This is a genomic window from Sphingobacterium sp. UBA7855, assembly GCA_002500745.1.
Lineage (GTDB): Bacteria > Bacteroidota > Bacteroidia > Sphingobacteriales > Sphingobacteriaceae > Sphingobacterium.
Genome location: DLST01000020.1, coordinates 57,672 through 173,014 on the forward strand (window position 1 = coordinate 57,672; position 115,343 = coordinate 173,014).

Below are 115,343 nucleotides of genomic sequence, written 5' to 3' on the forward strand. Positions count from 1 at the left end.
TGTTTAATTTTTCAGCTTTTTGGATACCTAATAAATTGCGTCCACCTTTTGGTCGATGTTGTTAAATACAAAACTATCTCCTATCTTCTTTCCGATAAGTAGCTGTCCGATGGGCGCTAGCGGCGAGATGACGAAAATATTACTATCTCCTATTTTCACTGCTCCAATACTTGTAGCAATAAAATAAAGGGCAACATTGGTTTGAACGAGAGTCCCTACTCGAGCAACGTCGGTCTCACTATTCAATACAGATTCTATATGGAGGAGTTGCTGTAAATCTTTATTCGCTTCGAGAAGTTGCTTTTGGTAGCGATTAATATCCTGTTGAATCATTTCACGTGATGTTTCATATTTGTCTCCAGCGCTACTTTTGGTGTCGTCGGTACTCGAATCCCTGGCTGTCTCCAAAGCAGATGCTATCATTGAAATACGATCGTTGGTGCGTTTTAGGGCTATATCAAGAAGTTCACGTTTGATGTCGAAATAATTATTTGTCATCCCGAAAAATAAGCAATAAGTTTTATTCCAAAAAAAAATAAAAACAATACGCTTAGTGTCAATAGCATATAATAAATCCGTCGGTAAATAGTACGAATAATATTGCAATAACTTAAAAATTTGCTACATTTGTGCACTGAAACACGGAAAGGTGTCAGAGTGGTCGAATGAGCAGTCCTGGAAAGACTGTATACGGGATGACTGTATCGAGGGTTCGAATCCCTCCCTTTCCGCCAAATGATACAAATGCCACGAATAATCGCTATTCGTGGCATTTTTGTTTTTAGCACTATAAAATACGCACTGAAAGCGGCTTTGACCTATAAGGTTCGAATCTCTTACTTTCCGCAAAGCGAAAAAAGCCACCGTATTGCTGGCTTTTTTTATTTAAAATGGACAACGTGTCTCATTTACGGAGGCTAAACGACCAAAAGTTTAAAATAGTAAAATATATTACTTTTCCATTTCTTTAAGTGCCCATTTTGCCATCGCATCAATAACAGGTATTAAAGCTTCACCCGATTCGCTAAGGATATATGAAACGTGTGGCGGCACTATAGGTTTAGCCCTGCGGATTACCAGACCATCATGCTCCATTTGCTTTAAATGTTGAATTAGCATCTTCTCGGTTATTGCCGGTATTGCCCGCTTCAACTCGCTATAACGTTTTTCCCCATTTGAAAGATGATATAATATAATCGGTTTCCAATATCCTCCGATTTTTTCCATGACATAACTTACGGGACAGTTATCAAGCGCATATTGCTTATTCTGCTGAATGGTGGATGTTGTCTTAATAGCTGTCATGATACACACTTTAGGGTAAGTACTTGTATATAAGTAAGCGCAAATATACCTTTGTTTCGATAAATAAAAAATGTTTTGTTATGAAAATTATAATAACAGGGTCTTTAGGAAATGTTGGTCGCCCCCTTAGTCAGCAATTAGCAGCGGCGGGACAAGATATTACAGTCATTAGCAGCAGCGCATCCAAAAAAGCCGATATTAAAAAGTTAGGCGCTAACGCAGCAATTGGTTCAATGACGGATCTGGATTTTTTGGTTGAAACTTTCGAGGGTGCTGATGCAGTCTTCTTAATGACACCCCCCAAAATGGGCGGTATAAATATTGTAGAAAACACAGTGAGTGTGGCTAAGAATTATGCTGAAGCGGTTAAAAAAACAGGCGTGAAGAAAATTGTTATGCTAAGCAGCATAGGAGTCGAATCCGCGGTGGATAATGGGCCGATTAAAGGTCTCCATCTTATTGAAAAGCTTTATAACGATTTAGAAAATACGGAGGTAACCTTCTTAAGAGCAGGCTATTTTTACGCCAACTTCTTTAATGATATTGCTTTAATCAAAAATGCAGGAATAATTGGAGCAAATTTTCCTGAAACGACATTGTTGCCTGTGGTACATCACTTTGATATAGCGAAAGCTGCAGCTGAGGAATTAGTTGTCAGCTCGCCAGGCAAAAAAGTAAGATATATTGTCAGCGATGTTCGTAATGGGGCCGATTTCGCTAGAATTTTAGGTAGTGCAATCGGAATGCCTGCCCTGCCCTGGGTCCAATTTCAGGATGAAGAATCATTAAATGGAATGCTGCAGGGGGGACTTCCACAGGAGGTAGCCGAACTCTATACAGAAATGGGATTGGGTATAAGAAAAGGAGTTTTGCAGCAAGATTTTATCGAGCATGGTTCGGTTGTAAGCGGAGTGATAAAACTGGAGGAATTTGCAAAAGAATTTGCGGTAAATTTTAGTTTTTGATCTCATTTTACCTTGCCTGTTTTCAACTTTGGAGGCAAATGAGAAAATTTAAGAAAAAAAATCCGATTGTACTCTCCTTAAAAAGTTTGACTAATTTAAGCAGTGTATTAAATACCGGCCTTGGCTCACCGACTTTACCTTAGATCTTGCTTCCTTTTACCGATCCATTTATTGCTTGTATGGTTTCTGCAAACAGGCGATACGAATTTAACCTGGCATCGTGCGCAAAGATTGGGGAAGTCGCCATGATCTCATTGACACCTGCCTCCTGCAGAAACGACGAAAGGGACGACTGCAGCGTTTTAGGACTGCCGACGAACGAATAAGTGAGCATCTGTTGGGCAGAGAGTTTTTCGGAATTGCTCCACACCTCATTCATGTCATCAAGGGGCGGCTGAAGTGGTTTATGGTTCCCGGAAACGATTCCCAGAAACAATTGTTGTAGGGAAGTAAACAATCGGTGGGCCTCTGCGTCGGAATCAGCAGCTATCACATTTACACATGCCAAAGCATAAGGTTCACTCAGAAAAAATAGGCGCTTTGTAAATGATTGATATCATTGCTTGTTTTTGTTCATTATAAAGTTGTGATGTAATTTCCTGATATGCGCTAGGATCGATTTTTTGCCATACCCATACTTTTCATGGATTTGCTGTTGCGTGCCTTGCGTGGCAAAGGTATCTGGCAGACCAAGGCGCTTTATGACAGATGAATAACCGTGCTCGACCATAAACTCCATTACGCCGCTCCCTACACCTCCGACAATACAGCCGTCTTCTATTGTAACGACAACTGAAAACTTTTGGAATACTTGATGTAATATATCTTCATCCAGCGGTTTGAAGAACCTTAGATCATAATGTGCTATTTCTATATGGTCAAGGGCAAGCTCCTCGCATACCGCTATTGCATATTGTCCGATAGGACCAAGAGAAAGTATTGCGATGTCATCACCATCTCTCATCTTCTGTCCTTTTCCTATTTCCAATTTCCTAAAGGAAGAATCAGTATCAGTACTTATACCATTTCCCTTAGGGTAACGGATAGCAAAAGGGCCTTCTTCCTCTTTTTCTTGAGCAGTGTACAGAATATTTCTGAAATCTTCCAGATTAATTGGCGAAGCGCCTATAATATTTGGTACACACCGAAGAAAAGATATATCAAAAGCACCATGATGAGTTGGCCCGTCGGGACCAACAACTCCTGCCCTGTCGATGCAGAAAATAATATTCAACTTTTGGAGTGCAGCGTCATGGATAACTTGATCGTAGGCTCGCTGTAAAAAAGTAGAATATATCGTGCAGAACGGTATTAATCCGTCTGCGGCCAGACCAGCGGAAAAAGTAACGGCATGTTGCTCTGCGATCCCTACGTCAAAAACGCGATCAGGCATTTCCTTCTTCATTGTGGTAAGCGCACTTCCGGACATCATAGCGGGGGTTATGGCAATAATACGTTTGTTTTTTCGGGCGAGCTTGACTAATGTTTCACAGAATACCGCCTGAAAAGTTTTCATATTATGCTGCTTTATGTCCTGTAATCTTTCCCCTGTCTGCTTATCGAACTTACCCGTCGCGTGCCAGTTCGCCTGATCTGTCAATGCCGGCAGATATCCTTTGCCTTTGACAGTGACACAATGCAATATTTTGGGACCACGTATATACTTCAGCTTTTCTAATAGGCTAGTCAGCTTTTGAATATCGTGTCCATTTACAGGTCCAAAATACCTAATATTTAAAGCTTCAAAAAGATTGCTATAATCTAAAATACCGGATTTGATTATTTTTTCAAGCTTCCTGATCTTCGTAAGCGGCCAATCATAATTTTGACTAATGAGTAACAACAATTTTTTAATATGTGATTTCAGCATATTATACTGTTTTCCTGCGGTTAAGCCCGTAAGATAATGTTGTAATGCCCCCGTATTGGCATCGATTGACATATTATTGTCGTTTAATATGATCAGCATATTGGCTTTTTCAAATCCGACATTGTTCAATCCTTCAAAGGCCAATCCCGCTGTCATAGCTCCATCCCCTATTACAGCGATATGTTGACGGTCATTTTCATTGCGATACCTAGCGGCGCAGGCCATACCCAAAATCGCAGAAATAGATGTTGAGGAATGTCCAGTCCCAAAAGCGTCAAATTCGCTTTCTTCTCTCGATTGAAAACCGCTGATCCCTCCCTCCATTCTATTGGTATGGAAAATGCCTCTTCTTCCCGTGATCAGCTTATGTGGGTAGGCCTGATGCCCTACGTCCCAAACAATTTTATCCGTCGGCGTATTAAATACATAATGCAGCGCCACGGTAAGCTCTACAACGCCAAGGCTTGAACTAAAATGACCTCCATTTAATGAAATATGGTCGATGAGGAAAGACCGTAGATCTTCACAGAAGTCAGTTAATGAAGTCGTGGGTAGATTTCGTAAGTCCTGGGGTATATTGATATTATAGTTTAATGCCATTTTGTTAGTTTTCTCAAAATTAAAAGTATTAAAGTTGTAATACAGATACAGTTTCAATAAAAACTACCAATACAGATGAAGTCGTATAAATTCGAGGTATTCACTACCATTATAGAAAAAAACATCAAGGAAGGGCTTTTCAAGCCGGACCATAAATTGCCTTCCGTGCGAGAGATTAAAGAACAATATCATATTAGTATCAGTACTGTACAGGATGGTTACGAACATCTTATCATAAGCGGTTTAGTAGAAAGTATACCAAAATCGGGATATTATGTCAGTAACAGACCAGAAACAAAACACGAGTCTGTAAAAACCAGACACCTTCCTGTGGTTAGAGACGCTATCTTTAAAAATAATCTTGCGCTCACGACTTCGCTGCGAATGGGAAGGAAAATATCTGAGTTCAACGTGGCGGCTCCCGGTGATTTATTGATTCCTCAAAAATCGTTGCTTCGTACGATGCAGCAGGTGATTCGGGATCAGGGAGCTGGGATACTACGCTATTATCCCTCGAATGGCTCGCCTGCGCTAAAAGAGGCTATCATTGAGCGTGCTGCCGGTTACCAAACAATCTTTAATCCTCACGAACTGATCATTACTGATGGCGCGTTGCAGGCATTGTATATCGCTCTGGCTTCTACTTGTGATACAGGGGACGTAATCGCGGTAGAAAGCCCTTGTGTGTTTTCGGTATTGGAAGTTATCAGGGTTCTAAAACTGAGGGTAATCGAAATTCCTGTTGACCGAAAAAATGGTTTTGACACAGATCTGTTTAAAAAGGCTTGCGAAAAAAATACTGTTAAAGCGGTCATCGTCACACCCAACTTCCATAATCCTACTGGAGTATTACTGAGTGATGAACAAAAATTAATGCTGCTGACAATTGCCAGGTTCCACAATGTGGCAGTTATCGAGAACGATATATATGGTGACCTGCATTTTCAGGGACATAGACCCACCACAATTAAAAGCTTTGATGATAGTGGATTGGTTTTAACTTATGCATCATACGCAAAAACACTTGCTCCGGGAATAAGGCTTGGATGGCTAAGCGCTGGAAAATTTGTTGAGCGCGCCGAGCAGGTAAAATTTACTTTGGGAAGTACAGTATCTCCATTGTATCAAGAAACGGTCAGTCGATTGCTTAGTGGTAGTAGCTATGACCGGCATGTTAGGGCTTTCAGAATGCAATTGGCCAAGAATGCACATTTAGCAATCAATCTGATTTCCAAATATTTTCCCGAAAACACATATATCGCAACACCTACGGGTGGGTATAATCTATGGGTAAAAATGCCGGAGGAAATCGATATGAGTTACTTTTATGATCAATGTGAAAAAATTGGAGTGAGATTTACACCAGGATACACCTTTTCTTTTTCGGATACTTTTAACAAGTATTTCAGGGTAGTTATTGCTGACACTTTCTCTCCAAAACGGATTGAAGCAATTAGGATTGTTGGACAGCTGTTATTATAGTATCTGTACTGTATATTTTTTAGCCCTCTAGCACTAATGAATTACCACTCGGTACGTCTTATGCGGTTTGGGCAGGCATTGGAGTTATAGAGACAGGCATACTTTGGTGGGAGGAACGCCCACTGACAAAAAAGAAAGGCCGCTGATAGACTTATAGCTACAGCGACTTCCCTTTCTGCGATTCTTCAAAAAGTCTCTGAATTGATCAACAGATCGTCCATGTCAACGATTACTGCCGCTATCATCAGCAGTTTTTTCCTTCCTTGTGCCCGTTAATGTGGATCAGACAGACCGATGGCAGAGCGATTTCGTCGTGTTCCCATGGACCATCCTCTTTTTGAAACCCCTTGCTTTCAAAGAATTCGATCATGGGATTTCCAACATATTCATTGATCCAGATAGCATCTACATAGTTACATAATGATTGACATTTATGAAATAGTGATTCAAGAACTTCCGGATGCGTGAATTTTTTGAGCACCGAAAAATCGCCGATCCGTATCGCACGCATGTCTTTAAGTGATTGTGGCACATTGCCTCTGGAAGTAACTTTTGCGTAACCCACTGCTTTCTCATCGACATATACGATTAGCCACTGGTTGGACATACTGTTCATTTCACTGATAAAGTACTTTCTGTCGTAATATTTCTCCATGTAAAGCTTTACAGACATCTGATCGACCATGGAACTGAATTTTTCCGAGGCCAGTTCATGTATTAAGTCCAGTAGCATATCTACGGTTTCGTCTGTTGCAAGTGCAAATTTGGTAAGTATATCCATTGTATTCCTAAAATTTTTAAACAAATCTAGGGAAGTTTGGATCATTTGACACGGTACAACTTCCGTAAATACAGGCAGTACAGATCAATCCATGACGCCGATCCTTAAAGCAATGTTTGAATAACTTCCTACTCAGCTACTCAGCTACTCAGCTGTACCAGCATTGTACTAATATACTTTCGAATAATCTTGAGTTTCTTAATGCATATCTTTATCTTTATTCAATGTTTAAAAAGCGGGAAGGCTTCAGGAAGTTTAGATTTTTTATATAAACAATGAAAGAAAAGGTAATTACGGTTTCAAGTTATGGTATAGCATTATTTTCCGAGAATGCTGTTAGCACATTTTTAAAGGAAAATAAAATTAGGAGCAAAAAGCTCTTAAAAATTTTTCAAGAAAATCAATCTTTATATCTCGATTCACTAGCCAAAGGAGTTTGGATTCCAATTCTACCTGTTGATTCAATCAAATACCAAATTAAGACTTCAAACCTTGGCGAAGTTTTTGGGGATGAATGGGAAAAGACTTTAGAAGAAGATGGTTTCAACCTAAATGTATATGATAGCTTTTGGATTGCCAGTATAGGTCTTCTCTCCGATCTTGCTAAGGAGAGTTTCGAAGCGGAAAGCATTTCCTATGAAACTTTGGATGGCAACAAGCTTTATCAGGGTTTCAAGTTTGGGTACCCTTCCGGAAAATACACTGTTAAGATCGAGGGCTATAGACGCAACATTGAAAAGGCATTTCCTGAGCCGAATTTTGGCTATTTATTTAGCTTAGATAAGGTCGATGTATTTTGTGGATATAAAGATCCCAGGGAGGATGATAACTATTTTTTTAACGTTGCGCAGATTAAATAAACTCCTTTATTAATGATTAATCGTATTGCTTAGAATCGCAGGAAAAAATGTGATTTATCAAAGACTGTTTTCAACTTCAAATTGCTTCTTCATACGATTCCTTTTATCATCCGCTTCGTAAACGAATTGATATAAACGCTGTTTATCCAAAGCGAGTTTGTATCTTTCATCAATGGCAATGCTAAATTTATTTTCGTTTTTTTCCTGCTCTATTTTTTTTTGCTGCTCAACTTCTTTTTTCGAGAAGAGATATAGATTTCTAAGCGCCGTATAGTAATGTATCTCAGCCTGCTGGAACTCTTTACCTTTTTTTATACCCTCAACATTTACATTTTTCAAATCTTTAAGAATAACGTTGAAGGCTGTTTCCTGTTGATCGATTATTAATAAGGCGCTGTCATACTCACGTTTGATCAAATAATTCAGTTTAGCAGATTCCATACCTTTTTCGCCAATCAACATAGAAGTTATCTGATCCTCCTTGTCGTCCATAGTTTTTTTCAATTGAATGGCCTGTTTATTCTTCGTACATCCACAAAGCAATACAAACGATAGAACTGCAAACGAAACTATGCTGATTTTTTTTAAAGCCATACAAACGAAAATGGTTTTTAAAGATACTTACAAATTGTTTTCTAACAATTACCATACCTAAGCGCTTAGTTGATTACTTATATAGCCTAAAGTTTCCTAATTTCTTCATTACGAAGCATCCAAATTGAACAAGCATGATGTCCAGAATTCCCTAATGGCTTTTGAAGTAATCTGAAGCCCATGTTTTGATACATTTTTATCGCATTTGAAAACTCCGGAAAGCTCTCAAGATAGATTTTATCGTAGCCTAGACGCTTTGCGCTTTCGATACTTTTATTCATTAATGCTTTACCAAGCCCAATCCCCCTGAACGCTGGATTGAGGTAAAACTTAACGAGCTCTGCGCAGTACGGCGGCAATCCAGCAGTGGGATAAATCCCGCAACAGCCCGCTACTATGCCATCTACCTCAGCTACCCAGAGCACAGCGCTTTCTTTGCTAAAAAGTGCATATAAATCTGAAGTGGTAGGATCGGAATAAACAGTCCCTTCTTTTGGTGCGTTGTGCTCTTCAAAAACAGCTTTGATGAGATTTGAAAGCGCATCGTTGTCCGATTTTTTTATTTTCCTGATGATTGTATTCTCCATACGCCGATAGTAAATTTATAAAATTGAAATTTTGCTATTGTCCGAAAAACTTTCTAAAAAAACCGGGCTCTTTGGCGTTTGCCCGTGCGATTTTTAAGTTATCTTCTGCGATACGATTATAGCAAAGTCCAAGTGAAATTTCAAGATTTTTCACTGCCTCTGTATAATGTCCCATATCAATCAGCGAAGTACCGATATGTTCATATAGTTCTGCCGCGATGTCATCCGTAATTTCTTGCTGTTCCGGCAGCATCGAGATTGCCCGTGTACCGTAATGCACAGTTTTTTCATTTTCTGTCAGGTGGTATGCACTGTGTACGGCCCAATAAAAACACCAAAAATCTGTGTTGCCATGCCCAATGCTCTGTTCAAAACTTTCAAGAGCTGACTCACTATCTTTCATATGCACCTCTAAAACATATCCCCGGTTGTACAATGCGACCTGAACAGATCTTGCCATTCCTTTTTCTAGCCCGAAATGTACTGCTTGATTGTAACATTCCAAAGCCTTTACCCATTGTTTATCCCTTAAAAACGTTTCTCCTCTGCTTATCATCAAACTCGGATTGTCAGGCATATTTTCCAGTAAGGAGTCAGCCTGTTTGGAATCCACCGAATTATCAACATCTAAGCCAAGCATTGACGCGGCTTTGGATTTCGATATGTAAAAATTCGTCACACAGCGTACAATTTCCTCGTCTTGAAGAATCTGATCACCTGGATTTACCGATTGATAGTATTCAACACCTTGGTCGGCCCAGTACAGCATTTCTTTATATTGACCCATATCTGAGTGGCTGAGACATATTCCATCAATAGTGCTAATTAAGGTGATAAAGTCCATTTCTTCAACATATTCTTGCAAAAGCTCTTCACCATCCATAATGGCATTTTTGGGCATACCAGCGCACATATAAATGTACATTCTATTGAGAAGAATCACCATAAATTTACTTTGTGTTATGCCCTCGTTGACAATGGTGACAGCATCTTGATATGCCTCTTTGAAATTGAACTCCCGCGCAAGATTATTACAGCACATGGCGAAGGTATGCGGGGCGTAATTAAGACTGTTTGTCTGCTCGGTCAAAACTACGTCTCTAAAAAGTTGATAGGCTTGGGTGTAGAACTCTATTTTTAGTTCGGTGAGCCGTGGGTGCTCGACTTCCGACATTCCCGCATATTGCTTGAGAACATAATCGATTTCAACCCCAGCATTGTATAATTCCATAGCCGATTGCGAATCCACAGAAGGACGAAGTTGTGAAAAATCTGGATAGTCACTGTGTCTATTGATTATTCGGAAGATGCGGATCTCTAATACCGGAGACGACCGTAATTGACAGGATCTTTGGTAATATTGCAAAGCACCGTCCCAGTCTTCAAGCCAGTACAACGCAGAACCAGCATTCCGGCAACAGTGGTAATGGTGAGGATCAATTTTAAGCCCACCATTAGCCCAGTCCAAGCATTTTTCTAAAGCTTTTTCTCTGTTGGATTCAAATATTTCATTATAGTCGAGTGCTATAAGACCCAATATGGCACATAAATTAGGGTCAACGCTTGCCTCATTTAGGTTATCGATATGGTAAAATAATTCATGAAGTTCATCCAAATCATGAGGAAGAGCATATCCGTCCAGCCAAAATTTCGCTGCCAGAGCATAATTGCCTTCGGCAAGTGCTTTTAATGCGTGCTGATGAAGTGTATCTTTCATTATTTTGTCTAATTGTTGTTAAATTCATAGAAACTGACCACCGTATGATTCGATCTCAACCTACGGGCAACTGTCGCATTTCATAGAGCTTTGCTAAAATAGCAATCTCGTATGCTGATTCATTTGCGGATTTTTTTCTTCCCTCCTTAAAGTCTTCACTGATCCTGTAACTTTTTACCAGATGGTTGTTTTTTGCCCCAATGGCATAGTGCCAGTAGCTTCCGGTGGCGCTGGTGAAAATGACCATTTCTTCAAACGCCATAATCTTTTTTGTAGGAAATAACGGCTTTTTCCTATATACAATTCGGTCTTCTTGGTCAAAAATGTAGCAGATTTCGGCGCGTATGAAAATATCATAAAAGCTGTGTAGAATGAGATATGGACCGAGCACAACAAGCAGAAGGGCCATTCCCCGGTTGATATCATGAAAAAAGATAATGGATAGTAAAACCAGTGATAAAACAACAACAAGTGTCCAAACGGATAGTTTAACGCTTTGGCGATTGGGCGTAAAACTAAATAATTTACCACTGTCAACGATTTTATACATGCTAATTTCTGACATAAGGACGTGTTATTTCTTCAATATCATTTAAAATATCCTGCATACCACGTTTTGACAGTCCCTGTGCAACAATGGCGAATTTCTCTTCACCTTTTGAAAAATAGCATACATTGAGTGATGTGTTGACGGGTATAAAAATGTAGATCAACCTACTCATCTGATAATGGGCAATATCTGAAAAGGGAATGCATGTCTCTGCTTTTAAACCTCTTTTGATATACAAAGCTTTCGCATCTAAGTCAATCACCATGCGCTCTGTATAAATGGATAAAAAACATAGTGCCGCGAAGATTCCAAAAATCCACATCATTGCTCCATTATTAGATGTGTATCCGAACCAGGCCAAAACTGTTAGACCAGCGACAATCAATATACCGAATCCATACTGCCGTTTAAGTATATAACGGTTACCCTCTTTCTTAAAATTTTTAATTGTATTTTCCATGTTAATCAAGTTTTACGCCGATTACGTTTATTTCGCTGATGTGTTTTTGTCAATTAAGTAGATCAATATTACTACTTTAAAGCGATCGATTCCAAGGGGTAATTTGTATCTGGACGCTTTTACTTGTTGTTTGGTGGATTTGAGCCCCTATACGAAAAACTAATCCAATGATTTAATAGCTATATTTGCAAAAAGAATATTGCAGCATTTTATGGATCACCTAAATTTCACCAAACGCTATTTTTTACATGCAATATTGTTTTCATTGATGGTATTCGCCGCTTCACTGAAAGCGCAGGACGTAAAAATAGAATCATTGGCACGCCAGGGATATTCGTACAGATTTACGGATAGTACGAAAGCGAAACAAATGCTCAATAACGCGCTCTTACTGGCCAGGAAATCAAATTCTAAAAAAGATGAAGCAATCTGCCTTGCCTTTTTGGCATTAACTTATCGAAGACTGAATAGCCCAAAGGAATTTAATAACTATGCCGAGCAAGCCTACAAAATTTCCTCACAAACCAATGATGAGCGCGCAAAAGCTTACGCGTATATGGTTATGGGAAACCTTAAGTCCTATTTCGATGAAAATACAGCCGCGCTGAATTACCAGCTTCAAGCCAATACACTTTTTGAAAAGCATAAAAATTATGCATTATGCGCTCAGATATGCGCCGATATATCTTATAGCTTTTCCTTAAGTTCGGATGATCGGGTGGAAAAATATGTGCGCGAAGCGATGAAACATGCGCAACAATCTTCAGATCCCGAAAGCATACTACATGCCCGATTGGCAATGGGCTCTTATCTGACAGGTTTGACAGATAAAGACGCAGATAACATTTCCTTATGGGAGAATTCTGTGAAATTTTTAAAGCAGACTGCAGACTTCGCCGCAGTGAACGATCATAGGTTACCGAGTAAGAGTAACATTGCTATTTCTCATCTTAATCTTGCGGCACTGTTGATACGACGGCCAATGTTGATGGATGTCATGTTATTTACACGGCAATTGGATACGGCCATTGCCATAAGCAAAAAATACAATGTGAAGGTTACTTACCGAAACAGTCTCGGATTACGTGGAAAATATTTATTGTATCAGGGCGAATATAGCAGAGCAAAGAAAATGTTTCTGGACGGAATTGCTTACCAGCTTCGGCTACCGTATAAAGACCATGAAATATTAGCCCAGTTTTATGCCAGCCTTAAGGAAGTCGCCGCTAGCGAAAAAGATTATTCTTCTTATTATCGATATGACCAGTCCTTTAGCAAATATAATCGTCTTACCTACGACGAAACCATGCAGCGGAATTTGCAACTTGCGGAAATAAAATTTGAATCGGCTGAAAAAATTCGTAAAATAAAGCAGTTAGAGAATGAAAAATTGCTTCAGGAAAAAAATAAGAATCTGGGCTATGTAATTTCCCTGATCTTACTGGTTATTGTGGTTTTTATCTTCATTTCTTTTTACTACAGAAAGCGATTTTACCAGAAGCAAGCGGATAATTTGAAGCAGCAGCAAATAAATGACCAACTCAAGCTCAACCTGCTCGAAAAGGACAGCCTTGAGAACCTATTGGCAAAGCTTTCGCTGGAACGGCGGTTTCTTCAGTCTCAGATGGACCCTCATTTTATTTTTAATTGCCTGGCGAATATTCAGAGCATCATCCTGAAAGATGACCGAACAAAAGCGCTCACCTATCTCAATAAATTTGCACGGCTAACCAGAGAGACCTTGTATCATTCCAGAAAAGAATCCGTAACCTTGCAAGAAGAGACAGCAAACTTGAAAAGTTACGTTGAACTGCAACAACTGAGGCTTAACCATTCGTTTGATTATAGCTTCGAATTTGCAGAAGACCTCAATATGGATGAAAAAATACCACCCCTGCTTATACAACCTTTGGTGGAAAATGCGATCGAACACGGGCTAAAACCTTTGATACATCGAAAAGGAAATCTAGTTATAACATTTACAAAAAAATCATCGGAGCAAGTATTGATTTGTGTTATCAAAGATAATGGAATTGGAATGGAGGCTTCCCAAACAGGAAAACAAAAAAACAAGCATGAACCACTGGCAATAAAAATAATAGATGAAAGACTGGCACTCTATGCTAAGAATGGCTCAGGCGAGCGTATACCTCATTTTACATCTCAAAGCTCTGATGAGGGATGCACAATCACTATCAATATTCCAATCGTATAAAAATGTATAAAGCAGTTATTATAGAAGATGAATATCATCTGAGAGAGGCCCTTTCTATCCTTCTTGAAATGGTGGCGCCCGACCAAATCCAGGTTATCGGTTACGCCGAAGGGCTGCCGGAAGCCGTCAAAATTATTGATCGTTTAAGGCCAGATCTGGTTTTTATGGATATCATGCTAAAAAACGGGACCGGTTTTGATGTTCTCGAACAGATTAGCCATAAAAACTTCCATCTTGTATTTACTACGGCCTATGAGGAGCATGCGATAAGGGCATTCAAATTTAATGCTATCGACTATCTCCTGAAACCAATAGACCATGATGAGTTAAGAGACACGCTCAATCGCGTAGCAGGCAAAAAAACTGAATACATGGATTTTCAACATGTTGTTGCTCCTTCTTCTAGCATCGCAAAAAAGTACGATAAGATAGTGCTTCCCACCATAGAGGCTATGCATGTTGTGAAGCTAAAAAACATCATTAGGTGTGAAACCTCGGGCTCCTATACAACATTTATTCTCAAGAACGGACAGCATATTATTGTTTCCAAACCATTGAAATATTACGAAGATATCCTTATTCCACCCCATTTTATACGCGTACATCAGTCGCATTTAATAAATACAGATTTCGTCAATAGCTTTTCTAAGGATGGGATTATCGTGATGCTAAACAATGATACCATCCCCATATCGCGAGCGAACAGAGAGCATTTCTTTAGAATAATGAAAAACGAAGAGGATTAGACATGAGCCCAGATAAAGATCCAAAATGCATAACCGCAAAGTGATCCATGCTGCAGGTGAAGTCAATATAGCTCTTTATCGATCAAATTGATAAATACCAATATGTTGCCCCATCTGGGGCGGCATAATCCTCTCGTTCCTTCACCTGAATAGTCTTTTTTAGGATTATATACTCCATTAAACAGGACAACTCGCCACCTGTCTGGATCCTCATACGTGACACTTTTATCTTTCCAGTACGGATTTTCAGGTTCGACGCCATCAATTCCAGCATTCTTTAAACGCTCATTTGCGCGTTTATAATCGTCTTCATTGTCGTAGTAAAAAACAAGTAGGTTTTCCTTCGTCGGCTCCGGTAAAGGAACCTTTTCCGCTTGCTGGGTAAACTCCAGATGATAGGTTTTGTCAGGCATACCCAACATCACGCCATCGTAACCCAAATGATCTTCAAATTTGCCGATTATTTGCATACCCAGCATTTCGTTATAGAATTTAACTACTTCATTCAAATTGTTGGTAGGCCGCGCTATTCTAAATTGCACCGCTTTCATCTTGTTATTTCCATTTGAAATCTTTTTATCCAGTTGCTTAGTGCAGGATGCAGCAAAAGTTAACGCAGCAGCAGATGCCATCGTTATCACTAATTTCTTCATAAAGTTTGCTTTAATTTACTTGAACAAATTTCTAAACGAAAACAGATTAAAACAATTACGGAAGTTCCGATTATGTTGTCAATTTTTCGGTTTTTCACGGTAGTGTATAGGAGACACACCTTTTACGGATTTGAAAAAACGGGAAAAAGAGGACGTGGAAGTAAAGCCCAGTTTCGAGCTGCCAGGAATAACCTACCCATGGCCCTGCAACCAATGTTGTTTGTTTGGCATCCATCGTAATCTGCTCTTTGTATTCCAAGAGCAGATTATCAACCCTGACCTTCTTGTCTTTTAAATCGAAAACTAGATATTTTATATAGTCGCCGAAATCTTAATTATAAAAGCAATATCATGGAGGTTTTCGACCGATTATTGGAACTTAATGCAAATTTTCTAAAGAAATATTATTCCATTTTTCTCAGTCAAAATATGAAGTATATTTAGGAAAAAAGATATGACGAGATTTTCTCGTATAAGTCTGTAGAAGATCTAAAGCTCATTTCTTATCTTTTACAACATGCGGTAAACGCTGGTGAGATTTCTTTGCATGAATAGTTAAAGCTCGCTGGTGCTAATTATCTACTTATTTTAAGGGCATTGAGCTTAGCGAGCTGTATTTCAGATATTATAACTGGGGTGCCAAAAATTGAAAACATTGATTCGATGCTGGCAAGCCAAAAGTTAGCGACAAAAGCTCTATTTTTGCCTAAGATTAAGAATGTCTAAAAAACAACTATAGCTTATTTATCATAATAATGAGCAATCATCACTCCCACGGGCTTTTCATACAAAATAGAATGCAGCTCGGTAGCCATGTAGACCTGCCTCACCACCTTCTAATCGTCGATTGCTCCTCGATTCTGTTCTATTCAAGATTAGCTGGATAGTATTGGATGTCATCCTCTCTAATGGAAAACTGTCGTAGGGTCGCCAAAGCTCGTCCCTTTTTTAGCATAGGCGAATGACGTAGAACATACTCCTTAAACATTTGAGGATGATATTATATGATGAGGTCATCGCCTTTACATACGGTGTTAAATTCACAAAATTCAAAGATCATTTTGGAATACAGGTATATTATTTATATTTGTTCTAAATAAATATTAAATACAACCTTGTAGTCATAATCATCTATTTCATTGACATGAAACCACAAATCAATTTTAACTTTTTTAATCCAATAGGGATCTTTTTCTTTCTACTTATGATATTATCGTCCCATAAGGCATTCTGCCAAACAGCAGCAGTACGTGGAACAATAAAATTGCAAACTGGGGAACGGATGCCATTTGTAACGGTGTTGCTTTCGGAAGGCAATAAATCAGTCCAAACCGATAATAATGGAAATTATAACTTTACCGCATTACAAGCTGGAAATTATACAATCTCTGCCAAATATTTGGGCACAAATATGGAATCAAAACAAATCACATTACTTAATGGTCAGGAAATGGTGTTAGACTTTGTATTAAGTGTAAACGAAAGGGTACTCGACGGCATCGAAATCTCGGGATACCGCAGGTTTGGAAAGAAAGAATCCGAACAGGTAGCAAAGTTACCTTTGAAAAATTTGGAGAATCCCCAAGTATACAATGTTGTGCCTAAGGAAATTTTGCAGGAACAGGTCATCGTAACGTACAATGATGTGTTAAAAAATGTAACCGGTGTGAGCCAGGGTCTTGTCAATGGAAGCAACTCCTTTTATATGCGCGGTTTTGAGAATAACAGTTTCATCAGGAACGGTATCCAGGATCGAAAAGATAATAGTTTGGAAGTCGCTAATATTGAACACATCGAAGTATTGAAAGGCCCATCAGCGACCTTATTTGGAAATAGTTTGACCTCGTTTGGTGGATTGATCAATCGGGTGACAAAGAAACCTTTTGACATAGCTAAGGGTGAGATTTCATATACATTGGGCGGATTTGACCTGAATAGAATTACGGCAGACATTAATACTCCCCTGGCAAAAGGTGCTGGACTTCTGATGCGTACAAATATTGCTTACCACGATGAAGGCAACTACATGGATGCAGGTTTTACGAAACGTCTTTTTATTGCACCATCTCTCTTGTATAAAGTAAATGATCGTTTAACAATTTCGATCGATGCGGAGATCTATCAACAGAAAGCAAATGACTTCCATCGCCTATTTCCCGAAATGTCATTCACAAAAAAGAGCACAGAAAGCTTGGGAATTAACTGGAAGAGATATTATCATGGGAACGATCTGACGGAGTCTAAACCATCCGTTAGCATTTATGCTGAAGCCGCTTATCAATTGTCAGCTAAGTGGAAGTCACAAACGCTGATCTCACAAACAAAACACTCCAGTATTGGTTATCGCGTATGGAATGAAATTATGCAGGACAGTTTGAATAGAAATATCCGATATAGCAACTCGAATTATAATAGTATTGAAATTCAACAAAATTTTACTGGAGACTTTGAGCTTGCTGGCCACCGTAACCGTTTAGTAGTGGGGCTGGATTATTATAATGCCCGATCGAATGAAAACTTCATTATCGCCTACCCGTTCGACCGTATTGCTCTAAAAGGAAAAGATCCAGCTTATACTCATATTTCGAAAGCTGCGGTAGATGCTTTTTTAGCCACACTAAATCCTATACGTACAATCAGTGAACAAAGCACTTATAGCGCCTACTTTTCTGATGTTTTTAATATTTCTCACAATTTTTTGGCCATGGCAAGCCTTCGCATTGACCACTTTGCATCTGGAGGCTCACACGATCTGGCGGCTGATACAGTTACCGGAAAGTTTAGCCAAACAAATCTTTCGCCGAAATTGGGACTCGTGTACCAGCTTTTACCAGACAAAATATCTGTATTTGGAAATTACATGAACGGATTCGCAAACAATGGTCCTGCTATACAGCCCGATGGTGCACGAACGGTTTTTAAGCCAAGCAATGCTAATCAATGGGAAGCCGGCCTCAAATTTAATTTGCTTGATGGCAAATTAAACTCGACAATAAGTTATTATGATATTAAAGTGAACGATATCCTCAGACCTGATCCCACCCGCAATGGTTTCACCATACAGGACGGGGGCCAAATCAGTAGAGGACTCGAAACAGAATTAATTGTCAACATGGTCAAAGGTTTCAATATTATTGCTGGATATGCTTACAATAAAGCTTACTCCATAAATACTAACGCCGATATCGATGGATTACGTCAGTGGACGGGACCAGCGCAAACTGCCAATTTATGGCTAAACTATGCATTTCAGGCTAAAGCCTTACAGGGATTCTCAATTGGTGCAGGTGGTAATTATAATAGCAAAGCCTACATCAGTCAATCGCGTCAGTTTGGTGAATTTCATATTCCCGAATACGTGGTCATGAATGCTGTGGCGGGTTATGACACCAAAAGATTCCGGATAAGCTTTAAAGTGGATAACCTCACAAATAAGCTATACTGGGGTAGTTACATCAACCAAATGATGCCTAGGCGTTTTTCCGCTAATTTAGCCGTAAAAATTTAATCTATGTTTATAATAAAAATATGTTGTGATGTTTATTTTTACTAACATAAAGCTTGCAGAAAAATAAATTAAAAAGATAGCGGTTTGGATAGGTGACTATACCGCTATTTTTTTATTTATTAAAACTATAGCGGTTCTTACCTATCTATTCTGTTTTTACCGCTACAGACCTTGTCGCAATTTTAGGATTTATTCGTTCTCGTAAGATTCATTTTTCTATTTTTCATCTTTTCTTCAATATATAGATGTTGCTATCCCTTTTATTGAAACCAAGCTTTTCATATAATTCTATAGCCGATGTGCGGTGTTCTTCGGTAAATAGCAGAACTTCAATTAGCTGCTGTTCGATGGAAATAGCTAGCAGTTTTTCGATGAGTTTCCTGCCAATCCCCATTCCGCGATAGTCTTTGTCTACGACAACATCCTCAATCCAGCCTTTGCTGCCCGATATTACACGATAGACTGCCATTGAGGCAATGCCGACGATTCTGTCCCCTATAAAGCATGCAAGTACGCTAACCTTATTGTTTTCCGTTAAAACTTCATCCAATCTTGATTGTCGCTTATTAGGGCTCAATTGCTTAAATAGTTCAGAAACTTGATTTTGAATATTTGCATCGATATTGGTATTGTTTAAAACTACTATTTTAATCATGATATATCTACACTATTAGTTCACTGTGACTGTGTTTTATAGAAAATATTAGGGTTTCTGGATGACAAAGGCTTTAAGCTCCGCTATCTTTCCATCTTCAAATCTCCAAATGTCACAATAATCAAAATGTTCATATTTTCCGATCTTACTTTTCAATCGGATTTCTCCAGTCACTGTAACAAAATCGCCCTCCTCAATGGTCTTTTCAACGTTGAAAACTGGCGGTTCTTTATAATACTCTTGCATGTAAGCACGAACTTCATCTTTTCCATTTAAAATCCGATCTCCAACGAAAACCCATTTTGTTTGCGGCGTACAGTATGCTAAGAAGCTTTCATTATCTCCTTTGGATACAAATTCATTGGCGGTGTGTAAAATTGTTGTATTTTTCATTTTCAAATATTTTTTATTGCTATTCTATGAAATTAAACCTAGGTCAAATGACCTATTTCAAATATAGGTCATTTGACCTAAATAATCGAAATTTTTAAGATTTATTTTTAAATTTGAAGGATGGATAAAAAAGAAGAGCGGTTACAACACATTTTATCAACAACGATAGCGATCCTTACTGAACAAGGAGCGGAAAAGCTATCGATGAGAATGGTTGCTAAACGTGCTGATATATCGCTAAGTAATCTCCAATATTATTATAGGGATAAGAATCTCCTCTTCATTGCCACAGTTGAGTTTTACTTTGAAAGCTGTAAAAAGGAGCTTACAGAGGCTATAAAACTTTTAACAGCGGATAGTCTTCCCGATAAAAATACTTTTTTGAAAAAGGTGTTGAGCATGTTATTAATCGATAGCAAATCCAGTCATCAAACACTAATGTTTCAGGAAATATGGACTTTGGCCGCTAGAAATAAAGAATTGGAGCATGCAGTAGAAGCATATTATAAAATATATTGTATTTGGATGATCGATCTGGTTGCCAAATTTTGCAGTAAACCTGAGGAGATTGTCAGCTTTCTTATCCCTTTTGTTGAAGGTTATACAATTGTTCATAATGTAATTCCTTCGACCAAAGAAAACGTGATCGCAATGATGTTAAAAATAATTTCTATCGTGGATAAGTAATACCATTTTCTTTGTCGGTTGGTTTAATGGCGCTTTTTTCCCTTGCTAGGTAAACTCTGGGATAAGGTTTATGGATGTTATCCGTAGCATGAGACTTCGCATGTCCTGTTGGATCGATCGAATGGTTGCCTGCAATTCATTGTGCATATTTGCCAGATCATGAAGTTCTTCTGCGGCGAAAATACCCCCATTTTTAAAGTAAAGTTTCACCAGTGAGCTATCCTTGTTGTCGTCCAAGCCATATTGTAACCAACGCTGTCTCGTTGTTTCCACCAAGGAAAGATTTACGGAATTGCTGAAATTCTTCTCTGAAATAATCCCCCAGATGGAACTTGGATAAATTTGGGCATTATTGTTTTGATACCAGATACTTTCGAGCATATTGCGCTGTAGGGTCATTCGTACCTTTTTTCCTTTCGGGTTTAGCGTCATGAATCCCAATACTGCTGTTCCCAAACCACCAGCAATACTCAATCCGTTGTTCAGCTTTTTGTTATTTACAGTGGTAGCAGTCACCGTCGTCACAGCGCCTAAAAGAATTGATGCCACTGTAAGTCTAGTCTGTTTATTCGCATTAATATCGTCTATATATCCGGCGAGCTTATCAATGCGTTCACCATTACAATCTAATTCTGCAGCGATTGCGTTCAATTCAGATTCAAACAGCATAAACTGTTCAATCATCTTCTGTTTCGCAAGTAGTTTTAAAGTAATATCATTGGGATTATTTAAATACGTTATTAAGGGATTTGATAAATTCAGGTATTTAATCAGTACAAAATCATGAGCGGAAAAATGTTTTCGTAGCTGGATACTATCAGAAAGCGAAATTTGTTGCAGCGAAATGGACTGATAAATCACATTGGGCATACAATAATTCTTTGTCAGGGTCTGAACCTGAACAGTGTTAATCAAGGAAGAGCAGCTCATACATAGCAGCAATAAAAAGAAAACTGATGACTTAGTAGCAAAAAGTACTTTCATAATTAGGATATAAAGCTCGCTTGAATTAACAATACACTATCCAAAATGTTTTGGTAAGCCGACTACTTCCTTTTTTATAATCGATACATCAGCATATTGTGCTCAAGACATCAATGCAATTATTAACATGTGGACCCGCTTGTTGAGATCGGTCATACTTTCCTACATCTTGATTTGCTAACTTTGATACTCCTCTTTCTCCGTCTGATTTTAATAGTTCTGTATAGTAACCATTTTTTGCTGCTAGCTCCTCATGGGAACCGCGCTCTACTATTTTACCCCGGTGCATTACTACAATTTGGTCTGCATGGCGGACCGTTGACAATCGATGAGCAATTGTTATCGTCGTAGCGTGCTGCATAGAATCAATTAAGGCACTTGATAATTGACGTTCTGTAATTGTATCTAGCGCACCTGTCGCTTCATCCATAATAATAATAATAATAATAGCAGGTTTTCTCAATAATGTCCTGGTTAAGTAAAGCCGCTGTTTCTCACCGCCAGAAAAGCGATATCCATGTTCGCCAATAGGCGTATCGTACTGCATTGGAAGATTAACAATAAATTCATGCAACTTTGTAATTTTCGCAGTAGTAATTAACTCTTAATCAGTTGCACTGGGATTAGCAAACAAAAGATTCTCTTTGATAGTTCCATTAACTAGATAGGGATCCTGTGAAACAACGCCCAAAATATCGGTAAGTGAATCAGGACTTAATTTCCTAATGTCAACTCCATCGATATAAATCGCACCTTTATTCACTTCATAAAGTCCCGCAATAAGATATCCAATAGTTGTCTTTCCTGAACCTGTAGCTCCAACTATGGCGACCTGACTTCCACCTGATATATCAATTGTCACCTCGGAAAGGATCTGAACACCATCCTCGTATGAAAAACTGACATTTTCGTGTATCACCTCCCCTTTTGCTGTCTTCCTGTCCAAAACAACTGCCCCAGCTATTTCCTTAATCTGAGCAGGCATGTCAAGATACTCGAATATACGTGAAAACAAGACGCGTGCTTTTCGGACCTCAATACTTGTCCGTAGCAACTCTTGTAAAGGAAACGTTAGTTGTTCCTGTAATGCGATGATAGCCATGATTGTCCCTATTGAAACTTGGTTTTCACTTTGCATCCTGAACCCTCCAAGTAATAACGTCAGTGCTGGAAGAATAGTCAGCAACAAATAAATAATCTGCCACTGCCATTCATTGGATGTACGTGATTGAACTTCCAAATCTGCTACATCTTTCGATGTATTCGAAAATTTGCTAATTAGAAATGTCGATTTCCCCATTGTACGCTAAAGGATCATTCCCGGTACCGATAGGGATTCACTGATTTCTGAAGATAAGTCGGCCAGCTTTTGTCGCTGTTTTTCGGAAACTTTTTCTCTCAATGCACCGACCCAATTACTTAACACCAACGTAAACGGAACAACGGTTAGTGAAAACAGTGAAAGTTTCCAATCTAAGAGAAACATTGCAATAACAGTCATAATCGCAATACTTAAGTTCTTTGCGGCTTCCTGGGCAGTGTTGGAAACAAGTTCCTGAAGCGATCCAATATCCTGCGTAATACGGGACTGAATTTCGCCGCCACGCGTATTCGTAAAAAATCGCAATGAAAGTGTGTGCAAATGAGAATACAGCTTTATCCGCAGGCCATGCAATACAGATTGTCCAATTTTTGTTGAAAGTATCGCCTGAACCATGTTGATTACGGCAGAAATTAGCGTTACCAAAATCATCGCAATAACTAACGTAATTAACAAGTGTATGTCGCCATGCGGAAGGGCATCATCAATAATATTCCGCAGTAGAAATGGCATCGCCATGCTTGCTCCTGCTCCGATAAAAATCAGCATTAAGGAGCTGAGCAATTGCTACTTGTAAGGTTGAAAGAATCCATAAACACGATATATTGAAAAATGATTTGTGTTTTTAATTGTTTCTTTTCTTTGTTTGTGCAAAAAGAATTTCATCACTTTTTTCCAATTACTTTCTTCTCCTTCTTGGAGATTTATCATCCGTTTGATCATTAAAATGATTCTCTTTTTCATTTGAAGCATGTAGTCCGCCAAACTGCCAGCTAAATGTCAACGTAGCGGCTCTGTTGTAAAATCTGTTGATCTGGGTACTTTGGAATGTAGGGGCAAAAGCATAAACCGTCTCCTTAAAATTGTTCTGGAATGGATTGATGACGGCCAACGTAAGACTAGCTTTACTATTCATAAAATCCTTCTTCATTGCAAAGCGGTAAGAGTAGTTTGCGGTATTTTTACCCTGTAATGTGATAAAACCATTACCATAATCCCCTGAAGCACTCAATTGCAGACCTTTCATCGGATTAACTGTATTACTGATGCTTGAGTTAAAAAATGTTCCATCGTTTTTCATTCCCAAAGAGTTGCTCCGGAATTTTAAATGAAAGACCTCTATGCCGGCATTGACCGTCCAGATTTTTACAGGATTGAATACCGAATTGACGTTCACTCCCATTCGTTTACTTTCACCAATATTATCCGGCATGGTATAAGAGACTCCTTTTTCATTCACTCTAGCAATCTGCTCCACCGCATTCTTGTTTGAGCTATAATAGATACTGCTTGTCAATAAGGTGTTCTTACTTCCGGTATAGGTATGTGAAAATTCGAGTTTTTTGGTAAGCTCTGGTTTAAGATAGGGGTTACCTTGCATGATATTCAACGGGTCCGCTGCATTTGCATACGGATTCAGATCCATGATCCACGGACGGCGAATTCTTTCATTATAATCTAACTTTACTTCATGGCGTTCACTCAATTTTTTTACAACCAACAAATTGGACACCCAGTTTGAAAATTTCCGCTTATAGGGTGCATTATTCTGAAATGTGGCATTGATGTTTGTATTCTCAAAGCGAATTCCCGGACGTAATGTCCAATCGTTTCCAAGATCAAAATTTAAGGTAGCGTATGCAGAAAAAATCTGCTGTCTGTATTGCATGCTTCCGGAACGGCTCGGATCTACAGGCACTGCACTGCTTAGGACTTCATACACGCTTTTGGAATTATTTCCCAAATATTTAGCGCCTGTCTCTAGCGAAGTTTTGCCTTCTTTTCCAAAAGGATGTGAATAATCCGCTTGAAGACTCCACTCCTTTTCCTTACCTGTATTGGGGCCGCGTTCTGTAAACGCCAGTTGATCATCGGGTTTATACTGTTGGGTCAAGTAGTTGGACACATCAGATGCAGTAGAAGCCATCCCTATAAGTTGTAATTCCTGCCCTCGGCGATCAAATTTTTTCTGATAGTTCAATACCCATTCAGAGAAATTGAATTTACCACTTTGCTCCGTTTTTTGCCGATACACTTGATACCGGTCAGCATTTGTATATCGATTAAATAATCCACCCTTTTGGGGCCAAGAGCCGTTCCAATACGAATAACTCGCTTCAAGTGTCTGAAGGGAATCAATTTTATATTGTCCTGACAAAGAGGCAGAACCGCCCTTTGTGGTTTGAATCATATTAGATTCTTGAAACAGCGATCCAGTTTCCATTCCGTTATTCAGATTGGTTCTATCAAGAGAAGATATCATTTTTTCTTTTTCCCGACTGTAGTTACCCATCGCTGAAAAGTTAAATTTACCTGTGGTCATATTAAGGGAAAGATTTCCAGTTTGTTCCAGATTTCCACCTGTGATATCCAATGTTCCACTAGTTCCTTTTAGTTTCTTTTTTGTGATGATATTGACTACACCGGCGGCACCTTCTGCCTCATATTTGGAAGAAGGGTTAGTCATCACTTCTACGGAAACAATGGAACTTGCCGGAATCATTTTTAAGGCTTCCTTGAGGTTTTTCGCCATAATTCGGGATGGTATGCCGTTGATCAGCACTTTAATATTAGCGTTACCGCGCAACTTTAGATCACCAGTGGCACCTACAGTCAGCATCGGCGCTTTCCGTAATACATCCGCTGCATTTCCTGATTTGTTACTGATATCCGATGCGGCGTTGTATATGAGCTTGTCTTTCGTGCTTTGAACCAAAGGCTTTCTCCGGCTTGCCACTACGGTAACCCCCTCGAGCATGGTGCTTTTAATGTCCAGATATATACGTCCTAAATCTAGATCTTCTTGGTGTAGCGTTATAGCATCGGACTCATAGGTATTAAAACCAATATAATTGATAGAAACAATGATCGTGGTGGAGGGTTGTACTTTTAAGTTAAATGCTCCATCCTTGCGCGTGTTGGTCGAACTAACTATTTTACCGCCGGCATCTTTGACTACAACTGTGCTTCCGGCTAATACTTTATTTTCGGATGCGCTAACAACGGTCCCTTTGACCTCAATTTCATTTCCTGCTGTCTGAGCTACTACCCATGATGTACTTAGTACTAGCATAAACACTAGTATTTGCCTGCATACGTTCTTAATTAATTCTTTCATGTGCAAAAATTTAGTGCTGCAAAGCAAGTTGATAAACTTCAGCCCTAAAAATAAAACGGACAAACAGACTTTACTAAATGTCAAAACGCGTTGGTCATTTTAATTTTTCGAATTACCTTTATTTTCCGACTTTTGAGCAATGGAAGTGCTACAAGAATTCTTTCAAGATTGAACATCTTTGATCTGAACCCAAACTTATATTATGGACGCAACAAGGATTGGCATACGAAAAAGATGGAGACAGGAGATTATGATCTTTTGTGCGATGTATATTCTCACAATGCTGCATGAGTGGTTGTTTATAAATTCGCTCGAAAATTTCTTGAAGGGTCTTGTTTTTTTTGTAATTCTATATGTGCAGGCTCAGATCCATCGGTTTTTTATTTTTCGGTTCTATCTGCTCAAAAGATATTTAAGCTATATTAGTTATTCATTAACGACTATCCTTGCAGGTGCCTCTGTACTTTTTGTAGCAAATGCCTACTGGATACAGCCTGATTTTTTTGAACCCGATGAGCTGCTACTCGATTTTCTTTACCATTTCGTAATCTGTATCATCAGTACAGCAACCATCATGGCTCTTTCGTTGATGCAGAGTTACGCTTTGGAAGTACAGCGCAGAAGTATGGATCAAATCTTGCTCAATGAAATGAATTTAAAATTTCTACATGCTCAGCTGAATCCACATTTCTTCTTCAATATGCTCAATAACCTATATGGTGTAAGCTTAACAGAACCGGATCGAACTCCCGGACTTATTGTTAAACTATCTGAGCTGATGCGCTATCAGATAGAAAATGGCAACGTACCGAAAGTTTCCCTAGCTGACGAGGTCAATTTTATCCGGAATTATATTGACCTGGAAAGGGAAAGGGTCGGTAAAAGATGTGATATACGGTTTATATGCGATCACTCACCGGAGGAATTGAGTGTATGGCAGATATCACCCCTTCTTCTTATTATTCTGGTCGAAAACGGTTTTAAACATAGCCAGAATCTATCTTATTGGTTTGTTCATATGCACATTGAGTTAAAAGCCGATGAGTTACTCATGACCATTGAGAATTCGCTGGCAGATGAAAAACTAAAAAAAGCATCTACACAAGTTGGCCTGAACAATCTTAAACAACGATTATATTTTATTTATAATGGTAAGTTCAGCCTTGTTGAAAAGCAGTCAGAAACGAGCTATGAAACCACACTTTTAATCCCACTTCAAAAATAGCTTATATGAATCAATTAAATTGCATTGTTATTGATGACGAAGAAGGTGCGCACCGCGTACTGGAGCATTTTATCAGCCAGCTGAAACAACTTCAGCTCAACGGATCGTTCTACACTGCTGTAGAGGCCATCGAATATGTGTATAACCATCAGGTTGATGTTATGTTTCTTGATATCAACATGCCAGGATTAACAGGGATGGAAATGCTCGATGCTATGTCGAACAAGCCGTTTGTTATTCTCACCACTGCCTACAAAGAATATGCATTGGAATCTTATAAATATGATGTGGTGGATTATCTTGTAAAGCCTTTTGATTTCAAAACCTTTCTTTCGGCCATTGATAAAGTTATCAACCGACTTGGAAAAAATAAGCGAGCATTAGACCAAACCGTTAACAAGACCGATCAGTCAATACTAAAAGCGGACCACCTTGTTTTAAAAGTTGACAACGAAATTGTGAAATTGGATTTCAGCACGATATATTATACCCAGAGCTATGGAAATTATGTTAAATTTTTCACAGCTGAGAAAATGTATATGAGTCAAATTACGACACAGGAAGTTGAAAACAAGCTTGATCCGGAACTTTTTGTGAGGATTCATAAATCTTATTTGGTTGCGTTGAAGGAAATTTTAAAAATTGCTGGTGGTCAACTCTTTTTAAAGAACGGAACGCTTCTCCCGATTGGAAAGTTTTATAAAAAAAATGTCATCGAACGGATGAAGATTTAAGTCCATTCCTTTTTTAATAGTGCGAACTGTAGTGTATTCTCATATCTTGGTGTTTCATCATCATTGCTAGTAAAGGAAATATACTCAAGGAACAGTCCCTCTTGGCGCATGCCCAGCCTTTTACACAATTGCTGTGATCGGATGTTGTAATCCTCAACATAGCAGTAAATTCTTCTTGCGTTTTTGCGATGAAAGAGATAATCAAATAAGCCGTGTGCCGCCTCAGTTGCATATCCCCGACCTTCTATTTTGGTATTGAAATGCCAGCCAACATTGTAGGTATCTCCTTCTTCCATCGCAAAAAGGTGTCCGATCAAGATACCATCTTCTTTTCTACAGACAGCGAACTGGGAGCTATCTTTGCTCTTCTTTTTAATCTCAGCTAAGGCCTCCGGCATATTGGAGAGCTTTTCTTCTAAAAAACAATTCACGCGTGGATCGCTCATATAATCCAAGAATGCTGCCGCATCTCGCTCAATGAAGCGGCGAACAATTAATCTCTCTGTACGGTATAATGCCATAAAAATTGTTCCAATTGTTTTGACTATCGCTCTAAATTTACCCAATTCTGTTTTTTTGCGGGTCTTTAAATCTACAAATCGTGATGTAAAGAGAAATGCATAAGCATATAAACGAACCATAAAAAACGGGCAGCTGCTCCGCCACTATTTTTTGAAATAGGATACCACAACAAACCAAAAAAACGACGATCAATAAAGCAATATACTGTTTTTTGGATATCCATCGCCATAAATTGCATTTATGATTGATGATGATACCTCCTAGAGCCGCAATGTAACCAATAATACCCCCGATCGCAACATCTAAGGTATAATGAGCGCCTACGCCGACCATCAGTGACCCTAATAACAGCGGCCCAGAGATTCTCGGGATAAAGATCAGTAAAGACGAAAGAAAAGAAAGAATAACAAGCGCGTCTCCAAGCTGTGTTAGATTCTCCATCCATTTCGGATAGTGCGACAAAACAGAATTAACCCTAAAAAAGACATCTTTTTGAACAGCGATATAATTGTCGACCGTCCAGGCATGATTGATAGAAAAGAATACTGCTAAGGCCACCAAAAAAAATAATGGTATATAAAAGAACGAGAATTTTACCTTCTCAAAATTGTTATTGACTAGATTATTCATCATTTACTTCTTTACACGCATCACTTTATTGATGACTAACGGAGCTGTTAAAAGATCGATATCATGACTGTATACAATATACTTTTGTATCCACAAAGGATCATATTTCTCTTTAAACTCCCTCAATCCACGTGTATTTTTAAAATATTTATGTTTGTTATAGAGAAAATGTATCGCTGTTCCTATTAGCCCTTTTTTACGCTCAAAACCTGAAAGCGGAGCAAGCCCCATGTTCAACATCTCATAGCCCTCTTCCTTGCAGTATGATATAAAGCGGAGCAACAGCACGTCCATATTCCCGCCGGGCGCCGTATCAGTTTTCCTGATGAGGTCATAGGTGGCTTCTTTAGGCGTATAATCAGGGATAATATTTAAAAACGACAAGATTGTACCATGCTCATCTTCCAACGTGATGACATCACTATTTCTTACTTTTGACTCCTCGAACATACCCTGGGAAAATACACGCTCACTTCTTTTCATGTCGATGAGCCAACTGTCGGACACCAGGCGAAGTTTAGCAATCAACGCTTCAGATAAAGGAGCGCGATAACATTGCGTTTGATAACCTTTGCGCTCTATCGTGTTAACGGCGTTTCTTAAGGACTTACGCTTCTTTCCTTGTAAGTTGAAATTGGTAACATCGACAATGGCTTCTTCACCAATAAGGAAATGCTTTTTTCCCAATGCTTGGTATAATCCTAGCTGCATTATATCTACCCTATAATAGGTGACTTTCAGCCCTTGTGTTCTGCAATACCGTTCAAAAGACTGTATTAATTCAAGCATAATATCTCGATTATTTGCGCAGACTGGACCCTCCAACACCACCGCAAAGCCAAAGGTTATTTTATAAGCAATAAATCCGGTTTTATTTGCATTGAAATAGAAACTTTTGTCACCGTAGGTCTTAAAATAATCTACTGGTGACCGGCCATACTTTTCAAGCAGCATCTGTGCCAGTTCTACCTCCCTGCCTATCGGATCTTCCGCTTTGGTTACGGGTCTTAGTGCGAAATAAAACAGCATTGAAATACACACTGCTCCGAGCAAATTGAGTGAATATATGAAGCTGTGTCCTAAAAGCGTATATGGATTGCCCGCTTGTGCATCAAGCAAAGCAAAGGCCTGTAATGTGGTCTTTATTAAACTAACGACCGTGGCATCCATGACAAAATGTGTACGATTAAGAAAATAAAATCCAAGTAGTCCATACATCAACGGACTTAGAATTAAAGCAATTGAAGCGTTATTTTTTATTGATGTAAATCTGGTTATGTTTGACACAAAATAGTGCTTATATGAGTATAATAAGATAACGATTACAACAAAGGCAGCTATCCCCTCGGTATATACATCACCGTCCATAAAACTGCCTGTGCATAAAGCGACACAAATGATAAGTGAAAGATACCACGCTGCCCGCAGGCCACGAAACAAGAAGATAGCACAGACAATACAAACAATCCCGATCAATAGAAAACTGACCGTGGAACTGAAAAATCCGCTTTCCAAAAAAATCACCATGATAGGCTCCTTTGCTGGAAGAAAAGCTGGTAAGAAGGCGGAAGCAATATTCAATAGCCCGGATACAAAGAGGAAAATAGCCGGTAACAAACGGACGAGAATATTATCTTTCTGAGCGAAAAAGCTCACGCCGCCGACCAACAAGGGAATCCAAAATTCAAACAGTCGATAAAGCAGCGATATTGAGATAGCTTCCTGCTCTGTGTAACCAAAACGGCACAGTAAAACAACCATGGAAATTTCCACAATACCTACTCCTTTCATAAAGGGTGAAAAACAGTAAAATAATGTCGCAACTGTATAAACGACGAGACAGGCCTCAACGGACGGTTCAAGATTTAGCGCACGAATGGACACATACAAATGAAATATCCCGATAAGCTCCACAACCAGAGCCCAAACCAAACTCAGGATCAATGGCTTCATGGTTAACTTTTTACTGCTTATATCCTGATGAAAAGACTGAACCGAAGGGAAATACCTTGCAGTAAGCCTAAATACGGCCTTTTTTCTGTAAAAAGATACGATACCATATGTTATCGCGATACAAAGGCCCAAAGAACCCGCTAAAAAGAGCAGAAAAGACTCACTGGCATTGTGGATTCCCCAAAAAAATAATACAAATAAGCTCAGTAATAATAAGGAAAGTAGATTAACCAGGGTATAGATGACTGAAGCGAAATCCGTTGTTGAACGGGATATTTCCTCTTTTGCCGTATCATTCCTAAAAAGAGCAATCGAGGTGAATCCGCCTGCGGGAAGAAACACCCCCACAAAATTTCGCTTTAAAAATAGCTTTATGGCTATCGGTAGAGAAAGTTTATAGGATAGCGCTTTAAAACTGGCGGTATAAACCAAGCCATGAACAACGATATAACCCAACGATAGTGCGGCTCCAGTGGCTAACCAAAGCGGAGCGGAATCTTGGATCAACTGACCGGCAGCGATGACTTCAGACCGCTGGTCAATAAAGAAAAACACACACCCCATCAATAAAATCAGACCGAGGAGGACTTTAAAGAACACTTTCCAATTTTCCATGATTGATAGTTTCATAACTGAATGAGAATAGTTTAAAAATCAATTCCAATTTTTGCCCGGATGCCCCACTTAGAAACCATTGGATTGTCCAGGTAGGTAAAACGTTTCACGACATCAATACGCAGTATCTTAAAAATGTTACCCAGCCCTACACTTCCCTCCACATACGGTCCCCTGTTTAATTTAAATAACGAAGGCTTATAACCGGGGCTGGGATTGAAGGTCTCAAATTCCTCATTATTCATCCTATTTTCAGGATTTACATGTCCATATAGTACTTTTAAAGAAAACCACTCCCTTAAATCCAATTTTTTCAATAGGGGCACCTTGTTAAGGATAAAACCATTAAATCCATGCTGAAACTGCAGGGAGCTATAGCGGTCACTCATAAACTCCAATGTATTCATCAAGTTGAAGGAGTTGGCTTGGTAGGCATAAGTCTGATTGGCACGATGAATCATCATCAACGGATAAGGTACTTTTCCAAATTGAATGCCGCTTTCAAAAACGACGTCCGAAAATCCCAGCTGCGACATAAAGATTCTTTTATTGGCAGCAAAAATGAAGCGCTGATAATCATACTGTCCCCCGATCAATCCTTTGATCCCAACTTCTCCGGATAGAGACAAAATAGGTTTCCCTGTATTTATTATTCGACGATAACGCTTGCCTTGATAAATCTTCTCGCCCGGTGCCCAGCGGAATACTCCGGTGAGTGCCACCGTGCTGATGTTGTCCATACGGCTTTCATTAGTATTGAATGGAAAAATCAGTCTGCCCCCTGGAGTTAACGTTTCTTTTTTAAACCCGAGCTTAAACGATATGTGACTGTCAAATTCATGATGTAGCTCGACCTGGGTTTTGTTAAAATAGATCATCCGGTCATTATGACCGCGTCTAAAAGAGAGTAGAAAATTATCGTTGTCCAAAAAATTGAGCTCTTGTCCCGGCACACGGATATCGCGGGTAGTCCTGACAGCGATTGAACTCACGGGATATTTATATACCGACTCGCCATTGAGCGAGTAAATAGCTCCCAGATTATATTTGAATTTCTGATCTTTAGAGCCATATGCCCCATAGCCTTCAAGTACCAGCCGTTTACTGAACTCATCGGTCGTATTTCCCCCGAATTTGAAACGGCTTCCCTCAACAGGATTAAAACTATAAAACGAAGGTATGGGTCCTATTTCAAACAGACCTTTCCCAATATAACCAGAGGTAATAATAGCACCTACCGACATTAACTTGCGGAATGACCTTGAGTTCTTTAAACTGTCAATGTTGCGAAACGCATTGCTTTCAAGGGTGCTCAACTTTTCAGGGCGCATAAGGTCCCAGTTCATTTTCGAATCATTTTTTCCCGCGGTCGACTCACTATTGTCCGAAGGTGGTAATGCAAGCTGTGCTTGCTCGCCTAGCGTTCTGATCAATACTTTCTCTCCAAATAGGTTCATCCCTTTTTGAAATAAGCCGAGGTCAATCTTAGTCACGCTCCTATTCAGGAAATACTTGCTGTCCTCATTTTTACTGTAGTCAAAGTACATTTGCAGGCTTTTCACCCAGTTGATGTTGGTCTCATCACTCAGGCTAAGCTCTGCTTTGCGCAGTGCATAGCTGCCATCTAGATCAACATAGAGAAATCCTGAAAATAGTGCATCCTGAGGATTGCGTGGAACGAATCGGATTTTTAATTGCCTAGGCGATGTTTCGCTGATCGTATCCATTCTATAATATTTATAGAAAGAAGGTCCCAGGGTGGCGATCGGACTTAAGAAACGTCTGTTACCAATGGCCACATCATTCTCATATACATCGCTCAATCCGTAGATCTTATTTAAGTATTCGTCTATTCCGTCCTCATCGATAAACTGATCTACCCGCGATTGATTCTCAGCTCTTAACGTATACAACGAACCCTGACTATTGGATATCGTTCTAGCTCCAAGCTTTTCATTCATGTAAATCGGTATAAGCGACCGTCCCGGTAACTTTACTGTATCAAGCCCAGCTTTAAGAAAAGTGAACTTTCTCAGTAGACGGGAGTCGGCAGTTTTCTCATTGAGAATTCCCAATGACATTGAAAGTTTCTCATATTCTGAAAAAACTTGATCCGCACCTTTCAGCGCATTGTTTTCGTCACGTTTTTCGATTACTTTTCGGATAATGTCGACGGTTGGATTGTTCTTATTTCTATACCGCTTTTTCGGCGCGTTGATAACTATCTCGTCCAGATTTTGACTGTATTCTGAAAGTATGATCGTTATGGATTTCCCTGGAGTAAGCTGTGAAACAGGCATGATCCGACTTGTGTAACCAACAGAGCTAATGGATAATGTTCCTGTTAAGGCGGAAATCTGCAGATGAAAATTACCCGATTGATCGGTACTGCTTGCAATGCCACTTTGCATATGTTTCACGGTAACACCTCTTATTGCTAGACCGCTGCTGGCATCTACAACTTTTCCGGTTATGAGTTCCTGAGCAGACAAGGATGAAATAGCAAATAAAAAAAGGAAAACGAGGTAGTTGCGCATAAAATTCATTAAAATGTTTTTATTTTTTAATAATCTTTTGGTTTGCAAGCTTTATTTAGTGAGCTTGATTGCCTGGTAAATTGCTTGAAAATTTCTGTTGTAATTATGAGGTCCGTCTAACCGGGCTACGGATAATCCCGATTTTTGAAACAAGGATGCTAATTCCTCCTCCCCTTCTTTACAAAATATATAAGTGGAAGCAATAGATCTCAATTTGAGCGCTTCGGGAAGAACCTCATACTCATTTGGCTTCTGTTTGAAATTAAGCATGGTGGATAATGTCACTTCCAAACTTGCATATCTATCTGGAGAAAGAAAGGTGGCATGCCTGATTTTTTTCTGCAGAGCAGCCGAGAAGTGATGTATTATAAACGGAAGGATTGCCGCAGAAAAAGAGTGGCCGATGATATAGATATTATCACATTTAGACTTTTCTAGATACAGGTGAATATATCTTTCAAAATCTTGGCTTGCTTCTTTCGGTGTCTTCTTTTTCCAAAAATATTTTTTTGAATCGAGGATCAACCTATCGAAACCTTCTCGCTCAAAATAGCGCAATAAGCTCTTGCTAAAATTGTTATATCCACCATCGCCAGTGATAAAAACAACCAGCGTCTTTTCAATCGTGTTCCCTTTTATTTCAGGGATGACATAATTTGGAATCTGAGCATACACCAATTGAGGGCTTACAAAGCTGAAAAGCATGATTGCCAAAAGGAATTTAATATTTAAGAGCATTGTTGTTAGTCTGATATAACTTATTTGTATTTCCCTGTTATTTTCAGGTACAAATCAATTATAAAACCAATGGACTAAGAAAAATAAATGACAAACGGACAACTATAAATGATGAAGTGTTCTTGTCAGAAAATGCTCGGACAAATCCCAAATCGTTTAGGTAAAAGATTGATTCCCGATAATTAGTTAATTTATCTGATACGCAATATAAAACTGGAACCACGAGGGATGCTACAGTTAATTCTACAACAAAGAATTTCTAAAAATGAGAAAGGACGGTTTACCGCGGTAAATCGATCTCTGCAAAGGTGAGATTTTAATAAATAATCTTTATGAAACAAGCAATAAGAAAGCGAATTATAGTAGAATTCTAATCAGATAACTTGCCGTTTGGTAGAATAAACCAAAATGTACTACCCTCATTGAGAACACTCTCTGCTCCTATCAGTCCATCATGTTTTCTGATAATTTCGGAACAGATGTACAGACCAAGTCCCAATCCAGAATATTCTTTACCGGAATGACTGACCCTATAATATCTGTCAAATAATTTAGGCAGGGCTTCTTCCTCGATGCCAATGCCAAAATCGCGGACAGATACTTTTACCGATTGATTTTCTAATACCTCGACATTTAGATGAATTTCTTTCGACAATGGCGCATACTTTATAGCGTTATTGACAAAATTGATAACAACCTGATCGATCCTATGCTCATCAGCATATACAGTCGCAGTTTGATTTCCCGAAACAACAAGTTGATATTCTTTCTCAAAGCAAATATGGTCACATGTATGCTGAAGAAGATCAAACATATTAAACCAATCTTTCTTAATTTCAAGCTGTCCCTCAGTAAGGCGGCGTATTTGCAATAGTTCAGCAACCAAATCGTTCATCTTCTCCACGCTCCTTAAGGATTGATTGATCATTTTTGAATGAAGATTACTATTGGGCTTATCCTTTAAAAGTTCAAGATACTGTAGGGAAGCTTTTAAAACCGTTATTGGCGTTCTTAACTCGTGGCTCACAATACTTAAAAAATCATCTTTCTGCTGCTCAAAAAGTTTACGATCGGTAACATCTAATGTCATGCCTACCATCCGATCTGCAACGCCAAAATCATTGTAACGAGGACGTCCATGGGCCTGAATCCAATGTGTGGAGCCGTCGCGCCATCTGACAGGATACTCGGTGCTATAAATTCCATTGGTACGAATCGCCTCGTGCACCAGTTCTTTTACCTGCTCACGATATTCCGGATACATTGCCTCAAAAAGATCTGCATAACAAAAATCCTCTTCTGGCATAAATCCATAGTTCATCTTAAATCGATCCGTGCTCTCCATCTTTCCAGTTGCTAGCTCCACCTCGGTAGAACCTAATCTGCTAGCATCCATGGCGATTTCCAGTCGAGTATTTATTTCATTGATTGCTTTTCGACTATTTACCTGTTCTGTAACGTCTGTCGCCACAATAAGAATAAGCTTCTCCTCCTTTGATAGTCCATTCGTAGGCTGGTAAACGAAATTAAGATAGCGTTCTAGCGTTTCTCCATCGACGGTAAGTAGGGCCTTAAGCTCTTTTCCGTAAAAAGGTTCATCGGTTTCATACACATTTTTTAAAATATCAAGGAATTGCTGATCTCTCAGTTCAGGCAAGGCGTCAGCAAGCCGCATCCCCAATACAGAGCGATCTTTACCCCAAATGTCAAGAACATGCTGATTAACCACATCCACAACGAAATCAGGACCTTTTAAAGTAGCCATGGCAACAGGAGACTGCTCGATCATAATTCGGAAAAGCTGCTGCTGCTCATGCAACAAAGAAATTAGTTTATGAAGATTGTCTTCTGAAGTAATGAGTTCCTCGTTTTTAGATAGAAGATCTGCATTTATTACTTTAAACTCCTCATTTATGGCCAAAAGCTTTTCGTTAAGATTGTTTTCCACAAGTGACTTTTCCCCTGCAAGTCTTAACGCTTCCATACGTTCGGAAACTTCTGAAGCAGTATGAAGGATATACGCTATGCAGCCGTCTTCATCTAAAATAGCTTTGTATTCAAAATCAAAGAAAAACTCTTGGAGATCACCATCTTTTTGAAGAAACGCCGAACAGTTTTTTGCGATGTAAGTTTCACCAGAATACCATACTTCTTTGAGAATATCAACAAAAGGCTGTCCTTTAAGTTCAGGAACGGCATCCTGCAGGTTTTTACCAACAATGGATCTGTCTTTTCCCCAAAAATTAAGCATTGCTAAGTTGGCCGTTAATATTTTTATGTCTTCTCCCTGATAGACTGCCGTAGCATTTGGTGAGTGAAAAAGTATACTGAGCAATGACTCAGGATCAATGTTTTTGGGAGAATTCATGCGATAAGATCAATAAGACAAATGTAATCAATTTATTTGCTATAAACCGATAACACGTTAAATAGTTCTAGTCCTATTAACTTTGACCCATAAATAACTGATCTAATGGACCTAAATATTCAACATGAAAGTCAGCAACATTTATTGCTGCTGACTTTTACATTATTTTTGATTAAGCTTCGTACTGACCTATAAGAATTACTGGTTTAATGGCCTTTCCCGATTCGGAATCTTCTATAGCTTGATTAATATCTTCAAATCTATATTTCTTAATTAATTTATCAAACGGGAACTGCCCATTCAGATACATCTGCACCATCTCAGGGATAAATTCGGTTGGGACACTATCTCCCTCCACAATACCAATTAACTTAATTCCTTTAAGTACATATGCGTTCATTTCAACTTCAAGGGGCTTAGTAGCTACACCAACAATACCCATTTGTCCTAAGGACTTCAAACTCGATAGGGTATTATTAATAACATCATTACGACCCGTGGTGTCAAAACCAAAGTCAAATCCCTTTGGTGAAATTTTTTGTAAACTTTCTACTACATTCTCATTGCGGCTATTAATTGTATGGGTTGCACCTAGTTCCAACGCAAAATCTAGACGTTCTTGATTGATATCGACTAATACAATCTGCGCAGCCGAACATGCTTTTGCTGCCAACAAAGCAGCCAGTCCCACAGCACCGGCTCCAGAGATAACAATTGTTTTTCCTGGAGACACTTTCAACGAGTTGATGATTGCTCCTGCCCCAGTCTGAATACCACAACCTAACGGGCCCAATAACTCTAACGGCGCTTTTTCAGAAACTTTTATAGTGTTTCTTTTATTTGCTATCGCATAGGTGGCAAAGGATGACTGAGAAAAGAAATTATCGAAAACAGCTTGCTCTTTGCGATGGTGACTATGAGAGCCATCCATACGTGATCCCCCAAAATTCAAAGCTGGGAAATTTTCGCAGTAAGTGGGTTTACCATGCTGACAAGTGTAGCATTCCCCACAGAAACCGAAGGTTAACACGACATGATCTCCCACTTTAAGGTTTGTAACCCCATCTCCTACTTTCTCGATAACTCCAGCCCCCTCATGTCCCAATACGATAGGAAAAGGTGTATCGCCGGTCTGCTGGTCTCGGGCAGCCATATCAGTATGACAAGTTCCCGTTGCTACAATTCGTACTAATACCTCATCTTGTCGAGGTTCTTCTAAGGTTATTTTTTCCAATTCGAATTTTCCACCTTTTTCTTTTACTAATGCGGCTGTAATTTCCATTGTATTATCTTTTTGTTAGATTGAAATTAGCACTTTATAAGATTTTTTTTTTTGATGTAGATCAAGAAAAATGCGATCTGATCTATCGTTGTATTTAGGATGCAACTGGAAGCAATTAAAATTAACGTGATATTGTCCCTCTATTAGTCAATCAGTCGTCTTACGTGCAAATAATAAAAACTTTATACCTATGAAAGAATTTGCATTAATTTTTAGATTAAAGGAAATTGCAGACTTCAAACCTTCTCCTGAACAAATGCATGAGAAAACATATAGCGCATTTTAGTACAATTATTCATAAATATAAATTATCTTTTCCATACTTTTGCTGGTGTATGAACTCCCCGAACGAAGGCCCATTTGATAATTCCTTTAGTACTGAATTAATTATTCAGGCTTTAGCTTCCTCGCCTGCACCTACCGCTATATATTCCGGCGAAAATATGATTATCCGTTTTGCAAATGCTGGCATGTTAGCACTCTGGGGCAAAGAATCTTCTGTTATCGGCAAACCGTTAATGGAAGCGATTCCCGAACTTGAGGGCCAGCCGTTTCTAAAACTGCTACAAGAAGTGTGGCATACCGGAAAAACGTATGCTGTATCTGAGGCGCCCGCTGTACTGATCAAAAACGGAAAGGAAACCCTGAATTATTTTGATTACGAATATAGAGCGCTTGTTGACCAAGATCAAAAAACATGGTGTATCTTAAATACTGCTCTCGAAGTAACTTCGCGTAGGGAATTTCTGCGGCAGATAAAGCAGAAAGAAGAAATAGAGCAGGCACTCAATGAGGAAATGGCTGCTACACTTGAGGAACTTACTGCCACTAATGAAGAACTCAATAGCTATATAAAGCAGCTTGCAGATAGTCGGGAGTATATCCGAGCAATCATAGCGCAGGCACCTGTCGGTATTGCCATGTTGAACGGTCCCGAACATCTCATTGAAATTGCCAATCCTGCAATTCTCGAGATTTGGGGTCGCAAGGAGTCAGAATTAATCGGATTTCCTCATGAAAGTGCGCGGCCAGAGCTACAGGGACAGCCCGTTAACGAATGGATTAAACACGTATATAGAACCGGAGAGCCTAAAATTAATACAGAATTCTCGGTAAAACTGTTGCACAAAGATGGCTTGAGAGAAGCGATCGTAAATTCTATCTATCAGCCTATATTTTCAGGAGATGGCCATATTTCCGGTGTACTTATCATCCTAGAAGAAATTACCCAACAGTTTTTGGAAAAAAGGCGGAATGAGAATAATCAGCAGATGCTCGCACTAGCTATAGAAGCTGGTGAGCTCGCTACATTCTACTACCAAATTGCTACAAATAATTTTTCGGGGAACTCCATGCTCAAGACTTGGTTTGGCCTTTCAAGTTATGAAAATGCAGATCTTCAAGAAGCCTTATCAGTCATTTTACCAGAGGATATGGATCGTGTGATGGCAGCAATTCAATACGCAATTAGCCCTGAATCCAATGGTCATTATTTTGTGGAATATAGGATTAAAAATAAGATTGATAAAAAAATAAGGCTTCTTCAGGCAAATGGAAGAGTATTTTATGATCAAAATGGGAATCCATTAAGTTTAAATGGTACACTTAGGGATGTGACAGAGCAAAAGAAAGAGGAACAGCGTAAGGATGATTTTATGGGTATGGTCAGTCATGAGCTAAAGACACCACTAACATCGCTTAAAGCTTATCTGCAAATGTTACAGCAAATGGACTTTCATACAAAGGAAGCTGCACCTCAAAATATGCTTGGGAAATCTATAAAGCAAGTTGATTATATGACCAGTATGATTAATGGCTTTCTCAACGTATCGCGGTTGGAATCGGGTATGATGTATATGGATAAAAAAGTTTTTGATTTCAAGTTGTTGTTTTCAGAAATTGAAGAAGAGATTCGCTTCACTGTCAAAACTCATAATTTTATTTTTAAATCTTCTGGGCCTGTGAATTTATATGCTGACCGAGAAAAGATAGCACAGGTGATACATAACCTGATTGGCAATGCCATAAAATATTCTGCTGTGGGGTCAACGATAATTACCGATTATGTAGTGGATGATAAAAATATCAATATTAGTATTCGAGATCATGGAAAAGGAATCCCATTTGATGACCAGGAACGAATATTTGAACGTTATTATCGGGTGAAGGAAATTAGCAGTGGTGGAACAGCGGGGCTGGGTATCGGACTCTATCTATGTAAAGAAATAGTAGAACTCCATGATGGAACTATACGCGTAGAGAGTGTTCAAAATGAAGGTAGCGCCTTTTCCTTCTGCCTGCCACTCCCGTTAAGCGCAGTTGCATTATAATCTCCAGCCAGTCTTATGCCTGGACTGCGATCAATTGAGCAACCTTTGAAATAACATCGTTTATATCAAATGGTTTGCTCATAAAATCATCAGCGCTGTGTGGATCGTCAGTTTTTATAATTTTAGCGTGAGCACTCATCAATAATACTGGCACTTTAGATGTTATTGGGTCGCATTTAAGTTCTCGACACACCTCGGTTCCGAGTCCATCAGGCAACATCACGTCAAGCATAAATAAATCCGGCTGAACAGCCATTTCTCTACAATTGAACTCCTTTACACTTGAAAAGGTTACGACATTATAATTTTGTGATGATAAAAGAAGTTCAAGCACTTCCTGTATACCAACCTCATCTTCTAGAATAAAAACAGTTTTCATATTTTATTTTAATGAACCCTAAATTGACAGCACAAACTGTCTTAAATAACCAATCGAAGGCGGGTCAAATAGTTCATGATACCTAAACAAAAACTGTGCAAGTTATCGTGTATGATAAATTTCTTTTAAGAAATTACAATTGAAGGTCGCATCAGGTCTCCAAACTTTAAAATTTATCAGCTCGTAACTTGCACAGCTGGATATTATTCATGCTATCAATGAACCTACAATCCCGATCAGTCATTTAAGGTTACATCCTACTTAACTTGGAGAATAGATCGTTTATGACTAAAATTCTCCAGACTGAACTTACCATGATATTTACCCATTCCAGAATTGCCTACTCCACCGAAAGGGAGATAATGAGATCCCACGTGAATCAATGTACTGTTAATTTCGGCATCACCGCTTGTTGTTCGTGCAATCACATCGTCTGCAAATTTTTGATCTTCCGAAAACACATAAAGCGCCAAAGGTTTTGGTCTACTGTTAATTTCATTTAAAGCTTCGTCTATATTAGTATAAGTGAGGATAGGTAATATTGGGCCAAATATTTCCTGTTGCATCACATCATCCTCCCAACTTATATTCGTCATAAGTGTAGCTTCGAAATGACGTGTATCAAGATCGTATTTACCCCCATAGATCACTTTATCTGACGCTGCAGCTAAATAAGAAGCTAAGTTTTTGATCTGATGCTGACTGACAATCTTCCCTATTTTTCCTAATGATTTGTCTTCGTAAGTTACGCTCAAATACGACTTAAATCGGTCTATAAATTCGTCTTTGATAGATTCATGAACATAGACATAATCAGGGGCAACGCAGGTCTGTCCGCAATTAATCCACTTACCTGAAGAAATACGCTGAACAGCTTTTTCTAGGTCAGCATCGTGATGAACGATCGTTGGAGATTTCCCTCCTAATTCTAATGTTAGCGGTATAAGCTGCTCAGCGGCAGCTTTCATGACGATCTTACCAACCTTTGGACTTCCAGTGAAAAAGATGTAGTCAAACGGAAGAGTTAACAAAAAGCTATTTTCTTCGATAGAACCCTGAAATACAGCAACGTAATTTTCATCAAACGCTTCTTTTACGATATCTTCAATAACCTGTGCAACATGTGGTGTGTTTTCAGATGGTTTTATCACAGCCGTGTTACCCGACATCAGGGCGCCGATGAGCGGGCTGAAAGTCAACTGAACAGGATAGTTGAATGGACCGATAATGTAATTCACTCCATAGGGCTCGTAAATGTATTTACTAATGACATCAGCTCCTGAAGTATGTAATTTTGATTTAACAAAAGTTGGTTTTACCCATTCTTCCATATTCTGGATCATATCATCAAGTTCATTGAGTACAATTTGAACTTCGGCATATTCTGCTTCCTCCCTGCTTTTCCCGAGATCGATATTTAAAGCCTCACAGATTGCGTCAGTATAGCTCGCAAAGACCTTGCGGAAATTTTGCAATTGCATTTTGCGAAACATAATTTCCTTCGTAGTCTGCGTTCTGAAAAAGTCTTTTTGTTTTTCAAATACGTTTTTTATCTTATTTTGAATTTCAGTGCTCATTTTATTATTATTTTTCCCACCTTCAAAAATTTTGTCTAGCAACGGTAAGGTGGGTGCATTTGACTAATTTGATATTAAGTAGTGTTGCTGTGCCGTTAAATGACAAAAGGCAGTATAAACTGCCTTTTATAGTATATTATTATTTTTTTAGAAGTGTAATAAGCTTCTCCGCAACAGCTTCTGAAGATGCAGGATTCTGTCCAGTGATAAGAAGACCATCTTCTACCACATGCACACCCCAGTCTTCTGTTTTGGTATAATGACCGCCTAATTTTTTCAACTCATCCTCTACAAGAAATGGGACTACCTCAGTGAGTTTGACAGCAGCTTCTTCACTATTCGAAAAACCAGTTACGTTTTTATCTTTAACAAATGCTTTACCATTTTCGAATTTTACATTTTTAAAGACACCGGGTGCGTGACACACAGCGCCTACAGGTTTTTTGCCGTTATAAAAATCAAGAATCAACTGTTGGGAATCGCTATCATTTGCCAGATCCCAAAGCGGCCCATGACCTCCCGGATAAAATACGGCATCAAAATCGCTTGCTTTTTGATTACTCAATTTTTCGGTATTTGCAATAATACGCTGTACTTCCTCATCCTTATAGTATCTTTCAGTCGCCGCCGTCTGTGCATCTGGAACCTCGCTATTTGGATCGACTGGAGCCTGTCCGCCCTTTGGAGTGGCAACGGTTATTGCAAAGCCAGCATCCTTAAACGAATAATAGGGAGCAGCGAATTCTTCCACCCAAAATCCCGTCTTATGTCCTGTATTTCCCAAATCATCATGGGAAGTAACTACAAATAGTACTTTCATGTTTTTTATATTTAGTGATTTTAATTTGTATCAAATGTTAAAATATCTCTCGCAGAGCATTAAGAAATAACCATTAATTATAAAGCAACCTCGAAGATCAAATTAGATCAGCCCAGTTCCTGTCTTAATCATCTAGATCAAAGTTACAACTAAAACTATATTGTGCAAAATATACTATTGAAATACATATATCTTGACTTTAGTTTTACGATATGTTTCAATACCTGCTTGAAAAGTATAGTTTAATACGCTTTCCCTTTTAATAACACCAAATATTACAAAATGGTTGGAATCTATTGATCAAATTTAAAAACCGGTAAAATTATACAGGCACGAAAACAAAACTAATTCGCACGTTTTGTAAAATCTCAATAGCGTAGAGGATTGATATTTTTGCAGCATTACTTACAACATAAAAATAGAAGCCAATAAACAAAAACTATTAGTCATGCTAAAACAACCTTTTAAATCCTTTTTGATTTTTACACCCTTGCTATCACTTTTCTCTTGCTCCAAAGAAAAAGAAATAATAATAAATAACAGCTCATTAGAACTGACGTTCGACAATCGGGTTGGTAACGAGGATTTCAATATCAATAAGACCTATAACATCGATGGAGAAAATTACACATTTGATAGCTTTAGATATTGGATCAGCAATATAAAGCTGGAGACTCAGGACGGCTCTTGGTATGAAATTCCAAATGCGTATTACCTGATTGAAGAAACTGGCGAGGTAACAGTACAGGATGGCCAATATGTTTACCCCGCCAATAAACGGGAAACTATCGTATTGAATAACATTCCAAAAAACACCTATAAATCCATATCTTTTGCTGTAGGTGTAGACGAAAAACGGAACAACAATCTCAGCGATGCCATTGGTGAACTATCAACCATGAAAGGTATGACCAACGTATCCTGGATGTGGCATACGAGTTATATATTCAGTAGTATCAAAGGGATGGTAGTAGATAAAACATCAAAAGTACTCAAAATAGAGACCGGACTGAACGAAAACTACCGGACAATTACTGTGAAAAAAGATATCAACCTTACACAAGAGGACAAAGAAATAATAAAATTTGAGGGAGATGTAGTGACTATCCTTCAGGCAGTAGATAGCTGGAATAATCCTGCTGTGGCAGCATCAACTCCAAAGCTGATGGAAATAGTAGCAGACGCCTTCAAAAACAACTTCTTTAAATTAAAATAAAATGACTTTTACAATCAAACAGTTATTCGCTGTAACCCTTACAGGCTCTGCCCTATTTGTAGGCTGCTCAAAAGACGAAAAAACGACCGTAGTCCCCCATGAACGTGAGCCAATCTGTATACTTCAAGACTACTCGTCCAAATGGTTTATGGGTGATCGTGAAGGAAAACTGATAACAACCAAATTTAAGAACGATGCCGATAACAGGATAATCATTGGTTCAGTCGACAGCAATCCTATGTCATTCGAATACTATAATGATAAAATTATTATAAAATATTTTGTTTTTGAGGAGCCTTATGTATCTATCGATGAGTACAAACTTAATAATAAGGGTCATGCGATAAGCATGACCAGAAAAATGCACTCTTATAAGGATACTGAATTAAAAACCTATATGGAACTGACTTTTGACTATGATCAGAATGATCAACTCAAAGCAATCAAAGAAGGCGACAAGCAGGTGCTGCTCACATACCAAAATGGAAACTTGGTCAATGTGACTGACGGAATAGCCGGAGGAAGCTTTTCATTGACGTACAATACAGACAAACCATACAAAGCTACGCCCCTATTTACCTTATCACCGTTTTATCACATTCAAACATTAATCAATCGAATACCGCAACCTGTCAACCAGACTTTACCATGGGGAATTCTGTACGCTGGTGGATACCTTGGCAAACAGGTGAAAAATCAAATCACAAGTATTGGATCTTATCATTTTGAGTACACAACTGATCAGGACGATAAAATTTTGCATCTAAAGGAAATCAATACACAGGAAAGCATTGATTCAACCGTTTACAATTTCAATTACCTGTGCAAATAAGCCCTAAGTAGTAAGTTTTATTCATCGTTTGCCAATAGAAGTCCCATGACAGCAATGCCAATGGGACTTTTTTATTATACAAATACTTCTAATAGGCTTGAATAGTAAAACTAAATGCACGAAAACCGAAACGTAAAGGCGATAACGACTTGGTACTTTTGAAAAAACCATTTCAATAAAAAATGAAAAATTTTTCAATAATTTTACCTGATCCTTCCTTCTTCTATGGAATTTATTATGAACAATATGATCTAAAAGTAATCTACAATAGATTTGTAATAGCATTAGGAAATGCTTTTACCTCCGATGCTCCAATATTCAATCCAGAAAAGTACCGGCGAACATTCAAAATCAAGGAAATTCTAAAAGATAATGCATCTTTTACAGATAAAGACGCGCTTTTCTCCATCAATACCTAGACGGGAGTAATATCACTCAAGAAAAACGGTAGCCTTGATGCAGGAGAATACAAATTAAAAATTGAAACGACGGCTAATAATGGTCTAACTGCAAGTACGGATTTCACCCTGGTGATGTCGCCACAATAGCAAAAAATTGATTCGATCAGTAGGCGAATGAGCTAAATTCTGGCCTACTGTCGAATCGAGGTTACGTAAATCTTAATATAATCCTTTGATGAACTGATAGTTTTTCTCTAGTTCTTCACCTTTGGATCTGAGGGAATTATCTTTTATCATGTAGAGGTATAGGCTCGAAATATGGATACCCTGGAATACCACAACTAATGTTGAGAATAAGCCGGAGAGCACGCCCAGCCATAGCTGAGGTTGATTATTGAGATACCATGTCCATCCGAATGCAAACAATAGATATAAATCCATAAGATACAGCCATGATAAATGCGCTTTGGAAACTTTAAACTTGCTCATTGTTAATTTGTTTTTAAGAGTTCGATCAGAATATAAATTACCTGCCCCAAGACCACTGCTATCAGCAGCATATCGAGAAGCCTATTTTTTTTGCGGTTCAATTCCTTAGATTGCATCATTATATTTATTTGAAGGATAGTATATATTTGGCTATTTCGCTCAGATCTTCTTCTGAAAGCTGCGGAAATCCAGGCATTTGCGGAAAATCGGCTCTTTTCTTACCAGGTGCTTTAATCCACGCTTTCAAACCTCTCTCATTGGAACTATAAATCGTAGCCATTTCTGAAACAGGAGGCCCTACCAAACGTTGTTTCTCCTTGTGGCAGCTGGCACAGTTCTGCTTGAATAGTGCAGCACCTTTGGCTAAATCTCCTAAAGATGAATCTACTGCAAGCAAAGCATTATCATCAATCGGGTGTTCGCGGGCTTCTTTGCTGAGCTTTTCAAACGCGGCTGTTTTAGCGTGCATCAATTGTCGGTGCTTGTCTAGGGCCTGCTCCCGATACATCTGTCGGCTTCCGCCGTAAATCAATATGAAGATCAATATACTGGTCGCAATCTTCCAAAATTGCGCATCGGCAACCGATTCACTTTCCGCTGATAATGCTTTCCACGAAAACCATAAGGCAATCAACAAAGCGACCCCACCACAGACCATAAGTTCAATTACTTCGAAGTTGATTCCTTTGGAAGGGAGACTCAGCATCACGATCAAGCCAAATACCAACTGCAGTCCTAGACCAACCATTGTAATATAATAACCCAACCGTTTTAATCCACTGCGGTCCATATTCAGATAAATCCGCTCCACAGGATAAGAAATGCGGCCGTTATACCAGACAATAAATATGCCTGTTACCGTGAGGCAAGCTCCAATAAACTCCACATAACGCGGTAGCACATTGGGCAGCATGAGCGCGCTCAGAAAACCCTTTACATAAGCCCAACGCTCGGGGAACAACATTAAATTAACATTTGTCAAAAAGATTGTTGGAATAATCAGAAAGATCAAAACTGCCAAAGCTATAATACTTATATGCAGGTATTTATAATTGGCAAGCGCAAGCCAGGTATATTTATGCAGATAGGTCAACAGGAAAGCAATTGTAACTAATGGAATGATCATAAGCCATGCTAAGCCTGTCAGTGCATTGGCGGAATAAAAATAGACCGTATATAAGGTATTAATACTTAATAAAGGGGCTACCCCCAATACCACTGCCATACTCTTGTTGACAGTTACGGTCTTGGCTACTTCATAAGCAAATGTATCGTACTCTTTATTTTTTAGACCCTTTATTTCTGCCCAAAGGGTAAGTATACTTCCCCCAACCATCAACTTGACGAAGATGATATGGAGCAGAAACGATACGATCAACAAAGTAACGAGCAACCACTCAGGTAGAGGAAGGTCTAAGGGCAAATCTCTTGGTACAGGTGTAGTAGCTGCCTGTAATAGGTATGAATTCATGTTTAAAATCTCTCTTAAATTATTTTTTTGAAACTAATACGGTGTCACCATAGGTCTTAGAAGCTTGCTCCAGGCTCTGCTTAGGATTAACTACAACGCCTTCTGACTGTGCGCCCTGAAGCGGTTCACCGCTCGCCTGCAATTCTTTAATGTAGGCCACCAGAGCATCCAGTTCTTTTTTATTGCCCGGAAATGGAGGCATAAATGTTCTTCCCTGATGCATATTGGGAATATAGGAGGCCATAGATTCTTCGTCCAGCGGTTTGCCTTTGCCGTACATTTTTTCAAACACATCGACAATGGAATTGATTCCATTGCTCGTATGGCAGCGGCTGCAGGTTAGCATGAACACATTTTTGCCCGCTTCGATTTTGTTCGTTTCGGTCACTTCATTTACACTGGTGTAGGTAGCGTGCTGAAGTATACCATCTTTTTTATAAAGAGGATAGTCCTCTTCACAAAGTAGATTGGAATACATGTATCCGCCAATAACATAAGGCTTACGAATAAATTCGCGAACACGTTCGAAGATGCCTAGAAAGCCAAAGACGAATAGACAGGGAATAAGGACGACCGCAAAATTCACCTTTTTAGGCTTCAAGATCGCCCATACGGCAAGCAGTATTGATAAAGAAGTGGACCCCACAATGAAAAATTTGAGAATATCATAATACTCCGAGAAATCCATGGAGCCCACCGCTGTACTCATATTCGCTTTCATCGCATCGGGCATGGCATGCCAGTAATAAATTGCTCCTACCAACGCTAATGGCGTCCATCCAAGGATCCATTTTCCGCCTAAACGCACTACCTGTTCGCGAAGCTGGGAACCTTTTTGGGTGAATAGGGTTGTCAGCAACATGCCAAATACTCCACCCATCAGCATGGCAACAGGGGTCCTGAATAAAAGCTGTGGAATATAAATCGGATTGGTGAAACCATTAAATAGACTTTTGTGTGTATTCCAATTGCCCGGGTCCATCATAAAACTTAATATCGAAACGATGATAACCATCGTAATCCAAGAGGCTACACTCAAAAATGCACCAAACCGAACATGCTTGAGCTTGGCGCGTAAAGTCTTATTTGCATTCTCCCAGGTCAAATAGTAAATCGAAATAAGGATAACTTCAGTCACAAAAACCATCCATTCGGTAAACCAGGCCCAATAAAATACACGTATCAAACTGCCTATCGAACTTGGGCTTACCAGTGCTACGGTAAACCAGATACCCACCCCCGTCATTGCCCCTATTGTAGTGGTAATGATGAACCCTACCTTCATCTTATTGTGTATAAGCCTGTCCCACTGCCAGTCCGCAATCTGTTCTTTGCCCCCACGTTGTACTCCTTTAAATTCAAGCCAGGTTATATAGGGTATAAATCCTACAGCCAATCCGTGATTAATCATTACGTGTATTATCGCTACTGCAGCGATTAAAAATCGGTCATTCAACCAATCTAAATGAAACATTGGAAAATCCATCTCTTATCCTTTTTTACAAAGTTCCGAATGTAGCTGCATTATAAAGAGAAATAACAGTTCCGATGCATTTGATATTTACCGAAAGGACTTCAATAAACAGAAGAATAGTTTTAGTTTTTCGCCCTATCACCATAGAAACTAAAAAAAGCCTTTTCCATCAATCGGAAAAAGGCTTGGAACAGTTTAATTTATATACTACTGCTTGCGCCGAAACTCTTCGGGACTGACCCCTTTTTTAGCTTTAAAAAATGTAATAAAATACGGCACATTATCAAAACCGAGCTCAAAAGCGATTTCTTTTACTGTCTTAAAGGTGTGAAAAAGTAAGCGTTCTGCTTCAAGTAAAATCCGGTCCCGTATAATACTACCACAGCTTGCCGAGCGTTTTTCACGGCAGATACGATTGAGGTAGTTTACAGATATGTTAAGCCGGTCAGCATAAAATGATGGAAAGCGGCTCACTTTATAATTTTCATTCACTAATGATTCGAAAAGACTGATCTTTTCTTCTTTTTCATCCATCTGAGCGTAAACTGAATCATTTGCCATATTTCGCCCTAGTATCTGTAAAAGGATGCTCAAATAATTGCGCAGGACACCTTTTGATCCCATCCTTAAGGACTTAAACTCCTCTTGCATCAGTTTTACCAGATTTCGGCATCGATATATTTCATCTTCCGTAAGGACATAACCTTTGATTGCATTTACCTTCAGAAAATTGAAATGCTGAAGTGTGTCTGTATTATATCGCTGCATAAGAAACGCTTCTGTAAAAAGTATTACACAACCTTCAACGGATACGTTGTGCTGGAAACTACACACGCAATTGGAATTAAGACTAATCATTTCATTGGGTTCAACAGTATAGATAGTTTTGTCTGCTACCATTAACAGATTGCCCCGCGTCAACAAGAGCAAACTGAAAAATGAGCGTGAATGCAGTGTGTTTTGGTTACCTCTGGCATGTAAAAATTGCGCTATTGGCATAATCACGATTCCGCTTGAAGTGGAATCAATATCTTCTAATCTTAAAAAATCTAGTTTTTCTTTTCGTATAACCATTGTCTCATATTTAATTTAAAAAAATAAAATGGGCCAAAGGCTATACGATAGGAGGTTTAAATATGGAAGTGCTTACACCGGCACAAAGCGGAAAAGCATCCAGGTTGTAATAAGAAATAGGAAGAGCTTCCACAACAGGACAATAAAGGTAGAAATTTGCGATATGCTGCGCAAAGACGAGCGTTTCTATACTCTTCATTTTGGCGAGTACATCATTGGCCTGTTGCTCCTGAGCTGACCTTTCACTGAGGTAACAAAAACCCTTGCAGGTGGCTGCAGGATTATACCGATAGACACATAAATTTTGTTCAATATAACTTCGGTTAGTCTCAAAACCTATATATACCCACAGCAGATTTGTTGCCTGTAAGCAAATAGCCCAGGCCATCATGGTACAAAACAACAATCTGATTTTGCGGGTTTTCATCAGTAAACTTATTTTGAGGCGCTATTACGTTCTCTCAAATATTCCAAAATAGCTCTGGCTTCTTCTTGCTGAAGTCCTAAGCTAATCATCGGCGAACTGAAATCTTTGCTCAGCGCTATTGCATCGGCATCTTTTTCAAGCATAGTGGCTGGATCCAGCATCATATTCATAATCCATTCCGGTGTACGGCGCTTTACAACGCCATCCAACGATGGTCCCACTAAAGTGCGCTCAAAATTGTGGCACATGGCACATTTGGAAACAAAGAGCTCTACACCTTTATTGGCTAGCTGTGCATCAAATGCTTTGTGTTCGATATTGGCAATAGGCCCCACTCCTTTGGATCCATCTGATTTAAAATCTAATATCACAGTCTCCGTAGAGGTAGCCGATTCATTTGACGGTGTATTACCGCCACTTTCTTTCTTCTTTTCTCCATTTCCCCCGCAGGCGATCATTCCGATGATACCGAGACAGGAAAGGATTACGTTGATTCGTTTGTTCATCTCTCTTTTATGTTATGGTGATTAAAAACTATAGGAAATATGTGTGAGCCAGCGGCCGCCTGACTTAGCACGTCCGTCAGCAAGATCCTGAGACAATAAAGTCTGATAGTTGGCTCCTACGCTAATTTTACCCATATTGACTTCCACTCCGCCTATTCCGGCTAGGCTATAGCCTCCCGATTGAGCCACATCATATCGTGCCATAGTGACATCCTTAGGCTGTGTCTCGTACCCCACCCCTAAGTTGGGCGAAACACGGACTTTATCTTTTATATTGAATTTGTAGTATACTAATGAATTGACAGAAAACTTATTCGCATAACGATAATCGTACTTGTTCTCTGTATTCATCTTATAGCTTACATTGGTATTCAATCCAAGGTCCATAATACGGATGTCGTAAGCCAGATTGATCATAAAATCTGTGCTGGCTGTACCCAGCTGGAAATTGTTTGGTTCATCCTGACTAGCAGATGATCGTTGGGAATTGTCATACTTACCTGTCGGCGCTTTTATTCCCGCACCTACCCAAAGGGAATGGTTAAACATCTTGTTGGAGCTGGTTCCCCCCATCTCTTCAAAGATTTTGTAATAGCCATAAACGACCACATCGCCAAGGCCATTCATTTTGCCAATATCACCGCTTCCTGGAATCTTGCGTTCATTGAAATTGTATGGCACGATGGCCATGACACGCCATCGGCTCCCAAAGTTCCATGCTCCCCAGAGTTCCATTGTCTGATAGGTCTCGTCCGCACTTATCGGCGTCCGATTGCCAGTTGGCCCCAAATGAGTCTGCAAAGTTTTGTATTGATAACGTACACCCACAAAACGCTTATTAAACTGGGGCAGTATACCCAAGTAATAGCTGCCTACCCCGCAACCACAGATATCACATGCCCATGATGACAGGGGGAATAGGGCCATAGCCAGAGCGAATAGTTTTATATTTATTCTCATTATCTTTAATTTTAATTCACCACGAAACCCGTATTTCCAGGTTCTCCTAACATTTTGTTGTTTACGAAAGAGGCATCATTTAATGTTTTCAGGAATGCCAATAGATTGGCTTTTTCTTCTTCTGTCATGGTAATGCCCAAAGTACCATCGGCTTTCCGGAATCCCGGATCCAGAGTTTTTGAATCAACCATACCATTACGATAGTGCTCCAATACACGATCCAAAGTCAAGAATCGGCCATCATGCATATAAGGACCTGTATAGGATAGGTTGCGCAGGCTTGGTGTCTTGAATTTATAGCGATCATTGTGATTCAAGGTAACGGTATCCCTGCCGATATCGTTGGCATGGTTTGGTGACAATCCATTGTTATGATAGTCACGATCGGTAAATAAAGTTTCTGTGTGACAACGAGCGCAGTTATTTTGGTAAAAGAGGTAGCCTTTTTTTTCAGCATCTGTAAAAGAAGCTCCGTTTTCCTTGCGCATGACCTGATCATACTTTGAATTGGCACTAATGGCCATAAGCATAAATTGGGAAAGCGCCTTAAAGAACCGCTCGTCTGTAATCCCCTCGCTACCGAAGGCTTTCTTGAACCGTTGCTGATAATCTGAATCTTTGCGCAGTTTGCTTAGGACATTGCTCACTGACTCGTCCATCTCCACAGGATTTGTAATTGCATTAACCGGCGACATATCTAAATCGAAAACACCACCATCCCAAAAGAATTCCTTTTGCCAGGCCATATTGAAAATCGGCATCGGATTACGTATCCCCAACCTATCATCGATCCCATGGCTCACATCGTGCCCATGGTGAGTAAATGCCGCTGAAAGGATATGACAACTCCCGCAGGCAATGGTATTGTTGCGGGACAAACGTGGTTCATAAAAAAGCTGGCGCCCCAACTCGAACACCTCGGATGTGATGGGATTACGCTCAAACTTATAAACGGGATCCGGAAAATTACCCGGACGTACAAAGCCGGGAAATATATCCTCCACAATATCATCTGCTTTATGGCAGGCCCAGACCAGGGCTAAGACGAGTGAAAAAACAATAAACTTTTTCATAGTTACAATTCAGATTCGCTTTTTACGAAGTTTTCGGTATGGTCATGGGTAAACAAGGAGGTAAAGTTATTGGCGATATTCTGACTGAATTCGCTAAACATGACATTTGGATGCTGCACAATGGAAAATGTGTAAGGCCCATTGAACACTTTCATCACATCAACGAACAAATGCACATTGCTTCGCAAGCCTTCGCGGACCTGGGCGATGCCAGCCTGATTTAAATCCATACTGATCTCCTTTATATTATTGAGTGTAGGTGCTTTGGGATTGTAACCTCCATATCCACCAATATGATATTTAAACTGTTTATTTCCCGTTGGATCCCCTTGCTGATCGTCCGATATTGCATCACAATACCCCTCCAGCTTAAAGAAAATATAACCCTGATTCCATCCCCAGTACATTCCGTCATGCCCCTCTTCAGGATTAAAGGACAACACACCTTGCCTTGCTTCCGTTGGCATGGTACTACGTGCGCTATCAACCCCGATGATAAATTTGACTTTATTATAGTCCCCCTCAGGAACCTCAACTTTTGCAAACCGTGTAGCTTTATCCGAACCCTCTATAAAAAAGTAACTTTTTTCCTGTGGAACCACATATTCACTGCCGTCTGCTTTGTAGAGCTTAATGTTGCTGATATAATACCGTAGTATTTTGATCCGAAAAGTTTCACCCTTCGCATTTCTATACGCACGGGGATTAAATCCTAATGTTTCATCGCCAACGATATTGTCAAATTCGATGGAGAACACTCCTTTTTTTGTATCATCTGGTGCTGGTGCGTCTTTTTTGCTACAGCCGCTAACAAAGACGAGTGTCATTGCCAAGATGAATACCGAAATACTAAATTGAATCGTTTTCATATTTTTTTATTATTATGTTATCCTTTAATGTCTTACCTAGGATCAGCATACTTCGCTTCTGATAGGAGTTTCTCGTCGGTAAGGCTCATTAAAAATGCTTTCACCGCTTCTACCTCCTTGTCTGACAGCAGTATGCCCGCATTACCGTTACCCTGAAAAAGCAATTGGTCTGTATATATTGTGTTTTTTATTCCTGATCGATAATGTTTTAATACTTCATCAATGGTTGAAAAGCGCCCGTCATGCATATACGGCGCGCTAACCATAATGTTGCGTAAAGAAGGCGTTTTGTATGCGCCCAAATCTTTAATGTCGTAGCTGATGCGATATCTGCCTTTGTAGACCCAATCTTTGGAATCATCACTAAAATCCGCATCAATACCATTATTGTGATATTTATTGTCGGTGAACAGTTCCGAAGAGTGGCAACCTCCACATTTTGACTGTACCAGCTGCATACCCAATAGCTCCTTTTCACTGAAGTTGACCTGTCTGTCACCCCTTTTGTAGCGGTCATATTTTGAATTAGCGGATATGATTGTACGCTGAAATTGTGCCAGTGCTTTGACTACCCCAGCGGCAGTGGGACTCTCCCCAAATGCTTTTCGAAAAAGATTGACATATGAGGGATTCACCATCAACCGGTCGACCATTTCGGGAAAGTATAATCCCATTTCATCTTCGTGCGTCAAAGGCCCGAAGGCTTGCGACTCTAAATTTTTGGATCCACCATCCCAGAATAGGCCATTATTGGCCCAGGCCAAATTGAACAATGCAGGAGAATGGCGATCAAGGGCTTTTCCCGAAATACCAAGATTGGAAAGTATCATGCCATCCGAGAACGCACGATCCTGATGATGGCAGCTCGCGCAGGAAACTGTCATCGTCGAGGACAGCAAGGGTTCATAAAACAGGCGTCGTCCCAGTTCGACACCTGCCTTTGTGAGGGGATTGTCGGGCGTTGCACTTGGCGGTGGAAAATTTGCGGGCACTTCCAGTACGTAAGAGTTATTATCTTCCGATTCGACCGGTGCTACGGTTTCCTTCTGACAGGAAAGCATTATATTGGCCAACAATAAAAAATTAAAATGCAATACCCTCATGTTTTTTGACATTGACATCCCCTCTGATCTTATTTTGTTTTGGAATCGGTACCCTTAAAAACTATTGCCTTGGAAAGGAACGTATCGCGCAAGCCTTTCATCAGATCTTTTGTTGTCTGACTGATGGTATTATTGGCCCACGGATAAGGGGTGGTTGACAAAAGCTCCTTCACATCGACGTTAAAATTGATATTTGAAGTTGTAGTACCGCTGATTTCAATATTTTTATCAAATGTCACTTCTTTCTCAGCACCAGTATACAGATCATTGGAACCGATATCCCACAACAAGGTTTTTTTGTTCGGATTGCCATCTGCCCAATAGATATTTCCTTTCAGGTTCAAGAATTTGTAACTTGTAAACCACATCCATCCGTCATCAAATCCCATTCCGTTCAATACGCCGAGTTCACCCGTCGTCAATGAGAAGTTATCATTATATTTAGGTTCTACGCCAATCGAAAATTTGATACTTTTATACTGTCCTACCGGAATATTTTTGAGCTGGATTTCTTCTCTTTTTGTTGCGGGGTATACATCATTAGAATGATCAACCACCAATTCATCGGTTTCCTCTACCAGATAATATGAATTTGGTACCAGGATTTCCTGCCCGGTAGCATTGATCAATTTCACATTGCTTACCCAATAGCGAAATCTGTTAAAATCAAATTGAAGATTGTAAGTGCCGCTTTCGTTGGTCAGCTTGTAATCATATTTTTTGTTCAGTTCAAAATCCTGATCGCCAAATCTTGTGTCAAAGTTGAGTGTAGCAGCCCCTTGACTATCGGAATAGATTTCTTTGACAACTTCTTTCTCGCAAGATGAGAAACCAAGACCTGTAACTGCGGTCAATAAAAAGATTAGATTTTTTTTCATTTTAATAATTTGTTTGATGTGAGTTGTTTGTAAAATTATTGCAAAACTGCCAGCTATTTGGAGTTGAAAAAACAGCCGATTATTACGATAATTCCATATTTATAATTACTATTTGATTACCTGAACAAGATATTTGATGTCATCCTGATTCGCTGTCTTACCATCTTTCCACAGTTCAACGATGATTTCCCATTCTCCGGCCATGGAAAAGTTGACTTCGCCTTCATAGTAGCCATTTCCTATCCCTTCAGCATCCTTATTACCCGAAGAGCCGTGTCCCATAGATGGCATATTTGTTTTGAGCTTGATGACGTATCCATCAAATGGTGGAAAATTATGGTGCTCCATCTTACTTATCAAAAACTTGATGGGAAGCTGTCCTCGCTTAACCGTGTCAGGCAGCAGGTTGGATATAAATACGCGACTATCATCCCGGGTACCTGAGCTCATGGTCCGCATTTTCTTTGCTGCTGATACCGGAAGTTTAATGGCCACGGTATCTTTTTTATTCTCCCTTTCCAAGAGGGTATACAGATGCCAGCCTGGCCCCATATCCGGGGTATCGGCCATGATAAACACCATTGCCCCCCGGTACCAGCCCTCGCCTAAAGCAACAGGATGTTCAAAGGGCCCTCCATGTTTCATCATTCCCATATCCATCTGTGGGTAATAGTCAAGGGATGAACTATTGTAAGGTTTGCCATCTTTGTCCTTTACCTGTAAATAAACGGTATGATACTTATTGTCCAGTTTAGCATCAGCATAAACTTTAAATGTCAGACCATTGCATGTAGTATCAGAGATCGGAATAAGTTCGGATTCGCTGGGAATGGATGGTGCTACGGAATACTTGGCACCAGTATGTTTTTTGGCGTTATTTTCAGACGAACAAGCAATCGCCAATAAGGCAATTGAAAATGCTACGGTTAGTTTGAAAATAAGTTTTGATATATTCATTTAATTGATTTTTTATTATCCTTAATTCAGTAGAAGCTGGATATCGGCTATAATTTTTGAAATTGAATCTGTTTTTGTACCATCATACACTGCCCTGACCCGAAAAGCAGTATCTACAAGTGTAAAAGCACCGCTATGATCGAATCCTCCCGGAGCATTCGGGTCTTCCTGCGCAAATGAGAAATAACCGCCAGCGCCAGCGAACTTGTACACCGCGGCTTTTGGGCCGTTAAGAAAAAGCCAATTGGATGGTGCTCCGAGTTCTGCCGCATAACGCTTCAAGACATAGGGGCTGTCGTATTTTGGGTCTACAGTGTGCGATACAATGACAACCCGGGGTTCATTGGCAAAGTGTTTTGCTATTTGAAGCAAATTACGGGAAGTGACGGGACAGATCGTGGGACAACGCGTGAAAAAGAAATCGGCCAGATAGATTTTTCCTTTCAATGTATTTTTAGACACGATGTTGCTATCCTGATCTATTAAAGTGAAATCGGGAATTGTATGGTATAGGGTATCTATAACTTCAGTTCCGCTCCTATCCGTTTTAGTGATCACGCTTTCGCCTAAAATGGGTAAGCGCTCAGAAATGGATAATGGTAAACATGCTATAAATTGGCATGCAATACACGAAAACAGGGTCACAGATATTCCTAAGCGGAAATATGTGCTCATGATAAGTTGATTTAGTTACTATCTACAATCGGAATTGAAAAAGCTATTGCATTGTATAGCCCATCGATTACCGCATGCTATCAAATAATATAAACCAATGGGGGACGGAAAATTGTAAAGGTAGGATTGTAGGTATAATTTTGTTTGTATTCTGGGTATGACAAATCTATATTATCGTCGCTACTTATGGATGTTATATCAAAAGAAAAATTATGGGAGTTGTCAATAAAGACCACGTCAATAATACGAGATTCAAGATTCTTTTGTTCTTTTTCTTCATGTTCGCGCATTTTCTTCATCAGTACACATTGACCCCGGCAAGAAAGTGCCTTTTCATTGAAGCGATTCACACATTCATTGCGCGCGATATAATCTCTATTCAATTCAAATACAGACCATAGCCATACGTTTGAGAAACTCTGTAAGAGCATCAAAGGCAATAAAATCCATATGAATTGTTTCGCTTTCATGTTTAGTTAATTCGCCAAATATAAAAATGATAGTTGAAATAAGCAACAAGCAAGAAAAATAAATTACTTAACGCATATGCTCACTTTAATATTTACATCTGTATAACAGTGAGTTAAAAAGGGATGTAACAAATAACAATGATTATGAAACACAACTGTATTTTAATTTTAAAATGTTATCACGACATTTAAATCCAACAAAGGGCTATTGTTTCGACTTATTTCGAATGAAATACCCTAAACCAATTATAAATACCATTTATATTATGAAAAATCCAAATCAAGGAATGAGTATTGCTGTGCGTCAATTTCATCCATCAGTCCAATTTTTGACAACCTTTGAACATCTACTGCGAGGTGCCAAGCCAAAAATTTCTTTCCTATTCTTTAAACGTAACAATTGATTTAAAAACTAGAACGAAATCAATAGTCTTTTTCAAAAGAGAAAAATTGGAACAATAAACTAACCTCTTTAAATTATGAAAATTCATTTATTAATAATTCTGTATTTGTTCACCTGTCTAGAAGCTTTCAGTCAGAGTACACAGATAACAGGCTCAGTGAAAAATTTGTCAGGTGAGCCGTTGATTGGCGTTACGGTGGGAATAGAGAATTCCAGTACCGTAACCAAAACAAACAATGATGGCTTCTATACCATAAAGGCTCCAAAAAATGCACACCTTAACTTTTCGAGCGTAGGTTATCAATCCATTACAGTCGCTATTTCAAATCGTAGAACGATTGACGTTATCCTGCAAGAAGACACCAAGAAAATTGACGAAGTTATTGTAAACGTTGGGTATGGTACAATGAAGAAAAGTGACCTTACAGGTGCTGTGTCGTCAATTTCGGCAGAGAGTATACAACAATCTGTACCCACTACAATAGATCAAGTATTTCAGGGGCGTATAGCGGGGTTACAAATGTCATCCAACTCTGGCCTTCCTGGAGGCGGAAGCTCTGTTCAGATTCGGGGAATTAACTCAATCAACAGTACCAATGAGCCTATTTACGTTGTAGATGGAGTTATTATGAGTGGACAGACTGGTAATAACGACGTGAATGCACTGGCAGGGATCAATCCGAATGACATTGAAAGTATCGAGGTGCTTAAAGATGCATCTGCTTCCGCAATTTATGGTGCTCAGGGTGCAAATGGTGTCATTATAATCACGATGAAAAAGGGTAAAAATGCGCGCCCTATCATCAGTTTCAATGCAAAATATGGTCTTGAAGAGCTCCCAAAAAAGATAGAAATGATGAATCTCAGGGAGTATGCCGTACACCACAACGCGTTTTCCAATGTGCTTGGTTATGGCTTTCGGACTGATTTTGCGCACCCTGAGTATTTAGGTGAAGGAACAAATTGGCAAGATGAGCTCTATCGGGTGGGAAAACTACAAACGTATGATGTTGCTGTAAGAGGTGGCACCAAGATCTCCAATTATGCAGTATCTGCAGGTTATCTTGATCAAGATGGTATCATATATGGGGCAGGCTTCAAAAGATTTACTTTCCGACTAAACCAAGAGACCGAATTGCGCCCCTGGCTAAAGATGGGTGCTGTACTGAATGCAAATTATACTAAACAGGCTACTGCTGTTTCAGCATGGAGTGTTGTAGGAAGCTCCTTGCTCCAAACACCATCTATACCTGTACGCAACGCCGATGGTACATTTGGTGGCCCCTCGTCGGAGTATGATGCCAATAATCTAGGCTTTGCAAACCCATTGGCGATTGCGCAGCTCAACCAACGTAATCGGACCCAATTCGGAGGAAGAGGTAATTTCTACCTGGAATTTAAACCGACGACATGGATGAATTTTAGATCCGAACTCACCGGGGAAGGTAATACAAATAATTATCAGCAGTTTTTGCCGGCTTATACATTCGGGGCTTCGATTAAATCAAACGCTGAAACGAGACATGAAAAGTCCTTCAATACGTTCTGGTCGCTGAAAAACCTTCTAAATTTTAACAAGGATTTTGGCACAAAACATAAGACAACATTTATGCTCGGAAATGAAGTCATTGCCACACGTTATGAATTTTTAATGGGTGAGCGGCAATACGGTTCAAGTGAACTGCCAGGTTTAGACGCTGGCGACGCGGAATATGATTCGAATGCCGGAAACTCAAACGAAACCAAAAGGGTTTCTTTCCTTGCAAGAGGTACATATAATTATGATGATAGATATCTTTTTACCGCAACATTTCGCCGTGATGGATCGCATAACTTTGCTAGAGGCCATAGATGGGGAAATTTTCCTTCAGCAGCGCTGGCGTGGCGGGTATCCCAGGAGCGGTTCTTCGCTCCTCTGAAAAATACAATCGATGACCTCAAATTTAGAGTGAGCTATGGAGCTGTTGGCAATGCCAATGTTGACGCATTTGCTTACCAAGCCATTTTGGCCAATGCCCTCACAAATAACTGGGGCATCGGATATTCGACTTCAAATATTCCGAACGAGTTTATAACATGGGAAACAACAAAGTCATGGAATATAGGTTTAGATCTAAGCTTTTTAAAACGCCGTATCGAACTAGTTTTTGATGCTTACAATAAAATCACAGACGATCTTCTTTTGCGGCTGTCGTTGCCCTCATTTACCGGAACACGTGGCAATACCCCTGGCTCGGCAGCCCCACCTTATTATAATATTGGTGCAATTCAAAATAAAGGAATTGAGTTTTCTCTCAATACACATAACGTCAAAAAACCTGATTTTAATTGGCGAAGCGGACTCGTATTTACCCTCAATAGAAATAAGGTAACGCGGATGAATACCAGTACAGCAACAATTCAGCAAATTGATTATTCTAATGGAACAAATATCATCACACAAACGATGCAGGGTCGGCCTATTTCGCAATTTTACGGATATAAGCAGATTGGCCGAATTAATTCTGCCGCAGACTATTTAAATGACAACGGTAACGGCACCAGTACGGTAATTACAGCAACTTTTAAGAATAGAATTGGAGATATCGTGAATAATGAAGGTTTAGCAACCTCCACCTATGTAGGCGACATCCTTTATGCAGATCTAAATCAGGACGGGATCATCAACGATGCTGACATGGCATTGATCGGAAGCCCATTGCCTAAATTTACGTTTGGTCTGAACAATACATTTAATTACAAAAACTTTGATTTCACGCTATTTCTAAACGGATCATTCGGCCATAAGATCTTTAATATTCTCCGAACATCTCTAGACAATCCCAGAACGTACAGCAACGTTCGAAAAGGGGTAGCCAATTATGCTCAAATTGGTTACTACGATGGCAATGCAGAAAATACAAACGTTTGGAACGCTTATGTGCTACCCGGCTCAGACCCTGAATTAGGCAGAATATCGGTCAGAGACGCTCAAAATAGTATCTTTAGTGATCGTTTTGTAGAAGATGGAACGTTCTTAAGGGTACAGAATATTGCATTGGGTTATCGTTTTCCTACAAAATTCTTATCAAAATATAATATCAATACTATTCGGGTATATTCCAATTTACAGAATGTGTTCATCTTCACAAAATATAAAGGCTACACGCCCGAAGTAGGCTCTAGCTCGGGTCAGAGTATGCTTCGCTACGGCGTAGACGGTGGATTTGTCCCTTCACCTCGGACGTACACATTGGGTTTAGATATTACTTTTTAATCAATTTGATCATGAAAAAAGCATTTTATTATATCTCTTTGGCCTGTGCCGCTTTATTAGGCTTTTCCAGCTGCGAAAAATACCTCGATGTAACATCAGAAACACAGAAACAAGCTAATGAATCGTTTAAAAATATCGCTGACCTCCGTGGTGCCACAGCGTTTCTGTACTGTCGTCCATGGTATACCACCAACACCTCACTTCGGGAAATCACCGAAGCCAGAGCGGGGAATCTGTATGTCGATGGAGTCACCGGCGAACTGATTACCACGGCTTTGTTCTCTGAAGTTGCCAATTACAATAGCATCGCGAACTCCTGGGCATCACTATATCTTGTCATTACACAAGCGGATTACATTATCAATGATTATGTAAAGACAGCGATCGCAAATGGTGTAAACGAAACGGAAGCAAAAGCATGTGAAGCTGAAGCCCGTTTTATGCGTGCAACCGCTTATTGGTATCTTGCCAATCTTTGGCATGATGTGCCTATTATAGACGATCCTAGAAACCATACGTTAAATCCGCTAACTCCGCCAAATCGCTTTGAAGATGTGGTACAATATGCCATTAATGATCTACTATTTGCGGCCGAACATCTTAAAGATACCGATACAAAAGGTCGGGTCACCAAAGATAGCGCACGCGGTATGCTGGCGCGGTTGTACCTCATGGCTGCAAATTACGCCATGGGTAATCATTTTTCAGCTGAATATATAAGCAGGAATAATGGCGGTAGCAACAGCGGATTGGCTGACAATTACTTCGAGCAAGTAAAAAAGCTATGTCAACAAGTAATTGAAGGCGGCTACTACGCTATGTTATCCGATTTTGAACAATTATGGCGAACGCAGAATAATAATAATTCAGAAACTTTGTTTGGAATTCAATTTATACCGGGTATTACAGAATGGGGATATACAAGTCCATTGAACGATCTTGCTTACAACAGAGAATTAACAGGAAACTTGAACGGGGGCGGAGCGATATTCGCCTCTTACGATATGCTAAAGTCTTTCGTTGATGATGGTGCGTTGGCACGCATGCGTGGAAGTGTAGCAGTACCCGGACAAAATTACAATTACATAGGAACACACTTAAGCGCGGGAAGCTGGACGGTGCCTAGTGGAAAGACAAAGGTCAATCTAAAAAAATTCGTCGTCGGAAGCAGTAAAGACACCGATGGTGCCGCCGTTCAGGGCAATACAGGCTTAGTATCGCCCATGCTACGGATGGCGGAAATTTATCTCATGTATGCTGAAGCCGCCCTGGGAAAACAGCAACAGACTGCTGATCCGCTTGCGCTAGCTTATTTTAATAAAGTTCGAGAAAGGGCATTCAGCAAAAATACACAAAATTACGTGGCTACAACAACGGTTACCCGCAATAAATTATTTATGGAAAGGAGACTCGAATTTTTTTATGAAACAATCTATTGGACTGATCTTAAAAGGAGATCTTTCTACGACATGGACTGGATCCTTAACCTTCTTAACAACAAGCTGAAAGATAGTGATGCTGAAACTCCATTTACTAATTATGCTGCTTGGGCTTACACCTATGATCCTCTGCTCTATCCTTCTGGTAAAGGCTGGACAAATTCTCCTCGCGCGCAAAGTGGGTATAAGCCCCAGTCAGTGGTACACAATCTGCCCGCAGGATCTTATGTGCACGCAGTGGGCGCAACATCCAATATTTGGTGTTTGCCCTATCCTTCTGCAGATGTAACAACTGATCCTGAACTGACCTCAGCTCCAGTAAATTATGACTTTAAATAATTTGACATGAAAAATTTAAGAATTATATATATATTCATTTTAACGTTGATATGTTATAGCTTTTTTTCTTGCAAAAAGGATGTATCTAGCAGCAACATTCAGATTGTGGGTGTCTGGTCACACAGCCGAAATACAGAGAGCTCCCAGATATCTTCCATTTTTTTCAACAACTGGATTCGTATTCACGGCAACGGTTTTAACGGGCTGCAACGCGTATATTTTAACGGAATGCAGGTTCCATTTATACCTATTTATGTGACTAACACAGACATTATTATTAATGTACCAGAGACCGTACCGACAGGGAGTGACGTAAATGACCCAACTCTTTTGCACACGATCAAGCTCGTGACCTCAGCAGGTCAAGCAAGCTTTGATGGATTTATTTTTCGCGACCCCGATAAAATACCCTCGATCACTGGAGTGTCCTATACAATGCCCTATGCCGGAGATCTCATTGAAGTATACGGCAAAAACCTGAAAGAAGCCAGTGCGATAACTTTCCCTGATTCGACAAAAGGCATTATAAAATCTGCCAATGACTCCATTTTACAAGTGATTGTTCCGGCTAACATCGATAGACAAAAATATGGTCGTGTTACGATTGACATCGATAATGAGCGCTATTCTTCTGCACCTTACATGTTTTTTCAAAATGGCGTGTTTCTACGAACGTTCACAGAGGAAGCTATGATTGCCGGAGGAAACAATGGGATCAGAATCTACTCAAATCCATTGGAAATAACTGCACTTACAGGCCTTCCCCAAAACCCAGAATACGTCATCGCTATACCAGCGACAAAAGTCGATATACCCGTAGCGGCAAATAATGGTATAAGTGGCAACTTCTTTAAGTTTTACGCCTACAAAGCTTTCAATACATTGATTGCAAAAAATGGGGATATAAAAGGAAATACGTCGATTGAAAATCTCGCCATACAATTTGACCTCTATATGCCGTCACCGTGGATATCGGGCGCCATTCCATTTAAAATGAATAAAAATAGAAGTGGTGTAAACTATGCCTACCTCTATAATATCACTCCTTGGGAATGGAAAAAAGTGATTACAGGAGGTCTTGAGCTAAACCCGTTTAAATTTGAAAATGGGTGGAAAACTATTACGCTTAAGTTTAGCGATTTTCCTACATTAGCCATGAGCTCGCTAAAAGACTATTCAACATCGTTGCAAACAAATGGCTTTGAATCACTGGTGGGCTATACGAATTACGATGTCAACGAAGATGGCCATACACCGCAAGCTGTGAAGAACTTTCAGATGTACCTTGCAAACTTTAGGCTTGTTCCATTGACAAATTTAGAATAAAACATCCGTCATATTATCCCTTCCCTTATCAATCCTTTCCGCCCAGAATTAGCTCTAATTACTGGGCGGAATAATTTTATTCACAACCGCCTCTTCGAATATTCCATCTGCCCTATTTACTGGAAGATATAGAATATCTTATGGTAAGCATTGGATCGGCAATCTGGTAGGTTTTTTAGCTCGATATCGGCTTTATTTAAGCCTTGTAAGCTTCTTTCGATATATTTTGATGCGCAGTATTGCGATAACCTTTTAAGCTCAAACCTTTATGTCTTTTGAAGAACTTATTGATATGGCTTTCATCTGCAAACCCAAATTCATCGGCTAATTCATGAACCCTTTTGTCACTAAACCGTAATCTATGTTCTATCAAACGAATACGATAAGAGGATATATAACTTTGGATGGTTTCGCCGCATTGTTTTCTAAAATAAGTACCGAGGTAAGTTGGAGCTACACCGAACTGATTAGCAATTGCAGAAATTTTCAGTAATTCTGGCTCTCGAATATTTTCCTGTATATAATCTAGTATCTGCAATATTCGACCGTCTGATTTAGAGGAGATGCCCTTAGGCTTCATCACAGCAATATTTCTTCCTGCAATGACAATGACAGCATTGACCAAATGACGGTTAAGATCCTCGTTGTAGATGGATTGATGAGCTATGGCCTGTCGTAAATTCTGCATAAGTAAAGCAACCATTTCCTGATCTTCTCTATTGACAAGGACGGAACCAGCTAAATGTGAAGCATAATATAATATACATTCCAGATGGTCAATACTTTTCCATTGGTATTCTTTTATATAGCTTTCCCTAAAACGTACCACCATAAACTCACATATGCTTTCTAAATCAAACTCGTGACGATCATGCGGTGCAAGGAGAAACATATCACCCGCATGGTAAGCGAGCTTGTTCCCATTGACAACGTGAACTCCACATCCCGAAATAACATAAACCAATTCAAAAAAATTAAATTCCCTGTCCCGCAATGGGCAGTGGTCCACCTTTTCATAAAAAACTTCTATTGATTGATAAATATTTTCCTTTGGCATACTACAAAACTACCAATAAATACTGTAAAAGTACCTGTTTTAGGGACTTTTATCGGTCTATATTTGCCTAACAAATAGTAAAAAAATGAAAGCAATAATATTGGAAAAGTTCGGAAATACAACTGGTCTTGTTTACAAGAATATTGAAAAACCAAGTGTTAAAGCACATGAAGTTTTGATAAAGGTAAGAGCCATAAGTGTGAATCCTGTTGATGCTAAAGTCCGTAGCAGGCAAGCACCTTTAGCAGAAGAATTGGCACATCATGATCCATTGATTTTGGGGTGGGATGTTTCTGGAGAAGTGATAGAAATCGGGGATCAGGTTCATCAATTCAAAATTGGTGATGAAGTTTTCGGGATGATCAATTTTGTTGGTCACGGCAAAGCGTATGCCGAATACGTCTCTGCTCCGGCGGAGCATCTTGCTTTTAAACCGCATAACATTAGCCATATCGAAGCCGCGGCCAGTACCTTATCGGCCTTAACAGCATGGCAGGCGTTTGACAGTTATGGAAAATTGAGACCGCAAGATAAGGTTCTTATTCACGGAGCTTCGGGTGGCGTAGGGCATTTTGCTATACAAATTGCAAAACATATTGGTGCTTATGTGGTTGCAACATCATCTAATTCCAATCGAGATTTTGTACTCAGCTTGGGTGCAGATAAACACATTAATTATAAAACGACGCATTTTGAAGATGTACTTCATGACATAGATTTTGTACTAGAAACCATTGGAGGCGATAATTTCCAAAAGTCCGTAAGTGTACTAAAACCGTTTGGAACTATAGTGGCATTACCGTCTGGCCACACAAAAGACGACGAGCTTAAAGCGCAACGAAAGCAGTTACATGCCTGCTATTTCATGTCGGTTTATTCTTGCGGTGTTGATATGCAGCGAATTGCATCACTATTAGAAAGAGGTATTTTGATACCTCATATTTCTCATGTGTACAATTTCGACGAGATAGCAAAGGCACATATACACATCGAAACCGGCCGTACAGTCGGAAAAATAGTAGTCACTTTATAAAACGTTAAGCCATTTTACAACCAGCAAATTAAGTTATCCAACAGCATTTTAAGTCAAACGAAATGAAGAAGATAGTAGTCATCAACGGACATCCCGATAGTGATAGTTTCAACGAAGCATTAGCGCAGTCATATATTAAATCTTCCTTAACAAATGGCGCTGATATACGTTACGTGGCCATAGGAGCATTAAATTTTAACCCCAATCTCCAGTTTGGTTATCGACAAAGGATGGACCTTGAACCAGATTTGGTAAAAGCATTCGAAGATATTCAATGGAGCCAACACCAGGTTTGGATACATCCGCTGTGGTGGATGGGTATGCCTGCAATTATGAAGGGCTTTATCGACCGTTTATTTCTACCAGGATTAGCTTTTAAAAGTGATAAAAATGGGATTAGTACAGGTCTGCTAAGTTCAAAAACAGCAAGAATTATTACCACATCTGGCGATTTATCTTTGGATACTTATGAAGAAATTTACCATTCTTGGGGGCTGGTTCAATTGGGAAAAGGCATATTGAGATATTGTGGCGTGTCATCCATTCAAAGCGCATTTATAGGCCCATTACACCATATGGATAGATTTGATAGGGCAAAATACCTAGAATATACAGCCTCGATGGCTTTTAATGATATAAATATAACATCCTCAACTTAGTTATAGTTTTTTATTAGAGATTACTATAAATCGCTTTGCATATTTGATAGTTTAAAGCTCGTTTGTAGCTCCTTATATAATGTTCCACTTTTTTAGTATCTTAACTGTAAACATCAATACCATGCCGAAAAAAATTATTAGAAATCTTCAGATAGGTGTAGTGCTCTCATTGATACTGCTGATTGCGAGTTCCGTAGCATCTTATATCAGCATACGAAACCAGATGGAGAATAGAGAAAGCTTCTTAAAAAGTAAGGAATCTATAAGTTTGATAAAAGATCTTCTAAACATACTCTTAGATGCTGAGACAGGCAATCGGGGATATCAACTTACCGGTAGGGAAAATTTTCTGGAACCTTTTAATAAGAGCAGGAAGGAGTATCCGCTGCTCGTTGCTCAAGAAAGTAGATTTCAACTCAAAGATAAACAACAAATGAATACCTTAAGTGATCTGCTACGTAATTCAGAAGCAATGATGAAAGGTTATGTCTTACTGATTGAAAATCGTAAAAATGGGTTATTAATGACCCCAGAAGAACTGATAGAAAATAAGAGGACAATGGATAAATGCCGTATGCTCGTTAACGAATTTGTCAAACATGAGGAAATTCAGCTTGCTATAAAAAATGAAGATCTGAATACGTCTTCTAAATGGACTGTTCTATTTATCCTCTTTTCTGCAGTTGCCGCCATTGGTGTTACTATCTTCGTTTATATACAATTAAAGTCCGACATTTTACGCAGAGATAAGCTCGAAAAGGATCTTTTTCGTACCAAGGAAATGCTGGAGGAAACAAGTGCGGTTGCACAAGTTGGCGGCTGGGAGGCTAATATGAAAACTGGTAAGCTCTTCTGGTCTCAAAGTACGAGGGAAATTCACAAAATCGAAAGCAATTTCCAACCAAATTTTGAAAATGCTCTTGGATTTTATGAAGGAGAAAATGAAAAACGACTAAGATCTCTCTTTGAAAGGGCTGTACAACAAGGAATTTCTTTTGATGAAGAGCTTCAGCTTTTGCGTAATGACGGCATTACAATCTGGGTGAGAGTAAAGGGTATTCCTGAATTTGAAGATGAAATCTGCAACAGGGTCTATGGAATTATCCAGGACATTGATATCTTTAAAAAAATGTTTTTGGAAATCAAGAGCAAAGAGGCTATGATGCAATCTTTCGCCACTGATGTCCCCATTCCTTTAGCTATGTTCGACAAAGTCTTTAACTATGTTGCTGTAAGTAGCAAATGGAAAGAGGAATTTGATATTCATGACGTGAATCTTCTCGGCAAAAATCTCTTCAGCACATCTCCGGATATTCCAGGAGATAGAACAGAAATCTACAGGAATGCATTGTTGGGACAAACTTACAATCATGAAGACTTTAAATTAAAGGTGAAAGGAAAGGAAGAAATTCAGCATTATGACCTTAAAGTGGGACCTTGGTATCTTACAAACGACGAAGTAGGCGGTATCATTATTTCCATACAGAATATTACTAATGCAGTGAAAATTAATGATGAGCTAAAAAATGCGAAAGCAGCCGCAGATCTTGCCAGCAAGGCAAAATCCGAATTTCTAGCCAACATGAGTCATGAAATTCGTACCCCTTTAAATGGGGTTATTGGTTTTTCTGACCTACTCTTGAGAACACCACTCAATGAAACACAGATGCAATATCTGAATTATATCAATGAGTCCGGTGAAAATCTGCTTGGAATTATCAATGATATCTTGGATTTTTCTAAAATAGAATCCGGAAAAATGGAGCTCTCAATCGAAAAAAGCAATATTTACGATATGCTAAGCCAAGTTATAAATGTTATACTTTATCAATCGCGCAAAAAAAATATCGAGCTCTTGCTGAATGTTAAACCAGATTTACCAAAAATGTTATACTTTGATGAAGCAAGGTTAAAGCAAATCTTAATCAACCTTTTGGGTAATTCGGTTAAATTCACGGAAGAGGGAGAGATTGAATTAAAGGTAGAACAGTTACGCATAGAAGATAATATGATCACTTTACGCTTTTCAGTAAGAGATACCGGGATTGGAATTCCTACTGAGAAACAGAAATATATTTTTGATGCTTTTACCCAAGAAAACAGTTCAATTAGCAAAAGATATGGAGGCACAGGGCTCGGGCTAACCATCTCCAACAATATTTTGGGATATATGGGAAGTCATTTATCCCTAATCAGCCAAATGGGAAGCGGTTCAGTGTTTTTCTTCGATATCAAGGTTCCCTATGAAATTCCCGAATGGGAAGATGAGGATGATATATCTATTAAAACGGCTCTAATCGTTGATGATAATGAATCCAACAGAATCATTCTAGAACACATGCTCGCCTATAAAGATATCAAGTCTACCTTGGCTTCTAATGGAATGGAAGCGTTAGATATCATGTTGAAAGGTGAGCGGTTCGACGTGATCCTGATGGATTATCATATGCCTATAATGTCGGGAGTAGAAACAATCGATAAAATAAAAGGACTATTAAATCAGCGCAAAGAGACTACCCAATTTATACTACTCTCTTCTTCCTCCGACGAACTGGATACGTATACATCACGTAAAAATACTGAAAATATGTATCTTTTGATGAAGCCTATAAAATCCAATGAATTATACCAAATAATTAAAAACATTAACAAAGATACTGCAGGAGAAAACATACTGGACCAAGCTGGAGCACAACTACCGTTATTTGTTCTACCATCGGAAGTACTATTGGTTGATGATAACCCTGTGAATATGGCCCTGAATAATAAGATAATCAGATCCTTTGCTCCTAATGTGCTACTTACAGAAGCTGTTAATGGTATTCAGGCATTGGAAGAATGTAAGAAGAAGCAGTTCGCAGTTATTATTATTGATGTACAGATGCCAATAATGAGTGGTATTGATGCGACCCGATATATTAGGATGTTGCCGGGTTATCAAGATGTACCTATCATAGGCCTAACTGCCGGCAGTGTACAGGGAGAAAGAAAAAGATGCATTGAATACGGAATGAATGACCTTCTTGGCAAACCTATACGACAGGCTGAACTTTTTGAAGTACTTAAGAAATATATAGATGAGGACTAATTATAACGTAACAATTTTAAAATCCTCTACGAGCGTGCACATAAACTTGACATCCAAGAACGGTGGATGCTTGTCCATAACTACAGAGGCTAAAAAAAAACTTAAGTCAGTTTTTTGCATACTGCTCGGATAAGATCTCTATCGACAACTATAAAATTAAACGTATGATTTTCTTTTCCTCGTCAACTGAATAATTCAATTCTCTATGAAAAAATTGCTCAAAGATCGCTGAGACATCGATATAAGGATCTTTAACATCACTTACACTTCCACCCGACCGGCGAGACATACCTTGATTAATGATAGTTTTTATAAATGGGGGCTTCCTTAAAGATTTTGGAGCTTTGTCGTCGATACTGTAGGCCAACAAAAGTTGGCCATTCCGATCAAAAGCACTATTTACCGTATAGTATGAACTAGCGTCAACGTATTTTCTCTCCTCGCGACAGAAAATTTTCGATTTATCGTAATTGATAAAGGTGACGCTCCCCTGAAAAAATGGATTGCTCGGTTTTTCAGGATTGAGTTGGTAGTGTTGCTCCGCTAGTGCAGAAATAAAACATACCGTACCTGATCCAGCTTTTAAAAACACTTTCTTATCGCTAACGAAACGTTTACTGAACGCAAATACGCCACCATTGCCCAATTCATAGATTTTACCATTTGACTCAATGCCAATAATATAACCTCTCGCGACAAACTCCTTTTGCCACCAACCGAAAGTTTTTCCGATAAAAAATAAAGGGATTAAAAAAGGCAAGATAATTAAAAATCGACCGCTTTTTCGAAATAATATAGTGCGTTGTGTTTCCTGCTTATTTTCGTTTTCCACCCCGTCAAAGTTGGTAAACTGCTCTCCCATTTTCTATGTGATTAGTTTAATAAAAATAACTACTCAACGCCCTTGAAAGACATAATGACGCCAGAATATTTATCATGGCCCGCACCAATATATGACAGATCTATTCTTGATAAATCTTTATTCAGGACCGCTTCTTTGAATAGTGGATAATCCATCCTCTCAATGTGGTTATTCCAATCTTCATCGGTTGTTGGTTTGATTGAATCCAAATCTTTCATTTCAAACATCGCCCGATCTGTCATTTTTTTTGATCGTTGGACAAAAATTGTATCTCCTTCTATCTTTAGAATTTTAACCCAACCTCCGGGCAAACCTTCGATATTATTTCCTTCAGCGTCAGTAAAGAAACTTGCTCCATACAGTTGTCCCACTTGTAATTGTCGAGCCGATTCCACAAGCTTATCCTTTTCATTACGGTATTTCTTACCATCCAAATTTAGTTTTATACCGTAAATGATAGAGCCGGCAATCGCTATTGAGGCTATCATCAAATACCCTTTCCATAGTTTGAAATAGGGGATTTTAAGCGTCTTTTTAAATTTCTTAACTTCCTCTTTTATTTCGGGTGAATAATTTCGAGCGTGGATAACCTGGCCATTTTGATTCACTAAACGAGACATTTTTACTAAACCCCCACCAACTGGGAATCCTAAAAATTTGGTTGCTGGTGTGATGATACTGAGATTAAAATTTTGCGGTATTGTCTCATTCTTTAATGTAGCTAAAATATTTTTACTTCCTAGAACGTACTCGTACCGCGTATAGATGAAAAGCATAAATTGAATAAATTATAAATACTAAAATACCAAAATTAAGAAAAAACTTTATTTGTAACAATCCTGCACTAATTAACTTATTAATACAGAAATTACTAAAATTACTTTTTCACTAATTGATTTACTACTATATCACTTTTCAACTAATTTAGCGCGTGGAATGGCATCTCTATGAGAGGAAATGAAGTTGATAGCTACTTGAGCTTAATATTAAAAAATCGGTGGTCAATTACTTCAGATGCTCCCAAAGGAAACTTTTTATTTCTGCAGCCACTTGACGATGAACCGCTCTTCTGTCAATAGTCTTATGATCGCAGTAAAAAGTCGGTTCTTCATTAACTAAAAACGATTTTCCTTCGTTTAAAAAAACATAATGACCCGTTTTAACAGGTAGTATGCTATATTTTGAGCCTTTCATAACTTGGCTATATTTAAGCGCATTTGATGCCAGTGGAGCAATGGAATCATCTGCAGCTCCGATGATTAAAACAGAAGATTTTTTGCTTTGTTTTTCTTCCAGAATCCCCAGTCCCAAAGCTGGTGATAAAGCTATGTTAACTTTAAATCGACTATCTTTTAAATTTCCTGGCACTTGGTTGCATGGAATTTCCTGTATAAGTTCTTGAAGATCTCCCAGTTCAGGAACAACAAATTGGTTGCGATTTTCCGCTTTAGATGCATTTATCTTGAGTTTATCACAATCTATTTTAACCCCAGCAAGTGCTAAAGTGGTGTAGCCTCCCAACGAAAATCCGATTCCCGCTATCTTATTACTGTCTATGTAACGATGATAAACAGGATCTTTAAGCAGTGATGAAATTAGAAAACTCATATCGAGCGGCCTATCCCAATAACGCACGAAGTTCTCTGGAATTTTATTATCGAGCGTATTTCCCCAATGATCGGGAGCTATCACAAAATATCCGTTCTTTGCTAATTCAATCGCCAACCATGATAAGCTATATCGATTTCCGCCTGTACCATGAGAAAGTACAACCAATGGATATTTCTTTTGTATAAATTCTGCATCTTTTACTGTAGGTGGTAAAACGAATGGTAGTTGCGTATCTTTAATAGTTGTATCCGCAGTTGGATACCACATTTGGGATCTCAAAGTTCGTCCTCGGGAATAATCAGTATAAGTAACTTGCCGCTCTCCTACGTTTGAAAAAGGCGTATGATAAGTCATTATAAGAAGACTTAACAAAACAATACTAAATGGAATAGTCATATTTGGCACTTGTAATTTTTGAATCTTAATACTTAAATTGGTAAATTGAACATCTATATCATTCCCAAAGTTACCAGGGATGTTATACTTGAGTCAATGGTCAAATTTAACCATCTAAATACAAGTCGTTATTTTACTCATAGACGCATTTTATATCGCTGATAAAGAGATAGTTTTACCATAAATTTAATAAAATAAAGGCTATATTGTATCTGATCATGCTACATTATACTTGATCATTCAAGCACATTAAGGTATGGTTTCTTTAACAAGTATAGCAATATCGCCTTTACTTTGATGGTGGAACTAAAATTGATAATAATAATTTGAAATAATAAACTTTATTATGGAGCATTCAGTTAATTATTGCAGGTACTATCAAACGTTCTTATTCGTCCTCTTTATGTTAGGGGGGATAAACATAAGAGCCCAGTTATTTATTCAAGACAGCTTGAAATTAATATCTCGGGATTTTAAATTTACAGAAGGTCCCGCCGTGGATCGAGGTGGCAATATTTATTTTACTGACCAGCCAAATAACAAAATCTGGAGATACTGCACAAACGGTCATCTTTCGGTGTTTAAAGATTCTTCAGGCCGTGCAAATGGACTGTACTTTAATCATTTGAATCAACTACTTTCATGTTCGGATGAGAAAAACGAAATTTGGTCGATAAACATGGATGGCAAAGTTACGGTCCTGCTATCAGATGTCGATGGAAGAAAATTGAATGGCCCAAATGACCTATGGGTGGATCAAAAAGGAGGTATTTATTTTACAGATCCCTATTATCAGCGTGATTATTGGGATAGAAAGAAACCAGAGATAGTGGGGCAAAAAGTATACTACCTTCCTTTCGGAAAAGGAACGAAGCCAATTGTGGTGGCTGATGATCTAACTAAGCCAAACGGAATAGTTGGTTCGGCTGATGGAAGATATCTATATGTAGCAGACATTGAACGAAATAAAACGTATCGGTATATGATTGATGCTGAGGGTAAATTAAGTGGGCAGACAGCGGTCATAGAGCAGGGCTCTGATGGACTTACCCTAGACAACGAAGGAAATATTTACCTTACTGGAAAAGGTGTTTCTATCTATAGCCCGAGAGGTGAATTGATTGGACACATTGAGATTAATGAACCTTGGACATCGAACGTGTGTTTCGGAGGAAAAGATAGGACTGATCTATTTATTACCGCATCAACTGCAATATATTGTATTCCAATGCACACAAAAGGAGTTAAATTAAATGACACCACTGCCCTAAATTAGCTATCTATCCATGTCTTAGATTTCATTGAGTTAAATCCATTTAAAAAGTTTCCTAACAAGGCTGTTAGAGTTAAAGTACTTGAATTACCGGTGATTTATACGTTCTACGGTATTAAAGGCATATGATTTGTATCTCTTCTAAAAACTAAAAGTGCCTTTATGGATGGAAAGTGAGGTCGATGAGGGCACTAATTTTATTCTTACATTATCTATTATGCAAAAACCAAAAGTACATGGAAGCTAAACGAATAATGATTTGTGACGATGACGAGGGAATACTTGAAGTTCTCGAGCTATATTTAGAATTGGAAGGTTACGTTGTGGTAACTGTCGCCAATAGCACTTTATTGATTGAGCAGATAGAAATGCATTCACCAGATTTGCTCCTACTCGACCTTTGGATGCCTTTGTTGTCTGGCGATCAGGCGCTAAAGATAATTCGTGAAAACGATAAAATAAAGGATTTGCCTGTTATAGTGCTTTCCGCTAGCGTTGATGGCGCCACCATTGCCATTGATAATGGAGCGGATGGCTTTATAGCAAAACCTTTTGATCTAGACAACATTAAGATGAATATTGATAGCGTGATGAACAGGCAATAGATAAAATAAATCCTCCATTCTCTTTTTCCCAATGCAATCTTGCGCCCCTTATAAAGATCTTTTCAACGACGTATTTTCATTATAATATCGTTTTTATGAACGATTTCATTACAGGAATTGTTCACGAAACAACAATACTACAACAAAAAAATAAACAATATGTCACAGTTTAAAAATCCACACACAAAATATCCTATACCACCTTTCCCAAAACAAAAACAGCAAGTTCCTGGAACGGAAACTTCCATGAAACCACAAGCTGATCATGGTGAGAAAAGTTATGTTGGCAGTGGTAAGCTTAACGGTGCGAAAGCTGTTATTACAGGTGCAGATTCAGGTATTGGTCGAGCCATTGCGATCGCTTATGCGCGCGAAGGTGCAGATTTGGTAATCAGCTACGGCTATGATATCGAAGATGAAGATGCAAAAGAAACTGCTCGCCTCGTAAGAGAGGCAGGCCGTAAAGTTATATTATATAAAGGAGATCTCCGTAACGAAAACTATTGTAACCAACTAATAGATTGTGCATTATCTGAACTCGGAGGCATAGATATCTTAGTTAACAACGCTGCTTACCAAATGGCGCATAAGACACTCGACGCGTTGACAGCAGAGGAATGGAATCGTACTTTCGAAACGAATATAAGAAGTATGTTCTATCTATCAAAAGCAGCAGTACCTCACATGCAACCTGGAAGCTCAATCATAAATACAGCGTCCGTTAACTCGTATCATCCGAGTGCCGTTCTTTTAGACTATGCGGCAACTAAGGGAGCTATACAAAATTTTACAGCGAATCTCGCGCAAATGCTTCTACAACAGGATAGAGGTATTCGCGTAAATGCTGTAGCTCCCGGACCCGTATGGACGCCGTTAATACCCTCGACTATGCCGGAACCACAAAATTTTGGCAAGGAAACCCCAATCAAACGACCAGCACAACCGGCAGAGATTGCCCCAGCATATGTTTTTTTAGCTTCCGAAGATAGCAGTTACATAGCAGGTGCCACATTAGCAATAACCGGAGGGAAAATTGCTATATAAGTAAATCACATCATGTAATTAACGCACTGAAAGTATGATTGATGCAGACAGTGCGTTAATAGTTTTTGATTACACTCACATTTTTTCAAAAATTTACTCACTTATCAACACTACTGCATCAGCCAAAAGCCCCCTGCTTTTGGCTCGAAGGATGATTTTACCTCTATCTATGCTTTTTATAATGACCAAAGCTCTACCGTTGAATGCCCTTCGTGCCGTTGATTGAAAACTGTTCAGATCCGTCGTATTGCCATTGTCTGTCGCCACAATTTTTGCAGCATCTCCCTCCACCTCAAATTCGATTTTATCGTCTGCATCAGGAAGAATCGTACCAAACTCGTCCACGATATAGGCATGCACAAAGGCAAGTTCTTTGTTTGCCGAATTGAAAGTCACGTTTTCTGCAAACAATTGTATACGATGCGCTTTCGCTGCCGTGCGGATCGTTTTACTTAGCAGTTTCTTGCCACCTTGAAACGATATTACTTCAATCTCCCCTGGTTCAAATTCAACGGCCTTAAATACAAGGTCGTACCGGTCTGGGTCCTTGGACTGCTCCCCTATCTTTTTACCGTTCAGATAAAGCTCCACCCGGTCAGCCTGATTAAAATACACGACGATATCTACCCGGTCACCTTGCTTCCAATTCCAATGTGGCAATACATGTAAGACCGGCTTTTCTGTCCATACGCTTTGATACAGATAGTAGACATCTTTCGGAAACCCAGCTAGATCCACAATACCAAAGTACGAACTTCGTGCCGGCCAGGTGTACGGTGTGGGTTCGCCGAGATAGTCAAATCCGGTCCATACATACATCCCAGCAATATGGTCATACCTTTCCATCAACCTTAAGCTTGTCTGATGATTTGAACCCCATGGTGTAAATACATTGTCGTAAGCCGATATGTTCCTGTCTTCATTCCCGCCAGAAAAAGGGATATCCCATCGTTCAGGCCACATGCGACTAGAATCATAAGGAACCAAATCATACGTTCCGCGACTTTCCAACGCCGAAGTGCTTTCCGTTACGATAAACTTCTTTCCGGGATGGTCCTGTGGGAAGCTTGCCCATTTCTTATGGTTATAGTTGTAGCCAATCAGATCTACCGCCGAACTCATCAGCACCGGATTTGCTTTGGAAAGCTCATTATTGGCAATGGTGGTCGGACGTGTGTCATCCAGACTATCGACGATTGCGGCCAGCGCGATCGGAATGGCTGTGCCATCAGCTTTGGAATGCCATTGCTCCTGCGCTTCATTGCCCAGGCACCAGATAAACAGTGACGGATGATTACGGTCCCTTTTGACATGGTCAACAAAGTCCCGCTTGTACCATTCGTCCCAGTATAAATGATAGTCATAAGGGTTTTTATGCCCTTTCCAAACATCGAAAGTTTCGCTCATCACGACAAAACCCAAGCTATCGCAAAGGTCCAAAAACGCTGGAGCCGCAGGGTTGTGTGATGTGCGTATCCCATTGACCCCCATTGCTTTCATAATGCGGAGCTGACGTAATGCTGCCGACGTATTGAATGCCATACCCAAAGCGCCGAGATCACTATGTAAACAGACACCCCGGATTTTAAGCTGCCTCCCATTCAATATAAAGCCCTGTTGCTGATCGAAACTAAAACTACGTAAGCCAAATTTCGTAAGCTGTTCATCTACAACCCGACCATCAACAATAAGTTTAATTTTTGCAGTATATTGATAGGGATTTTCAATACCCCATAAGACGGGATTTTCGAGGACTATCTGCTGAGCGATGGAGTGCAGACCTGCTTTGACAGCGCTCAACGTGGTACGTTTGCTTGCGACAACAGCACCTTGAACCGAAAGAACCTCTGTCAGTAGCGTAATCTTTTTTGATTCCTCAGGGTTATGCTCAATTTCCAGGGAGAGATCCACGACAGCACATTTCTCACTGAGCTGCCCAGCTCTTATGAAGGTGCTGTTCGTTCCTATGCTGACTGGATTCCGGCTGATTAATTTGACATCCCGATAGATCCCCGACCCCGAATAGAAACGCGAGTTGGGCTGATTCTTATTGTTTACTTTTATTGAAAGCAGGTTTTCCCTACCATCCCAGTATAAATAAGGGGAAAGCTCATATTCAAATCCGATATAACCATTGGGTCTTTTTCCTAAGAAATGCCCATTGATCCAGACTTCACTGTTTTCGTATACACCTTCGAATGCAATAAATATCCGTTGCCCTTGCTCAGCCTGAGCCAGCTTAAACGTTTTTTGATACCAACCAACGCCACCATCGAGGTAAGCAGCCCCGCTACCTGCGGGGCTGTTTTCTCTAAATGGCATTTCGATACTCCAGTCATGTGGTAGATCGAGCTTTCGCCAGCCCTCTCCTTTTCGTCCATTGCTATATTGCTGGCTGCTATCCAGTTTAAACCACCAGCCCCCATTAAAATCAATAACCCTTCTGGACTGTCCACTTAACGAGCCCGCCGTCGCCAATAACAGGAAGAGCAGGATCATCATTCGGCTATATCCTGTGTGAAATAGTCGCTTCAACATAGGCTTATTTAGTCTTATTGGTATCCGAGGCATTTTCGGCCAAACTCTCCTTGTAGGCCTTGCTGATAAAATTGAAGGTCAGCATAGCTGCTCCGTCGTTCGAAAGCACGGGATCCCGCAATACCGCCAGTTGCATCGTATTCTCGGTCAGCGACATAATACGGACATCGCCCCAGTCGACAACGATCCCATCTTGTGGCTTTCCATGTAAAGGCGAAGCGCCGGTCATACGGATGGTTTTCTTTTCGGTATCGATATTAAAAGTCCCCTTCTGAATTTTCCCCAGCATAGCATGATTCACGTTTATGTTTGCACCGCCTTTCAGATCAAAAGTCATACTTCCATAATCACCGGCAGGCATAAGCCAGCTATTGCCTTTCCAATCGGGTTCCCAGCTCCAGCTATCGCTATTTAAAGGCGCGGCTGTTTTATTGATGCTTCCCCACCAGTCACCGGTTCCGTAAAAATACATTGGACCTTTAAAGTAGCGGGAGATACCGTCAGCATCTAGATCGAGGTACCATGTTTTCTCTTCCCCTGCCCCGCCCGTCAATAAGGTCCAGGTCTCGTCACTGATAAACTCGGCATACATCTGATCGATTTTAAATGTCACTGGATCGCCGTAGACGATGCCACCACGCGTCTCGACACCAAATTTAACGGTGTACTCACCTGGAAAAGGCATTTTCAGGGTTACCTTTTTCTCCTGACTCCGTCCTTGTGGATGCTCCCACAATGGGGTGTATTTTGAATCCATCAAGCTGTTTAAATACACAATATTGGGATTACTGGCGTCATGTTCAACGGTAAAGGCCTTTCCCTTCTCCAACTGCGCCGAAGTGACATCAATGTCTCCCAGCGTATAATTCTCGGGAGAACAAGCTCCAAAGAGTACCATCGCCGCAAAAAAGCAGATGGCATATGTGAATATTTTTTTCATGTTTGTCTAGTTATAATTCAACTAATAGTAAGTCCTGGTATACCTGTGTTTAGTTCCATCCAGCATTTTGTTTCAGTACACCATTGGATAAGGTAATCTGCTTGTTGGGTATTTGCATAAATCCTTTCGTTGTCAAAAAACGCTCTTTAGTCACAGTGACCTTCTCCGGCACAGATCCACTGAGCACATCTTCGGTTGTTTCCAGTGTAGCGGCGGCGTTATTCAGCCCCTGCCGCAATACATCCCAATAGCGGATACCTTCAAACGCAAATTCAAATTTTCTTTCCTTCAGAATATTGTTTTTTGAAACTGCTAGCGGCACAAAATTGGTCTTATACGCTCTTTTCCTTACCTCGTCAAAGTATTTCTGTGCGTTTGCGGAACCGAGTTCTGCCGCCATAAGCAAGACATCAGCATAGCGGATGACAAAGTAATCCTGGTCTTGGGACAGTTGCATATCCTTATCCCCGCCTGTATTGGTGGTGCCGTCCGGCAATGCCGTGGGGGCGTATTTTTTTATGGTGTAACCTGTATACTCACGCTGGTCTTTCAGGTCAAATCCCGTGATATTCTCGCCATCGATATCAATAATTGAGGCAGTTTTGCGCGTATCCATGTTGTCAAACTCATTGAAGAACTTTTTGCTTACCGTACAAGCCCCCCATCCTTGGCCATAAGGCGACCAATTTTTACCGCGCAAGCCCAGAAAGACGACCCAGCGGTTGCCATCAACATAACCGTTATAGTTCGATGTATTGTTGAATTTCTGTGCAAATACAACCTCAGCATTTCCCTTACCGGCATATTTGGAAATATCTAGCGTATTATTGCTTGCATTGGGGATATAACTCGCTGCCGGCCATAGATTTTTGAAATCTGCCACCAGCGCAAACTGGCCACTGCTGATAACTTCTTCGAGTCCCGCCAGGGCTTCGGCTTTGGAAACACCGATATCTTCGCCGCCATAATAGCCTGCATAAAATAGATAAACACGGGCCAGTAGCGCTTTAGCAGCGAATGGAGTTGCCCGACCATCATTGGTTGCCGCAGCTGACTTGGGGTAAGCTGTTGCTGGGATATTGGCAGCCGCAAATTTAAGGTCTGAAACGATCAGTTGATAAATCGCTTTGGGGTCCGACTGTGGAATATTCTCATTGGTCGGGCTCGTTAGCAAAGGGATGTTTTCGAATAGACGGACGAGATCAAAGTACATGGTGGCCCGCAGGAATTTCGTTTCCCCTTCGATACGTGCCCGCGCTGTTGTGTTGCCTGAAAAATCAGTACCGTCCAATTTTCCCAATAGTGTGTTGCAGCGAAAAATTCCCGCGTAGTAATCAGACCAAGTACCATCAAAGATATTATTGTCCGATTGGGACTGCGCAATATCAAAACGGTCTATTGCCTGAAATGAGCGACCGTCTGTTGTACCTGTTCCGCCAAAACAATTGTCGGCGGCCACCTCTGCTGTCAGATAGAAAGACTGGCTCCCATTGGAGGTCGTCCGTTGATAACCATCATAACAACCGACCAGAGCCATGTCAGCATCGGCTACGGTTTTATAAAAATTGCTTTCCAAAACGCTTGTCATCGGTTCGACATCCAAAAAACTGGATGAACATGATCCTAAGATTAAGGATCCAAATAACATGGAATGATAGATATAGCTCGTTTTTTTCATGATTTCTTGTGTTTAGAATTTAACATTTAGGCCAAATAATACAGTCCTTGGTCTTGGATAGTAACCGAGGTCGATACCCGATACCCAACCATCTGTTCCATAACCGATCTCGGGATCCATCCCATCATATTTGGTGAACGTAAACAGATTTTGACCTTGTACGTAGAACCGGATCTGATTGGCATACTTCCATTTGATCAGCTTCGATAAGTCATAGCCTAAGGTCACATTGCTGATCCGAAGAAAGTCTCCATCCTGAATATAAAGGTCTGAAAACTGCCAATTGACATTAGTTTCCGTAACACGGGGGATCGTATTGGAAGTACCCTCTCCCGTCCATCGCTCTAATATTCTTGTGGTATAGTTTGCTTGTTTATTGGCATGATTGCGGTAAGACTGTACAATTTTGTTTCCAAGGGAACCATAGGCATTCACCGAGAAATCAAATCCTTTATAATCCAGTCCAATATTAAATCCATAGGTAAAATTAGGCATGCCCACGCCCAAATTTGTCTTATCCGAGGCATTGATAATACCATCGTTATTCTGATCTACATATTTCACATCGCCCGGTTTTACATCCGCTTGAAGGATACCTTTTCCAGCGGTTTTCCAGGCGTCGATCTCGGCTTGGTTCTGGAATAGGCCGTCTGTCTTATACCCCCAGAAGTAGCCAATGGGTAGGCCGTTTGCGGCGCGGTAAAATTCTTCCGAGTTATCGTATAACATGGCTGTCTGTCCGTGGATAATACCATCTTCAGTTGGTATCTGTCCCACCTTATTTTTGTTATAGGCACCATTTACCCCAAGACGATACTTGACTTCATTGATCTTATCCGCCCAATTTAGTCCCAGTTCCACCCCTGTATTCTTCACGTCACCGCCATTGATAAAAGGGGGCAACGTTCCAGTTGTTGCCAAAACAGGCGCTGTAACCAGCCAGTTTTTCGTCTTTTTGACATAAAAGTCGGCAACAACATCAAGACGGCTGTTCGCAAATTTGGCATCAAATCCGATATTGGTCTGTTCCGAAGTTTCCCAGGTCAGATTCGGATTGGACAAGCGGCTCGGATAGGCCCCAGCGATATTATTGTTGCTCGTTCCAAAGACATAATGTGCGCCGGGGTTGGACGATGTAATGCCTGTCGAGGTACTGATGGGGGCCGCATATTGAAAATCAGCGACATCCTGATTACCCACCTGCCCCCATGAAGCACGGAGTTTAAAGAAGTTTACAGCCGCTAAATGTTCTTTAAAAAACTCTTCCGAAGAAATTACCCAGCCTGCCGATACCGAAGGGAAATATCCCCAGCGGTTGCTGCGCGAAAATTTAGAGGATCCATCTGCACGCAATGTCGCATTCAACAGGTACTTTTCCTTATAATTGTAGCCCAGCCGTCCAAAGTACGAGACCCTACGGGTGATGTTCTCAGGCTTTCCAGACACCGTACGCGTTTCGACGACGTTCCCTTTTTCATCCAGGTGTGCCTGGCCTGTGGTATTGTCCAGGTAAGCATGTGCAAAATCATTGAACTGCGAAAGTAGATTCCAGTTGGACCCCGAAAGGTAAGTTCCCTGGTAACGTAACGATTCCATACCGACCATGGCCGAAAAGCGATGATCCGTATGGATATCAAAGTCATAAGAAGCTGTATTTATCCAGGTCAGCGTATGACCTTTGCTCATATTCTGCGAGGTTGTTGTATGATCTTGGTTGTAGGTGTAGATGGAGAAGCGGTATAAGGGCGTAAAACTTCTGTATTCTGAAGCATAATAGTTAAATCCCAGCAATGACCGCACCTTTAGGCCTTTGATCGGTTCGATTTCCGCAAAGATATCGGCCAATAATTTTTGGCCATCATTGGCGTTGTTCGAATTGGTCATCATCACCCCATATGGATTGCTGTCCCCATTGTACCAAGGTGAATTGGAAGTATCATTGAAAGCACTTCCGTACAAGCCATTGTCCGAATACACCGGTGACAAGGGCGAAGTGGCAAACGCACCACGCAGCGTATTGCTGTACTGATTGCCGACACTGATGCCTCGATTTTTGATGTAGTTAAAGTTGAGGTGCTGACCTATTTTCACAAAGTTATCGAAGAGTTTATGTTCCGAATTCGTCCGGAAACCATAACGCTGATAGTTGGAAACGTCTTTGCCGCCTACAATCCCCTCCTGACCAATATAGTTCATCGATAAGGCGTAGGTGGATTTTTCATTGCCGCCGGTCAGGGCAACATTGTAATTGTCCATTTTTGCATTATCCTTGAACATGTAATCCATCCAATTGGTATTGGCCAGACCGTCCATGCCGTTAAAATCAATCACCGCGGCCCCCGAATTCAGCGATTGCTCATTCATGATCAGCTTGTACTGATCTGCATCCAGCAATTTTGCTTTACGTGAAACGTTTTGAATGCCCGTATAGCCATCAAACGACAGCACATTTTTTCCCGCAGCGCCCATTTTGGTGGTGACCAGGATAACCCCATTGGCAGCCTGCGAACCATAGATGGCGGCCGAAGCTGCGTCTTTCAGTACGTCAATAGATTGGATATCGGCCGCATTCAAGACCGAAATATCCCCTCCCGGAACGCCGTCGATGACGTACAAGGGGCCCGAATTACCGATTGTTCCCAACCCCCGGACGACGACCTTCATATCTGCTCCCGGCTGACCGGAAGTTGATGTAATGGATACACCCGGTGCTTGCCCCTGAAGCGACTGCAGCGGGTTTAATTGATTGCGCTTCTGTAGTTCTTCACCCTCCACCTTCAAATTGGCTCCTGTATTCAGTTTTTTCTTTTGTACACCGTAGCCGATAACCACCACCTCTTCAAGATCGGAAGCTTGCGGCTGTAGGCGGATCACCATATTGGGGCCAGTCACTGTAATTTCTTCAGTTTTGTACCCCACGTAGGTAACGATCAATACTGTCCCTGTGCTGGCCTTCAGTGCAAACTTGCCCGATTCATCACTGCTTGTTGAAATCTTCTGATTCTTTACTTTGATACTCGCTCCCCCGATCGGCAGTCCTGAATCAGCCGAAACAACCGATCCGGTGAAAGATTGTGCCCAGACCAAAGAGGTTACGCTGGTCATGACAACGACGGCCATGCCCCTGCTCAACAATTGTTTGCTTATCATATCTCTTGATTTATAAATTGGTTTTTATTATTTTAATTTGACCTGCAAGGCTTTACCGGCATAGGTTACCACTGTGGGTTTTGCTGGTGAAACATCCAGTCCAACGGCGCTGCTGTCGCTGACAAAAATGAAATTGAACTTTCTTTTGGTCAGCATGCCATCGAAATCACCCTGACGGTTGGCCACTGACAGCGTCTTTGTCGAATTGTCATAACTGAAATCAATGCGACTATATTTCCCTTTTTCATAATTATAGTTGCTTCCTTCGTCTTCATAGAGTGAAAAATGACCGTTTGCTCCCGCATAGACATAGACATCCAGTACATCCGGCTTTTTCTCGGCAGTATACTGCATGACCGGTCCAATGGGCACTATTGCTCCGGCTCTGACATAAACAGGGATACGTTCGTATGGTGCAGCAACAAGCAGATCCTGCCCACCTGTTACCATCTTGCCACTGTATAGATCATACCAGCTGGTTCCTTTTGGAAAGTGTATCTTGCGTGAGCTCGCACCTTTTTCAGTGACAGGACTGATGAGCAAAGATGGTCCCCAAAGGTATTGGTCATTGCGGTCGAATCCATCTTTGTCCTGGGGGAAATCCATGGCAAGTCCACGTATCATCGAATAGTCTTCAAAAAAAGTCTTCGCGGCAAGACTATAATTATAGGCCAGTAATTTATACCGTAGATTGATCGCATAGGTCATGCTTTTATAGGCCGGATGATCCACAGGAGCGATATTATACGGCTCGCGGTAGGGATATTGTCCATGCGCCCTGAATAAAGGCAAGAATGCCCCGTATTGGTACCAGCGGCTATTCAGCTCGCGCCACTCCTCCAAGTCTGCTGCATCAGGTTTGTGAAACCTGTTTTCAACCAAAAAGCCACCTGCATCCATCGTCCAATAAGGTGTACCGGACATCGAGAAATTGATGCCCCCGGCAATCTGATCTTTCATGTCATGCCATCTCGAAGCAATATCGCCGCTCCAGGCAGCAGCCGCATAGCGCTGCTGCCCTGCAAAAAAGGATCGCGTCAGAATAAACACCCGTTTGTTAGGATCTGTTTCACGCTGGCCCATATAGATACCCTTGGCATTTTGCAAAGGGAACGCATTATAGTAGCGAACAGATGATCCTATAGCTGGCTGAAAGACCGATTTACGCTCATCCAGATCAATATTGGAGTGAATATCTGGCTCACTCGCATCCATCCACCAGGCATCGATCCCAATTTTGAAAAGATTGTTGTCCAACAATTTCCAGAACCCATCGCGTGCCGCTTTGTTGAAAGGATCATAAAATGTCGAGGTATAGCCCTTTCCGATCCAGTCTTTTCTGCCATCATAGATATTTCGCGGATAGATCCATTTGTTGGCTTTAAATTCTTGGTATACGGAAGACTCTTCATTGATTTTGGGCCAGGCCGAAATCATGATCTTAAAGTGCTGATCATGCAGCTTGTTCACCATGGCCTGAGGATCTGGGAAACGCTTTACATCAAATTTCTGGCTCCCCCAGTCATTTTCAGCCCAGTAAGACCAATCCTGCACAATATTGTCGATTGGAATCTTACGCTTGCGAAATTCAGCTGCGACCGCTTCAATTTCCGCTTGCGTCTTGTAGCGTTCTCTGCTCTGCCAAAATCCGAAGCTCCAAAGCGGCATAATCGGCGCCTTGCCGGACAAGTGGCGATAACCTGCAATGACCTCATCCATTGATGCGCCCTGAACAAAGTAATAATCAATGGCATCGCCAGCTTCCGAATTAAAGGAAAATACGTTTTTACGCGCTTCTGGGATAGGACTCTGCCAGTTTAAGGTAAAATAAGACTCCCCTCCATCTGGTATCCATTCCATTCGGATCTGGTGGATCTTATCTTTCTGGAGGTCTCTCTCAATCTCAAAGGTACCTGCATTCCAGGATTGACGCCAGCGTTCGGCGACCTGCTCCCCATCAATCCAGACTTTCATATAACCCGAATATTTAAAATGCAGCACATGTTTGCCTGTGTAGGGCGAAGAGAAACTTCCGGCATAGATGACTTTGCTTTCGGCCAGATTTACGCCCTTTGGAAACTTGTGCTGATCTGTTAGGTAGCCATAATCGATGATCGATTCCGGCCGGGATAGATAAACCTCTTCGCCTTTGTTCCGGTTTACATAGGTTGCTGTAAGCCACCCAGCTTCACCTTCTTTTGACTGCAGCTTAAACGCATTTAGGGGCAATAACGGCCGCACGTCGCCCGCCTTTGTAATGGAGTAATTGTGCCATAAAATACCATAGTTATTGGTGGACAGTAAAAAGGGGATTCCGATTTCTGTATTATATTGCAACAGCGAAACCTGTTTTCCGCGGTTATAGTTCATCACCGCATTCTGATGTTGGCCGAGTCCATAGATCCCTTCTTCCGCATTGACAATAAAGTCTTGGTTAATGTGATAAAATGCATCACCTTGATAACTATTGGCTAAGAAAGAACTCGAATTCCGCTTTGCTTCTTTAAAGATGGATTGCCCCTTAAGATCAAAAAATTCCAATTTACCATTTATCAAGGAAACCACTGCCTGCATATTGGCCGTTTGTACATTTACCGTCGAGTCGGTCGAGCTTACCGCAAGTGATTTTACTTGCCGGCGCAGTGAATCGACGATCACTAAGCTTGTTTGTCCTGGTAAGGCTGCACCAGCCGGAACAGCTGTGACACGCACAATCTTGTCGGTCACGACATCCAAATAAATATCCTGATCAATGGAGGTCTCCGAATTTTTGAAGCTGACCTTAATACCAGAAGGCATTTTTTCATAATGAGCTTTATTGGCTTGGGTAAATCCCTGCTGCACGATTGCGAAGAGCATCAAACCACTTAAAGCGTACGTTAAGTTGCGCATTTAAATAAGATTTACTGGTTATTATATTCCCTTGGTTATTACGTGTCCTTTCCTATTGAAAGAACAGATCAAATATAAAATGCAACCGGTTGTATAAGGGGTATGTTTTGTTAACTTTTAGGGGTTATTTTGTTAACTTATGCGGTAAGATATGCAGACGACATTGCCACTAAACCATTTATTTATAAGCTTTTTCGATAAAAAGACGGCAGGTTACCAAATGCAGATTTAAAATATTTGCTGAATTGTTTCGGATTTCCGAATCCAACTTCATAAGCGATTTCAGCCATCGATAATTTCGAGTTCTGAACCAGATGCATGGCACGCTTGAGCCGTATATGTCGGATGTATTCCATCGGTGAATAACCTGTGATGGCAAGCACCTTTTTATAAAGCCCTACGCGCGTGAGGTTCATTCTTTTGGCTAGTAGTTCGACAGAAAGCGAAGAGTCACTGAGATCCTGTTCAATTTCCTTTACAAGCAAACGGATAAACTGTTCATCAGCAGATACGATATCGGGCTGCGCCAGATTAACGTTGATCTGTTTTTTATACCGTTTTACCAACGTCTGCTGCTGATGGAGTATCTGCGCCAATTTTGAACGCAGTAGACTGATATTAAAAGGTTTGTTTATATAATCTGTTGCACCGGCCTGTAAGGCCTCCAGTTCAATCTTCTGATTGACTACCGCAGTTACAATCAGCACAGGGATATGAACCAACTTAGCCTGGGCTTTTATAAAGCGGCAAAAATCCAGTCCGCTCTCTCCTGGCAGACTGAGATCGGTGATGATAAGATCGACCTGCTGCTTGCTTAGGATCAATTTTGCATCATTAATACTTTGTGCAGCGTGAATTAGGTAGACCGAACTCAGGGTTCGCTCCAAGTAATGAAGGAAATCAATATCATCTTCCACCAATAAAATAGCGGGTTTATCCTGCTTACTGCTTTCGACGGGATCGGCGCTCGCTACGGCCTTATTTATGGGCAACTGAACATTAAATGTCGTCCAGTGCGCATTGCTACTCAGCCTGATATTTCCACTCAAGAATTCGACATAGTCTTTGACAATAGAAAGCCCGATGCCTGTACCTTGATTCAGTTTTCCATTTGGCACATCTAGTTGTATGTAACGTTCAAAAACGCGGGCCTGTAAATTTTCGGGAATCGCTATACCCTGATTTTGAACTTCAATACACAGTATCTTTTCTGTTTCTTGTTCAGTGATTTCGGCACTGAATGCCACAATGCCGGATACTGGGCTAAATTTGACCGCATTTGACATCAGATTGAAAATAATGCTTTCCAATTTGTTTTTGTCAAACCAGGACAGATAGGTGTCTGGAGCGATATTGACCTGTAACGAGATCTGATTTCTTTGAGCTATCCCGGCGAAGGCATCGAGCTGTTCGCGGATAAATCCCATGAGGTCCCCATACGCTTCATTCAGTTCAAGTTCACTTTTCTCCAATTTTCTAAAGTCCAGCAGCTGGTTGACCAATTTAAGCAGGCGGTCTGCATTCTTCTTGATTAAGTTTAGGTCGGCTTTTTTTTCTGGATGCTGTTCTTCATCCAGCAGCTGCTGTGTTGGGGTTAGAATCAAGCTTATCGGAGTCCTGAATTCATGACTTATATTGGTAAAGAAACGTGTTTTCAACGCATCCAGTTCCTTTGCCTGTGCAGCCTGTTCCTGAGCGAGGTAAAGTTGATTACGCGTCCTGACACGCAGTTTTGTCAAATAAAAATAAGCCCATAGGACGACTAGTATCAAACCGGCATAAAAAAGAAAGGCCATTGTTGAACGCCAAAACGGTGGCTGTATATCGATTGTCAAAAGTAGTACACCATCTGACCAGCTACTTGAATCGATAGCATGCCGTATATACAAGCTGTAGCTACGGGTGTCCAGATTGGTAAAACTGGCCCGCATGGTTCCCGGTTCAAAATCAAACCATTCATCACTTAGACCAGCAAGCTGATATTGGTAGAGTCCATTATGTTGCTGTAGGTAGTCAAAGGTTGAGAACTCCAGCGAAATGGCATTGAGGTTGTACGGAAGCCTCAGTTCCTTAAGATTATTCAGGGCTCGATCGTAAATGACCCGGCCCGAAAATTCTTCACCTACGGCTACCCGCTTGTTGAATAAATAGAGATTGGACAAAAGCGGCAAGATCAGTTCACTTTCGTGGCCAATTTTCGCAGGATCAATAAAATTGAACCCCTTTGGCCCACCAAAGACAAGCCTTCCGTCCCGCATTTTTAAAGCAGCGTTTTCATTGAATAAATTCCCTTGAAGGCCCAATTCCTGCGTAAAATTGCGGATGATAAACTTCTCTGCCTGTCCTGTACCGACAATCGCCGACAGGCCTTTGTTTGTGGAAGCCCAAACATCACCTTGATCATCGACCAAGAGTGCCAGGATTGCATCGTCGCTAAGCCCATCTTGCTGTGTAAGATAGCTTATTTTGGTACCATCGATTACATGCAGTCCCTCTTGTGTCGCTACCCAAATACGACCGGCTTTGTCCTCTTTGATATCATAAATTAGATCATTCATGAGTTTCATAGGCGAACTGGATGTATTGATATAAGTAATCTTCTCGTCGGGGGCCAACAATGCCAATCCTGTAGCTGTGCCGATCCAGAGACGTTTTTTTGAATCCTCAAATAAGACAGAGATATAATTGCTGTTGATGGTTTGGCCCTGCCGTGTATATGTTTTCGAAAACTGTGCTGTTTTTTTATCAAACAGGTACAGGCCGGTACTTAGCGTTCCTATCCATAGCCGATGTTGACTATCTTCATAGATCTCCCATACACTATCATCATTCAATTTCCCGGGGGCCGAGTCACGGTGGAAAACCTTAAAACTTTTGCCGTCAAATCGACACATACCACCTCGATAAGTTCCTATCCACAGCCTGTCTTCCGCATCCAGCAATAAGGAAACAATCACGTTGCTGCTCAAACTATTGGGATCCTGAGGATCATGCAGGTATTGCGTAAAGGTTTTCTGACTGAGATCATAATAGAGCAATCCCCCACCATTTGTCCCAATCCAGAGATTACCCTTTCGATCCTGTACAAACTTATTGACATCGTCAAAGGGAAGTGATTTGGGAAGTCCAGGATAGTTCTTGACTAAGGAGAATAATAACAAGTTGGGATGATAATAACTGATGCCGCCTTTGTATGTTCCCGTCCAGATAATACCTGACTTATCCCGATATAAAGCCGTTATGCTATTGTAAGGTAGGCTTCGTAAATCATATTTATCGTTACCGATGATTTGTACACTTTTTGTTTTTTTATCATAAACATTGATCCCACCATGGTCAGTTCCTAGCCAGAGGTGCCCTTGATCATCTTGCACGATATTGCCTACAAAAGGATTGGACAGTTCTTTTTGGAGGTGTTGAATTGAGCCATCTTTCGGGTCAAGCCAGTATACACCAATTGGAATGTCTTTTGAGAAAACCCATATCGCCCCTTCCCGGTCGGCAAATAGATTATAATTTACCAGCTTATTGCTGATCGGCAATAGGCTGGTTTTGGTACTTCGCAATGATTTGGTATCGATGTGGCCCAACAGGCCATTTTCGTAGATCACCCAGATCGTGTGCCCTTGACCAGCTATCACATCAGCGATTCGGTTGTTTTTTGTCAACGACGGTACAGTACGATAGGTTTTCTTTAGACTATCGTACAAGATCAGCGAACGATCGCTATACAATAGTGCAAAGATCTGCCCTTCCAGCTGTCTTATCGTATGTACGTCTTTGACGGGCAACTTTAAGCGGGTCAGTATGGAATCAAGCTGCTGGATGATAATACCTGAGCGCTGATCATACACATTCATCCGGTTGCTGGTACGAATCCATACATTGCCTTCTGGTCCCTCAAAGATTGCGGAAATTGCATTTCCACTCAGGCCGGTACGTTTATTGGCGGAATAGCGAAAATTTGTGAATTGCGTCCCATCAAATCGGCTCAGACCAGATTCGGTACCAAACCAGAGGTAATTGTACTTATCCCTGAGTGCACAATTGACATGATTATGGACCAGGCCCTGATCAGAGGTTAAGGTTTTAAACGCATAGGTATTGACCTGGCTCCAAACTGAAGATTGCCCTAAGAAAAGGAAAAGAAAGAGTTGGAGATAAGCGAATAAAAAAGACTTAAGCTGCTGCATTGGTTATCATCTCCCCAATGATACAAAAATTGAGTAAATACAGCAAATCTGCTGTACGATTTCAGGCGTGTAACTCCTACATTGACTCATTTCTATGGTTTAAGACGGGATAATGTCAATCTTGATGTGTCATCTCTGGTAACATCAATTTAAAGTTTTTTGAACAATTTGAATTGAGGAACTGTTCAACTAATAAAAGATTAGAGCAATGTATACACGAATTGGATTAATGATCACTGCAGCAGCAGGTGTTGCTGCATTTATTTACAGTCGCTGGAAAAAACGATTTGTAAATATCAATACGGAGAAAGAACATCAATACGAAAAGAGCAATCTATCCTCTCCACCTAAATGGTACAATCAGATTAAAAACCTACCAGACGTAGACGCTACAGATATTGTTTCATTGCAGTATGCTAATTCACCCATATCTTCCAAAGGGAATGAGATTGTACACAACCTCGTTCAACAGGTGCCCTACCACCAAAAAGGGAAAAGGCATAAATAGGAGGATTACGTTAATGAGAATTAAAAGGGCCTCTAAATCTCGCTTCAAAACCGACTTGCCTACTTTGATCGTTTCTACAACGACGATATCTCTTAATTTTAGAGGATCTATTGTTAACGGATTCCGATTCAAAAAAAATAAGAAAAAATTGAAAATGATTACGTCTCTAATTTTTTCTATGTGACCGGTTAATAATGTTTTCAAATAACAAAGAAGTATCTTGATGGTTATTTGAAAACATTAAAACGACCAATCTAGAAAAGGAAATTTAACTATTGAATGGCGGCGATATTGATTGTGTCTTTCAATTTAAAAATAATGTGATTTCACAACAGAGATTAGCGATATCTATATCTTTAACTAAAGCAAGATTGGTAGCAGTTGATTTAAACTGTCTATCTGTAGAAAACTACTCCGCTTTATTTCATTGCTTGCTTGTTCATGGGACCACGTTATGTGATACGGAATATGTATTGCCTGTGCACCAATTTCCAAAACGGGTAAAATATCGGAATTTATTGAATTTCCTATCATCATGAAATTCTCAACCGGACAGTCAATTTTGCTTAACAATTTCGTATAATCCTCACTTTTTTTGTTACTCATAATCTCAACATGATGAAAATATTTTTGAAGAGGCGAATTCTTCAACTTTCTCTCCTGATCCAACAAATCGCCCTTTGTCGCTACAATCAATTTGTAATGTGCACTAAGTTGTACCAAAGTATCCTCTATGCCATCCAATAATTCAATCGGCATTTTTAATAAACACTGTCCAATTTCTATAATTTTGTTTACTGTGCTCAAAGGCAGTTGGCCAGCAGAAATACGGCTGGCAGTTTCTATCATACAAAGAATAAAACCTTTTACGCCATATCCGTAAAGCGACAGGTTGTTCATTTCCGTCTTAAATAGTTCCTGTGAAATTGCATGCTGCGGAAGATAGTTCTCCAGCAGTGCGCAGAAATCATGTTCTGCTTTTTGAAAATAGGGTTCATTTACCCATAATGTATCATCAGCATCAAAGGCAATGATTTTAATCGCGTCTTTATTAACAGTCATTTTTCTTACTCAATTAAAGCATTCTAAATAAGCTTAGTATTACTATACTGCTCCCATAGCCCCGTCAAGTTCACGGCTGAGTCATAGGTAGCATTAAGGGCGAAATGCTTTTTCTTTCCCACATAATCATAGATATAGAGATCGGTTATTGGCGTCGGAATAGCGGATAAATCCGCCGCTGAAATCCATTCTAAATCTCCTTCATTACAATACGGTACATCGACAAATTCGATGTCTGATACATATACGTAACTGATCCAGTTGTAATTAACTGGAGAAGTTTCTGTCAAAATACCACAAAACTGTTTTGAAGTTATATGGATACCTGTTTCTTCGAAAACCTCTCGCTCAACAGCTGCATCCGGATTTTCAAAGGGGTCTATTTTTCCACCAACAGGAACGTACATATCCTTGTTAGGTTCTTTTAAGCGTCTTAATAATAGGAATTTATCTTTATTTCTCAAGATACATAGTGTTGCGACTCGTTTCAAACCGATCACTTCGTTCTCCATCTTTTTCTGTTTCTAACAAAAATAGGAAAAGATGCGACAGTCTTCAAGAAATATTTCTTCCAATTTTCAATAAGCAGATCAACCCTCTTTTATTAAAGAATTTTGGAAATTTGATTTATATTTATATACCTAAACTTTATATATGTTAGAAAATTTTGAATTCTATCTATTTGTACTCCTATTGATCACGATGCTGATCTTACTGGCGAGAAAAATTCAGGTTGCCTACCCCGTTTTACTTGTATTAGCCGGACTTGTAATTAGTTTTATACCAGGAGTTCCTGCTATAAAAATAGAGCCTGAATTAATATTTATTATTTTTTTACCTCCACTTTTGTACGAGGCTGCTTGGTCAACTTCATGGAAAGAACTATGGCGATGGCGTAGGATTATATTTAGCTTTGCCTTCGTTGTAGTCTTTTTTACAGCCTTATCGGTTGCCGTATTTGCTAACTATTTTATCCCGGGATTCTCCTTAGCACTTGGATTTTTATTGGGAGGAATAGTATCACCGCCCGACGCAGTTAGCGCTGGTGCAATTTTAAAGTTTGTAAAAGTACCTAAAAGATTGGCTTCCATTCTGGAAGGTGAAAGTTTATTAAACGATGCTTCCTCATTAATAATCTTCAGATTTGCAATGATCGCCGTAGCGACAGGACAATTTGTATGGTACCAAGCTGCCGGAAGCTTTATCTGGATGTGCGTTGGCGGTGCAGCAATAGGGCTTGTAATCGCATATATTTTCCTTAAAATGCACAAACTTTTGCCCACCGATTCAAATACAGATCTATTGCTAACTTTCATAGCGCCTTTCTCCATGTATTTGATCGCAGAACAACTTCACGCTTCCGGCGTTTTGGCAGTTGTAAGTGGCGGATTATTTTTATCCTATCGCAGCCACGACTTTTTGAGTAGCGCATCCCGAATTCGCACCGTAACAGTATGGGAAAGCTTCTGCTTTTTATTGAATGGTATTGTCTTTATGCTTATCGGATTAGATTTACCTGAAATTGTTTCGGGATTGGGAGATACCGATATTTCTACCGCGATTGGCTACGGTGTAGCCGTAACAATAGTCCTTATTATGGTCAGAATTTTCGCTGGATATGCTGCGGTAATCACCACTCTAGTAATGAAACATTTCATAACAGTCGCCGATACCCAATCACCAGGTTGGCACACCCCAATGATTATTGGCTGGACCGGAATGCGTGGCGTGGTTTCTCTGGCAGCAGCTCTTTCCATTCCCTTAACACTGACCGATGGTACCCCTTTTCCACAGAGAAACCTTATTCTTTTTATCACATTTGTCGTTATTCTCTTAACCTTAGTCGTTCAAGGATTAACACTCCCTTTTATATTAAGAACAATCAAATTAGTAGATAGAGATTTTGTCCGAAGCGAGAAGGAAATCGATTATGAAATTCAGAATAGGCTAGCTCAAGTTGCTGTCGATAAAATTCGAAATGACTACGCCGACAAAATTGAAAATTTTCCGACCTTAAAGGATCAGTTAGATAAGTATGAAAATCAATTGCGGAGCTCTGAAATTATCATCAATTACGCAGAATATCGCAAAATATATATTGACATTCTTGAAACTCAACGTATGTGGCTGATCAATAAAAATCGTGAAGAGCTTCTACTAGACGAAGAAATTATTAAGAAGCACCTTCGTTTATTGGATCTTCAGGAAGAAAGATTAAATATGAAGAGCTGAGTCCCTTATAATAAGGCTACTAAATTGATGTTAATCTTCATCCAGGTAAATATCATGAACGACAAATTTAATATGTCTGTTGAAAACAATCATATCTTCAACATCTTCAGAATCTATAGGATAAAGCGTGTCAATCCCTCCCTCATCCAATAGTTCCGAATCTGGTATAAGTTCAAAAAAGGTGACTCCATTAACAACAGACAGTTCCTCCACTTTGATATAAGAAACATTTTGGCTTCTCCAAAGTACCAAAATATCAGTAGAAAATAACTGATAATTACTCGCTTGATTTGACATGGATGCAAATTAAGAAAAAAAGTGGCGCAATTCACCAGTCCAAAAAAAATTCAATGTCTGAACTAATTGTAAAACAAATTCTTCTGCTTTGCAATCATCCTAAAAAATAATGTTAAAAAGGCCTCCATTTATAATGAAGACCTTTCTGAATTAATATCCGGGATTTTGAATTAACTTCGTATTTCTATTAATCTCGTCCCGATGTAAAGATGTAAAGTACATCTTGTCATCCCAATTTCGGTTTTCGATTCCTGGATCAATATCCGATACAACATATTTATAGGTGTAACTGCTTGGATCATATTTATATTGTGTCACACTTTTGCCTGCCTTAAGCGTTCCAGTAATATTGATGATATTTGCCTTCCGGCCGATTGTTTCTGCAGCTATCATCCAACGTCTTGCGTCAAAGAAGCGATGCTCCTCATAAGCTAACTCGACACGACGTTCGTTTCGATAGCGTGCTTTTAACGCCGCTCCACTCTCACTACTAGGTATTGGAGGCATTCCAGCTCTAAACCGAATTTTATTCATCCATATTTTAGCCTCGCCTTCCTCACCTAACTCCAGACATGCCTCGACGTAGTTTAATACCGCTTCCGTATAACGAAACATCGGCCATGGAATACGTTGTCTTGTATTTTGGTCTTCCATTGTAGGATCTGGATCAGTAAATTTACGGATATAATAGCCTGTTCGGGAGCCATTCCAATCTTCAATAGGGCTCTTTCTTGTGTCAAGACCAAAATGTGTAGTTTTTTGACCTTGTGCATTAACCACCTCATATTGCCCCGTCTGAATCTGGTTTACCTTATCCCGTGTGGCAACATCTGCTGTTCGAGGTTTCCAGTCTGCACCATCATACAATAGAGTTGCCTTCAAACGCGGATCACGATTTTGATAAGGATTAGCTGCCATAGTTGGATTTGACCAATCGAACTTTTCACCGGCAATCGTCTCGTAATCATCTACCAACAATTGTATTGGCGTATTTCCAGCCCAATTGTGGTAGCCATTCGGTCCATTGTCGCGACCTACCCAACCACCGCGTTCATCTTTTTCATCGATAAAAAATCGCCCCAAAATAATGTCTTTCGCTGCCGTAAAGTCAACTGCTTTACTCCCCCCTCCTAAGGAAAGAGCCATGTAATTAATCGCTCCATCAGCAGCCGAAACAGGCTGATTTAAATCAAGTTTATAGGCAAATTCGCTATGATCAATGACAGCCTTGGCAGCGGCCTTTGCTTTTGTCCAACGATCTGCTTGATTACCTGTGGTATACATTAGGTATTCTGGGCTTTTATATCCTGCTAATAATGTAGATTTTGATTTTGCTTTATTTGCATCGTGAAGGTCACTAGCGGCATACAACAAAACTCTTGATTTTAATGCCAGTACAGCAGCTTCGCTCGCCCGTCCTTTTACTTGAGATACCCCTTTCAAAAGCTGAGCCGCGTTGTCAAGATCTTTAACTATGGCATCGACACATTCTTCATAGGTATTTCTAGGAACCATGTAGTCTTTATCGTTCAGCGTATAGATCTTATTATCGATCGGTATTCCGCCATAGTAACGTAACAACTGCTGATAATAATAAGCACGTAAGAAATAGGCCTCCCCTAAAAGTTTATCTGCCTTTGTTCTATCAAATTTGGCTTCTGTTAAATTAGAAATCGCAATATTAGTCGCCCGGATGCGTGTATACATGCGCCCATATTCATAAGTTTCCATAATATAGCCCTGATCGGCAGGATTCGAGCGCGATTCAGTAACTGTATTTATTCCCCGGTTTGGATGGGTGAATAGTGCTTCATCTGTCATCGAAGCCATTTGCTGTTCATAAAATCCACCTACTCCAAATCCATTATAAATTTCAGTCACAAAAGCTTCTGATAAGCCCGCGTCTGACCACACCACCTCCTGTGGCACTTCACTAAGTGGCTTTGTACTTACAAAATCATCATTACAAGCGTGTAATGTTACAGATAATACAAGTAGCATGAGTGATATATTGGTAATCTTTTTCATCTTCTTTTTCTTTTAAATTCGGGTTGATTAAAACGATAACAACGCGCCCAGATTGATTAATCTTGCTTGCGGATAATATTGTCCTAATGCATTCACAGCTTCCGGATCATACATTTTGATTTTACTCCAAGTAATGAGGTTCATTCCATTCGCAAATAAACGCAATGAGCCTATACCAATTTTATTGCATATACTAGAGGATAGATTATATCCTAATTCTACATTCTTAAGTCGGAGGTAATCTGTACTTCGCATCCAATACGTGTTATTATAGGAATAATATTGATTACCGCGGTCTGTTAAACGTGGATATACACTGCTCGGGTTACTGATACTCCAGCGGTTTTCGTAGAATTCCTCCACAAAATTTCCAATAGATCCAGACTCATCTGTACCGACACGGATCTCTCCGCCTGTAGCCCCCTGAAATAATACCGATAAGTCAAAATCTTTATAGGTAAGGCTAAAATTGAAACCGCCTTGAAATGTTGGATCACTATTTTTATCGCGTCTAACTTTATCATCGGGTGTGATTTTTCCGTCACCGTTGTAATCTTTGTACTTCATGTCACCAGGACGTAGCGTCTTTGTTATGGCGCTATAATCTAACTGATTGTTTGCAATATCATTTAAATCTTTGAATACGCCATCATAGATATAATAGATATCAGTTTTTATTGGCTTTCCTGTACTCTGCTGCCATGCTGGCGCTCCTGGTGCCTCATCCCAGAAGATGATTTTATTCTTCGCATACCCACCGTTAACGCCTACAGTATAACCAAGTTCCCCGACTTTACCATGATAACCTAGATTAAACTCCCATCCCTTATTATCGACCTTACCGATATTCTCGGCTGGGAGCGTCATTCCTGTACTTTGCGGTATGGACGCATTTTTGCGCCATAAAATTGAATTACGCCGGTTTTTGAAGATGTCAAATTCCAAGTTCAACTTGCCCTGAAGAAACTGAAAATCAAATCCGAGATTGTAATTATTGGCTACTTCCCAAGTAATCATTTCATTTGGTACACGACTCTCGTAAAGAGACTTGGCTAACTTGTCATTTACGATATACGTTCCAAAAGAATACGTGGAAAAATATTGATACTCTTGTAATTTATCATCATAGTAGATGTTATCATTTCCCATCTGGCCGTACGAAGCACGGATTTTGAAATAATTAATTACAGGTACATTTTCCTTCCAGAAATTTTCTTCTGACACGACCCATCCAGCCATTGCCCCAGGGAAGAACCCGAATCGCTCCTTTTCAGGAAACATGTAAGAACCGTCATAACGCCACAAGAGTTCGGCGATATATTTACTTTTATAGTTATAACCAAACCGACCAAAATAATTTAGACGAGCGCGCTTCCATGCCGCACCGTCGTTATTTTTTTCCTGTTCCCCGCCGGCGAAAAGATAATCAATCGCATTGGAAAGAAAGTAGCGGCGATAAGCACTGAACTTATCGTTATCAATTGTTTCTCTATTGATACCTGCAATGGCATTCACTTGATGGTTTCCAAATTTCCGGTCAAAGCTCAAAATACCGCCAAGCAAGATGTTTAATTGATCTTCATTGCTTTGATTCAGATTCGGATCCGCAGGACCACGTCGCCCAGGGACCAGTTGTGGTGTTTCCCCATCAGCTTCATATGCACCTTGCCACGAATATAATGTCCAAGGTATCACCCACGTTTTTTGGTTTTTCACATATTTGTCTACAGATGCATTCAGTGTTAGCTTCAGACCATCAACCCATGGATTAGTAATTTCAACCTGTCCATTCGTTTGGAAATAATAGCGTTTGTCCCTATCATATCCTGTGGCATTAGTAGTGATAACGACGGGGTTTTCACCGTTTTCTATATCTGGCCCTGGCATACCGTTTGGCCAAATTGCAGGTTGAGTGGGATTTCCGCGCATGAGCATTCTGAAGATTGTACCAGCAGTTTTTGTTGGAAAATTGCGATTTTCCTGTCTCCCTAATACGCCGAATTGCGTTTTTATATATTGACTTATATTAGCATCGAGATTAATTCGCAAATCATATTGTTTATAGCCTGTGGCAGAGTTCTTGTAGTATGCATCCTGATTTTGATAGCCCAGGGACATCAAATATTTGACATCCTCAGTACCTCCATTGATCTGAAGATTGTGGCGTTGTTGCGGCGACCAATCTTTTAGGGTAGACTTATACCAATCTGTATTTGGATGGCCCCAAGGATCAGACCCGTCGCGGTATTTTTGGATATCCTCGGGTTTAAAAGGTGCATCTAATACTCCACCATCTTTTTTAATATAACTCCCTTTATCCGTTATTGCGCTATATGCTGCAGACCATTCCTCGACCGATAGGTTATAGATCTCAAGTTCATTTCTAATTTCAGCAAATTGAGTAGCAGTGGTCAATTTGGGGATTACTGTAGGTTGGGAATATCCCTGATTAAAAGTGTAGGAAAATTGTGGCTTGCCTGTTTTTCCTCTTTTCGTAGTGACAAGAATAACGCCGTTAGCTGCACGGGCCCCATAAATTGCTGCGGAAGCATCTTTAAGTACCGATATATTTTCAATATCACGGGGATTAAGCCGCTCGATTCCGCCTTCACGCGCCGGAACACCGTCAATTACCACCAAAGGACTGCTATTCCCTAACGTATTTGTCCCGCGGATCTTGATGTTAGATCCATCATAACCGGGCTCAGCACTCCCATTGGTCGCTGTGACACCAGGTACCCGGCCTGTTAACGCATTTGAGATGTTTAATGCTGGTGATTTGGCAAGATCACTCCCTTTAACCGTCGCGACAGACCCAGTCACAGTCTCCTTTTTTTGCTTTCCGTAACCTACCACGATAACCTCTTCCAAACTAGATTGTGAATTGAGTAGAATGACGTCAACAATACGTCTTCCCTTTACAGCTTCATCCATAGATAGCTTACCAACCATTCGAAAATTGAGGGTACCAGTACTTGGCACTTTATCCAATTTGTATTTACCTTCGTTGTCGGTCTTAGTCGCTAAGTTACTTCCACTTACCGAAATGGTCACTCCTGGAATAGGCATTCCAGCTTCATCGGTCACTTTACCGGTAACACTTAACTCTTGTTGAAAGAAAATTCCATAGCTTGCAAACGTTGCAGCGTCGACGAATTGGGGACTCAATGTGACTAAAGAACACAACGAACCAGTCCAAAACGCTCTCTTCCATTGATTTGAGAAATAATGGCAGTTGATCATAAAAACTGTTTAATGTTTAAATTCTATTTATAATAGTTATTTTTTTTGCTGTGATAAGATTTATCGGTTTAGCATCTTACGACAGCGGTTTATAATTGAATATTCATTTTGAATTTACAAAAATTATGATAAAATACAAGTGTTATTTTTACACTATTTAACATATTTTACACAAATGTTTGTAAATAAGCTATTTGAAACTTCTTAAGTAGGCCACCTTTTCGCACAGATCATAAAATGACTTTAAAAGTTTTTTTAAGGTTGTTTTGACCGCCCTATACCATAGAACTTCACAAGCGATTGCATGAATAAAAACATCTTTACAATATCGAAATTATATTAGTGCAGATAAAATAAAAAGGCAGCTTTTCATGCCTTCTAATTACATCTATAATTAATTTAATAAAAATAGCCAAAATTGCAGGATACCGCAGTAATTAAGCAGCACTTATTAATAGATAGGAAAAGAACTCCAGGATAGCAAATAGAAAGGTAGGCAATTTAAAACACGCTGTAATCCTTTGATCCCAGCGTGCTTAATTAATATTTAATGGGATAATCTTGCATAAATTCGAATTGGTAGCCTTCGCTTTTGAGTGCGTCAATTAACAAAGACAATTCCTGCTGTCCCTTTTTCGTTTGGAACATATCATCATGCATCAAGAAAACGACATTGTTCGGTACCATTGAACTCTTGTTGTTCATATAATTCCTAATATGACTTAAGGTCGATTCTTGACTCTGAATGGGTGCTCCAGTGACACTATTGAGTCTCCACTCCACATCCCAACCATAAATCGTATATCCATTTTTATGAAGTAAATCCGCCGTACTGGCCCCGTTCTTGAGGTCGATCTTTCGAACATTATCATAGATCCAGATATTCCTTCCTGGAAGTCGAACGATTTTATGCTTCAAGTTGAGATCTGTTTCATTTTTTTCAAAATCAGCAAAAGCCTTTTGAGGGTTATTATAAAATCTAGAATATTGATTATTTGCGTGTGTATAACTATGATTGTAACACGCTACAAGAGGATTTGATTCATATCGCGCAAGATCACGTTTCCTACCTTTACTCATATTGGCGTGCTTACCAATAAGGAATACGCTAACTTTGATATTTTTCTCCTTCGCAATGGAGTCAATAAAAGCACTACCAATTAATGGACCGTCATCAAAAGTTAAATAAATATGTTTCGGGTGTCTATCAAAAGCTTTACGCAAGGAATCTTTAAGTTCACGCTTTTGCTGTCTTACGGAAATAGGATGCAGACTGTCAACCGTAAAAAGAATCTGATTTTTTTGAAGAGAATCCCACCTGTCCAACAAATGCGGTATCTTTTCCTCAACCTTTAATTGCTCTGTAATTGTATCTTTCAGATTCCCCTTTCCTAAGACCTTATTCGAAAAATCTTTACATGACGTAATACTTAACATCACGCTACATGTGAAAATTAAGGCAAACAACCTGCTACACTTCATATCAATCGCTATAACTTTAATGACTTTCTTTTTCCAAAATTAGTATAAAAACCCTTCTTTCGTCCATAAAATATTTTAAATTCTTTTTCGCTATGTCGATAATACAATGCAATGAACTATGCATCTTTTTTTTATAAAGTCAATTCTATACTTAAAGTCCGATTGAAGAAACAATCGTGCCAGTTTTATAGAATACCATTCATGAAGATCATTGCCGCTTATTAAAAATCAAAGCTTTGTTATATTCAAAATTCATACGTGCAATATTCAATACGGATATACCTTGAGGACACTCCACCTCACAGGCTTCCGTATTTGAGCAGTGACCGAAAGACTCCATATCCATTTGAGTTACCATATTTAAAACCCGCAAGCTACACTCTTCTTTACCCTGTGGAAGCAAAGCCATATGCGTAATCTTCGCAGCAGTAAAAAGAGCAGCACTACCATTTTTACAGGTCGCTACACAAGCACCACAACCTATACAGGCAGCAGAGTCAAATGCAGATTCCGCTAATTCGTGAGCAATAGGGATCACTGTTGCGTCTGGGGCTTGACCAGTGTTGATGGATACAAATCCCCCAGAAGAAATAATCCGGTCAAATGCCGAACGGTCCACTTTCAAATCTTTTTTTACCTGAAATGCAGCCGAACGGAAGGGTTCTATAGTTATCGTATCGTTATCGTTAAATGAACGTAAATGTAGCTGGCAGGTGGTGGTATGTTTAAGTGGTCCATGAGCAATTCCATTGATCATCAATCCACACTGACCACAGATGCCCTCGCGACAGTCATGATCGAACTCTATAGGGTCATCGCCTTGCGTGATCAGCTGTTCATTTAGGGTATCCAACATCTCCAAAAATGACATATGTGGATTGAGATCTGTTAAGGTGTAAGTAACTAATTTTCCTGTAGCGTTGCGATCTTTTTGCCGCCATATTTTAAGGTGTAAATCCATAATCGTTCTATTTATTTATAGCTCCTTACAGTTGGTTGTATTTCTTCAAAAATTAATGGTTCCCGAATTAGCTCAGGTTCTTGCCCCTCTCCCTTCCAGGCCCAAGCGGAAATAAACTGGTATTCAGCGTCATTCCGTAATGCCTCCCCATCTGCAGTCTGATATTCCTCCCGGAAATGTGCCCCACAGGATTCGTTCCGCGTCAACGCATCATAACACATCAATTCTCCAATTTCAAAGTAATCGGCTACACGTCCAGCTTTTTCCAATTCTGTATTTAAGGTATTGGCTTCACCACTAACAATTACATCTTTATAAAACTCCTGCTTCAGCCTATTAATCTCCACAATAGCATAACGGAGGCCTTTCTCATTACGCGCGAGCCCACAATAGTCATAGAGTATTTTACCCAGTGTTTTATGAAAATAATCTACGGTTTTCCTACCTTTGATTTTCAAAAATCTATCAATTTGCTTCCTTACCTGTTCCTCTGCACGTACAAATTCAATATGATCTGTAGAAATTTTACCCGTATGAATATCGTTTGCCAAATAATTTGCAATCGTATAGGGTGCAATGAAATAGCCGTCCACAGAAGCTTGAAGTAAAGAATTAGCGCCAAGTCTATTGGCGCCATGGTCTGCAAAATTAGCTTCACCTAAGGCAAATAACCCTGGTAAACTTGTCATCAGTTCATAATCCACCCATAATCCGCCCATGGAAAAATGTGCGGAAGGTGAAATCATCATCGGTTCTTTATAAGCATCATATCCGGTTATCTTTTCATACATATCAAATAGATTACCATACTTCTCTTGTATTTTCTGTTTTCCTTGTTCTCGAATAGCTTTCGCAAAATCAAGATAAACGGCATTTTTAAGTGGACCAATGCCAAAGCCGGCATCGATGCGTTCCTTCGCTGCCCGCGATGAAATATCCCTTGGCGCGAGATTGCCAAATGCAGGATAGCGCCGTTCCAAATAGTAATCCCTTTCTTCTTCGGGGATAGCGTTCGCGTCCCGTGTCTCACCCCTATGTAGTGGAACCCAAATCCTTCCATCGTTACGCAAAGACTCGGACATTAATGTCAATTTAGATTGATAATCGCCAGACTGTGGCAACGATGTGGGATGAATCTGAATCCAGCTCGGCGAGGCCATTAACGCTCCTTTTTTATGCGCTCGCCAGATTGCAGAGCCGTTACAGCCCATTGCCAATGTAGATAGATAATAAATCTTCCCGTAGCCTCCAGTGGCCAATATAACGGTGTGTGCAGCATGTCGTTGTATTTCTCCGGTGTCAAGATTTCTAACAATAATACCGCGGGCCTTCCCATCAATAACAACAATATCGAGCATTTCGTGCCTAGAGAAAAGCTGTACGGTACCTTTACCCACTTGACGCATAAGCGCCTGATAAGCGCCCAAAAGAAGTTGTTGCCCAGTTTGACCTCTTGCATAGAATGTACGGCTCACCTGAACACCTCCAAAAGATCGATTATTCAGATAACCTCCGTATTCACGGCCAAAGGGAACGCCCTGGGCTACCGCCTGGTCTATCAAATTGAGCGAACACTCGGCCATACGATAAACATTGGCCTCACGGGCCCGAAAATCTCCCCCCTTGAGCGTATCAACAAACATGCGATAGACACTGTCCCCATCATTTTTGTAATTCTTCGCCGCATTTACGCCACCTTGAGCAGCCACGGAATGCGCCCTCCTTGGACTATCCTGAAAGCAAAAAGATTTTACTTGATAACCCATTTCGCCAAGCGAAGCAGCTATCGAACTGCCCGCAAGTCCAGTACCCACAACGATAACATCTAGCTTTTTACGATTCGCAGGATTAACAAGCTTGGCAGTTTTTTTATAGAGCGTCCATTTCTGATCCAATGGTCCACCCGGAATTTTTGAATTTAATGCCATGAATTCCCTTCCTTATTTTACTGTAAAAAATATATAAATAGGCATCAATGCAAAACCAATGCTGATGATGACAGAATAGCTGATACCGATGATCTTAAACCATTTAACAAATTTGGGGTGGAATACGCCTAAGGTTCGAATCGCACTATGAATCCCATGAATAAGATGATAGCAGAGAGCAGCCATGGAGAATACGTAAATAACCACATACCACCATTGCTTAAACACCTCTACGACAAGCATGTACAAATCTTTATTGCCCCGATCATCAAGTGGTGGAGCACCAAATTTGTACACATACCAAAAATTTTGAAAATGAATAACCAAAAAGATCAGTATAAGGGTTCCGAGAATTCCCATATTGCGCGAATACCACTTGCTCGCCCGCCCACGGCGATCGGACACATAATTTGCTCCAGCCCTTTTATTATGTAATGTGATCATTAATCCGTCCAAAGCATGTAAAATAATGCTTAGATAAAGTACGTAAGAAATCAATTTAATCAAGATATTGCCTGAAAGAAAATGCGAGTAAGCATTAAACTGCAAATGCGCTTGTTCCTGAGGCAAGAAGAGCTGCAAGTTTCCCAAAAAGTGAATCAGTAAAAAGAATACTAAAAACAATCCCGTCAGACACATGAGCATCTTTTTAGCTAAAGTAGATAACATAATAAGATCTTAATTTTAATAATAACCTATAACTTTCATCCAAAGTCCACCTACCCCCATATAAATCACCAACAATACAATGCCTATTTCAATTCCCCGCAGCCACCAGGATTTTAAATCTACATAACCACTTCCAAAGAATACAGGTGCGGGGCCATGTCCGTAATGCGTTAAGACACCATAGATAGAACCCAGAAATCCGAGCATCATTGCCAGTAACATCGGTGGAATACCTAATGAAATGCCAACGCCCAGCAAAGCAGCATACATCGCCGCTACATGGGCGGTAGCACTGGCAAAAATGTAATGACTAAAGAAATAAACAAGAATAATGACAGGAAAAGCAATTTGCCAACTTAAATCGCCAATCTGTACTTTAATTAAATCACTAAACCAGCCAATGAAACCAAGTTCATTTAAAGAACTAGCCATCATCACTAACACAGCAAACCAAACAATTGTATCCCAAGCACCTTTTTCGGCCTTGACGTCCTCCCAAGTCAATACAGAAGTTAGCAATAGAAGCGTCAATCCTATGAAAGCAGTTGTTGTAGCGTCTATTGAAAAGGAGCCACCAAAAATCCACAATGCCAATAAAATAAAGAATGCCAGCAACATTAACCATTCGTTTTTGGAAATTGGGCCCATCTCCTTCAGTTTTTGTGCAGCCATTCTAGGAGCGTCACCTGTTTTTTTTAATTCAGGTGGATATAACTTATAAAGAACAAGCGGTACAATAAAAAAAGCAACGATACCAGGAACAAACCCTGCAACTGCCCAAGACATCCAAGTAATGTCTATTCCGAGATTTGCAGCAAATTTTTGACACATTGGATTACTCGCAGTGCCTGTCAAAAACATGGAAGATGCGATCAGATTCATGTAATAACTGTTTAAAGTTAAATAAGATCCTAATTTTCGATGTGTCTCTGGCTTGTCAGGAACTGAATCAAAACTAATCGCCATAGATTTCATAATTGGATAGATAATTCCTCCACCACGAGCAGTATTGCTCGGGATAGCCGGAGCCAGACAGACATCTGCTAAACCCAATCCATAAGCCAGTCCCAGCGAACTCTTTCCAAAAACACGAATGAAAAGAAAAGCAATCCTATTGCCCAAACCAGTTTTGATAAAGCCACGGGCGATAAAAAAAGAGATTCCTATCAGCCAGATAACTTTGTCGCCAAATCCAGTCAAAGCTTTAGTAATGGACTTACCCGCATCTCCAGGTGCCAATACTTGTGTAAGGGCCGTAAAGGCAATGGCCATCATACACATAGTCCCCATCGGCGCAGCTTTTAGTATGATACCAAGAATAGTAGCGGCAAAAATTGCAAATAAATGCCAAGCTTCCGGACTGACGCCTTTCGGTATTGGGATAAACCATAAAATGAGTGCTATTAGAAAAGTAATGGCAACATTTTTAATACTGATTTCTTTCATGATAAACGTAGTTTAATAGGTTAGAATCGACTTTGTACTTGAACAATAAATAAATTTTTATTGAATTCGCTGGTATTCTCGGTCTGCTTTTTATATCGGTCCAACTGAAGTCCCAACTGTATCCTTGCACCATAATTTTTTAAAAATTCCAAGCCAAACATTGGCGTATATGTTTGACGCGCATTTGCATTGAGTTTGTAATTAGGGTCAATATACTCATACCGACATGATAGCTCGAAAGCGCTTAGATTGAAATAATTTACTTCATATCTTAAGTTGGGTAGAAAATAGATACCGCGGACCAAATAGTCACTCAACTTGGATGTCCGTGCACTTTCTTCCAAAGAATAATAGAGGTTATGATTGATCGCCTGTTTTGCTTCCAGTTGCATATCAAGATTCCATCGTTTACCAAAACTGACATTACCAGTTAGATCAACACCCAATGCATGTACCTGTTTTTTCATCACATCGCCAACGCCTCCATTAAGTCCTAAATTAATTCCGTACTTCTTTGAAAGCCCAAAGACCAAACGGGTGGCATATTGCTTACCATTATCGTTATCAACAACTTGATTCTTCCCATTCCCATTCACCACTGATAAAGAATAACTAAAGGGCATATCGCCTAGCGTAGTCTCGCCAGTCGCAGCAACCCCGATTTGAAAACTCGCCCAACCTAATTTACCGAATTCAAGATACTGGTTTGACCAGTCCAAAGATTTGATGATGTCAATAGGATAAGTTTCCTCGATGCCAAACCAAGGACGAAATTGGCCCACTGTGATGGCCAATTTGGGACTAAATGTATATTTCAAGTAGGCATTTTCGAGCACTTTTGTTTTGGGATCGCTTTTGAAATCTGCGAGATTAGCTAATACAGCAACTTCAGTACGCTTGCTAATCTGAGCGCGCATCTGTACCCGCATATATTTTACCATAAAATTGTTATCCGTACCTGAACCATCACTGTGATGTAGCCCATTGACATCGACATCTTTTGTAGCACTAACAAGGTAACGGGCCTGAAACAAACCTTTCACCTGAAGCTTGGGATAAGTCGTGTCATCTTTTTTTTGTTGCACAGAATCAACTTTATTTTCTTGTACATTACCTGGTTCTTGCCCTTTGACCAAGGTATGGCTCAATAAACATGCAATAGAAATTGGAATATAGCGTTTCTTCATACTTAAACAATTTTTTTCATAGCCAGTAGCCCAGCTTACTTCTCATTGTTAATAATTCTGTCGTTCTAAATCTAATGTTGTAGGTACAACACATAGCTTTAAAAAATGTTTTGTTATTCTAATAAAATTTAATAACTGTAAGAAAATCAAACGGATTAAAAAAAGATCAGGTATAAATTCCACGTTTTTACGTAATTTCACAGGCGAATTTCAATACAATCTAAATTTAAGACCTATAGATTGATCTTTTCATGAATTTTGCAATTCATGAGAAAACTTCATCATTTAAATATGTAATACATTTTTAGAATCGATAAATATATTATGAAAGAAAAACTAATCAGAACATGCTTTATTGGCCTTGCGCTCCTTTTGATCCAAAGCTTTTCAGTATCAAGCGTTCACGCCACAGGCAAAGAAAAAACCGCTATGTTTTGGACCTGGCTAGATTACAACGCCAAAACAAACTTTGATTCTATTTGCCGTGAGATGAACTATCTAGGGATCGATGGCGTGATGTTAAATGCTGCTAGTCCAGATGAGTATCGTGTAGCGATTCCTATTGCAAAAAAATACGGCATCCAGGTTATAGCCTGGCTTTGGACGATGAATCTGGAACACGACAGAGATAAAATACTTAAAGAGCATCCAGATTGGTTCAGTGTCAATCGCAATGGAAAAAGTCTCGCAGATACTACTGCATACGTTGGTTATTATAAATTTTTATCGCCTGTAGTACCAGGAGTAAAAGAATATATCAAAAAGAAAATTGAATCCTATTGTGAAGTTGAGGGATTGGAGGGTATCTCCATTGACTACAATCGTTATGTGGATGTTGTCCTCCCCACAACCCTTTGGCTTAAATATAATATTGTCCAAGATCGCGAGTATCCCGCTTGGGATTACGGATACCATCCCATTGCTATAGAAAAATTTAAAAAACAATATGGCTATGACCCTCGTGCACAAAAAGATCCATCGAAAGATCTCAAATGGCGCCAATTTCGTTGCGATCAGATAACAGATATCGCCAATATGATTGCAGAAATTGTTCATTCTCATGGCAAAACAATGGCAGCATCCCCATTTCCGACCCCCAAAATGGCTTCGCGTATGGTACGTCAAGATTGGGGTAAGTGGAATTTAGATGTTGTTTTTCCAATGGTGTATAGCAATTTCTATACAGAAGATCCAAGCTTTATTAGCGATTGTACCTTAGAAAATGTGCGCGACAAAGGTGCAAATACGACCCTATACTGTGGGTTGATGGCTAAAAATAATGAGGAAATATTTACAGATATGGATGAAGCGCTAAATAATGGTGCACAGGGAATTTCTATTTTTACCATCCATAGCTTAAAAGACCCTCAGATCAAGGAAAAATTCAGAGCCTATACAGCTGCGGCGAAAGCGAGAAAAGCTCAAAATAATGGAACTTTAACACGCTTGGCGCACGTGAAAATCGAAAATAATCCCTTCAAAAAAGAAGGAATTATGAAATTAATCAACCAAAAGATACAAGATTTGGTCCGTTCAGAAAACCCTGCTGCCAGCCCGATAGCATTATCTAGATATAAAAAAATAGATGCATATGATGTCACTCAAAAATACCTCGTTACTGATAAGGTGAGCAAAAAGAATTTTTACGTCACCTTCTTTTTCTATGGCGGTATACTTTCCGGTTGGAATGTGGACCCAGCTCCAAATGCAGCCTAAAGGATGACCTACCAGGAAGAGGTGCTAAAAACGTTATCTATTTGGCACCTCTTTTTTTTTTAATACACTGTTCCCTATCTTTGGAACGAATAAATAATTAAAAAATGAGAAAAAATGTTAGGTTGGTAGCCTGTATTATTGGCTTGATATCTTGCGGATCAATTCCTGTAGCCTTTGCTCAAAATAGCATTCAAAACCAGCAGGGTACTAAAACTGCGATTGTTGATAAAGCATTATTGGATAAAATATTGGATAAAAATAGACAGTCATTCAATGAAGGTAAGGTGGCCGATTATATTCCGGAATTGGGTAAAGCCAACGCATCGTCCATTGCTCTTTCGGTCGTAAATAGTGATGGAACAATCGTTAGTATCGGCGACGTACAGCAAAGATTTACAATTCAGAGTATTTCAAAAATTGTTTCCCTGATGATTGCCGTACTGGAAAATGGCGAGCAAGTTGTTTTCAATAATATGGGATACTATGGCACGGACAAACCTTTCAATCATTTTGCGAATTTGGAAACATCGGGTAAACCACTCAATCCAATGATGAACGCTGGCGCCATTTTAACGACATCGCTTATTAAAGGAACAGGTGAGGAACCTTTTCTCAAAATACGCAATATGATTCGTTTTATAACAAATAATGAAAAGATTGATTATAGTAAATCCGTATATAATTCGGAACGGGAGACTGGAAATCGAAACAGAGGTATGTTCTACCTGATGCGCAACAATGGACTCATTGATGGTGAAGGTGAAGATAAACTAAATAATTATTTTAAACAGTGCTCAATTGAGATAACCGCAGAGGATCTGGCTAAAATAGGTTTCTTTTTTGCCAATCACTGTGTGCGTTATGATGGAAATAAGCAATACAATAATCCAAGTCTATCTCAGCTAGTTCAATCGCAAATGCTCATTGCAGGGATGTACGAATTTAGCGGCGAATATGCCAGAACTGTGGGACTTCCAAGTAAATCGGGTGTTGGTGGCGGAATCGCTGTAAGTGTACCGAATAAAATGGGTATAGGGGCCTATAGTCCAGCCTTGGATCAACACGGTAACTCGGTGGCCGCTTATCGCATGATATTAGATTTGGTGAGAGAGAAATCACTAAGCCTCTTTTATTAACCTTAGTAAATTCAAGTCAACGATAACATGATACGGACAGAACCAATCATCGCAGTGGATAACGTTCCCAAAAGCTCACAATTCTATCAAAAGCTTTTAGGCTGTACCGGTCAACATGGAGGAGAAACATTTGAAATTCTCACAGATAACGGAACTGTTATTCTCTGTTTACACAAATGGGGTGAACCTAATCACCCTACTATGCGGGATCAAATACAGGCAGGGAATGGACTCATATTATTCTTTAGAGTTGACAATTTACAGCAAATTTTCGAAAACGCCACTTTGCTAAATGCAGTCATAGAGAAGGATATACATTACAACGAGAATTCTTTGAAAGATCAATTTATCCTACGTGACCCCGACAACTATTACCTGATTGTATCAGCTTAGTCAGATCTATTTGTTTGTCAATCGCGTGCAGGATTGTAGTCGATGGCGAAACAATCGAAACATCCCTCGATTTCAGCATAGGTGAACCAGCCAAAGGTTATTTTATCCTAAAAGAGATCTCGCCTAATCAAACCTCAGTGACTTGGAATATTTCAGGAAAATCGCCCTATCCATGGAACTTTATGAATTTATTCATGAATATGAACAAAGATTTCGATCAAGGGCTGAAGAATCTAAAAAATAGACTAAAATAGAGACTATACAAAAGTAAAAAACGGTGGTTAAAATAAACTTTACTCTAACCACCGTTTCTTATTTTTAAAATGAACAAAATTTATCTTCTGCGCATTAAAATTCGTAGAATATACCAAAACAGCAACATTATTGATGAAAATAGCTGTAGCGCCGCTCCAACGTATTGTTCGTTGCCGTAACTATACTTCAGATTTTGAGTTTGATAGAGTATGCTTCCGGAAGCAAGTGCAATCATTGCAACCGAGAACCATAATCCAAGTTCAAAACCAAAAATAGCACCAGCGACAATTGCCCCCAAGGATAAGAAGCCTCCAATTACCAGAATATTCCTGAGGAATGAAAAATCATTATTGGATACAAATGCTACAACAGTAAGCCCGGTAAACAATGCCAAAGTCATTATACTTGCTTGATAAATGACACTAATACCTTCCGTCATAAACACCGCCATAAAAATCATTGGCAGAAAGATGATTGCTTCCAGTACAATATAGAAAGCTAGTCCTAGATATTGGGTTTGACGGCTTTGCGAAAGTGTCCATCTCGATGAAAGTGTGGACCCTAACCAAAAACATCCCAATAAGAATAACCAAATAAATTTTCCGCTAACCATCCAAACGATAAAATCATAAGGGATCAATTTGATCAGCAAAGTTTCCAAAACGATAAATGCCAAAATCGAAAGCGCTACATGAAGATAAGTTTTTTTATAAAACACTCCCCTTTCAGCGTCATCATTGATTAGAATGTACTCTTGTGATTCCATAAAACAAATACGATTTATTAAATAAGGATTAAAAATAAACATAAATTCTATTTCCACAAGAAAGAAGTTTGCACGGGCTTATAAAAAAAGAACCCCGCCTAGCGGGGTCCATTCAAACAAACAACTTATTTCCAGCCTCCTCCCAAATCTTTATAGATATTGACAACAGCATTGAGCTGCTGCTTCTTCGTTTCTATCAATTCAAGTTTCGAATCCAGCACATCGCGTTGTGTCATCAAAACCTCCATGTAGTCTGCCCTCGCTGATTTAAAGAGATCGTTGGACACGGTGACGGAATTATTAAGGACCTCAACCTGTTTTGTTTTGAAATCGTAGCTGCGACCAAGGTTTTCAATATTTGAAAGTTGAGTAGAGACTTCTAAGTAAGCATTCAGAATTGCTTTTTCGTAATTATAAACAGCCTGTATCTGTTTTGCGTTAGCCGTACTAAATTCTGCTTTAAGCCCATTTTTATTGATCAATGGTGCCGCAAGCTCCCCAATTAAATTGTATAAAACCGATTCCGGCATTTTAAACAAGTAAGAAGGTTTAAATGCCTGCAAACCCAAAGCAGCCGAAATCTCCAGAGAGGGGTAAAACTCTTTCCGTGCAATATTTACATCCAATTTGGCTGCAGTGAGTTCATATTCTGCTTCTCGGATGTCAGGTCTGTTGCTTAAGAGTTGGCTAGGTAAACCTGTCTGAACTTTCGCCGGGATCAAATCTACAAAACTACTTTGATTGCGTTTAATCTCCTGCGGAAAACGTCCCAATAGGAAATTAATACGATTTTCAGTTTCCTTGATCTGTTGTCTAGTTTCAAACTCCATGCCCTTGGTTTTTAAAACCTCAGCCTCAAACTTTTGAACCGCCAATTCTGTTACACGAGCAGCCTGTTTCTGCAATCGGATTACCGCAAGCGCGTTGTCCTGTAATTCAATATTCTGTTTGATAATAGTCAATTGATTGTCCAATGCCAATAATTCATAATACGAGCGTGCAACTTCAGCAATAAGACTACTCAATACAAAATTTTTCCCCTCTACTGTAGCAAGATAACGATTGAGCGCAGCTTGCTCGCCATCTTTTAGTTTTTTCCAAACATCAATTTCCCAACTTGCGTACGCGCCAATGGTCAAATCTCCTAGCGGATCGGGCATTTCTTTTCCAGGCGCAATTTCTGTACTTGCATCACCTGCACCCTGGCTGGTATATCGCCCAACTTTTTCAACACCTCCTCCGGCACGTAAACCAACAGTAGGTTTCAACGCCCCTTTTCGTAAAAGAATATCATTCTTTGCGATTGCCAACTCCTGCAAAGTAACATTCAGTTCCTGATTGTTTTTTAACGCTGTATCTATTAATACAACTAGATTTGGATCTGTAAAAAATTCGCGCCACTTAACCGATGCTGAATTCGTTGTGTCAGATTTATTTACGTCTGTAAATTGCTGTGGAACAAATTTATTCTCCTGTATTTGTGTCGCTTTCGGAACCTTACATCCCGTCACTGCTGCTGAAAGCGAAATTGCAATGACCCATTGTTTTTTGCTGAGATTAGTCATTATTATCAAGTTCTTCAGTTAATGGATTTTCATCTTCGTGTTTAATAAGCT

92 protein-coding genes, 1 tRNA gene and 2 pseudogenes (1 of these 95 only partly in view) are annotated in these 115,343 nt (G+C 39.9%); 29 read left to right on the top strand and 66 right to left on the bottom strand.

Annotated features, from left to right (window positions below; all coding sequences use genetic code 11):
- Window positions 1-27 precede the first annotated feature (27 nt).
- The gene (locus B2107_RS19630; RefSeq protein WP_293957439.1) at window positions 28-498 is read right to left on the bottom strand and encodes a hypothetical protein; all 471 of its coding nucleotides are present in this window, start codon (window positions 496-498) and stop codon (window positions 28-30) included.
- 145 nt (window positions 499-643) lie between these two features.
- Here B2107_RS19630 and B2107_RS19635 point away from each other — a divergent pair.
- A tRNA-Ser gene (locus B2107_RS19635) sits at window positions 644-734 on the top strand.
- 217 nt (window positions 735-951) lie between these two features.
- On the opposite strand, the gene B2107_RS19640 is transcribed toward B2107_RS19635, so the two are convergent.
- Window positions 952-1,305 (bottom strand): winged helix-turn-helix transcriptional regulator, encoded by a 354-nt coding sequence (locus B2107_RS19640; RefSeq protein ID WP_293883455.1) that lies wholly within the window; start codon window positions 1,303-1,305, stop codon window positions 952-954.
- 80 nt (window positions 1,306-1,385) lie between these two features.
- On the opposite strand from B2107_RS19640, the gene B2107_RS19645 reads away from it, so the two are divergent.
- Window positions 1,386-2,270: an NAD(P)H-binding protein gene (locus tag B2107_RS19645; RefSeq protein ID WP_293957440.1), complete on the top strand. Its 885-nt coding sequence runs from the start codon at window positions 1,386-1,388 to the stop codon at window positions 2,268-2,270.
- 139 nt (window positions 2,271-2,409) lie between these two features.
- On the opposite strand, the gene B2107_RS19650 is transcribed toward B2107_RS19645, so the two are convergent.
- Together B2107_RS19650 and dxs are read right to left on the bottom strand one after the other, a co-directional pair.
- Window positions 2,410-2,778 (bottom strand): hypothetical protein, encoded by a 369-nt coding sequence (locus B2107_RS19650; RefSeq protein ID WP_293957441.1) that lies wholly within the window; start codon window positions 2,776-2,778, stop codon window positions 2,410-2,412.
- 48 nt (window positions 2,779-2,826) lie between these two features.
- Entirely contained in the window at window positions 2,827-4,740 is a 1,914-nt protein-coding gene (dxs, locus tag B2107_RS19655; RefSeq protein ID WP_293957442.1) for a 1-deoxy-D-xylulose-5-phosphate synthase, read from the bottom strand.
- A gap of 75 nt (window positions 4,741-4,815) precedes the next feature.
- On the opposite strand from dxs, the gene B2107_RS19660 reads away from it, so the two are divergent.
- Window positions 4,816-6,222 carry a PLP-dependent aminotransferase family protein gene (locus tag B2107_RS19660; RefSeq protein ID WP_293957443.1) on the top strand — a complete coding sequence of 469 codons (1,407 nt, stop codon included), beginning with the start codon at window positions 4,816-4,818 and terminating at the stop codon, window positions 6,220-6,222.
- Between the two features lie 41 nt (window positions 6,223-6,263).
- Window positions 6,264-6,368, top strand: a pseudogene (locus B2107_RS21975) (hypothetical protein); the annotation flags it as partial.
- Between the two features lie 98 nt (window positions 6,369-6,466).
- Here the strand turns inward: B2107_RS21975 and B2107_RS19665 are convergent.
- Window positions 6,467-7,003, bottom strand: coding sequence for an N-acetyltransferase (locus B2107_RS19665; protein WP_293957444.1), 537 nt, complete (start codon window positions 7,001-7,003; stop codon window positions 6,467-6,469).
- Between the two features lie 275 nt (window positions 7,004-7,278).
- Here B2107_RS19665 and B2107_RS19670 point away from each other — a divergent pair, with 275 nt between their 5' ends.
- Window positions 7,279-7,863 (top strand): hypothetical protein, encoded by a 585-nt coding sequence (locus tag B2107_RS19670; RefSeq protein ID WP_293957445.1) that lies wholly within the window; start codon window positions 7,279-7,281, stop codon window positions 7,861-7,863.
- Between the two features lie 57 nt (window positions 7,864-7,920).
- Here the strand turns inward: B2107_RS19670 and B2107_RS19675 are convergent, their stop codons facing one another.
- The 5 genes from B2107_RS19675 to B2107_RS19695 form a co-directional block, all read right to left on the bottom strand.
- Entirely contained in the window at window positions 7,921-8,457 is a 537-nt protein-coding gene (locus tag B2107_RS19675; protein WP_293957446.1) for a hypothetical protein, read from the bottom strand.
- An 86-nt stretch (window positions 8,458-8,543) separates the two neighbouring features.
- Window positions 8,544-9,044: a GNAT family N-acetyltransferase gene (locus B2107_RS19680; protein WP_293957448.1), complete on the bottom strand. Its 501-nt coding sequence runs from the start codon at window positions 9,042-9,044 to the stop codon at window positions 8,544-8,546.
- 34 nt (window positions 9,045-9,078) lie between these two features.
- Complete coding sequence (locus tag B2107_RS19685; protein WP_293957449.1) at window positions 9,079-10,761, bottom strand: tetratricopeptide repeat protein; 1,683 nt, start codon at window positions 10,759-10,761, stop codon at window positions 9,079-9,081.
- 55 nt (window positions 10,762-10,816) lie between these two features.
- Window positions 10,817-11,326, bottom strand: coding sequence for a hypothetical protein (locus B2107_RS19690; protein WP_293957450.1), 510 nt, complete (start codon window positions 11,324-11,326; stop codon window positions 10,817-10,819).
- On the bottom strand, window positions 11,313-11,771 hold the full coding sequence (locus B2107_RS19695; RefSeq protein WP_293957451.1) for a hypothetical protein: 459 nt from the start codon (window positions 11,769-11,771) through the stop codon (window positions 11,313-11,315). The genes B2107_RS19690 and B2107_RS19695 overlap by 14 nt, the downstream gene beginning before the upstream one ends.
- Before the next feature lie 211 nt (window positions 11,772-11,982).
- Between B2107_RS19695 and B2107_RS19700 the strand changes: the two genes are divergently transcribed.
- Complete coding sequence (locus B2107_RS19700; protein WP_293957452.1) at window positions 11,983-13,986, top strand: sensor histidine kinase; 2,004 nt, start codon at window positions 11,983-11,985, stop codon at window positions 13,984-13,986.
- A 2-nt stretch (window positions 13,987-13,988) separates the two neighbouring features.
- On the top strand, window positions 13,989-14,732 hold the full coding sequence (locus B2107_RS19705; protein ID WP_293957453.1) for a LytR/AlgR family response regulator transcription factor: 744 nt from the start codon (window positions 13,989-13,991) through the stop codon (window positions 14,730-14,732).
- A 62-nt stretch (window positions 14,733-14,794) separates the two neighbouring features.
- Here B2107_RS19705 and B2107_RS19710 read toward each other — a convergent pair whose 3' ends face one another.
- On the bottom strand, window positions 14,795-15,385 hold the full coding sequence (locus tag B2107_RS19710; RefSeq protein ID WP_293957454.1) for a VOC family protein: 591 nt from the start codon (window positions 15,383-15,385) through the stop codon (window positions 14,795-14,797).
- A 1,204-nt stretch (window positions 15,386-16,589) separates the two neighbouring features.
- Here B2107_RS19710 and B2107_RS19715 point away from each other — a divergent pair.
- Window positions 16,590-18,893 (top strand): TonB-dependent receptor, encoded by a 2,304-nt coding sequence (locus tag B2107_RS19715; RefSeq protein WP_293957456.1) that lies wholly within the window; start codon window positions 16,590-16,592, stop codon window positions 18,891-18,893.
- Window positions 18,894-19,116: 223 nt separating this feature from the next.
- On the opposite strand, the gene B2107_RS19720 is transcribed toward B2107_RS19715, so the two are convergent.
- Window positions 19,117-19,548: a GNAT family N-acetyltransferase gene (locus B2107_RS19720; protein ID WP_293957457.1), complete on the bottom strand. Its 432-nt coding sequence runs from the start codon at window positions 19,546-19,548 to the stop codon at window positions 19,117-19,119.
- 48 nt (window positions 19,549-19,596) lie between these two features.
- Complete coding sequence (locus B2107_RS19725) at window positions 19,597-19,941, bottom strand: nuclear transport factor 2 family protein (RefSeq protein WP_293957458.1); 345 nt, start codon at window positions 19,939-19,941, stop codon at window positions 19,597-19,599.
- A gap of 120 nt (window positions 19,942-20,061) precedes the next feature.
- Here B2107_RS19725 and B2107_RS19730 point away from each other — a divergent pair, with 120 nt between their 5' ends.
- Entirely contained in the window at window positions 20,062-20,628 is a 567-nt protein-coding gene (locus B2107_RS19730; RefSeq protein ID WP_293957460.1) for a TetR/AcrR family transcriptional regulator, read from the top strand.
- Window positions 20,629-20,673: 45 nt separating this feature from the next.
- Here the strand turns inward: B2107_RS19730 and B2107_RS19735 are convergent, their stop codons facing one another.
- The 4 genes and pseudogenes from B2107_RS19735 to B2107_RS19750 form a co-directional block, all read right to left on the bottom strand.
- Window positions 20,674-21,612 carry a hypothetical protein gene (locus B2107_RS19735; protein WP_293957461.1) on the bottom strand — a complete coding sequence of 313 codons (939 nt, stop codon included), beginning with the start codon at window positions 21,610-21,612 and terminating at the stop codon, window positions 20,674-20,676.
- Between the two features lie 88 nt (window positions 21,613-21,700).
- Window positions 21,701-22,912 (bottom strand): annotated as a pseudogene (locus tag B2107_RS19740) (ABC transporter ATP-binding protein).
- Between the two features lie 6 nt (window positions 22,913-22,918).
- Window positions 22,919-23,482 (bottom strand): ABC transporter transmembrane domain-containing protein, encoded by a 564-nt coding sequence (locus B2107_RS19745; RefSeq protein WP_293957462.1) that lies wholly within the window; start codon window positions 23,480-23,482, stop codon window positions 22,919-22,921.
- Window positions 23,483-23,612: 130 nt separating this feature from the next.
- The gene (locus B2107_RS19750) at window positions 23,613-26,006 is read right to left on the bottom strand and encodes a TonB-dependent receptor domain-containing protein (protein ID WP_293957463.1); all 2,394 of its coding nucleotides are present in this window, start codon (window positions 26,004-26,006) and stop codon (window positions 23,613-23,615) included.
- Window positions 26,007-26,253: 247 nt separating this feature from the next.
- On the opposite strand from B2107_RS19750, the gene B2107_RS19755 reads away from it, so the two are divergent.
- Window positions 26,254-27,276 (top strand): sensor histidine kinase, encoded by a 1,023-nt coding sequence (locus B2107_RS19755; protein WP_293957464.1) that lies wholly within the window; start codon window positions 26,254-26,256, stop codon window positions 27,274-27,276.
- Window positions 27,277-27,281: 5 nt separating this feature from the next.
- A complete protein-coding gene (locus tag B2107_RS19760; protein ID WP_293957465.1) occupies window positions 27,282-28,010 on the top strand; it encodes a LytR/AlgR family response regulator transcription factor in 729 nt (242 codons plus the stop codon).
- On the opposite strand, the gene B2107_RS19765 is transcribed toward B2107_RS19760, so the two are convergent.
- From B2107_RS19765 to B2107_RS19795, 7 genes are all read right to left on the bottom strand, one after another.
- Window positions 28,007-28,531, bottom strand: coding sequence for a GNAT family N-acetyltransferase (locus B2107_RS19765; protein WP_293957466.1), 525 nt, complete (start codon window positions 28,529-28,531; stop codon window positions 28,007-28,009). The two genes, B2107_RS19760 and B2107_RS19765, sit on opposite strands and share 4 nt — an antisense overlap.
- Before the next feature lie 37 nt (window positions 28,532-28,568).
- Window positions 28,569-29,165: a hypothetical protein gene (locus B2107_RS19770; protein ID WP_293957467.1), complete on the bottom strand. Its 597-nt coding sequence runs from the start codon at window positions 29,163-29,165 to the stop codon at window positions 28,569-28,571.
- The gene (locus tag B2107_RS19775) at window positions 29,166-31,730 is read right to left on the bottom strand and encodes a phosphatidylglycerol lysyltransferase domain-containing protein (RefSeq protein ID WP_293957469.1); all 2,565 of its coding nucleotides are present in this window, start codon (window positions 31,728-31,730) and stop codon (window positions 29,166-29,168) included.
- Between the two features lie 32 nt (window positions 31,731-31,762).
- Window positions 31,763-34,267: a DUF5686 family protein gene (locus B2107_RS19780; RefSeq protein ID WP_293957471.1), complete on the bottom strand. Its 2,505-nt coding sequence runs from the start codon at window positions 34,265-34,267 to the stop codon at window positions 31,763-31,765.
- A gap of 51 nt (window positions 34,268-34,318) precedes the next feature.
- Window positions 34,319-35,005 (bottom strand): AcvB/VirJ family lysyl-phosphatidylglycerol hydrolase, encoded by a 687-nt coding sequence (locus tag B2107_RS19785; RefSeq protein WP_293957472.1) that lies wholly within the window; start codon window positions 35,003-35,005, stop codon window positions 34,319-34,321.
- A 370-nt stretch (window positions 35,006-35,375) separates the two neighbouring features.
- On the bottom strand, window positions 35,376-37,373 hold the full coding sequence (locus B2107_RS19790) for a PAS domain-containing sensor histidine kinase (RefSeq protein WP_293957473.1): 1,998 nt from the start codon (window positions 37,371-37,373) through the stop codon (window positions 35,376-35,378).
- 172 nt (window positions 37,374-37,545) lie between these two features.
- Window positions 37,546-38,655 (bottom strand): NAD(P)-dependent alcohol dehydrogenase, encoded by a 1,110-nt coding sequence (locus B2107_RS19795; protein ID WP_293957475.1) that lies wholly within the window; start codon window positions 38,653-38,655, stop codon window positions 37,546-37,548.
- A 335-nt stretch (window positions 38,656-38,990) separates the two neighbouring features.
- Here B2107_RS19795 and B2107_RS19800 point away from each other — a divergent pair, with 335 nt between their 5' ends.
- Window positions 38,991-40,985, top strand: a complete 1,995-nt coding sequence (locus B2107_RS19800; protein ID WP_293957477.1) for a PAS domain-containing sensor histidine kinase — start codon at window positions 38,991-38,993, stop codon at window positions 40,983-40,985.
- 13 nt (window positions 40,986-40,998) lie between these two features.
- Here B2107_RS19800 and B2107_RS19805 read toward each other — a convergent pair whose 3' ends face one another.
- The 3 genes from B2107_RS19805 to B2107_RS19815 form a co-directional block, all read right to left on the bottom strand.
- Window positions 40,999-41,364: a response regulator transcription factor gene (locus B2107_RS19805; RefSeq protein ID WP_293957479.1), complete on the bottom strand. Its 366-nt coding sequence runs from the start codon at window positions 41,362-41,364 to the stop codon at window positions 40,999-41,001.
- 257 nt (window positions 41,365-41,621) lie between these two features.
- Complete coding sequence (mdlD, locus tag B2107_RS19810; RefSeq protein WP_293957481.1) at window positions 41,622-42,941, bottom strand: NAD(P)-dependent benzaldehyde dehydrogenase MdlD; 1,320 nt, start codon at window positions 42,939-42,941, stop codon at window positions 41,622-41,624.
- Between the two features lie 139 nt (window positions 42,942-43,080).
- Window positions 43,081-43,761, bottom strand: coding sequence for a type 1 glutamine amidotransferase domain-containing protein (locus tag B2107_RS19815; RefSeq protein WP_293957483.1), 681 nt, complete (start codon window positions 43,759-43,761; stop codon window positions 43,081-43,083).
- 448 nt (window positions 43,762-44,209) lie between these two features.
- Between B2107_RS19815 and B2107_RS19820 the strand changes: the two genes are divergently transcribed.
- From B2107_RS19820 to B2107_RS19830, 3 genes are all read left to right on the top strand, one after another.
- A complete protein-coding gene (locus tag B2107_RS19820; RefSeq protein WP_293957484.1) occupies window positions 44,210-44,977 on the top strand; it encodes an MbnP family protein in 768 nt (255 codons plus the stop codon).
- A 1-nt stretch (window position 44,978) separates the two neighbouring features.
- Window positions 44,979-45,809, top strand: coding sequence for a DUF4595 domain-containing protein (locus tag B2107_RS19825; RefSeq protein ID WP_293957485.1), 831 nt, complete (start codon window positions 44,979-44,981; stop codon window positions 45,807-45,809).
- Window positions 45,810-45,991: 182 nt separating this feature from the next.
- Complete coding sequence (locus B2107_RS19830) at window positions 45,992-46,228, top strand: hypothetical protein (RefSeq protein WP_293957486.1); 237 nt, start codon at window positions 45,992-45,994, stop codon at window positions 46,226-46,228.
- Between the two features lie 201 nt (window positions 46,229-46,429).
- Here B2107_RS19830 and B2107_RS19835 read toward each other — a convergent pair whose 3' ends face one another.
- The 14 genes from B2107_RS19835 to B2107_RS19900 form a co-directional block, all read right to left on the bottom strand.
- Complete coding sequence (locus B2107_RS19835; protein WP_293957487.1) at window positions 46,430-46,699, bottom strand: hypothetical protein; 270 nt, start codon at window positions 46,697-46,699, stop codon at window positions 46,430-46,432.
- A 124-nt stretch (window positions 46,700-46,823) separates the two neighbouring features.
- On the bottom strand, window positions 46,824-48,170 hold the full coding sequence (locus B2107_RS19840) for a c-type cytochrome (protein ID WP_293957488.1): 1,347 nt from the start codon (window positions 48,168-48,170) through the stop codon (window positions 46,824-46,826).
- Between the two features lie 19 nt (window positions 48,171-48,189).
- Window positions 48,190-49,656 carry a c-type cytochrome gene (locus B2107_RS19845; RefSeq protein WP_293957489.1) on the bottom strand — a complete coding sequence of 489 codons (1,467 nt, stop codon included), beginning with the start codon at window positions 49,654-49,656 and terminating at the stop codon, window positions 48,190-48,192.
- Between the two features lie 195 nt (window positions 49,657-49,851).
- The gene (locus tag B2107_RS19850) at window positions 49,852-50,718 is read right to left on the bottom strand and encodes a helix-turn-helix transcriptional regulator (RefSeq protein ID WP_293957490.1); all 867 of its coding nucleotides are present in this window, start codon (window positions 50,716-50,718) and stop codon (window positions 49,852-49,854) included.
- Window positions 50,719-50,758: 40 nt separating this feature from the next.
- Window positions 50,759-51,145 carry a hypothetical protein gene (locus B2107_RS19855; RefSeq protein ID WP_293957491.1) on the bottom strand — a complete coding sequence of 129 codons (387 nt, stop codon included), beginning with the start codon at window positions 51,143-51,145 and terminating at the stop codon, window positions 50,759-50,761.
- A gap of 8 nt (window positions 51,146-51,153) precedes the next feature.
- Window positions 51,154-51,651, bottom strand: coding sequence for a c-type cytochrome (locus B2107_RS19860; RefSeq protein ID WP_293957492.1), 498 nt, complete (start codon window positions 51,649-51,651; stop codon window positions 51,154-51,156).
- Between the two features lie 21 nt (window positions 51,652-51,672).
- Window positions 51,673-52,611, bottom strand: a complete 939-nt coding sequence (locus tag B2107_RS19865) for a transporter (RefSeq protein WP_293957493.1) — start codon at window positions 52,609-52,611, stop codon at window positions 51,673-51,675.
- 11 nt (window positions 52,612-52,622) lie between these two features.
- Window positions 52,623-53,684: a cytochrome-c peroxidase gene (locus B2107_RS19870; protein WP_293957494.1), complete on the bottom strand. Its 1,062-nt coding sequence runs from the start codon at window positions 53,682-53,684 to the stop codon at window positions 52,623-52,625.
- Between the two features lie 2 nt (window positions 53,685-53,686).
- Complete coding sequence (locus tag B2107_RS19875; protein ID WP_293957495.1) at window positions 53,687-54,553, bottom strand: MbnP family protein; 867 nt, start codon at window positions 54,551-54,553, stop codon at window positions 53,687-53,689.
- Between the two features lie 32 nt (window positions 54,554-54,585).
- The gene (locus B2107_RS19880; protein WP_293957496.1) at window positions 54,586-55,668 is read right to left on the bottom strand and encodes a cytochrome-c peroxidase; all 1,083 of its coding nucleotides are present in this window, start codon (window positions 55,666-55,668) and stop codon (window positions 54,586-54,588) included.
- Window positions 55,669-55,685: 17 nt separating this feature from the next.
- Window positions 55,686-56,534 (bottom strand): MbnP family protein, encoded by an 849-nt coding sequence (locus B2107_RS19885; RefSeq protein ID WP_293957497.1) that lies wholly within the window; start codon window positions 56,532-56,534, stop codon window positions 55,686-55,688.
- A 108-nt stretch (window positions 56,535-56,642) separates the two neighbouring features.
- The gene (locus B2107_RS19890) at window positions 56,643-57,491 is read right to left on the bottom strand and encodes a FixH family protein (protein ID WP_293957498.1); all 849 of its coding nucleotides are present in this window, start codon (window positions 57,489-57,491) and stop codon (window positions 56,643-56,645) included.
- A gap of 21 nt (window positions 57,492-57,512) precedes the next feature.
- Window positions 57,513-58,166, bottom strand: coding sequence for an SCO family protein (locus B2107_RS19895; protein WP_293957499.1), 654 nt, complete (start codon window positions 58,164-58,166; stop codon window positions 57,513-57,515).
- 80 nt (window positions 58,167-58,246) lie between these two features.
- Window positions 58,247-58,636 (bottom strand): hypothetical protein, encoded by a 390-nt coding sequence (locus B2107_RS19900; RefSeq protein ID WP_293957500.1) that lies wholly within the window; start codon window positions 58,634-58,636, stop codon window positions 58,247-58,249.
- A 479-nt stretch (window positions 58,637-59,115) separates the two neighbouring features.
- On the opposite strand from B2107_RS19900, the gene B2107_RS19905 reads away from it, so the two are divergent.
- From B2107_RS19905 to B2107_RS19915, 3 genes are read left to right on the top strand one after another with little or no spacing between them, the layout of a single operon-like run.
- Window positions 59,116-62,295, top strand: coding sequence for a SusC/RagA family TonB-linked outer membrane protein (locus B2107_RS19905; protein ID WP_293957501.1), 3,180 nt, complete (start codon window positions 59,116-59,118; stop codon window positions 62,293-62,295).
- Window positions 62,296-62,306: 11 nt separating this feature from the next.
- Window positions 62,307-64,073, top strand: a complete 1,767-nt coding sequence (locus tag B2107_RS19910; RefSeq protein WP_293957502.1) for a RagB/SusD family nutrient uptake outer membrane protein — start codon at window positions 62,307-62,309, stop codon at window positions 64,071-64,073.
- Between the two features lie 6 nt (window positions 64,074-64,079).
- Window positions 64,080-65,399 (top strand): glycan-binding surface protein, encoded by a 1,320-nt coding sequence (locus B2107_RS19915; protein ID WP_293957503.1) that lies wholly within the window; start codon window positions 64,080-64,082, stop codon window positions 65,397-65,399.
- A 196-nt stretch (window positions 65,400-65,595) separates the two neighbouring features.
- Here B2107_RS19915 and B2107_RS19920 read toward each other — a convergent pair whose 3' ends face one another.
- Window positions 65,596-66,456 (bottom strand): AraC family transcriptional regulator, encoded by an 861-nt coding sequence (locus tag B2107_RS19920; protein WP_293957504.1) that lies wholly within the window; start codon window positions 66,454-66,456, stop codon window positions 65,596-65,598.
- 85 nt (window positions 66,457-66,541) lie between these two features.
- Between B2107_RS19920 and B2107_RS19925 the strand changes: the two genes are divergently transcribed.
- The 3 genes from B2107_RS19925 to B2107_RS19935 all read left to right on the top strand — a co-directional run bounded on the left by B2107_RS19925 (window position 66,542) and on the right by B2107_RS19935 (window position 71,236).
- A complete protein-coding gene (locus B2107_RS19925; RefSeq protein WP_293957505.1) occupies window positions 66,542-67,489 on the top strand; it encodes an NADP-dependent oxidoreductase in 948 nt (315 codons plus the stop codon).
- A 62-nt stretch (window positions 67,490-67,551) separates the two neighbouring features.
- The gene (locus tag B2107_RS19930; RefSeq protein ID WP_293957506.1) at window positions 67,552-68,148 is read left to right on the top strand and encodes an NAD(P)H-dependent oxidoreductase; all 597 of its coding nucleotides are present in this window, start codon (window positions 67,552-67,554) and stop codon (window positions 68,146-68,148) included.
- 121 nt (window positions 68,149-68,269) lie between these two features.
- Complete coding sequence (locus B2107_RS19935; protein WP_293957507.1) at window positions 68,270-71,236, top strand: response regulator; 2,967 nt, start codon at window positions 68,270-68,272, stop codon at window positions 71,234-71,236.
- A 148-nt stretch (window positions 71,237-71,384) separates the two neighbouring features.
- Here B2107_RS19935 and B2107_RS19940 read toward each other — a convergent pair whose 3' ends face one another.
- The 3 genes from B2107_RS19940 to B2107_RS19950 form a co-directional block, all read right to left on the bottom strand.
- A complete protein-coding gene (locus tag B2107_RS19940; protein ID WP_293957508.1) occupies window positions 71,385-72,098 on the bottom strand; it encodes a hypothetical protein in 714 nt (237 codons plus the stop codon).
- Between the two features lie 29 nt (window positions 72,099-72,127).
- Window positions 72,128-72,874, bottom strand: a complete 747-nt coding sequence (locus B2107_RS19945; RefSeq protein ID WP_293957509.1) for a hypothetical protein — start codon at window positions 72,872-72,874, stop codon at window positions 72,128-72,130.
- Window positions 72,875-73,103: 229 nt separating this feature from the next.
- Window positions 73,104-74,105 carry an alpha/beta hydrolase family protein gene (locus tag B2107_RS19950; protein WP_293957510.1) on the bottom strand — a complete coding sequence of 334 codons (1,002 nt, stop codon included), beginning with the start codon at window positions 74,103-74,105 and terminating at the stop codon, window positions 73,104-73,106.
- Window positions 74,106-74,556: 451 nt separating this feature from the next.
- On the opposite strand from B2107_RS19950, the gene B2107_RS19955 reads away from it, so the two are divergent.
- The 3 genes from B2107_RS19955 to B2107_RS19965 all read left to right on the top strand — a co-directional run bounded on the left by B2107_RS19955 (window position 74,557) and on the right by B2107_RS19965 (window position 77,027).
- A complete protein-coding gene (locus tag B2107_RS19955) occupies window positions 74,557-75,381 on the top strand; it encodes an SMP-30/gluconolactonase/LRE family protein (protein WP_293957511.1) in 825 nt (274 codons plus the stop codon).
- Window positions 75,382-75,614: 233 nt separating this feature from the next.
- The gene (locus B2107_RS19960) at window positions 75,615-75,983 is read left to right on the top strand and encodes a response regulator (protein ID WP_293957512.1); all 369 of its coding nucleotides are present in this window, start codon (window positions 75,615-75,617) and stop codon (window positions 75,981-75,983) included.
- A gap of 159 nt (window positions 75,984-76,142) precedes the next feature.
- Window positions 76,143-77,027, top strand: coding sequence for an SDR family oxidoreductase (locus B2107_RS19965; protein ID WP_293957513.1), 885 nt, complete (start codon window positions 76,143-76,145; stop codon window positions 77,025-77,027).
- A gap of 93 nt (window positions 77,028-77,120) precedes the next feature.
- Here the strand turns inward: B2107_RS19965 and B2107_RS19970 are convergent, their stop codons facing one another.
- The 6 genes from B2107_RS19970 to B2107_RS19995 form a co-directional block, all read right to left on the bottom strand.
- Complete coding sequence (locus B2107_RS19970; protein ID WP_293957514.1) at window positions 77,121-79,565, bottom strand: glycoside hydrolase family 2 TIM barrel-domain containing protein; 2,445 nt, start codon at window positions 79,563-79,565, stop codon at window positions 77,121-77,123.
- A 4-nt stretch (window positions 79,566-79,569) separates the two neighbouring features.
- Window positions 79,570-80,505 carry a hypothetical protein gene (locus B2107_RS19975; protein WP_293957515.1) on the bottom strand — a complete coding sequence of 312 codons (936 nt, stop codon included), beginning with the start codon at window positions 80,503-80,505 and terminating at the stop codon, window positions 79,570-79,572.
- A 49-nt stretch (window positions 80,506-80,554) separates the two neighbouring features.
- Complete coding sequence (locus B2107_RS19980; RefSeq protein WP_293957516.1) at window positions 80,555-82,183, bottom strand: RagB/SusD family nutrient uptake outer membrane protein; 1,629 nt, start codon at window positions 82,181-82,183, stop codon at window positions 80,555-80,557.
- Between the two features lie 12 nt (window positions 82,184-82,195).
- Window positions 82,196-85,333 (bottom strand): SusC/RagA family TonB-linked outer membrane protein, encoded by a 3,138-nt coding sequence (locus B2107_RS19985; RefSeq protein ID WP_293957517.1) that lies wholly within the window; start codon window positions 85,331-85,333, stop codon window positions 82,196-82,198.
- A 27-nt stretch (window positions 85,334-85,360) separates the two neighbouring features.
- The gene (locus B2107_RS19990) at window positions 85,361-88,225 is read right to left on the bottom strand and encodes a TIM-barrel domain-containing protein (protein ID WP_293957518.1); all 2,865 of its coding nucleotides are present in this window, start codon (window positions 88,223-88,225) and stop codon (window positions 85,361-85,363) included.
- Window positions 88,226-88,407: 182 nt separating this feature from the next.
- The gene (locus B2107_RS19995) at window positions 88,408-92,418 is read right to left on the bottom strand and encodes a hybrid sensor histidine kinase/response regulator transcription factor (protein WP_293957519.1); all 4,011 of its coding nucleotides are present in this window, start codon (window positions 92,416-92,418) and stop codon (window positions 88,408-88,410) included.
- Between the two features lie 208 nt (window positions 92,419-92,626).
- On the opposite strand from B2107_RS19995, the gene B2107_RS20000 reads away from it, so the two are divergent.
- Window positions 92,627-92,926 carry a hypothetical protein gene (locus B2107_RS20000; protein WP_293957520.1) on the top strand — a complete coding sequence of 100 codons (300 nt, stop codon included), beginning with the start codon at window positions 92,627-92,629 and terminating at the stop codon, window positions 92,924-92,926.
- A 360-nt stretch (window positions 92,927-93,286) separates the two neighbouring features.
- Here B2107_RS20000 and B2107_RS20005 read toward each other — a convergent pair whose 3' ends face one another.
- Both B2107_RS20005 and B2107_RS20010 read right to left on the bottom strand, forming a co-directional pair.
- Window positions 93,287-93,988 (bottom strand): HAD family hydrolase, encoded by a 702-nt coding sequence (locus tag B2107_RS20005; RefSeq protein ID WP_293957521.1) that lies wholly within the window; start codon window positions 93,986-93,988, stop codon window positions 93,287-93,289.
- A gap of 23 nt (window positions 93,989-94,011) precedes the next feature.
- Entirely contained in the window at window positions 94,012-94,500 is a 489-nt protein-coding gene (locus B2107_RS20010) for an NUDIX hydrolase (protein ID WP_293957522.1), read from the bottom strand.
- Window positions 94,501-94,642: 142 nt separating this feature from the next.
- Here B2107_RS20010 and B2107_RS20015 point away from each other — a divergent pair, with 142 nt between their 5' ends.
- The gene (locus tag B2107_RS20015; protein ID WP_293957523.1) at window positions 94,643-96,220 is read left to right on the top strand and encodes a Na+/H+ antiporter; all 1,578 of its coding nucleotides are present in this window, start codon (window positions 94,643-94,645) and stop codon (window positions 96,218-96,220) included.
- 30 nt (window positions 96,221-96,250) lie between these two features.
- Here B2107_RS20015 and B2107_RS20020 read toward each other — a convergent pair whose 3' ends face one another.
- From B2107_RS20020 to B2107_RS20060, 9 genes are all read right to left on the bottom strand, one after another.
- Window positions 96,251-96,517 carry a hypothetical protein gene (locus B2107_RS20020; protein WP_293957524.1) on the bottom strand — a complete coding sequence of 89 codons (267 nt, stop codon included), beginning with the start codon at window positions 96,515-96,517 and terminating at the stop codon, window positions 96,251-96,253.
- A gap of 150 nt (window positions 96,518-96,667) precedes the next feature.
- Window positions 96,668-98,545: a RagB/SusD family nutrient uptake outer membrane protein gene (locus B2107_RS20025; protein ID WP_293957525.1), complete on the bottom strand. Its 1,878-nt coding sequence runs from the start codon at window positions 98,543-98,545 to the stop codon at window positions 96,668-96,670.
- 27 nt (window positions 98,546-98,572) lie between these two features.
- Window positions 98,573-101,788, bottom strand: a complete 3,216-nt coding sequence (locus tag B2107_RS20030) for a SusC/RagA family TonB-linked outer membrane protein (protein WP_293957526.1) — start codon at window positions 101,786-101,788, stop codon at window positions 98,573-98,575.
- A gap of 540 nt (window positions 101,789-102,328) precedes the next feature.
- Window positions 102,329-103,225, bottom strand: coding sequence for a polysaccharide deacetylase family protein (locus tag B2107_RS20035; protein ID WP_293957527.1), 897 nt, complete (start codon window positions 103,223-103,225; stop codon window positions 102,329-102,331).
- Between the two features lie 253 nt (window positions 103,226-103,478).
- Window positions 103,479-104,231 carry a succinate dehydrogenase/fumarate reductase iron-sulfur subunit gene (locus tag B2107_RS20040; protein ID WP_293957528.1) on the bottom strand — a complete coding sequence of 251 codons (753 nt, stop codon included), beginning with the start codon at window positions 104,229-104,231 and terminating at the stop codon, window positions 103,479-103,481.
- Between the two features lie 11 nt (window positions 104,232-104,242).
- On the bottom strand, window positions 104,243-106,159 hold the full coding sequence (locus B2107_RS20045) for a fumarate reductase/succinate dehydrogenase flavoprotein subunit (RefSeq protein WP_293957529.1): 1,917 nt from the start codon (window positions 106,157-106,159) through the stop codon (window positions 104,243-104,245).
- A 12-nt stretch (window positions 106,160-106,171) separates the two neighbouring features.
- The gene (locus B2107_RS20050) at window positions 106,172-106,828 is read right to left on the bottom strand and encodes a succinate dehydrogenase cytochrome b subunit (protein WP_293957530.1); all 657 of its coding nucleotides are present in this window, start codon (window positions 106,826-106,828) and stop codon (window positions 106,172-106,174) included.
- A gap of 15 nt (window positions 106,829-106,843) precedes the next feature.
- On the bottom strand, window positions 106,844-108,274 hold the full coding sequence (locus B2107_RS20055) for an anion permease (protein ID WP_293957531.1): 1,431 nt from the start codon (window positions 108,272-108,274) through the stop codon (window positions 106,844-106,846).
- Window positions 108,275-108,294: 20 nt separating this feature from the next.
- Window positions 108,295-109,461, bottom strand: a complete 1,167-nt coding sequence (locus B2107_RS20060) for a porin (protein WP_293957532.1) — start codon at window positions 109,459-109,461, stop codon at window positions 108,295-108,297.
- 324 nt (window positions 109,462-109,785) lie between these two features.
- Here B2107_RS20060 and B2107_RS20065 point away from each other — a divergent pair, with 324 nt between their 5' ends.
- The 3 genes from B2107_RS20065 to B2107_RS20075 all read left to right on the top strand — a co-directional run bounded on the left by B2107_RS20065 (window position 109,786) and on the right by B2107_RS20075 (window position 112,706).
- A complete protein-coding gene (locus B2107_RS20065) occupies window positions 109,786-111,177 on the top strand; it encodes a hypothetical protein (RefSeq protein WP_293957533.1) in 1,392 nt (463 codons plus the stop codon).
- Between the two features lie 104 nt (window positions 111,178-111,281).
- Window positions 111,282-112,313 (top strand): glutaminase A, encoded by a 1,032-nt coding sequence (gene glsA / locus B2107_RS20070; protein ID WP_293957534.1) that lies wholly within the window; start codon window positions 111,282-111,284, stop codon window positions 112,311-112,313.
- A 27-nt stretch (window positions 112,314-112,340) separates the two neighbouring features.
- Window positions 112,341-112,706: a VOC family protein gene (locus B2107_RS20075; RefSeq protein WP_293957535.1), complete on the top strand. Its 366-nt coding sequence runs from the start codon at window positions 112,341-112,343 to the stop codon at window positions 112,704-112,706.
- 192 nt (window positions 112,707-112,898) lie between these two features.
- On the opposite strand, the gene dltX is transcribed toward B2107_RS20075, so the two are convergent.
- The 4 genes from dltX to B2107_RS20090 form a co-directional block, all read right to left on the bottom strand.
- Entirely contained in the window at window positions 112,899-113,012 is a 114-nt protein-coding gene (gene dltX, locus B2107_RS21980) for a teichoic acid D-Ala incorporation-associated protein DltX (protein ID WP_367113703.1), read from the bottom strand.
- A gap of 28 nt (window positions 113,013-113,040) precedes the next feature.
- A complete protein-coding gene (locus B2107_RS20080) occupies window positions 113,041-113,784 on the bottom strand; it encodes a Bax inhibitor-1/YccA family protein (protein ID WP_293957536.1) in 744 nt (247 codons plus the stop codon).
- A 68-nt stretch (window positions 113,785-113,852) separates the two neighbouring features.
- Window positions 113,853-115,292 carry a TolC family protein gene (locus B2107_RS20085; RefSeq protein ID WP_293957537.1) on the bottom strand — a complete coding sequence of 480 codons (1,440 nt, stop codon included), beginning with the start codon at window positions 115,290-115,292 and terminating at the stop codon, window positions 113,853-113,855.
- On the bottom strand, window positions 115,285-115,343 hold the end of the coding sequence (locus B2107_RS20090) for an efflux RND transporter permease subunit (protein WP_293957538.1). The gene runs 3,106 nt beyond the window's last position; the window shows 59 of its 3,165 coding nt (coding positions 3,107-3,165); its start codon lies beyond the right edge, outside the window; it ends in the stop codon at window positions 115,285-115,287. The genes B2107_RS20085 and B2107_RS20090 overlap by 8 nt, the downstream gene beginning before the upstream one ends.

Excerpts from the sequence above, each read along its gene's own strand:
- B2107_RS19630 (WP_293957439.1), bottom strand. The coding sequence starts at position 498 with ATGACAAATAATTATTTCGACATCAAACGTGAACTTCTTGATATAGCC.
- B2107_RS19640 (WP_293883455.1), bottom strand. The coding sequence starts at position 1,305 with ATGACAGCTATTAAGACAACATCCACCATTCAGCAGAATAAGCAATAT.
- B2107_RS19645 (WP_293957440.1), top strand. The coding sequence starts at position 1,386 with ATGAAAATTATAATAACAGGGTCTTTAGGAAATGTTGGTCGCCCCCTT.
- dxs (WP_293957442.1), bottom strand. The coding sequence starts at position 4,740 with ATGGCATTAAACTATAATATCAATATACCCCAGGACTTACGAAATCTA.
- B2107_RS19660 (WP_293957443.1), top strand. The coding sequence starts at position 4,816 with ATGAAGTCGTATAAATTCGAGGTATTCACTACCATTATAGAAAAAAAC.
- B2107_RS19665 (WP_293957444.1), bottom strand. The coding sequence starts at position 7,003 with ATGGATATACTTACCAAATTTGCACTTGCAACAGACGAAACCGTAGAT.
- B2107_RS19670 (WP_293957445.1), top strand. The coding sequence starts at position 7,279 with ATGAAAGAAAAGGTAATTACGGTTTCAAGTTATGGTATAGCATTATTT.
- B2107_RS19675 (WP_293957446.1), bottom strand. The coding sequence starts at position 8,457 with ATGGCTTTAAAAAAAATCAGCATAGTTTCGTTTGCAGTTCTATCGTTT.
- B2107_RS19680 (WP_293957448.1), bottom strand. The coding sequence starts at position 9,044 with ATGGAGAATACAATCATCAGGAAAATAAAAAAATCGGACAACGATGCG.
- B2107_RS19685 (WP_293957449.1), bottom strand. The coding sequence starts at position 10,761 with ATGAAAGATACACTTCATCAGCACGCATTAAAAGCACTTGCCGAAGGC.
- B2107_RS19690 (WP_293957450.1), bottom strand. The coding sequence starts at position 11,326 with ATGTCAGAAATTAGCATGTATAAAATCGTTGACAGTGGTAAATTATTT.
- B2107_RS19695 (WP_293957451.1), bottom strand. The coding sequence starts at position 11,771 with ATGGAAAATACAATTAAAAATTTTAAGAAAGAGGGTAACCGTTATATA.
- B2107_RS19700 (WP_293957452.1), top strand. The coding sequence starts at position 11,983 with ATGGATCACCTAAATTTCACCAAACGCTATTTTTTACATGCAATATTG.
- B2107_RS19705 (WP_293957453.1), top strand. The coding sequence starts at position 13,989 with ATGTATAAAGCAGTTATTATAGAAGATGAATATCATCTGAGAGAGGCC.
- B2107_RS19710 (WP_293957454.1), bottom strand. The coding sequence starts at position 15,385 with ATGAAGAAATTAGTGATAACGATGGCATCTGCTGCTGCGTTAACTTTT.
- B2107_RS19715 (WP_293957456.1), top strand. The coding sequence starts at position 16,590 with ATGATATTATCGTCCCATAAGGCATTCTGCCAAACAGCAGCAGTACGT.
- B2107_RS19720 (WP_293957457.1), bottom strand. The coding sequence starts at position 19,548 with ATGATTAAAATAGTAGTTTTAAACAATACCAATATCGATGCAAATATT.
- B2107_RS19725 (WP_293957458.1), bottom strand. The coding sequence starts at position 19,941 with ATGAAAAATACAACAATTTTACACACCGCCAATGAATTTGTATCCAAA.
- B2107_RS19730 (WP_293957460.1), top strand. The coding sequence starts at position 20,062 with ATGGATAAAAAAGAAGAGCGGTTACAACACATTTTATCAACAACGATA.
- B2107_RS19735 (WP_293957461.1), bottom strand. The coding sequence starts at position 21,612 with ATGAAAGTACTTTTTGCTACTAAGTCATCAGTTTTCTTTTTATTGCTG.
- B2107_RS19745 (WP_293957462.1), bottom strand. The coding sequence starts at position 23,482 with ATGCTGATTTTTATCGGAGCAGGAGCAAGCATGGCGATGCCATTTCTA.
- B2107_RS19750 (WP_293957463.1), bottom strand. The coding sequence starts at position 26,006 with ATGCTAGTACTAAGTACATCATGGGTAGTAGCTCAGACAGCAGGAAAT.
- B2107_RS19755 (WP_293957464.1), top strand. The coding sequence starts at position 26,254 with ATGGACGCAACAAGGATTGGCATACGAAAAAGATGGAGACAGGAGATT.
- B2107_RS19760 (WP_293957465.1), top strand. The coding sequence starts at position 27,282 with ATGAATCAATTAAATTGCATTGTTATTGATGACGAAGAAGGTGCGCAC.
- B2107_RS19765 (WP_293957466.1), bottom strand. The coding sequence starts at position 28,531 with ATGGCATTATACCGTACAGAGAGATTAATTGTTCGCCGCTTCATTGAG.
- B2107_RS19770 (WP_293957467.1), bottom strand. The coding sequence starts at position 29,165 with ATGATGAATAATCTAGTCAATAACAATTTTGAGAAGGTAAAATTCTCG.
- B2107_RS19775 (WP_293957469.1), bottom strand. The coding sequence starts at position 31,730 with ATGGAAAATTGGAAAGTGTTCTTTAAAGTCCTCCTCGGTCTGATTTTA.
- B2107_RS19780 (WP_293957471.1), bottom strand. The coding sequence starts at position 34,267 with ATGCGCAACTACCTCGTTTTCCTTTTTTTATTTGCTATTTCATCCTTG.
- B2107_RS19785 (WP_293957472.1), bottom strand. The coding sequence starts at position 35,005 with ATGCTCTTAAATATTAAATTCCTTTTGGCAATCATGCTTTTCAGCTTT.
- B2107_RS19790 (WP_293957473.1), bottom strand. The coding sequence starts at position 37,373 with ATGAATTCTCCCAAAAACATTGATCCTGAGTCATTGCTCAGTATACTT.
- B2107_RS19795 (WP_293957475.1), bottom strand. The coding sequence starts at position 38,655 with ATGGAAATTACAGCCGCATTAGTAAAAGAAAAAGGTGGAAAATTCGAA.
- B2107_RS19800 (WP_293957477.1), top strand. The coding sequence starts at position 38,991 with ATGAACTCCCCGAACGAAGGCCCATTTGATAATTCCTTTAGTACTGAA.
- B2107_RS19805 (WP_293957479.1), bottom strand. The coding sequence starts at position 41,364 with ATGAAAACTGTTTTTATTCTAGAAGATGAGGTTGGTATACAGGAAGTG.
- mdlD (WP_293957481.1), bottom strand. The coding sequence starts at position 42,941 with ATGAGCACTGAAATTCAAAATAAGATAAAAAACGTATTTGAAAAACAA.
- B2107_RS19815 (WP_293957483.1), bottom strand. The coding sequence starts at position 43,761 with ATGAAAGTACTATTTGTAGTTACTTCCCATGATGATTTGGGAAATACA.
- B2107_RS19820 (WP_293957484.1), top strand. The coding sequence starts at position 44,210 with ATGCTAAAACAACCTTTTAAATCCTTTTTGATTTTTACACCCTTGCTA.
- B2107_RS19825 (WP_293957485.1), top strand. The coding sequence starts at position 44,979 with ATGACTTTTACAATCAAACAGTTATTCGCTGTAACCCTTACAGGCTCT.
- B2107_RS19830 (WP_293957486.1), top strand. The coding sequence starts at position 45,992 with ATGAAAAATTTTTCAATAATTTTACCTGATCCTTCCTTCTTCTATGGA.
- B2107_RS19835 (WP_293957487.1), bottom strand. The coding sequence starts at position 46,699 with ATGAGCAAGTTTAAAGTTTCCAAAGCGCATTTATCATGGCTGTATCTT.
- B2107_RS19840 (WP_293957488.1), bottom strand. The coding sequence starts at position 48,170 with ATGAATTCATACCTATTACAGGCAGCTACTACACCTGTACCAAGAGAT.
- B2107_RS19845 (WP_293957489.1), bottom strand. The coding sequence starts at position 49,656 with ATGGATTTTCCAATGTTTCATTTAGATTGGTTGAATGACCGATTTTTA.
- B2107_RS19850 (WP_293957490.1), bottom strand. The coding sequence starts at position 50,718 with ATGGTTATACGAAAAGAAAAACTAGATTTTTTAAGATTAGAAGATATT.
- B2107_RS19855 (WP_293957491.1), bottom strand. The coding sequence starts at position 51,145 with ATGAAAACCCGCAAAATCAGATTGTTGTTTTGTACCATGATGGCCTGG.
- B2107_RS19860 (WP_293957492.1), bottom strand. The coding sequence starts at position 51,651 with ATGAACAAACGAATCAACGTAATCCTTTCCTGTCTCGGTATCATCGGA.
- B2107_RS19865 (WP_293957493.1), bottom strand. The coding sequence starts at position 52,611 with ATGAGAATAAATATAAAACTATTCGCTCTGGCTATGGCCCTATTCCCC.
- B2107_RS19870 (WP_293957494.1), bottom strand. The coding sequence starts at position 53,684 with ATGAAAAAGTTTATTGTTTTTTCACTCGTCTTAGCCCTGGTCTGGGCC.
- B2107_RS19875 (WP_293957495.1), bottom strand. The coding sequence starts at position 54,553 with ATGAAAACGATTCAATTTAGTATTTCGGTATTCATCTTGGCAATGACA.
- B2107_RS19880 (WP_293957496.1), bottom strand. The coding sequence starts at position 55,668 with ATGTCAAAAAACATGAGGGTATTGCATTTTAATTTTTTATTGTTGGCC.
- B2107_RS19885 (WP_293957497.1), bottom strand. The coding sequence starts at position 56,534 with ATGAAAAAAAATCTAATCTTTTTATTGACCGCAGTTACAGGTCTTGGT.
- B2107_RS19890 (WP_293957498.1), bottom strand. The coding sequence starts at position 57,491 with ATGAATATATCAAAACTTATTTTCAAACTAACCGTAGCATTTTCAATT.
- B2107_RS19895 (WP_293957499.1), bottom strand. The coding sequence starts at position 58,166 with ATGAGCACATATTTCCGCTTAGGAATATCTGTGACCCTGTTTTCGTGT.
- B2107_RS19900 (WP_293957500.1), bottom strand. The coding sequence starts at position 58,636 with ATGAAAGCGAAACAATTCATATGGATTTTATTGCCTTTGATGCTCTTA.
- B2107_RS19905 (WP_293957501.1), top strand. The coding sequence starts at position 59,116 with ATGAAAATTCATTTATTAATAATTCTGTATTTGTTCACCTGTCTAGAA.
- B2107_RS19910 (WP_293957502.1), top strand. The coding sequence starts at position 62,307 with ATGAAAAAAGCATTTTATTATATCTCTTTGGCCTGTGCCGCTTTATTA.
- B2107_RS19915 (WP_293957503.1), top strand. The coding sequence starts at position 64,080 with ATGAAAAATTTAAGAATTATATATATATTCATTTTAACGTTGATATGT.
- B2107_RS19920 (WP_293957504.1), bottom strand. The coding sequence starts at position 66,456 with ATGCCAAAGGAAAATATTTATCAATCAATAGAAGTTTTTTATGAAAAG.
- B2107_RS19925 (WP_293957505.1), top strand. The coding sequence starts at position 66,542 with ATGAAAGCAATAATATTGGAAAAGTTCGGAAATACAACTGGTCTTGTT.
- B2107_RS19930 (WP_293957506.1), top strand. The coding sequence starts at position 67,552 with ATGAAGAAGATAGTAGTCATCAACGGACATCCCGATAGTGATAGTTTC.
- B2107_RS19935 (WP_293957507.1), top strand. The coding sequence starts at position 68,270 with ATGCCGAAAAAAATTATTAGAAATCTTCAGATAGGTGTAGTGCTCTCA.
- B2107_RS19940 (WP_293957508.1), bottom strand. The coding sequence starts at position 72,098 with ATGGGAGAGCAGTTTACCAACTTTGACGGGGTGGAAAACGAAAATAAG.
- B2107_RS19945 (WP_293957509.1), bottom strand. The coding sequence starts at position 72,874 with ATGCTTTTCATCTATACGCGGTACGAGTACGTTCTAGGAAGTAAAAAT.
- B2107_RS19950 (WP_293957510.1), bottom strand. The coding sequence starts at position 74,105 with ATGACTATTCCATTTAGTATTGTTTTGTTAAGTCTTCTTATAATGACT.
- B2107_RS19960 (WP_293957512.1), top strand. The coding sequence starts at position 75,615 with ATGGAAGCTAAACGAATAATGATTTGTGACGATGACGAGGGAATACTT.
- B2107_RS19965 (WP_293957513.1), top strand. The coding sequence starts at position 76,143 with ATGTCACAGTTTAAAAATCCACACACAAAATATCCTATACCACCTTTC.
- B2107_RS19970 (WP_293957514.1), bottom strand. The coding sequence starts at position 79,565 with ATGTTGAAGCGACTATTTCACACAGGATATAGCCGAATGATGATCCTG.
- B2107_RS19975 (WP_293957515.1), bottom strand. The coding sequence starts at position 80,505 with ATGAAAAAAATATTCACATATGCCATCTGCTTTTTTGCGGCGATGGTA.
- B2107_RS19980 (WP_293957516.1), bottom strand. The coding sequence starts at position 82,183 with ATGAAAAAAACGAGCTATATCTATCATTCCATGTTATTTGGATCCTTA.
- B2107_RS19985 (WP_293957517.1), bottom strand. The coding sequence starts at position 85,333 with ATGATAAGCAAACAATTGTTGAGCAGGGGCATGGCCGTCGTTGTCATG.
- B2107_RS19990 (WP_293957518.1), bottom strand. The coding sequence starts at position 88,225 with ATGCGCAACTTAACGTACGCTTTAAGTGGTTTGATGCTCTTCGCAATC.
- B2107_RS19995 (WP_293957519.1), bottom strand. The coding sequence starts at position 92,418 with ATGCAGCAGCTTAAGTCTTTTTTATTCGCTTATCTCCAACTCTTTCTT.
- B2107_RS20000 (WP_293957520.1), top strand. The coding sequence starts at position 92,627 with ATGTATACACGAATTGGATTAATGATCACTGCAGCAGCAGGTGTTGCT.
- B2107_RS20005 (WP_293957521.1), bottom strand. The coding sequence starts at position 93,988 with ATGACTGTTAATAAAGACGCGATTAAAATCATTGCCTTTGATGCTGAT.
- B2107_RS20010 (WP_293957522.1), bottom strand. The coding sequence starts at position 94,500 with ATGGAGAACGAAGTGATCGGTTTGAAACGAGTCGCAACACTATGTATC.
- B2107_RS20015 (WP_293957523.1), top strand. The coding sequence starts at position 94,643 with ATGTTAGAAAATTTTGAATTCTATCTATTTGTACTCCTATTGATCACG.
- B2107_RS20020 (WP_293957524.1), bottom strand. The coding sequence starts at position 96,517 with ATGTCAAATCAAGCGAGTAATTATCAGTTATTTTCTACTGATATTTTG.
- B2107_RS20025 (WP_293957525.1), bottom strand. The coding sequence starts at position 98,545 with ATGAAAAAGATTACCAATATATCACTCATGCTACTTGTATTATCTGTA.
- B2107_RS20030 (WP_293957526.1), bottom strand. The coding sequence starts at position 101,788 with ATGATCAACTGCCATTATTTCTCAAATCAATGGAAGAGAGCGTTTTGG.
- B2107_RS20035 (WP_293957527.1), bottom strand. The coding sequence starts at position 103,225 with ATGTTAAGTATTACGTCATGTAAAGATTTTTCGAATAAGGTCTTAGGA.
- B2107_RS20040 (WP_293957528.1), bottom strand. The coding sequence starts at position 104,231 with ATGGATTTACACCTTAAAATATGGCGGCAAAAAGATCGCAACGCTACA.
- B2107_RS20045 (WP_293957529.1), bottom strand. The coding sequence starts at position 106,159 with ATGGCATTAAATTCAAAAATTCCGGGTGGACCATTGGATCAGAAATGG.
- B2107_RS20050 (WP_293957530.1), bottom strand. The coding sequence starts at position 106,828 with ATGTTATCTACTTTAGCTAAAAAGATGCTCATGTGTCTGACGGGATTG.
- B2107_RS20055 (WP_293957531.1), bottom strand. The coding sequence starts at position 108,274 with ATGAAAGAAATCAGTATTAAAAATGTTGCCATTACTTTTCTAATAGCA.
- B2107_RS20060 (WP_293957532.1), bottom strand. The coding sequence starts at position 109,461 with ATGAAGAAACGCTATATTCCAATTTCTATTGCATGTTTATTGAGCCAT.
- B2107_RS20065 (WP_293957533.1), top strand. The coding sequence starts at position 109,786 with ATGAAAGAAAAACTAATCAGAACATGCTTTATTGGCCTTGCGCTCCTT.
- glsA (WP_293957534.1), top strand. The coding sequence starts at position 111,282 with ATGAGAAAAAATGTTAGGTTGGTAGCCTGTATTATTGGCTTGATATCT.
- B2107_RS20075 (WP_293957535.1), top strand. The coding sequence starts at position 112,341 with ATGATACGGACAGAACCAATCATCGCAGTGGATAACGTTCCCAAAAGC.
- B2107_RS20085 (WP_293957537.1), bottom strand. The coding sequence starts at position 115,292 with ATGACTAATCTCAGCAAAAAACAATGGGTCATTGCAATTTCGCTTTCA.